Annotated in this window: 101 protein-coding genes, 2 tRNA genes and 1 riboswitch (2 of these 104 cut by a window edge); of the genes, 39 read left to right on the top strand and 64 right to left on the bottom strand. The window is 61.7% G+C overall.

Annotation, left to right across the window (positions count from 1 at the left end):
* Together CRO06_RS00545 and CRO06_RS00550 are read right to left on the bottom strand one after the other, a co-directional pair.
* On the bottom strand, positions 1 to 1818 hold the 5' portion of the coding sequence (locus tag CRO06_RS00545) for a TonB-dependent receptor family protein (RefSeq protein ID WP_097057476.1). It extends 237 nt beyond the left edge of the window; 1818 of the gene's 2055 nt are visible here — the first part of the coding sequence; it begins with the start codon at positions 1816 to 1818; its stop codon lies off the left edge, out of view.
* A gap of 108 nt (positions 1819 to 1926) precedes the next feature.
* A complete protein-coding gene (locus CRO06_RS00550; protein ID WP_097057477.1) occupies positions 1927 to 3495 on the bottom strand; it encodes a methyl-accepting chemotaxis protein in 1569 nt (522 codons plus the stop codon).
* 203 nt (positions 3496 to 3698) lie between these two features.
* Between CRO06_RS00550 and ettA the strand changes: the two genes are divergently transcribed.
* The 4 genes from ettA (at position 3699) to CRO06_RS00570 (ending at position 7030) form a co-directional block, all read left to right on the top strand.
* The gene (gene ettA / locus CRO06_RS00555; RefSeq protein WP_022993823.1) at positions 3699 to 5366 is read left to right on the top strand and encodes an energy-dependent translational throttle protein EttA; all 1668 of its coding nucleotides are present in this window, start codon (positions 3699 to 3701) and stop codon (positions 5364 to 5366) included.
* A 53-nt stretch (positions 5367 to 5419) separates the two neighbouring features.
* Entirely contained in the window at positions 5420 to 6034 is a 615-nt protein-coding gene (locus CRO06_RS00560; protein WP_026949448.1) for an RNA polymerase sigma factor, read from the top strand.
* Positions 6028 to 6264 carry an anti-sigma factor family protein gene (locus CRO06_RS00565; protein WP_026949447.1) on the top strand — a complete coding sequence of 79 codons (237 nt, stop codon included), beginning with the start codon at positions 6028 to 6030 and terminating at the stop codon, positions 6262 to 6264. The genes CRO06_RS00560 and CRO06_RS00565 overlap by 7 nt, the downstream gene beginning before the upstream one ends.
* Before the next feature lie 70 nt (positions 6265 to 6334).
* The gene (locus CRO06_RS00570) at positions 6335 to 7030 is read left to right on the top strand and encodes an HvfX family Cu-binding RiPP maturation protein (protein WP_080530463.1); all 696 of its coding nucleotides are present in this window, start codon (positions 6335 to 6337) and stop codon (positions 7028 to 7030) included.
* Here CRO06_RS00570 and CRO06_RS00575 read toward each other — a convergent pair.
* Positions 6998 to 7789: a helix-turn-helix transcriptional regulator gene (locus CRO06_RS00575; protein WP_022993827.1), complete on the bottom strand. Its 792-nt coding sequence runs from the start codon at positions 7787 to 7789 to the stop codon at positions 6998 to 7000. The two genes, CRO06_RS00570 and CRO06_RS00575, sit on opposite strands and share 33 nt — an antisense overlap.
* Before the next feature lie 153 nt (positions 7790 to 7942).
* Here CRO06_RS00575 and CRO06_RS00580 point away from each other — a divergent pair, with 153 nt between their 5' ends.
* The gene (locus CRO06_RS00580) at positions 7943 to 8707 is read left to right on the top strand and encodes a YiiX/YebB-like N1pC/P60 family cysteine hydrolase (protein ID WP_097057478.1); all 765 of its coding nucleotides are present in this window, start codon (positions 7943 to 7945) and stop codon (positions 8705 to 8707) included.
* Positions 8708 to 8735: 28 nt separating this feature from the next.
* Here CRO06_RS00580 and CRO06_RS00585 read toward each other — a convergent pair whose 3' ends face one another.
* From CRO06_RS00585 to CRO06_RS00595, 3 genes are all read right to left on the bottom strand, one after another.
* Entirely contained in the window at positions 8736 to 11114 is a 2379-nt protein-coding gene (locus tag CRO06_RS00585; RefSeq protein ID WP_097057479.1) for a TonB-dependent receptor, read from the bottom strand.
* A gap of 246 nt (positions 11115 to 11360) precedes the next feature.
* On the bottom strand, positions 11361 to 12311 hold the full coding sequence (locus CRO06_RS00590; RefSeq protein WP_097057480.1) for a FecR domain-containing protein: 951 nt from the start codon (positions 12309 to 12311) through the stop codon (positions 11361 to 11363).
* Positions 12308 to 12811, bottom strand: a complete 504-nt coding sequence (locus CRO06_RS00595; protein ID WP_097057481.1) for a sigma-70 family RNA polymerase sigma factor — start codon at positions 12809 to 12811, stop codon at positions 12308 to 12310. The genes CRO06_RS00590 and CRO06_RS00595 overlap by 4 nt, the downstream gene beginning before the upstream one ends.
* A gap of 294 nt (positions 12812 to 13105) precedes the next feature.
* On the opposite strand from CRO06_RS00595, the gene CRO06_RS00600 reads away from it, so the two are divergent.
* The 5 genes from CRO06_RS00600 to CRO06_RS00620 all read left to right on the top strand — a co-directional run bounded on the left by CRO06_RS00600 (position 13106) and on the right by CRO06_RS00620 (position 20502).
* Complete coding sequence (locus CRO06_RS00600; protein ID WP_026949444.1) at positions 13106 to 14149, top strand: methyltransferase domain-containing protein; 1044 nt, start codon at positions 13106 to 13108, stop codon at positions 14147 to 14149.
* A 19-nt stretch (positions 14150 to 14168) separates the two neighbouring features.
* Positions 14169 to 16325, top strand: a complete 2157-nt coding sequence (locus CRO06_RS00605) for an FAD-dependent oxidoreductase (protein ID WP_097057482.1) — start codon at positions 14169 to 14171, stop codon at positions 16323 to 16325.
* A 22-nt stretch (positions 16326 to 16347) separates the two neighbouring features.
* Positions 16348 to 17130 (top strand): DUF547 domain-containing protein, encoded by a 783-nt coding sequence (locus CRO06_RS00610; protein WP_097057483.1) that lies wholly within the window; start codon positions 16348 to 16350, stop codon positions 17128 to 17130.
* A gap of 144 nt (positions 17131 to 17274) precedes the next feature.
* On the top strand, positions 17275 to 19398 hold the full coding sequence (locus tag CRO06_RS00615) for a TonB-dependent receptor (protein WP_097057484.1): 2124 nt from the start codon (positions 17275 to 17277) through the stop codon (positions 19396 to 19398).
* Positions 19399 to 19413: 15 nt separating this feature from the next.
* On the top strand, positions 19414 to 20502 hold the full coding sequence (locus CRO06_RS00620; protein WP_097057485.1) for a PepSY-associated TM helix domain-containing protein: 1089 nt from the start codon (positions 19414 to 19416) through the stop codon (positions 20500 to 20502).
* Between the two features lie 132 nt (positions 20503 to 20634).
* Here the strand turns inward: CRO06_RS00620 and CRO06_RS00625 are convergent, their stop codons facing one another.
* From CRO06_RS00625 to rnr, 11 genes are all read right to left on the bottom strand, one after another.
* The gene (locus CRO06_RS00625; RefSeq protein ID WP_022993834.1) at positions 20635 to 22005 is read right to left on the bottom strand and encodes a TrkH family potassium uptake protein; all 1371 of its coding nucleotides are present in this window, start codon (positions 22003 to 22005) and stop codon (positions 20635 to 20637) included.
* Entirely contained in the window at positions 22002 to 22652 is a 651-nt protein-coding gene (locus CRO06_RS00630; protein ID WP_022993835.1) for a potassium channel family protein, read from the bottom strand. Before CRO06_RS00630 ends, CRO06_RS00625 begins: the two co-directional genes overlap by 4 nt.
* Positions 22653 to 22704: 52 nt before the next feature.
* Positions 22705 to 24072 carry a DNA repair protein RadA gene (gene radA, locus CRO06_RS00635; RefSeq protein WP_022993836.1) on the bottom strand — a complete coding sequence of 456 codons (1368 nt, stop codon included), beginning with the start codon at positions 24070 to 24072 and terminating at the stop codon, positions 22705 to 22707.
* Between the two features lie 43 nt (positions 24073 to 24115).
* Positions 24116 to 25180, bottom strand: coding sequence for an alanine racemase (alr, locus tag CRO06_RS00640; RefSeq protein WP_022993837.1), 1065 nt, complete (start codon positions 25178 to 25180; stop codon positions 24116 to 24118).
* A gap of 20 nt (positions 25181 to 25200) precedes the next feature.
* A complete protein-coding gene (dnaB, locus tag CRO06_RS00645) occupies positions 25201 to 26592 on the bottom strand; it encodes a replicative DNA helicase (RefSeq protein ID WP_022993838.1) in 1392 nt (463 codons plus the stop codon).
* A gap of 151 nt (positions 26593 to 26743) precedes the next feature.
* Positions 26744 to 27196 (bottom strand): 50S ribosomal protein L9, encoded by a 453-nt coding sequence (gene rplI / locus CRO06_RS00650; protein WP_022993839.1) that lies wholly within the window; start codon positions 27194 to 27196, stop codon positions 26744 to 26746.
* Positions 27197 to 27211: 15 nt separating this feature from the next.
* Positions 27212 to 27442: a 30S ribosomal protein S18 gene (rpsR, locus tag CRO06_RS00655; RefSeq protein ID WP_014993157.1), complete on the bottom strand. Its 231-nt coding sequence runs from the start codon at positions 27440 to 27442 to the stop codon at positions 27212 to 27214.
* Between the two features lie 17 nt (positions 27443 to 27459).
* Positions 27460 to 27801, bottom strand: a complete 342-nt coding sequence (priB, locus tag CRO06_RS00660; RefSeq protein ID WP_309599193.1) for a primosomal replication protein N — start codon at positions 27799 to 27801, stop codon at positions 27460 to 27462.
* Complete coding sequence (gene rpsF / locus CRO06_RS00665; protein ID WP_022993840.1) at positions 27771 to 28112, bottom strand: 30S ribosomal protein S6; 342 nt, start codon at positions 28110 to 28112, stop codon at positions 27771 to 27773. Before rpsF ends, priB begins: the two co-directional genes overlap by 31 nt.
* Positions 28113 to 28228: 116 nt before the next feature.
* Positions 28229 to 29038, bottom strand: coding sequence for a 23S rRNA (guanosine(2251)-2'-O)-methyltransferase RlmB (gene rlmB, locus CRO06_RS00670; RefSeq protein ID WP_425319663.1), 810 nt, complete (start codon positions 29036 to 29038; stop codon positions 28229 to 28231).
* Entirely contained in the window at positions 29035 to 31467 is a 2433-nt protein-coding gene (rnr, locus tag CRO06_RS00675; protein ID WP_022993842.1) for a ribonuclease R, read from the bottom strand. The genes rlmB and rnr overlap by 4 nt, the downstream gene beginning before the upstream one ends.
* Positions 31468 to 31707: 240 nt before the next feature.
* Here rnr and CRO06_RS00680 point away from each other — a divergent pair.
* The 3 genes from CRO06_RS00680 to CRO06_RS00690 all read left to right on the top strand — a co-directional run bounded on the left by CRO06_RS00680 (position 31708) and on the right by CRO06_RS00690 (position 34199).
* Positions 31708 to 31794, top strand: a tRNA-Leu gene (locus CRO06_RS00680).
* Between the two features lie 304 nt (positions 31795 to 32098).
* A complete protein-coding gene (locus CRO06_RS00685) occupies positions 32099 to 33856 on the top strand; it encodes an alkaline phosphatase D family protein (protein ID WP_097057486.1) in 1758 nt (585 codons plus the stop codon).
* 88 nt (positions 33857 to 33944) lie between these two features.
* Positions 33945 to 34199 (top strand): hypothetical protein, encoded by a 255-nt coding sequence (locus CRO06_RS00690; RefSeq protein ID WP_022993844.1) that lies wholly within the window; start codon positions 33945 to 33947, stop codon positions 34197 to 34199.
* A 27-nt stretch (positions 34200 to 34226) separates the two neighbouring features.
* On the opposite strand, the gene CRO06_RS00695 is transcribed toward CRO06_RS00690, so the two are convergent.
* From CRO06_RS00695 to CRO06_RS00705, 3 genes are all read right to left on the bottom strand, one after another.
* Positions 34227 to 34925 carry a hypothetical protein gene (locus CRO06_RS00695; RefSeq protein WP_022993845.1) on the bottom strand — a complete coding sequence of 233 codons (699 nt, stop codon included), beginning with the start codon at positions 34923 to 34925 and terminating at the stop codon, positions 34227 to 34229.
* 127 nt (positions 34926 to 35052) lie between these two features.
* Positions 35053 to 36459, bottom strand: a complete 1407-nt coding sequence (locus CRO06_RS00700) for an alkaline phosphatase (protein WP_097057487.1) — start codon at positions 36457 to 36459, stop codon at positions 35053 to 35055.
* A 26-nt stretch (positions 36460 to 36485) separates the two neighbouring features.
* The gene (locus tag CRO06_RS00705; RefSeq protein ID WP_097057488.1) at positions 36486 to 37946 is read right to left on the bottom strand and encodes an alkaline phosphatase; all 1461 of its coding nucleotides are present in this window, start codon (positions 37944 to 37946) and stop codon (positions 36486 to 36488) included.
* 299 nt (positions 37947 to 38245) lie between these two features.
* Here CRO06_RS00705 and CRO06_RS00710 point away from each other — a divergent pair, with 299 nt between their 5' ends.
* Together CRO06_RS00710 and CRO06_RS00715 are read left to right on the top strand one after the other, a co-directional pair.
* On the top strand, positions 38246 to 40015 hold the full coding sequence (locus CRO06_RS00710) for a PhoX family protein (RefSeq protein WP_026949433.1): 1770 nt from the start codon (positions 38246 to 38248) through the stop codon (positions 40013 to 40015).
* Positions 40016 to 40142: 127 nt separating this feature from the next.
* On the top strand, positions 40143 to 41750 hold the full coding sequence (locus tag CRO06_RS00715; protein WP_218839848.1) for a hypothetical protein: 1608 nt from the start codon (positions 40143 to 40145) through the stop codon (positions 41748 to 41750).
* 80 nt (positions 41751 to 41830) lie between these two features.
* Here CRO06_RS00715 and CRO06_RS00720 read toward each other — a convergent pair whose 3' ends face one another.
* From CRO06_RS00720 to CRO06_RS00775, 12 genes are all read right to left on the bottom strand, one after another.
* Positions 41831 to 43123 carry an adenylosuccinate synthase gene (locus tag CRO06_RS00720; RefSeq protein ID WP_026949431.1) on the bottom strand — a complete coding sequence of 431 codons (1293 nt, stop codon included), beginning with the start codon at positions 43121 to 43123 and terminating at the stop codon, positions 41831 to 41833.
* Between the two features lie 20 nt (positions 43124 to 43143).
* Positions 43144 to 44322, bottom strand: coding sequence for an ATP phosphoribosyltransferase regulatory subunit (locus CRO06_RS00725; RefSeq protein ID WP_022993851.1), 1179 nt, complete (start codon positions 44320 to 44322; stop codon positions 43144 to 43146).
* A gap of 16 nt (positions 44323 to 44338) precedes the next feature.
* Entirely contained in the window at positions 44339 to 44536 is a 198-nt protein-coding gene (locus tag CRO06_RS00730) for a DUF2065 domain-containing protein (protein WP_022993852.1), read from the bottom strand.
* Between the two features lie 75 nt (positions 44537 to 44611).
* Positions 44612 to 45673, bottom strand: coding sequence for a protease modulator HflC (gene hflC, locus CRO06_RS00735; protein ID WP_022993853.1), 1062 nt, complete (start codon positions 45671 to 45673; stop codon positions 44612 to 44614).
* Positions 45673 to 46857, bottom strand: a complete 1185-nt coding sequence (gene hflK, locus CRO06_RS00740; RefSeq protein ID WP_097057491.1) for an FtsH protease activity modulator HflK — start codon at positions 46855 to 46857, stop codon at positions 45673 to 45675. The genes hflC and hflK overlap by 1 nt, the downstream gene beginning before the upstream one ends.
* Before the next feature lie 11 nt (positions 46858 to 46868).
* On the bottom strand, positions 46869 to 48236 hold the full coding sequence (hflX, locus tag CRO06_RS00745) for a ribosome rescue GTPase HflX (protein ID WP_022993855.1): 1368 nt from the start codon (positions 48234 to 48236) through the stop codon (positions 46869 to 46871).
* Between the two features lie 156 nt (positions 48237 to 48392).
* A complete protein-coding gene (gene hfq / locus CRO06_RS00750; protein ID WP_022993856.1) occupies positions 48393 to 48692 on the bottom strand; it encodes an RNA chaperone Hfq in 300 nt (99 codons plus the stop codon).
* Between the two features lie 200 nt (positions 48693 to 48892).
* The gene (gene miaA, locus CRO06_RS00755; protein WP_258954034.1) at positions 48893 to 49864 is read right to left on the bottom strand and encodes a tRNA (adenosine(37)-N6)-dimethylallyltransferase MiaA; all 972 of its coding nucleotides are present in this window, start codon (positions 49862 to 49864) and stop codon (positions 48893 to 48895) included.
* Positions 49865 to 49933: 69 nt separating this feature from the next.
* On the bottom strand, positions 49934 to 51781 hold the full coding sequence (gene mutL / locus CRO06_RS00760) for a DNA mismatch repair endonuclease MutL (protein WP_097057492.1): 1848 nt from the start codon (positions 51779 to 51781) through the stop codon (positions 49934 to 49936).
* A 48-nt stretch (positions 51782 to 51829) separates the two neighbouring features.
* The gene (locus CRO06_RS00765) at positions 51830 to 53149 is read right to left on the bottom strand and encodes an N-acetylmuramoyl-L-alanine amidase (protein ID WP_309599191.1); all 1320 of its coding nucleotides are present in this window, start codon (positions 53147 to 53149) and stop codon (positions 51830 to 51832) included.
* 40 nt (positions 53150 to 53189) lie between these two features.
* On the bottom strand, positions 53190 to 53621 hold the full coding sequence (tsaE, locus tag CRO06_RS00770; RefSeq protein ID WP_022993860.1) for a tRNA (adenosine(37)-N6)-threonylcarbamoyltransferase complex ATPase subunit type 1 TsaE: 432 nt from the start codon (positions 53619 to 53621) through the stop codon (positions 53190 to 53192).
* A complete protein-coding gene (locus tag CRO06_RS00775; protein WP_097057493.1) occupies positions 53611 to 55101 on the bottom strand; it encodes an NAD(P)H-hydrate dehydratase in 1491 nt (496 codons plus the stop codon). The genes tsaE and CRO06_RS00775 overlap by 11 nt, the downstream gene beginning before the upstream one ends.
* Before the next feature lie 64 nt (positions 55102 to 55165).
* On the opposite strand from CRO06_RS00775, the gene queG reads away from it, so the two are divergent.
* The gene (gene queG / locus CRO06_RS00780; protein ID WP_097057494.1) at positions 55166 to 56212 is read left to right on the top strand and encodes a tRNA epoxyqueuosine(34) reductase QueG; all 1047 of its coding nucleotides are present in this window, start codon (positions 55166 to 55168) and stop codon (positions 56210 to 56212) included.
* Positions 56213 to 56300: 88 nt separating this feature from the next.
* Positions 56301 to 56741 (top strand): c-type cytochrome, encoded by a 441-nt coding sequence (locus CRO06_RS00785; RefSeq protein ID WP_097057495.1) that lies wholly within the window; start codon positions 56301 to 56303, stop codon positions 56739 to 56741.
* Positions 56742 to 56777: 36 nt separating this feature from the next.
* Here CRO06_RS00785 and CRO06_RS00790 read toward each other — a convergent pair whose 3' ends face one another.
* Both CRO06_RS00790 and orn read right to left on the bottom strand, forming a co-directional pair.
* Entirely contained in the window at positions 56778 to 57428 is a 651-nt protein-coding gene (locus CRO06_RS00790) for a cytochrome b/b6 domain-containing protein (RefSeq protein ID WP_022993864.1), read from the bottom strand.
* A 65-nt stretch (positions 57429 to 57493) separates the two neighbouring features.
* Positions 57494 to 58036 (bottom strand): oligoribonuclease, encoded by a 543-nt coding sequence (orn, locus tag CRO06_RS00795; protein WP_022993865.1) that lies wholly within the window; start codon positions 58034 to 58036, stop codon positions 57494 to 57496.
* 102 nt (positions 58037 to 58138) lie between these two features.
* On the opposite strand from orn, the gene rsgA reads away from it, so the two are divergent.
* The 3 genes from rsgA (at position 58139) to asd (ending at position 61009) form a co-directional block, all read left to right on the top strand.
* On the top strand, positions 58139 to 59167 hold the full coding sequence (gene rsgA, locus CRO06_RS00800; RefSeq protein WP_022993866.1) for a small ribosomal subunit biogenesis GTPase RsgA: 1029 nt from the start codon (positions 58139 to 58141) through the stop codon (positions 59165 to 59167).
* A gap of 137 nt (positions 59168 to 59304) precedes the next feature.
* Positions 59305 to 60123, top strand: coding sequence for a sulfurtransferase (locus tag CRO06_RS00805; RefSeq protein WP_022993867.1), 819 nt, complete (start codon positions 59305 to 59307; stop codon positions 60121 to 60123).
* Positions 60124 to 60148: 25 nt separating this feature from the next.
* Positions 60149 to 61009 (top strand): archaetidylserine decarboxylase, encoded by an 861-nt coding sequence (asd, locus tag CRO06_RS00810; RefSeq protein ID WP_097057496.1) that lies wholly within the window; start codon positions 60149 to 60151, stop codon positions 61007 to 61009.
* 12 nt (positions 61010 to 61021) lie between these two features.
* On the opposite strand, the gene CRO06_RS00815 is transcribed toward asd, so the two are convergent.
* The gene (locus CRO06_RS00815) at positions 61022 to 62932 is read right to left on the bottom strand and encodes a sensor histidine kinase (protein WP_022993869.1); all 1911 of its coding nucleotides are present in this window, start codon (positions 62930 to 62932) and stop codon (positions 61022 to 61024) included.
* Between the two features lie 187 nt (positions 62933 to 63119).
* On the opposite strand from CRO06_RS00815, the gene CRO06_RS00820 reads away from it, so the two are divergent.
* From CRO06_RS00820 to CRO06_RS00835, 4 genes are all read left to right on the top strand, one after another.
* A complete protein-coding gene (locus CRO06_RS00820) occupies positions 63120 to 65366 on the top strand; it encodes an AsmA family protein (protein WP_097057497.1) in 2247 nt (748 codons plus the stop codon).
* A 29-nt stretch (positions 65367 to 65395) separates the two neighbouring features.
* Positions 65396 to 66433 carry an A/G-specific adenine glycosylase gene (gene mutY / locus CRO06_RS00825; protein ID WP_244902746.1) on the top strand — a complete coding sequence of 346 codons (1038 nt, stop codon included), beginning with the start codon at positions 65396 to 65398 and terminating at the stop codon, positions 66431 to 66433.
* Between the two features lie 31 nt (positions 66434 to 66464).
* A complete protein-coding gene (locus CRO06_RS00830) occupies positions 66465 to 66749 on the top strand; it encodes an oxidative damage protection protein (protein WP_026949426.1) in 285 nt (94 codons plus the stop codon).
* Positions 66750 to 66800: 51 nt separating this feature from the next.
* Positions 66801 to 66876, top strand: a tRNA-Phe gene (locus CRO06_RS00835).
* A 178-nt stretch (positions 66877 to 67054) separates the two neighbouring features.
* Here the strand turns inward: CRO06_RS00835 and CRO06_RS00840 are convergent.
* Positions 67055 to 68365: a peptidoglycan DD-metalloendopeptidase family protein gene (locus CRO06_RS00840; RefSeq protein ID WP_097057499.1), complete on the bottom strand. Its 1311-nt coding sequence runs from the start codon at positions 68363 to 68365 to the stop codon at positions 67055 to 67057.
* Positions 68366 to 68648: 283 nt separating this feature from the next.
* A riboswitch (FMN riboswitch) is annotated at positions 68649 to 68841 on the top strand.
* A 102-nt stretch (positions 68842 to 68943) separates the two neighbouring features.
* Between CRO06_RS00840 and CRO06_RS00845 the strand changes: the two genes are divergently transcribed.
* Both CRO06_RS00845 and CRO06_RS00850 read left to right on the top strand, forming a co-directional pair.
* Positions 68944 to 69435: a 6,7-dimethyl-8-ribityllumazine synthase gene (locus CRO06_RS00845; protein WP_022993876.1), complete on the top strand. Its 492-nt coding sequence runs from the start codon at positions 68944 to 68946 to the stop codon at positions 69433 to 69435.
* Positions 69436 to 69585: 150 nt separating this feature from the next.
* Positions 69586 to 71991, top strand: a complete 2406-nt coding sequence (locus CRO06_RS00850; RefSeq protein WP_097057500.1) for a glycerophosphodiester phosphodiesterase family protein — start codon at positions 69586 to 69588, stop codon at positions 71989 to 71991.
* A 38-nt stretch (positions 71992 to 72029) separates the two neighbouring features.
* On the opposite strand, the gene hpxZ is transcribed toward CRO06_RS00850, so the two are convergent.
* The 9 genes from hpxZ to atzD are packed head-to-tail and all read right to left on the bottom strand — an operon-like array spanning position 72030 to position 80615.
* Positions 72030 to 72437 carry an oxalurate catabolism protein HpxZ gene (gene hpxZ, locus CRO06_RS00855; RefSeq protein WP_022993878.1) on the bottom strand — a complete coding sequence of 136 codons (408 nt, stop codon included), beginning with the start codon at positions 72435 to 72437 and terminating at the stop codon, positions 72030 to 72032.
* Entirely contained in the window at positions 72434 to 73111 is a 678-nt protein-coding gene (locus CRO06_RS00860) for a cysteine hydrolase family protein (RefSeq protein WP_097057501.1), read from the bottom strand. Before CRO06_RS00860 ends, hpxZ begins: the two co-directional genes overlap by 4 nt.
* Complete coding sequence (locus CRO06_RS00865; RefSeq protein WP_022993880.1) at positions 73105 to 74634, bottom strand: ABC transporter ATP-binding protein; 1530 nt, start codon at positions 74632 to 74634, stop codon at positions 73105 to 73107. The genes CRO06_RS00860 and CRO06_RS00865 overlap by 7 nt, the downstream gene beginning before the upstream one ends.
* 2 nt (positions 74635 to 74636) lie before the next feature.
* A complete protein-coding gene (gene biuH, locus CRO06_RS00870) occupies positions 74637 to 75326 on the bottom strand; it encodes a biuret amidohydrolase (RefSeq protein WP_055099808.1) in 690 nt (229 codons plus the stop codon).
* A 5-nt stretch (positions 75327 to 75331) separates the two neighbouring features.
* A complete protein-coding gene (locus CRO06_RS00875; protein WP_097057502.1) occupies positions 75332 to 76354 on the bottom strand; it encodes a formamidase in 1023 nt (340 codons plus the stop codon).
* An 11-nt stretch (positions 76355 to 76365) separates the two neighbouring features.
* On the bottom strand, positions 76366 to 77286 hold the full coding sequence (locus tag CRO06_RS00880) for an ABC transporter permease (RefSeq protein WP_022993883.1): 921 nt from the start codon (positions 77284 to 77286) through the stop codon (positions 76366 to 76368).
* Positions 77279 to 78394: an ABC transporter permease gene (locus tag CRO06_RS00885; protein ID WP_097057503.1), complete on the bottom strand. Its 1116-nt coding sequence runs from the start codon at positions 78392 to 78394 to the stop codon at positions 77279 to 77281. Before CRO06_RS00885 ends, CRO06_RS00880 begins: the two co-directional genes overlap by 8 nt.
* Before the next feature lie 3 nt (positions 78395 to 78397).
* On the bottom strand, positions 78398 to 79507 hold the full coding sequence (locus tag CRO06_RS00890) for a BMP family ABC transporter substrate-binding protein (protein WP_097057504.1): 1110 nt from the start codon (positions 79505 to 79507) through the stop codon (positions 78398 to 78400).
* Between the two features lie 25 nt (positions 79508 to 79532).
* Positions 79533 to 80615, bottom strand: coding sequence for a cyanuric acid amidohydrolase (gene atzD, locus CRO06_RS00895; RefSeq protein ID WP_097057505.1), 1083 nt, complete (start codon positions 80613 to 80615; stop codon positions 79533 to 79535).
* Positions 80616 to 80739: 124 nt separating this feature from the next.
* Here atzD and CRO06_RS00900 point away from each other — a divergent pair, with 124 nt between their 5' ends.
* From CRO06_RS00900 to urtE, 9 genes are all read left to right on the top strand, one after another.
* The gene (locus CRO06_RS00900) at positions 80740 to 81642 is read left to right on the top strand and encodes a LysR family transcriptional regulator (protein WP_097057506.1); all 903 of its coding nucleotides are present in this window, start codon (positions 80740 to 80742) and stop codon (positions 81640 to 81642) included.
* 174 nt (positions 81643 to 81816) lie between these two features.
* Positions 81817 to 83598, top strand: a complete 1782-nt coding sequence (gene atzF / locus CRO06_RS00905) for an allophanate hydrolase (protein ID WP_097057507.1) — start codon at positions 81817 to 81819, stop codon at positions 83596 to 83598.
* Between the two features lie 15 nt (positions 83599 to 83613).
* Positions 83614 to 87252, top strand: coding sequence for an urea carboxylase (gene uca, locus CRO06_RS00910; RefSeq protein ID WP_425319665.1), 3639 nt, complete (start codon positions 83614 to 83616; stop codon positions 87250 to 87252).
* The gene (locus CRO06_RS00915; RefSeq protein WP_022993890.1) at positions 87249 to 87989 is read left to right on the top strand and encodes a GntR family transcriptional regulator; all 741 of its coding nucleotides are present in this window, start codon (positions 87249 to 87251) and stop codon (positions 87987 to 87989) included. Before uca ends, CRO06_RS00915 begins: the two co-directional genes overlap by 4 nt.
* Positions 87990 to 88037: 48 nt before the next feature.
* Entirely contained in the window at positions 88038 to 89336 is a 1299-nt protein-coding gene (gene urtA / locus CRO06_RS00920) for an urea ABC transporter substrate-binding protein (protein ID WP_097057509.1), read from the top strand.
* Between the two features lie 94 nt (positions 89337 to 89430).
* Entirely contained in the window at positions 89431 to 91047 is a 1617-nt protein-coding gene (gene urtB / locus CRO06_RS00925) for an urea ABC transporter permease subunit UrtB (RefSeq protein ID WP_179746414.1), read from the top strand.
* Positions 91047 to 92219, top strand: a complete 1173-nt coding sequence (gene urtC, locus CRO06_RS00930) for an urea ABC transporter permease subunit UrtC (RefSeq protein ID WP_097057510.1) — start codon at positions 91047 to 91049, stop codon at positions 92217 to 92219. The genes urtB and urtC overlap by 1 nt, the downstream gene beginning before the upstream one ends.
* Positions 92206 to 93036, top strand: coding sequence for an urea ABC transporter ATP-binding protein UrtD (gene urtD / locus CRO06_RS00935; RefSeq protein WP_022993894.1), 831 nt, complete (start codon positions 92206 to 92208; stop codon positions 93034 to 93036). Before urtC ends, urtD begins: the two co-directional genes overlap by 14 nt.
* A gap of 33 nt (positions 93037 to 93069) precedes the next feature.
* On the top strand, positions 93070 to 93765 hold the full coding sequence (gene urtE / locus CRO06_RS00940) for an urea ABC transporter ATP-binding subunit UrtE (protein WP_063142305.1): 696 nt from the start codon (positions 93070 to 93072) through the stop codon (positions 93763 to 93765).
* A gap of 101 nt (positions 93766 to 93866) precedes the next feature.
* On the opposite strand, the gene CRO06_RS00945 is transcribed toward urtE, so the two are convergent.
* From CRO06_RS00945 to pdxH, 13 genes are all read right to left on the bottom strand, one after another.
* Entirely contained in the window at positions 93867 to 94277 is a 411-nt protein-coding gene (locus CRO06_RS00945) for an NIPSNAP family protein (RefSeq protein WP_425319664.1), read from the bottom strand.
* A 12-nt stretch (positions 94278 to 94289) separates the two neighbouring features.
* Positions 94290 to 94805 (bottom strand): GNAT family N-acetyltransferase, encoded by a 516-nt coding sequence (locus CRO06_RS00950; RefSeq protein WP_097057511.1) that lies wholly within the window; start codon positions 94803 to 94805, stop codon positions 94290 to 94292.
* Between the two features lie 16 nt (positions 94806 to 94821).
* Entirely contained in the window at positions 94822 to 95250 is a 429-nt protein-coding gene (locus CRO06_RS00955) for a VOC family protein (RefSeq protein ID WP_022993898.1), read from the bottom strand.
* A gap of 224 nt (positions 95251 to 95474) precedes the next feature.
* The gene (locus CRO06_RS00960; RefSeq protein ID WP_097057512.1) at positions 95475 to 95948 is read right to left on the bottom strand and encodes a GNAT family N-acetyltransferase; all 474 of its coding nucleotides are present in this window, start codon (positions 95946 to 95948) and stop codon (positions 95475 to 95477) included.
* A 124-nt stretch (positions 95949 to 96072) separates the two neighbouring features.
* Positions 96073 to 96528, bottom strand: a complete 456-nt coding sequence (locus CRO06_RS00965) for a GFA family protein (RefSeq protein WP_097057513.1) — start codon at positions 96526 to 96528, stop codon at positions 96073 to 96075.
* A 55-nt stretch (positions 96529 to 96583) separates the two neighbouring features.
* Positions 96584 to 96862 carry a hypothetical protein gene (locus tag CRO06_RS00970; protein WP_097057514.1) on the bottom strand — a complete coding sequence of 93 codons (279 nt, stop codon included), beginning with the start codon at positions 96860 to 96862 and terminating at the stop codon, positions 96584 to 96586.
* A gap of 157 nt (positions 96863 to 97019) precedes the next feature.
* Entirely contained in the window at positions 97020 to 97520 is a 501-nt protein-coding gene (locus tag CRO06_RS00975; protein WP_218839850.1) for a DUF1993 family protein, read from the bottom strand.
* 1072 nt (positions 97521 to 98592) lie between these two features.
* Positions 98593 to 99186 (bottom strand): class I SAM-dependent methyltransferase, encoded by a 594-nt coding sequence (locus tag CRO06_RS00985; protein ID WP_097057516.1) that lies wholly within the window; start codon positions 99184 to 99186, stop codon positions 98593 to 98595.
* 308 nt (positions 99187 to 99494) lie between these two features.
* Positions 99495 to 100013 (bottom strand): GNAT family N-acetyltransferase, encoded by a 519-nt coding sequence (locus CRO06_RS00990; RefSeq protein WP_143247697.1) that lies wholly within the window; start codon positions 100011 to 100013, stop codon positions 99495 to 99497.
* Between the two features lie 21 nt (positions 100014 to 100034).
* Entirely contained in the window at positions 100035 to 100502 is a 468-nt protein-coding gene (locus tag CRO06_RS00995) for a hypothetical protein (protein ID WP_097057518.1), read from the bottom strand.
* Positions 100503 to 100579: 77 nt separating this feature from the next.
* Entirely contained in the window at positions 100580 to 100975 is a 396-nt protein-coding gene (locus CRO06_RS01000) for a DUF6680 family protein (RefSeq protein ID WP_143247698.1), read from the bottom strand.
* A 65-nt stretch (positions 100976 to 101040) separates the two neighbouring features.
* Positions 101041 to 101469, bottom strand: coding sequence for a GNAT family N-acetyltransferase (locus CRO06_RS20360; protein WP_097057520.1), 429 nt, complete (start codon positions 101467 to 101469; stop codon positions 101041 to 101043).
* Between the two features lie 417 nt (positions 101470 to 101886).
* Positions 101887 to 102516 carry a pyridoxamine 5'-phosphate oxidase gene (pdxH, locus tag CRO06_RS01010; protein WP_022993901.1) on the bottom strand — a complete coding sequence of 210 codons (630 nt, stop codon included), beginning with the start codon at positions 102514 to 102516 and terminating at the stop codon, positions 101887 to 101889.
* A 494-nt stretch (positions 102517 to 103010) separates the two neighbouring features.
* Between pdxH and hemH the strand changes: the two genes are divergently transcribed.
* Together hemH and CRO06_RS01020 are read left to right on the top strand one after the other, a co-directional pair.
* On the top strand, positions 103011 to 104096 hold the full coding sequence (hemH, locus tag CRO06_RS01015) for a ferrochelatase (RefSeq protein WP_097057521.1): 1086 nt from the start codon (positions 103011 to 103013) through the stop codon (positions 104094 to 104096).
* A complete protein-coding gene (locus tag CRO06_RS01020) occupies positions 104093 to 104650 on the top strand; it encodes a gamma-glutamylcyclotransferase (protein WP_097057522.1) in 558 nt (185 codons plus the stop codon). Before hemH ends, CRO06_RS01020 begins: the two co-directional genes overlap by 4 nt.
* Positions 104651 to 104653: 3 nt before the next feature.
* On the opposite strand, the gene CRO06_RS01025 is transcribed toward CRO06_RS01020, so the two are convergent.
* Positions 104654 to 105676 (bottom strand): AraC family transcriptional regulator, encoded by a 1023-nt coding sequence (locus CRO06_RS01025; RefSeq protein WP_097057523.1) that lies wholly within the window; start codon positions 105674 to 105676, stop codon positions 104654 to 104656.
* Between the two features lie 163 nt (positions 105677 to 105839).
* On the opposite strand from CRO06_RS01025, the gene CRO06_RS01030 reads away from it, so the two are divergent.
* Positions 105840 to 107036, top strand: a complete 1197-nt coding sequence (locus CRO06_RS01030) for an alkane 1-monooxygenase (protein WP_022993905.1) — start codon at positions 105840 to 105842, stop codon at positions 107034 to 107036.
* A 165-nt stretch (positions 107037 to 107201) separates the two neighbouring features.
* Here the strand turns inward: CRO06_RS01030 and CRO06_RS01035 are convergent, their stop codons facing one another.
* Positions 107202 to 107633 carry a MarR family winged helix-turn-helix transcriptional regulator gene (locus CRO06_RS01035; protein ID WP_097057524.1) on the bottom strand — a complete coding sequence of 144 codons (432 nt, stop codon included), beginning with the start codon at positions 107631 to 107633 and terminating at the stop codon, positions 107202 to 107204.
* 92 nt (positions 107634 to 107725) lie between these two features.
* On the opposite strand from CRO06_RS01035, the gene CRO06_RS01040 reads away from it, so the two are divergent.
* Positions 107726 to 108511 (top strand): siderophore-interacting protein, encoded by a 786-nt coding sequence (locus tag CRO06_RS01040; protein WP_097057525.1) that lies wholly within the window; start codon positions 107726 to 107728, stop codon positions 108509 to 108511.
* A 15-nt stretch (positions 108512 to 108526) separates the two neighbouring features.
* On the opposite strand, the gene CRO06_RS01045 is transcribed toward CRO06_RS01040, so the two are convergent.
* The 4 genes from CRO06_RS01045 to CRO06_RS01060 all read right to left on the bottom strand — a co-directional run.
* On the bottom strand, positions 108527 to 109144 hold the full coding sequence (locus tag CRO06_RS01045; protein WP_218839851.1) for a flavin reductase family protein: 618 nt from the start codon (positions 109142 to 109144) through the stop codon (positions 108527 to 108529).
* A gap of 70 nt (positions 109145 to 109214) precedes the next feature.
* Positions 109215 to 110156 (bottom strand): bestrophin family protein, encoded by a 942-nt coding sequence (locus CRO06_RS01050; protein ID WP_097057527.1) that lies wholly within the window; start codon positions 110154 to 110156, stop codon positions 109215 to 109217.
* 639 nt (positions 110157 to 110795) lie between these two features.
* Positions 110796 to 112232 (bottom strand): efflux transporter outer membrane subunit, encoded by a 1437-nt coding sequence (locus CRO06_RS01055; RefSeq protein WP_097057528.1) that lies wholly within the window; start codon positions 112230 to 112232, stop codon positions 110796 to 110798.
* Positions 112225 to 115343, bottom strand: the 3' portion of a protein-coding gene (locus CRO06_RS01060) for an efflux RND transporter permease subunit (protein ID WP_097057529.1). The gene runs 67 nt beyond the window's last position; only the last 3119 of its 3186 coding nucleotides appear in the window; its start codon lies beyond the right edge, outside the window; the stop codon is at positions 112225 to 112227. Before CRO06_RS01060 ends, CRO06_RS01055 begins: the two co-directional genes overlap by 8 nt.

The following is a 115343-nucleotide window of genomic DNA, read 5'->3' on the forward strand; positions in this document are numbered from 1 at the left end:
GGCGGCGTCGCTGTAGCTGCTGCTGGTATGGGTGGCCGTTAGCGCCGCGTTCCAGAGCTCATGCTGGTAATGCAGGCCGGCACTGAGTTGATGGCGCGGCGCGTTGGGCACGTCATTACCGGCGAAGTCGCCATTGCGCTGCTCGCTGTCCAGCCAGGTGTAACTGCCGCGCACGTCCCAATCCCGCGCCAGCTGCCAACGGCTTTCCAGTTCCACTCCCTGGTGGCGGGTGGCCCCCAGGTTCTCGAACTGAACCTGCTGATTGTTGAACTGGATCTGGTCGTCATAGTCGATGCGGAACAGCGTGACCGCGCTGTACAACGCCGGTGTATTGAAGCGCACGCCAGTCTCGTAGTTCCAGCCCACCTCGTTGCCCACGTCGCCCTCGCGGATCACCTGGGCCACCTGCACCGGCACCAGGCTGCGTTGGGTATTGGCGAACCATTGCCAATGACGGTTCAGTTGGTAACTCAGAGTCAGGCCGGGCAGCCATTTTTCCGCCTGGTTGTCGCTGCTGCCATCATTGAGGTTGTCGGCGAAGCGGGTGTTGACCTTCTCGAAACGCACGCCGGGGGTCACCAGCAAACGGCGGTCCATCAGGTAGAACGTATCGCTGACATAGGCGGCCACCGCGTCCGTGTGGAAACGCCAGTCCCGTACCGCGCTGTGGTTGGCGGAGCTCAATTCCTCGCGATTGACGTCGAAGTCCACTTTCTCGCTGACGTAACGGGCGCCCACCGTGAGGCTGTGGTCGTCGAAATGATAGGTCAGTCGTGGCTCGGTACCGGCCACGGTGAAGCTGCGCGGAGAATCCGCCACATGAGTGCTGTCGGCCCCCGGATCGGCCCAATGGCCAGCGCCGGATAGGTCTTGGCCGAACCAGAAGGTACGGTTGGCGCGATGGGCGAAATTGCGCCATTCCACCTGCAGCCGGCTGTCGGGCTGATAGAGATAGGTGAAGGTACCGCGCACCATGTCGGCGTCAAAGCGGTCATAGGGGCGCTGGCTATCGGTACGGTCGTGCCGGTATGCATCGGCTGTCAGCGCACCGGGTAGATCCGCTTCCACCTGATAGTACTGCAGTTGGCTTTTCAGGGTGACCGCATCGGTGGCGAAGAACTGGCCGTCCCAGACCAGGTTATCCACCTTTGTATCGCTGTGATCGCGGAAGCCGTCGCCGCGCAGCGCATTGAGCTGCAATTGCATCGCCAGCCGGTCGGACAGGTAGCCGCCCACCCGATAGTAGCTGTCGCTCAACAAGTTACCGGTTTGCTCCGATATGGTGATTTTCTGGCGGAGGAACTGCCGCGTCTCCAAGGGAATCTCACGGCTATGCAGATTAAGGACACCGCCCACGTTGTTCGGGCCGTAATGCACCGCCGCGCCACCGCGCACCAGATCAGCCTGCTCGAGCATTTCCAGGGTCACCGGAAACAACGACAGGCCGATGTTGGTGTAGGGGCCAATGGCTATAGGATAACCGTCCATTAACACTTGCAGACGCTGGCTGCGCAACGGGTTGAGCCCGCGCACGCCGATGTTCGGCAGGATGCCGGTGCCGGTTTCATCCAGCACCTGGACACCGGGCACCTCGCGCAGGGCGTCCTCCAGATTCAAAGCCCCGTTGTCCTGCAGTTGCTGTTCGGACACGCGGGTACGACCACCCGGATACCGCATCAGTGATCGCCGGTCATTGGCGCCCAGCCAGTCACCACCAACGCGCACCGCCTCCAGCTCATGAGGTTCCTCGGCCACCGTCACCTGGCTACTCGCCAGAACGGCCGCCGCCAAACCAACAGCAGTAAGCCCCTTCTTCATCGTCGCTACCCCAGCACATCGTTCAGGGCGGCGACCTTATTAGAGAACGATTATCAGTATCAACCTTGCATTTGTATCGTTCCGTGACGCTCCGCCTCAAGTGGGGCGTCACACGCGCCCCTCACTGAGCCGGAAAGCACCGATCACCGCGCTCAGGGACTCCGCCTGGTCGCGCATCTCTCCAGCGGCGGCGTTGGTTTCCTCGACCATGGAGGCGTTGTGCTGGGTCATGGTGTCCAGCTCCGCCACCGCCGTGTTGACCTGGCCGATGCCCAGGCTCTGCTCCTGAGCGCCGGTACTGATCTCGGCGATGACACCGTTGACCTTTTCGATGGCGGCGAGAATCTCTTCCATGGTGCGGCCCGCCCCTTCCACCTGGGCGGCACCGGAGCGGGTCCAGTTCACCGAGGTGTCGATCAGGTCGCGGATTTCCTTGGAGGCCTCGCCGGATCGGCTGGCCAGAGTCCGCACCTCCTGGGCCACCACGGCGAAGCCCTTGCCGTGCTCACCGGCACGGGCCGCTTCCACCGAGGCATTCAGCGCCAGAATGTTGGTCTGGAAGGCGATGCCGTCGATCAGGGTGACGATATCGGCGATGCGGGTGGAGGAATCATTGATGCGTGCCATGGTCTGCTCGACTTCACGCATCGCGTTCTGGCCACGGCGGGCCACCTCGACGGTACCGCCGACCAATTGCGTTGCCTTGCCGGTGGCGTCCGAGGTGTTGTGAACGGTGTGAGTGATCTGCTCCATGGACGCGGAGGTTTCCTGCAGGTTGGCCGCCGTTTGCTCGGTCCGGGCGGAAAGTTCCTGGCTGCCACGGGCGATTTCCTCGGCGGCGGTCTTCACGCTCAAGGCGCTGTCGCGGACTTTCGACAGGGTACCGTCGATGCGCCCGATGAAGGCGTTGAACTGATCCGCCAGTTCACCGATCTCATCACTGCGGCGGCTGTGGATGCGGGCGGTCAGATCGCCGTCCCCTTCGCTGATCTCACGGATACGCCGGGTGATCTGGCGGATCGCCCGGGACATCAGGTGCGGACCGATCAGGGCAATGGCGATCGCCAGCACGCCGATGATCACGGCGAAGACGCTGATCGCCAACTGCTGGAGACGCACCTTCTCCAAGGTTTCTTCCTGCAACGCCTGGATGCGCGCGGCGACATTGTCGCCGGCCTGATCATAGAAGGCGCGCAGGGCGTCGAAGCTGGCCTGGGACGGCCCATCCAACTGCTCCATGGCCTCCCCCACCAACTCGTCATTATAAAGCTGGAACACCTTGGCCGATTCACGCCGCCAGGTTTCATAGAGCCGCCGGTACTCGTCGGCCTTGTCGCCGGTATCCATGTAGCCGTCCATCAGCTCCGCCATGCGCGCGATGCGCTCCTGGGCCTGGACCGCGTTCTCCTCATAGAAAGCCTGATTGGCCTGCGCTTCCGGCGTACCGGGAATGCCACGCAGAAAAGCCATTTCCGCCAGCCGGGCCTGATACAGGTCGCGGTCGGCGTTGACCACCTCGGTGATGGCCGGCGTGAACCGGTCGCCGAACTCCAGCATCCGCTGCTTCACCGAGTTCACTAGCAACACGTTCACTCCCACCACGATCCACAACGCCAATGCCACCCCGATAAAGGCGACCCCATACTTCACATTGATCCGGTTGAGTTTTGCCAGCACGGCCTGCTCCTAAAAGGTCCAACACACCCGCTTCGAAAAGTGGAATCGGGTTTCGTGGCCGTGTTATCGGCGGAGCCCACCGGTTCTTGAGGGTCCGGACACGCACCGGGCTTTCATCCTCCCCCGCCTTCGGTTAGTTTAGGCGCCACACCCCGGCCCCCGCCTAGCGGGGCCTTAACGCACTGTCAGGCAAGCCATTTTCTATGTCTCAATACATCTTCACCCTGGACCGGGTGGGCAAGGTGGTCCCCCCGAAGAAGCAGATCCTGAAGGACATCTCCCTGTCATTCTTCCCCGGCGCCAAGATCGGCGTGCTCGGTCTCAACGGCGCGGGGAAATCCACCCTGCTGAAAATCATGGCCGGGGTGGACAAGGACTTCATCGGCGAAGCCCGCCCGATGGCCGGCATCAATATCGGCTATCTTCCCCAGGAGCCGGAGCTGGATCCGGAAAAGAACGTACGAGAGATCGTTGAAGAGTCACTGTCCGAGATCCGCAACGCCCAAACGCGGCTGGAAGAGGTGTATGCCGCCTACGCGGAAGAAAACGCCGACTTCGACAAGCTGGCCGAGGAGCAGGCACGGCTGGAAGCGATCATCGAAACCGCCGACGCCCACAATCTGGAGCGCAAACTGGACATCGCCGCCGACGCCTTGCGCTTGCCGCCCTGGGACGCCTCGGTGAAAAACCTGTCCGGGGGCGAGAAGCGCCGGGTGGCCCTGTGCCGGCTGCTGATGAGCGCCCCGGATATGCTGTTGCTGGACGAGCCCACCAACCACCTGGATGCCGAATCGGTGGCCTGGCTGGAGCGCTTCCTGCACGAATTCCCCGGCACCGTGGTGGCGGTGACCCACGATCGCTACTTCCTGGACAACTCCTGCGAATGGATCCTGGAACTGGACCGCGGCGAAGGCATCCCCTGGAAAGGCAACTATTCCTCCTGGCTGGAGCAAAAGGAGCAGCGCCTGGAGCAGGAAGCCAAGAGCGAATCCGCGCACCGCAAGACGGTGGAAAAAGAACTGGAGTGGGTGCGGCAGAATCCCAAAGGCCGCCGCGCCAAGAACAAGGCCCGGGTGTCCGCCTTCGAGGAACTGGCCAGCCAGGAATTCCAGAAGCGCAATGAAACCCAGGAGCTGTACATCCCACCGGGCGAGCGCCTTGGCGAAAAGGTGTTCGAAGTGAAGGACGTCAGCAAACACTTCGATGACAAGCTGCTCTACGAGAATCTGAACTTCTCGGTGCCACGCGGCGCCATCGTCGGCATTATCGGCCCCAACGGCGCAGGTAAAACCACGCTGTTCCGCATGTTCGCCGGACAGGAGACACCGGACAGCGGCGAGATCGAGATCGGTGACACCGTGGATCTGGCCTACGTGGATCAGAGCCGCGAGGACCTGGACGGCAACAAGACCGTGTGGGAAGAAGTCTCCGACGGTCTGGATATTCTCAGGATCGGCAACTATGAAGTGCCCAGCCGCGCCTACCTGGGCCGCTTCAACTTCAAGGGCGCCGATCAGCAGAAACGGGTGAAGGACCTGTCCGGCGGCGAACGCAACCGTCTGCACCTGGCCAAGTTGCTCAAGCAGGGCGCCAACGTGCTGCTGTTGGACGAACCGACCAACGACCTGGACGTGGAAACCCTGCGGGCCCTTGAGGAAGCGCTGCTGGCGTTCCCTGGTTGCGCCATCGTGATCTCCCACGACCGCTGGTTCCTGGACCGGGTGGCTACCCACATCCTCTCCTTCGAAGGCGATGCCCAGGTGGAGTGGTTCGAGGGCTCCTACACCGAATACGAAGAGTTCAAGCGCAAGCAGCTGGGCGACGATGCCCTGCAACCCAAGCGCATGAAGTACAAACGTATCGAGGTGTGACCATAAGGGCGCCCGCCGCGCCGGGCGCCCTTAGCAAGCGGAAACCGCCGCCAATGAGCGAATCGCAACTGGAAACCCCCGACTTTGTCGAGCGCCTGCGTGATGGCGACCGCGCCGCTTTCGCCTTGCTGGTAAAGCACTACCACCCCCGGCTTCTCGGTACCGCCCGCCGCCTGCTGCAACCGGCGGACGCCGAGGAAGCGGTACAGGAAAGCTGGATCGCCGCCCATGGCGCCCTGGCCCGCTTCGAAGGCCGCAGCACCGTGCTCACCTGGCTCACTCGCATCGTCATCAACCAGGCACGCATGCAACTACGCCGTCAGGGCCGCGAGATCCAGTTCGATCCCACCGAGGACACCGGCGATGCCCTGGCCCATCGCTTTCGCGGCGACGGTCACTGGCAAACGCCGCCGCTCACCTGGACGTTGCACGGCCCGGACGCGCTACTGACCCGGGACGAGCTGAAGCACTGCATGGAAAAGCATATTGATGCCATGCCGGACAATCAGCGGCTGGTATTGGAGTTGCGCGATATCCAGGGCCTGGATTTCGGCGCCATCTGTAACATTCTCGATATCAGCCCATCCAATGTCAGGGTACTGCTGCATCGCGCCCGCACGCGGCTGTTTCAATTGGTGGACCATTTCCAGGAGACCGGCGAATGCTGAAATGCAAAGAGGTGGTACAACGCGCCGACGCTCTGATCGATGGCACGCCGCTGAGCTTTGGCGAACGCCTGGCTCTGCGCACCCATCTTATGATCTGCCGCCATTGCCGCCGCTATGTACGGCAATTGGACGCCCTCACCGAACATCTGCGCCAACAGACTCCGGTGGCGCCGTTGGACGATGGCGAGGTGGACGCCATCTTGGCCCGGTTGCCACCCCCGCCTTCCTGACCGGCGCCACCTGTAACATTCACATCGCCACCGCATCCATATCTCATCTTCCCCAAAACAGGATGCCGGTATGTCCCTCCCCGCTCTCGCAGGCTCTCGCGTTCAGGCGCTGCTGGATCGCGCCCGTTCCCTGGACTTTCTGGCGCCGCTGGCGCTGCGGCTGTACCTGGCGCCGGTATTTTTCAGCGCCGGTCTCAACAAGCTGAGCGCTTTCGACGCCACCGTCGCCTGGTTCGGCAACCCGGATTGGGGCCTGGGCCTTCCTTTTCCCTGGCTGCTGGCGTTCATGGCCACCGCCGCCGAATTGATCGGCGGTGTTCTTCTCCTTCTGGGCCTCGCCACCCGCCTTGTCAGCGTGCCCTTGATGGCCACCATGCTGGTCGCCATCTTCGCCGTGCACTGGCCCAATGGCTGGTTCGCCATTGCCCCTTCCAATGCGGAAACCAGCATGGCGCGGCCACTGGCGGCGCTGGGCATCCCCGCCGCCGAGGCAAGCCTTGAAAACAGCGCCGGGGTCGGCGAGCGGCTGGGGCAAGCCCGCCGCCTGTTGCAAGAACATGGGCACTACGACTGGTTAACGGAGAAAGGCTCTTTCGTGGTGCTCAATAACGGCATCGAGTTCGCCGCCACTTACCTGCTCATGTTGATGGTCTTGTTTTTTCATGGCGCGGGCCGCTTCCTGAGCCTGGATTACTGGGTCGCCCGCTTTCTGACGGCAACAGGACAGAAAGACTCAGTTCCGCTGGCCCAGCCAGAGAGCCGTTAGGGCGGCGCGGCTCCTGACATTGAATTTACGGTAGATACTGCCGACATGCTTATGGGTGGTGTCGGCCTTCTGGTCCAGCTTCTCCGCGATCTGCTTTTCCGCCAAGCCAGTCAACAGATGATGCATCACCTTCTTTTCGGTGGGCGTGAGTGGCTGCCGGGCAATCAACAGGCCATGGCCGAGCAGCACCTTTTTGTGAAACCACCCCAGGCTGCGCAACGTCTCCGCGGCCACATCCAGTTCGGCTTTGCCAAACGGTTGCTCACTGCCGACCCGATTGAAGCAGAAATAGACCTCGGTGTCGGTATTGACCGGCGCCGCCACGAAGAGGGTGTCGGTGATGTTGCGGCGTTGATAATAATGCCGATAGTGTGGTCCGTTGAAGAACTCCGCCGAAACGTGGTCCCGCATCAGCGTGGCGCGAAAACACCCGGCCTGGCGCACATGATTACGCGTGCTTTCATCCACCGGGTATTCCCCCGCTTCGAACTTTTCCATGTTGTTCTTCACCACCGACTTGTCGTCGGGCATTTCCTTGTAGAAAAACATGGGGCCAGGCCGCCAGCCCAGCATCGGGTCCTTATCGGCATCCAGATGGCCGAGCAGGAAACAGCTGAGCCAATAGCCATGATCGGCATCAATCAGCTCGCTGATGGATTCCAGCAGGTAACGCAACCCATCCGTTCCCAGTAGCGGCTCGGGAAAATCGGCCAGTCGATCCCAAATACGATGAATGTGCTCGCGAACGGTATTGGACATGAAACGGATTATTGTTGACCCCCAGGGCAGGCTTGCGCCCATTCTACCCATCATCCGCCACGATATACCAAGTCCGGCCCTTGCCCACGTCTCATCTCCTGTTCCTCATTCGATTGCGTTATGGTTCCAGTAAACGCTAATAAGAGGTGAATCATGGGTGTGCGCTGGTGGTTAGGCCGCTGTCTGGTGCGTTATCTGGCTCGTCCCCGGCCGCATCTGTCGCTGGCCCCCGCCACCGGGCTGCAGCGGCTGGCGGACACGGTGCAAGTGGGCGACGTACTGTTGGTGGAAGGCACCAGCCGTTTCAGCTCGGCGGTAAAATATCTGACCCAGTCCACCTGGTCCCATGCCGCTCTGGTGGTCGACACCGGCCCCTCACCGCGGCATTGCCGGCTGATCGAAGCGGATTTGGAACAGGGTGTACGCGAGGTTCCGCTTGATCACTATCGCGGCTTTCACACCCGGATCTGCCGAAGCGTGGGGCTCACCGCCGAAGACCTGGCGCGGGTGGTGAGCTACGCCCGTGAGCGGGTGGGATACCGCTATGATCTGCGCAATATCATCGACCTGGCCCGCTACCTGATCCAGACACCGCCCGCCCCCAGCCGCTGGCGCCGCCGCATGCTGGCGCTGGGCAGTGGCGATCCCACCCGCGCCATCTGCTCCACGCTGATCGCGCAGGCGTTTCAGTCGGTGCGCTATCCGATCCTGCCCGAGGTTGAATGGGAAAATCAGTGCGATCCGGCCCAACGGGGCTACTGCCGGGAAATCCTGCATATTCGACACTACAGTCTGTTCGCGCCAAGAGACTTCGACATTTCGCCGTATTTTCAGGTGATTAAGCCGTCTCTGCGGGGTTTCGATCCCTATCGGGTCAGCTGGTCACCGGAAAGCGCGGCGACGGTATCGGATCACTGATCCCCCTTTTCCATCGCCGCTAGGCCCGCTAGAAGTCCAGACTGTAACCCACCGTCACGACACGGCCACGTCCCTTGAAATACTGGCTATTGGTGGTGGTTCCGGATTGTGAGTAGTAGGTGAAATAATCCTCGTTGAACAGGTTTTCCAGCCCTCCACTCAACTGCCCCTTCGGTAACTGATAGATCACGGACAGATCCACCAGGTTGTAGCCCTCGAAGCGTTTCTCCGGTTCGTCGAAATGTCGGCTGAAGTAATGGGTACCCTGGATCTGGGAGCGCAGCTTCCCGGTCCAGTTGGCCTGCCACCTCAGCGTCAGGCGATCCGGCGCCACATTGCGGCCATCCAGTTTGGTGTCCACATGCCCGTCCTCGTTGCTGTCATAACGGCCACGAACTTTGGCGTAGCTGGCACTGAGGCGGTGTTTTTCCAGAACCTGCCAGCCCACACTGGCTTCCAGGCCGTCAATCTCGGTCTTCTCTCGGCGCACCTTGGTGAAGCCATCGGGATCCTGTTCAAGACGCTGCCCCAGATCGGAATCGGATTGGTAGTAGCTGACCTCGAAGTCCACCGGATGCTGGTGAAACCGCAGCCCGACCTCGCGGTTTTCGGTAATGATCGGGCGCAGGTCCAGGAATTTCTCGAGGTCAGTGTTGGGATCGTCGATCTCACGCAACACCCGGCCCACATCCGGCAGCCCGAAGCCTTCCGCGTAGCTGGCGAACAGCTGCCAGCCGTCCGTGATCTGATAGGTGAGACCGGCGTTATAGAGTGTTTCATCGTAGCTGGGGGTGCCGCCTGTGATGTGGGCACCGCCATAGGATGCCAGCGTGGTGAAGTCATCCACGTCCAGCTCAGCGTACTCATAGCGAACACCGGCCTGGGCTGAGAGTCGCTCATTAACTCGCCAGAGCCCCTGCAGGAAAGGCGCGATATTGCGGAACCGGGTCTCCGGCACCCATTCCCGATGGGTCAGCACCATGATCTGGCTGGTCTCGTCCTGAATCACGTCGAAACCGGCGGTGAGTTTGACCCGGCCATCGAAAAGACCATCCCGGTTCAACGTGAACTTGCCGCCAATCTTGTCGGCCTCGTTTTGCGATTGGTCGTACAGGTTGTTATCGGGATCAATGTCCGGATCCTGAAACACCGAAAAAACACCACCGCCGTACCGGGCCCGGAACCGTTGCGTATACACCTGGGCCTGCACGTCGTTGCCCAGAAAATCACGGTGATGATAGTTGAGACTGGTGGTCAGCACTTCGTTGCGGGGCGGCTTGCCACCGGGATCGCCCTTGACCGAGGTGGTAGGCCTGCCGATGGAGCGATCGCCATCCACGGTCATGTAGTCGTGGTTGCTTTCGAGAAAAAAGCGGTTGGCGGTGAATTGCAGATTCTGATTGTCATCGAACCAGTAGCCGATTTTCACCATCACATCATGGCCCTGGGAATCCATGATATCGCCCTGGCTGCGGTCGATGCCCACCGGGTCTCCCTTGGCGTCATGGAACAAGCCACGGGAGTGATAGGTGACGCCGGCGAGGTAATCCCAGTTACCGGCGATGCCTTCCACCCGATAGCTGCCCATGTAACTGACACCGTCGGAATCGAATCCGGTGGGGGCGCTGATATTGGTGGCGATGTGTTGGCGGACATCGTCGCCTTGCGGGCGCCGGGTGACAAAATTGATGATACCGCCAGTGGCGCCCAAACCGTGCTCGGCACTGGCGCCGTGGATAACTTCGATGCGATCCACCATGGACAGATCGATGGTGTAGCTTTCCCGGCTGCTGTCTCTCAGCGGGTTCGATTGCGGCACGCCGTCAATCAGGAACAGCGGCTTGCGGCCACGAAAGGTTTCACCGTAGTTGGTCAGCTTTTGCCGGCTCGGCGCATAGGACGGAATCAGGCTGCTCAGCACCAGGGACTGGTCGCTGGTCATGGCCATCTGTTCCTCGATCTGCTCCCGGGTGATGACGGTGACCTTCTGCGGTGTTTTCCCCAATTGCGCTTGCGACCGGCTGGCGGTAACGGCCACCGGTTCCAGAACCGCCGGAGCCGCCGCTGCCGTCAGCACCACCGAGCGCTCATCCACCCGCCGCCAGCCAAGACCGCTTCCAGCCAGCAGTCGCTCCAGCGCCTGTTGCCGGGTGTAGGCGCCCCGCACCCCTTGGGTATGGTGGCCTTCCGTCATCGCGGCATTGGCGGAGACGATCCAGCCGGATTGAGCGGCGAAACGGGCGAGCCCTTCTGCCAGAGGGCCGGCGGCAATGTCATAGTTTTGCTTATCAGTTACCGGCGCGACGGTCGGTGCCTCCTGGGCCCATACCGGGCGTTCCACCAGGCAGGGCAGCAAAAGGAGGGAAAGAGCCAGCACCAAGGGCTGGCGGCGAAGCCTGAAAAGCATGTCGTTCTCCTGTTTTTCGTTTTGCGCATGGGCCTTTGTGATCTAAGCCCCGCGAAAAGCGAAAACCGGAAAAAAAGTTCGTCGCGATTTAAAAGGAAACAGAATTGCTCTCCATCAGGGACAGCGGCAAGCGCAGGTGTTCTTCTGGTCTTGGAGACATAAATTCTGAGGTCGCTACAACTCCGCTGTAGGAGCCCTTTCTGTGCCAGCAATCCGTCCGCCCCGTGCTCCCCCATTGAGTGAATATCAGCGTGACACGGATTCGACCTTGACCCACCAGGGTGTCAGGCGTGTCACTTTCACCGGCAGGGTTGCTTCCAGCACCTGGAGAATGCGATCCGTGTCGTCCAGCGGAAAACCGCCACTCAGTTTCAGATCCGCCACGCTCGGGTCATAGCGGAGCACCCCGCGCCGGTAACGGGCCAGCTCATCGAGGAAGTCCCCCAGGCGCCGGCCATTGGCCACCAGCAGCTTGTCACGCCAGGCGTTCTCTTCCGCCGATGGGCGTATGCGCTCCCGGCGCCCCTCGCCATCGACGACAACGCCCTGCCCGGCTTCCACCAGCCACTCCCCGGCGTCACCAACGGCGGCGTTCACCGCCACCCGGCCACGGTCGACCCGCACCCGAAGATTCTCTTCGGTGAGGCGTACACCGAAGGACGTGCCCAACGGCATCGCCGAGCCCAAGGCGGTGGTGACTCGCATGGGCCGGGTATCCCGGGCGGTCTCCAGATACAGCTCACCAGCCCACAGGTGCAATTGGCGGTCAACAGAGCTGAAGTCGAGAGACACCGCGCTGTGGGTGTTCAGCCACAGCCGGCTGCCATCGGGCAACGTCACTTCATGAATTTCCCCCACCGCGGTGCGCAGGTCCGCCCTTCCCAGACCGGCGGGCAACTGCCGCCAGCCCCACCATCCCAGCGGCGCCAGCAACAGCCCGCCGCCCAGACCGCGCAACAGGCGCCGTCGGCGACGCCCGGCATCGCTCAGGATCTCACCGGCGGACTTTACCGGCATGGAGTGAAAGGCGCGGTCGATTCGCTCCACCCTGTCCCAGGCCCTTTGGTTGCCGGCGCTGGCGTTGAGCCACTGACGCCAGTGCGCCCGGTCCTCTTCGCTGACGTTATCGGCACCAAGGAGGGCGAACCAGCGGGCGGCCTGCTCCAACGCCTCATCGGAAACCTCCGCAGAGCTCATGGTAGTAGCCCCGGATCCGCCTTCAGGCAATGGAACATAGCTTGCTCCATGTAGTTACGCACTGTCCTTTCCGACACTGCCAGCCGGGTGGCGATATCGACATAGCGCATGCCATCCAGGCGGGACATCAGAAAAACCCGCCGTACCTTGGCGGGCAGCGCATCCAGCAGCACATCAATGCGGTAGAGGGTCTCGATCACCAGGTAGCGGGTTTCCGGCGATATCGCGACGGGTTCCGGCTGCTGCTGGAGCGTCTCCAGATAGGCCTGCTCGATGGCCTTGCGACGCCAGTAATTAGCCAGCAACCCGTTGGCGATACGCCCGAGAAAAGCCCTCGGTTCGCGGATATCGACAATGTCGTCTTCACGGTGCAACAGCCTCGCGAAGGTATCCTGGGCCAGATCCGCGGCCAGTTCGGAGCAACCCGAACGCCGGTACAACACCGCTCGCAGCCAGTTATGATGGTGCCGGTAAAGCGTCTCCAGTGACGGATCGGACATAGGGGCTGAGCTGCCACGTGGACAGAAGGGCAAATGAGTGACGAATGGAAATGATAACCATCATCAATTATGGATAACAAGGGCCCGGATGTGTTTTTCTGTACACCATGGAGAAACCGCTGATTAAGCCTTCGTTACAACGCTTTGCCGCCCACCCTGTCCAGTAGCGCAGCATCGGCGCCCGGACGAAACCGCGACGGTCGTCTTCATCCGACAGACTAAAATTGCCCGGCGGTCCGTAACAACCGCCGCCGCCGGGCATCCAATTCACGGAACCAAAGAAGGAAGACAGTGATGAGAGACGACGTTCAGGACTATTACGGCAAGCGCCTTTCCGGCAGTGGCGACCTGCAAACCAATGCGTGCTGCGACCAGACGCCTCCGGACTACCTCAAGCCGCTGCTGGCACGCCTCCATGACGAAGTGATCAGCCGTTACTACGGCTGCGGCCTGGTGGCACCGGCGGCTTTGCGCGGCGCCAGGATCCTGGATCTGGGCTGCGGCTCCGGCCGTGATGTGTATCTGCTCTCCGCCCTGGTGGGCGAGCAGGGCTCGGTGGTGGGTGTGGACATGACCGGGGAGCAGTTGGAGGTGGCCCGTCGCCACCAGGATTTTCACCGTGATCAATTTGGCCACGGCCACAGTAACGTTGCCTTTTTTGAGGGCTACATCGAGGAACTGGATCGACTGGATCTGCAGCCCGGCAGTTTCGACGTGGTGGTCTCCAACTGCGTGATCAACCTCAGTACCGACAAGGCGAAGGTGATCTCGGACGTCAAACATCTGCTGAAACCCGGCGGCGAGTTTTATTTCTCGGATGTGTACGCGGACCGGCGAGTGCCGCAGTCGCTCACCCAAGACCCGGTGCTCTATGGAGAATGCCTGTCGGGCGCCCTCTACTGGAATGATTTTCTCACTCTGAGCAAGCAGTGTGGTTTTGCCGATCCCCGGCTGGTGGAGTCCCGCCGGCTGACCATCGACAACCCGGCCATCGAAGCCAGGCTCGGCGACATTCGCTTTTACTCAGCCACCTACCGTTTGTTCAATCTCGACGGTCTGGAACCCGCCTGTGAGGATTATGGCCAGGCAGTGATCTACAAGGGCACGGTGGAAGAACACCCCCACGGCTTCATGCTGGACGGACACCACTACCTGCCCACCGGCAAGGTCTTCCCGGTATGCGGCAACACCTGGCGTATGCTGGCGGAAAGCCGATTCCATTCCCACTTCGACTACATCGGCGATTTCAGTACCCACTACGGCATTTTTCAGGGCTGTGGCACGAGCTTGCCGTTCGAAGACACGCAAAGTTCCTCCAGCGGCGGAAGCTGCTGTTGAGCACACCGACGAGGTGACGATGACAGCGAAGAAAGGTTTTCTCCTGCTCCTGATTGCCGCGCTGGTGGCGGCGTTTTTCCTGTTCGATCTCGGCCAGTATCTGAGTCTGGACTACCTGAAGTCCCAACAGGCGGCCTTTCAGGAGCTGGCAGGGGAACACCCCCTGCGGGTACTCGGCGGTTTCTTCGTGCTGTATGTGCTGGTCACCGCCCTCAGCTTGCCCGGCGCCGCCATCCTGACTCTCGCGGCCGGCGCCCTGTTCGGGTTCTGGTGGGCGTTGCTGCTGGTGTCGTTTGCCTCCAGTCTGGGGGCTACTCTGGCGTTTCTGGCTTCCCGGTTCCTGTTCCAGGACGCGGTGCAACAGCGCTTCGGGGAGCGGTTGAAAAAGATCAACGCCGGCGTGGAAAAAGACGGCGCCTTTTATCTGTTCACGTTGCGTCTGATCCCGGTGTTTCCGTTCTTCGTCATCAACCTGTTGATGGGGCTCACACCAATCCGCACCGGCACCTTCTACTGGGTTAGCCAACTGGGCATGCTGGCCGGCACGGCGGTATACGTGAACGCCGGCACCCAACTCGGACAACTGGAGAGCCTCTCCGGGATCCTCTCACCGGGGTTGATTGGCGCTTTTGCGCTGCTGGGCCTGTTTCCCTGGCTGGCGCGGCTGCCTGTCCGCCTTTGGCAGACACGGCGGATTTATCACGGGTATCAGAAGCCCCGCCATTTCGACCGTAACCTGGTGGTGATCGGCGGCGGTTCCGCCGGCCTGGTCAGCGCCTACATCGGCGCCACGGTGAAGGCGAAGGTGACCCTGGTGGAGCAACAGCGCATGGGGGGCGACTGCCTCAACACCGGTTGCGTGCCCTCCAAGGCCCTGCTCAAGAGCGCCCGCATCGCCCATCTGGAAAAGCAGGCACACCACTACGGTTTCCGTTCCATTGCCAACGAATTCGACTTCAGCGATATCATGGCCCGGGTACAGCGGGTGATCAGCAAAGTCGAACCCCACGATTCCGTGGGGCGCTACACCGAGTTGGGGGTGGAGTGCCTGCACGGCCATGCCCGCCTGATCTCCCCCTGGGAAGTGGAAGTGGATAATTCGACCGAGGGTAACGAAGGCACCACCCGGCTCACCACTCGATCGGTGATCCTGGCCACCGGCGCAGCCCCCTTGGTGCCACCGATCCCCGGCATCGACCAGGTGCGGGCGCTGACCTCCGACACGCTGTGGCAATTGAAGGCTTTGCCTGAGCGTCTTCTGGTGCTCGGCGGCGGGCCCATCGGCTGCGAACTGGCTCAGGCGTTTTCCCGCCTTGGCAGCCAGACCACCCAGGTGGAAATGCAATCACGCCTGATGCCCCGGGAGGACGAAGACGCCGCCGCGTCCGTCACCGCGGCCCTGGAAGACAGTGGCGTGCGTGTACTCACGGAGCATAAGGCCCTGCGTTTCAGTGTGGAGAACGGCACCAGCCAGTTGCATGTGGAACACCGGGACCAGGAGTCCGTGCTGCCCTTCGACGCGGTGCTGGTGGCGGTGGGCCGGCGCGCCCATACCGAGGGGCTGGGCCTGTCGGCCCTGGGCATCACCACCCGGGCCAACGGCACCATAGAGGTGAATGAGCGGCTGCAGACCCGCTTCCCCAACATCTATGCCTGCGGTGATGTGGCCGGCCCTTATCAGTTCACCCACACCGCCGCTCATCAGGCCTGGTACGCGGCGGTGAATGCCCTGTTCGGGCGGCTGAAATCCTTCAAGGTGGATTATCGGGTGATTCCCTGGGCCACCTTCACCAGCCCGGAAGTGGCCCGCGTGGGTCTGAATGAGGACGATGCGCGGCAACAGGGTATTCCCTACGAGGTGACCAAGTACGGTATTGATGATCTGGACCGGGCCATCGCCGATGGCGTGGATCAGGGCTTCGTCAAGGTGCTCACCGAGCCCGGCAAGGACCGTATTCTTGGCGTCACTATCGTCGGCGAATCCGCCGCCGAACTGATCAGCGAGTATGTGCTGGCGATGAAGCACGGACTGGGGCTGAACAAGATTCTTGGCACCATTCACATCTACCCGACCCTGTCGGAGGCCAATAAATACGCCGCGGGGGAATGGAAAAAGAACCACAAACCAGAGCGATTGTTGCGCTGGGTGGAACGTTTCCACGCCTGGCAACGCTGACCGCCGCAACGGAGATTTCCCTATGCGCCCCGTGATAGTCACTCTGCTGCTGCTATTCACCGGCATCGCCCAGGCCTTCGAACACGCCACCTGGGACGCCCTGCTCAATGCCCATGTGCAATGGGTACGCGGTGGTGCCACGTCACAGGTGGATTACGACGGTTTCGCCGCCGACCAGGCACGTCTGGATCACTACCTGGACAGCCTTGGCACCGTATCCGAACAGCAGTTCAGGCGCTTTCAGCGGGATCAACAACTGGCGTTCCTGATCAACGCCTACAATGCCTTCACGGTAAAGCTGATCCTCGATCAGGATCCGCGCCCGGATTCCATCCGTGATATAGGTTCCCTGTTCTCCGGGCCCTGGGATCAGCGCTTCTTCGAGCTGCTGGGCACGCCTCGTACCCTGGATGAAGTGGAGCATGACCTGATTCGCGGCAATCCGGAGCTCATGGATCCGCGCATTCATTTTGCCGTGAACTGCGCTTCGGTGGGCTGCCCGGCGCTGCGCCCGGAAGCCTACACCGCCGAGAGACTGGATCGGCAGTTGGAGGACAGCACCCGCCGCTTCCTGTCCGACCGGCAACGCAACCGCTATGACGCCGATCGAAACCGCCTGGCGATCTCCCCCATTTTTAAATGGTACCGGGATGATTTCGCCGACGCGGCCGGCACGCTCCACCGCTGGCTGGCCCGCTACCATGCTCCCCTGGCGCTGTCCGAGGACACCGCCGAAGCACTGCGGAGAGGCATCCTGGACCTGAGCTTCATGTCCTATGACTGGTCCCTGAACAGTGCCCGGTGACGCCGCTGGGCACGCATTGTCCTAGCACTTTGGTACCGCTGTTTTAACCATTCGGCAATAGACAACGATTCTCATTTGTCTTAGTGTCAGCGCCCGTCCTTACAAACGATACATAACTCTCACCAACAAAAAAGGAGAACGCCCATGCGCCCTCTCCGCTTCGGCGTGCCTGTCTCTCTGCTGTCACTGACCCTGGCCCCCCTGGCCATGGCCGAAAACGATCCTCACAAACTGGATGCCGTCACGGTCACCGCCAGCCGGTCCCAGGGGGAAGTGGGTAAAACACCACAGAAAGTCACCGTGATCACCCGCCAGGAACTGGAAGATCAACTGGCCATCACCGGCGACCAGGCTCAGGTACTCAGCAACCTGATTCCCGGCTATGCGCCGAGCCGGCAGAAACTGAGCAATGCCGGCGAGAGCTTCCGGGGCCGCAATCCATTGTTTCTGGTGGACGGCGTGCCCCAGTCCAATCCATTGCGTGACGGCAGCCGTGACGGCTACACCATTGATCTGTCCATGGTGGAGCGCATCGAGGTGATTCACGGCGCCAGCGCCGAGCACGGCCTGGGGGCCACCGGAGGCATCATCAACTTCGTCACCCGCCGCCCGGAAGGCGACCGTGTGCGCCAGCACGCCGGCGTCAGCGTCAGCGCGCCCACCGACTATGAGTCCGACGGCCTCGGCTACAAAGCGGACTATCGGGTGGAGGGGCTGCATGGCAAATGGGACTACCTGGCCGGCGTCACCTACCAGTCCCGCGGGCTGTTCTATGACGCCAACGGCGATGCCATCGGCGTGGACAACACCCAGGGCGATATCATGGACTCCGAAAGCCATGACGTGATGGTGAAAGTGGGCTACTGGTTCGACGACAACCAGAACCTGCAATTGACCGTGAACCGCTTCTTCCTGGAAGGGAATCACGACTATGTCATCGAGAATGGCGTTCGAAGAAACCGGACGCCCACCACCTCCGAAAAAGGCGATCCGGAGGGTAAACCCACCCGTAACGAGGTGCTCACCACCAGCCTCAACTATCACAATCTGGATCTGGCCGGGAACGACCTCCAGCTTCAGCTTTACACCCAGCGGTTCCGCGCCCGCTACGGTGGTGGCACGTTCGATACTTTTCAGGTCGACCCGGAGGCCCTCGGTGAAGACAGGATCTACGATCAATCCCAGAACGAGTCCGACAAGGTCGGTGGCAAAATCACCCTGAACCGGGACGGCCTCTTCAACGGACGGGTCAAACTCACCACCGGCCTGGACGTTCTGCAGGACGAGACCAGTCAGGTACTGGTCCACACCGATCGCGAATGGGTACCAGAGACCCGGTTCCAGAACATCGCTCCTTTCTTGCAAGGGGAATGGCGCGTTACCGACCGCCTTACCGCCCAGGCCGGGGTCCGCTATGAGTACGCCAAACTGGATGTGGATGACTTCACCACCCTGGCCTACTACGGTGATGACCACAAACAGGGCAATCGCGTCGTTGGTGGCGACCCCAGCTTCGACGAGACCTTGCTCAACGGCGGTCTGACCTACCAGATCACGGAGGGCTTGCAATTGTTCGCCAACTACTCGGAAGGGTTCGGCATGCCGGACGTCGGCCGTGTGCTGCGTGCCATTGGCGACGATGGCGCGCGAGTGGATGACTTTCTGGATCTGCGCCCCATCGTCACCGACAATCGCGAAGTGGGGATTCGCATCAATCAGCACCCGGTGACCTTCGAAGCCAGCTACTTTGAATCCGACTCGGACCTGGGCGCCCGGCTGGCCGACAATGGCAGTGGCTTTTTCGAGGTCAAACGGGAAAAAACCGAGATCAACGGCGTGGAAGCCCGGGTCGGCTGGCAGGTGGAAGAAAACCATCATCTCAGCGCCAGCTACGCTCACACCAGCGGCAAATACGATGGCGACGACGACGGCCATTTGGAAAGCCGCCTGGATGCCCGCAATATCGCCCCGGACCGTGTGACACTGCGCTGGCAGGCCCGCTGGACCAGTCGCCTGCGCTCTCAAATTCAGGGCTCCCATTATTTCAGCCGTCACTTCGATGACGACAACACCAACTTCGACGGCTACAACCTGGTGGATCTCTCCCTGGTCTATCAACTGCCCAAGGGCCAACTCTCCGGCGGCATCGAGAATCTGTTCAACGAAGACTATTTCACCTACTACTCGCAGAGTGCCACCAACCGCGAGGATCAGTACTTCAAGGGACGCGGGCGCGTGATTACGGTAGGCTACAGCCTCGATTTCTAAGGACCGTCATTCCCCATGCGCAGGCTGATCTTTACCCTGCATCTGTACGCCGGTCTGGGCTCGGGCCTGTTGCTTGCCCTGATCGGCGTCACCGGCAGCCTGCTGGTGTTTTATCCACAGCTGGATCAATGGCTGACGCCGGCGCTGACCACGCCGGCCTCCACCGCCACCCCTTTGCCGCTACAGGACATTCTGTCACGGGCCAGCGATGCCGTGGATGGCGCCGAGCCTCGCCGGCTCTACCTGCCCGGCACCAGCGGCGACTACCATCTGGTCCGTTTCGATACCCCACCGGACGCGCCGGGGCCCTTGCAGGTGAACGTGGATCCCTACACCGGCAAGGTCGCCGCCGTGCGGACCTGGGGGGCGTATCCGATGACCTGGATCTACCGTCTGCATTACACCCTGCTGGCCGGTACCACCGGCAAGTACGTGGTCGGCGTATGCGGCATTCTGCTGGCGCTGTTCGCGATTACCGGGGTGTATCTGCGCTGGCCCAAACGTGGGCGCTGGCGGCGCGCTCTCGCCATCGAACGCGGCAAGGGCCGCTTCCGTTTCTATTTCGACCTGCACGGCGCGCTCGGTCTGTATTTATTTCCGGTGCTGATGGTGGTGGCGCTGTCCGGGGTGTTCATGGTGTTTCGCGCGCCGATCACCAGCGCCGTCGCCACTCTGGCCACCGTGACGCCGGCACCTAATCCCCGGTCGGCGCCATCGGCATCCACCCCGGTGACTCTGGACCAGGCAGTCGCCGCCGCGGCCCCGGTCTTCCCCGGAGCCCGGTTGAGCCGGGTCTACCTGCCACGTTCCCAACGGGACAGCTACCGGCTGGCTTATGTCCTGCCCGAATCCAACTGGCAGCGCTACGCGGCCAGTTCGGTCTGGGTGGATCAATACAGCGGCGAGATTCTGGAAGTGTGGGACGAACGCAAACTGGGCGCCGCCGATACCGTGCTGGCCTGGCAGTTTCCCCTGCACAATGGCGAGGCGCTGGGGCTGCCCGGACGCTGGCTGGTGTTCGTGTCCGGCGGGCTGCCTGCTCTGCTGTTCGTTACCGGGGTTTATTTGTGGTGGCGCAAACGGCGGCTGAAGCGGCGGCGCTGAGCGCCCCTCGCCGTCCCGTAAATTCAAAAACGTAGGAGATATGAAATTAGAGGTCGCTACAAGGCCCTATTCGCCAGCAGGGCTGGCTCCTACACATGTAGGAAAGGACCGCAATGAGCCCCATTCAAACCATCAGCCAATTTGCACGCGGTCCTCGACGTAGCGCAATTTCGGTATTTGCGGCCGCGCCAGCGAGAACGCCAGAGCCAGCGGTCCGATGCGGCCCATGAACATCAGCATCATCAGCACACACTGGGACGGCCAGGACAGGTCCCCGGTAATGCCCCGGGACAAGCCCACTGTCGAGAACGCTGAAAACGCCTCGAACAACACGTCCATCACCGCCAGCCCCGGCTCCAGCACCACCATCAGGAATCCGCTCAACGCCACCGCAAGCAGGCTCAGCATCACCACCGCCTGGGCCCGGAATACCGACTCCACGGCAATGGCGCGCCGGAACACCGTGGGCCGCTGGCGACCGCGCAAGAACGCCCTCGTGGCCAGCAGCATGACCATGAAAGTGCTCACCTTGATACCGGAAGCGGTGGAGTTGCTGCCACCGCCGATGAACATCAGAAACATGATCAGCAAGACCGTGGGCGCCATCAGGCCGCCCATGTCCACGGTATTGAAACCGGCGGTGCGGGGTGTCACCGCGGTGAACCAGGCGGCCCAGAGCCGGCCGGATTCCGGCAATTCCCCCAAGGTGCGGGCATTGTTCCATTCAAAACCGAGCACCAGAAACCAGGCGCCGAGACACAGAACCAGGGTGCCGGCCAGGGTCAGCTTGCTGTGCAGGGAAAGCGTGCGCCATTGCCGTTTGCGCCACAGATCCAGCAGCACGGTGAAACCCAGACCACCGATAATAAACAGCGCGGTGATCACCAGGTTGACCATGGGATTGGCGGCCCATCGTGACAGGCTGTCCGGCAGTAAAGCGAAGCCGGCGTTGTTGAACGCCGAGACACTATGGAAAACACTGAACCACAGGCCCCGCGCCACCCCCAGCTCCGGAATCCAGACCACACTCAGCAACCCCGCTCCAATGGCTTCCATGACCAACGCCAGCAACGCGGTGTGCCGGACCAGCACCAGCATATCCGCCGGCGAGGTTTGGTCGGTGGCCTCGCGTACCAGACGTTGGCCGCGCAGTCCCAACCGGCCACCCAGCGCCATCAGCGTCAACGCGGCGAAAGTCATCAGGCCCAGGCCGCCCAGCTGCATCAACCCCAACACCACCGACTGGCCAAACGGGCTGAGATGAGAACCGGTGTCCACCACCACCAGGCCGGTGACGGTAACCGCCGAGCAGGCGGTGAACAGGGCCTGGAAGAGCGTCAACGGCGGCGTGCCGGATACCGGCAGCCATAGCAAAACCGTGCCGATCACGATCAGCAGCAGGAAGCTGCCGGCAAGAATCGCCGGAGGACTGTAACGCCAGGGATGACGCAGGGACAGGACCGCCTCGGTGCGGCCCCTGAGTCCGGGAAACCAGGTTCTCATAAACTCTCGGAGAATCGGCGCAGGGCCGGTTCTTCACCGAGCAGCACCAGATGATCGTTGCGCTTCAGCCGTTGATGCGGACTCGGTTGCAAATCCACGTTCTGGCCATGTTTGATGGCCAGCAGACGCACGCCAATCTCCTCGATCTTGAGATCCGACAGCGGGCGATCCTCCAGCACTTCGCCGGGGCGGATCTCGATAACGAAGTAGTTATCCCCCAGGCTGATGTAATCCAGCATATTGGGGTGGGCCATGGTCTGGGCGGCACGCAATCCCATTTCATATTCGGGATGCAGAACGCGGTCGGCACCGAGCTTTTCAACGATACGGTGATGGACCGGCGTAATGGCTTTGACCCACACTTCCTTCGCTTCCAGGGATTTCACCGCCATGGTGCAGAGGATACTGGCCTCGATATGTTCGCCGATGGCCACCAGCACGGCATCGAAACTGGGCAGGTCCAATTCACGCAGGGCGTCCTCGTCGGTGGCGTCGGCGATCACCGTCTGCGTCAGTTTGTCGACCAGACGATTGGCCTGGCTCTCCCGATTATCGACACCCAGTACCTGATGCCCCAAACGCATCAGTTCCAGCGCCACGGCTTCGCCAAAACTGCCCAGCCCAAGCACGGCGAATTGCTTTTTCATAACGGCTCCCTTGTCCCGGACCCAATGTCAGAGCGTGATGCCGGGTTTCTCATCACAACTGCTCCAACGCTTCCGCCAGAGTGCTCACGGCGATCAGTTCCACCCCGTCCGGCAGGTTGCGCGGCTGATTGGATTTGGGGATCACGGCGCGGCGAAAACCATGTTTGACCGCTTCGTATAGCCGTTCCTGGCCCTGCGGTACCGGACGGATCTCTCCGGACAAGCCGATTTCCCCGAACACCACCAGATCCCGTCCCAACGGCCGGTCGCGGAAGCTGGACACGATGGACAGCACCAGAGCCAGATCAGCGGAGGTCTCGCCTATTTTGACGCCGCCGACCACATTGGCGAACACGTCCTGATCGCCGACCTGGATACCGCCGTGACGGTGCAGCACCGCCAGCAACATGGCCAGCCGGTTGGCTTCCAGGCCCACGCAAACACGCCGGGGGTTGCCGAAATGACTGGCGTCCACCAGCGCCTGCAGTTCCACCAGCAACGGCCGGGTACCTTCCCACACCACGGTGACCAGGGAACCCGGCGCGATTTCCTCGGCGCGGTTGAGGAAAATCGCCGACGGATTCTTCACTTCCTTGAGCCCCTCGCCGGTCATGGCGAATACGCCCAGCTCATTGACCGCGCCGAAGCGGTTCTTCAAACCACGCAGAGTGCGAAAACGGGAATCGGAGGAACCCTCGAGCATGAGTGAGCAGTCGATCATGTGCTCCAATACTTTGGGCCCGGCCAGGGTGCCGTCCTTGGTGACATGGCCCACCAGCAGCAGCACGGTGCCGGTCTGCTTGGCGAAGCGGGTCAGCGCCGCCGCGCACTCGCGCACCTGAGCCACCGAACCCGGCGCCGATTGCAGGCCGGCCAGATACATCACCTGAATGGAATCCACCACCAGCAGGCGCGGTTGTTCCTTGCGAGCCAGCTCGATGATGCGCTCCACATCGGTTTCCGCCGCCAGCCGCAGCTTGTCCTTGGGCAGCTTCAGACGATCGGCGCGCATCGCCACCTGGGACAAGGATTCCTCGCCGGTGACATAAAGACAGGCATGGGCATGAGCGAGACGGCACAGCGTCTGCAACAGCAAGGTGGATTTGCCGGCACCGGGATGGCCACCGATCAGAATGGCGGAACCGGGCACCAGACCACCGCCGAGCACGCGATCCAGCTCGCCCATGCCGGCACTGATGCGCGGGGTTTCCTCGAGAACGATCTCATCCAGATTGCGTACTTCCGCCAGTTGCCCGCTGAAGCCGCTGCGACCGGCGGCGCCACCGGCACGGGACGGGGCGCTGTCCACCACGAATTCCTGCAGGGTATTCCATTGCCCACAAGCCGGACATTGGCCCTGCCATTTGGGGAAATCCCCGCCGCATTCGGTGCAGACAAAAGCGGTTTTCTTCTTCGCCACGGACTCTCCTCGACGCCGGGTTCGGGGGCGGTGCCCCTCGCAGTCAGCCGACCACCCGCTCCGGCCGGGCGGTGATCTGACAGAATAACTCGTAACTGATGGTGCCGCAGGCCGCGGCCACCTCATCCACGGAAACGGTGTCTCCCCACAGCTCCACTTCGTCGCCGACTCGGGCCTCGAGGCCATCCAGTCTCACCGTGATCATGTCCATGGAAACGCGGCCGACCAGCTCTGTGCGACGGCCGTTCACCGCCACCGGCGTGCCATTGGGAGCGTGGCGCGGGTAGCCGTCGCCGTAGCCCACCGCCACCACGCCGATGGTGCCACTTTCCGGGGCACGCCAGGTGGCGCCATATCCCACTGTCTGTCCGGCGCCAATGGGATTCACGGCGATCAGCCGGGCGCTGAAGCGCTGGGTCGGGCGCAGTCCCAATTCACTGGCGGAGCGCCATGGAAACGGCGATGAGCCATACAGCATGATGCCGGGGCGGACCCGCCGCCGGCGCGCCGCCGGGTAGCGGATCAAAGCCGCGGAGTTGGCGGCGGTCACCGGCAATAACAGCTCCTCGGACAGTGCCAACACTTCCGCCAGCTGCCGTTCACTGAGCGGATCGTCCTGCTGATCGGCGCAGGCAAAGTGACTCATCAGGCCGAGCAGACGCACACCGGGAATGGCCCGCAGTATCGCCGCCTGTTCCCGCGCCTGCTCCGGCACCATGCCCAACCGGTTCATGCCGGTATTGATTTTCAACCAGACACCCAGGGGCGCCGGCCGTTTGCTTAACAGGGCCACCTGCCAGGCGGCGTGCACCACCACTTCCACATCCAGACGGGCCGCTTCCGCGATCTCCTCTTGATCGAAGAAGCCCTCGGCCACCAGGATCGGCTCGCGGGCGCCGTGTTCACGCACCGCCCGGGCCTCCTCCATCAATGCCACGCCCAGGCCGTCCACCTGGCCGGCCACGGCATCGGCGGCCAGCGTGAGACCATGGCCGTAGCCGTTGGCTTTAATCATGGCGAACACCTGGGCGCCATCCGCCAGTGTCCGGGCTTGGCCGGCGTTATGGGCCAGAGCCGCAGGCCGTATCTGTAACCGGGTACCGCGCATGATGTTCTCTCCCGCCCCGGCTATTCGTTGTCCTGATACTGCTGGTAGTACTCCGGCGCCAGATCGTCGAAGCGGGTGAACTCGCCGCGGAACGCCAGCCGCACGGTACCGATGGGCCCGTTCCGGTGCTTGCCGATGATGATCTCGGCGATGCCCTTCTCCGGAGTGTCCTTGTTGTAGACCTCGTCACGATAGAGGAACACGATCAAATCCGCGTCCTGCTCGATCGCCCCGGATTCCCGCAAGTCGGACATCACCGGCCTTTTGTTCGGGCGTTGCTCCAACGACCGGTTCAACTGCGACAAGGCGATTACCGGGCAGTTCATCTCCTTGGCCAGCCCCTTGAGGTTCCGGGAGATCTCCGAGATTTCGTTAACCCGGTTATCGGCGCCGGGCACCTGCATCAACTGCAGATAGTCAACCATGATCAGGCCGATCTCCCCCCCGCATTCCCGCGCTACCCGGCGCGCCCTGGCGCGCATTTCCAGCGGGCTGAGCGCGGCGGTGTCGTCGATGAAGAACTTCTGTTCACTGAGCATCTGGATCGCCGAGGTAATACGCGGCCAATCGTCCTGCTCCAGACGCCCGGAACGGATCGCGCCCTGATTGATGCGGCCCAGGGAGGACAGCATCCGCATGACGATGGCATCGGCGGGCATTTCCATGGAGAACACCAGCACCGGCTTGCCCGCCTTGATCGCCACGTTCTCGCACAGGTTCATGGCGAAGGTGGTCTTACCCATGGACGGCCGCCCCGCCACCACCACCATGTCCGACGGCTGCAGACCCGCGGTCATCTTGTCCATTTCCTCGAAACCGGTGGTGACCCCGGTCAGGGAATTCTTGGTGCGGTACAGCTCGTCGATGCGGTCCACCGCTTTCTTCAACACCGATTTGATGTTCTGCGGACCAGAGCCCTTCTTCTGCTGTTCGGCGATCTCGAAAATCGACGACTCGGCGGTATCGAGGATTTCCAGGGAAGGCTTGCCCTTGGGATTGAAAGCCAGATCCGATACTTTGTGCGATACCTGGATCAGCTGCCGCAAAATACTGCGCTCGCGAACGATCTCCGCATAGGCGTTGATATTGGCGGTACTTGGCGTGTTGCGGGCCAGTTCCGAGAGATAGGTGGCACCGCCCACGTCGTCCAGCTCGCCACGATGAGTCAGGGCCTGGGAAACGGTAACCAGATCGCTGGGCTTTTCCTCTTCCACCAACTGGCCGATCACCTGGAAGATCAGCCGATGCTCTTTGCGGTAGAAGTCCTTTTCACCGACCCGCTCGGCAACGTCGTCCCAGGCCTCATTATTGAGCAGCAGCCCGCCCAGCACCGCTTGTTCCGCTTCCACGGAATGGGGAGGTATACGCAGGCTGTCGGGAAGATGGTCATCCAACGCAAGAGACTCGTTCATGGTGGGTCCGTTTTGATTCAAAGACTCGGAGAAAGGGTGATACGAATCGGGACATCATATAACAAAAAGGCACTGCCCGATGGTCGGACAGTGCCTTGATTGTGTCACCGCGCCCCGGGAGGGGCAAACCGGCGCGGGATAGCGGCCGTGATTACTCGGCCGGTACCACCGCCAGTTTGATGGTCACGGTCACATCGGCGTGCAACGCCAGGTCGATTTCGTACTCGCCGGTTTGACGCAGCGCGCCGTGCGGGAGCTTCACTTCGGCCTTGGACATTTCCACACCGGTCTGCTCGGTGATGGCGTCGGCGATGTCGCGGGTGCCGACGGAGCCGAACAGCTTGCCTTCGTCACCGGACTTGGCGCCGATGGTCACGGACGCTTCGGCCAGCTTGTCAGCGCGCTCTTGAGCGGCCGCCAGCTGCTCGGCGGCTTGTTTTTCCAGTTCCGCGCGACGAGCCTCTACTTCGGCCAGGTTACCCTTGGTCGCCGGCAGGGCCTTGCCTTGCGGGATCAGGAAGTTACGGCCGTAGCCGGGGCGAACGTCCACCACGGAGCCCAGATCACCCAGGTTCTTGATGGTTTCCAGCAGGATCACTTGCATGACGGTCCCCTCGGCTTAATTGTCGTGGCTGTCGGAGTACGGCAGCAGCGCCAGGAAGCGGGCCTGCTTGACCGCGCTGGCCAGCTGGCGCTGATAACGTGCTTTGGTGCCGGTGATGCGGCTGGGCACGATCTTGCCGGTTTCGGTGATGTAGGCTTTCAGCGTGTCGAGATCCTTGAAATCAATGTACTCAACACCTTCCGCGGTAAAGCGGCAGAATTTGCGACGGCGATAAAAACGGGCCATGGTTTTCTCCTCGATTCCTAGTCCAGGGGCTCCAGTGTTTCCACGATCAACTGCAAACGGTCCCGGGCTTCACCCTTGTAGCCGGCGCGGCTGAGAAAGCCGCCGACTCTGACCCGTTGTCCTTCCTTCAGGTGCTTCGCCAGGGCGGTCTTGCCGCCGGCGAGTACCAGCCCGATGCGGGCCTGGACTTCACGGGGATGGCCGTCTTCAAGCTGCCGGGACCGGTGCTCCAGCCAGAGACGCTGGCGGGGCACGCCACCCGGCGTTACGGCCACCTTTTCAAGGGTGACGATGATGCCGGTGAGCTCGCAGTGATTACGCTCGGAAATCAGCTGGCGGCCTCCTCCTTCTCGTTGGATTTCGCCAGCGGGGACGGCTCGGTGATGGCCTTCTCGCGACGAATTACGAGGTGACGGATTACGGCATCGTTGAACCGGAAGGTGTTTTCCAGCTCGGCGAGGGTTTCGCCGTCACATTCAATATTCAGCATCACATAGTGTGCTTTGTGGATCTTGTTGATCGGGTAAGCCAGTTGACGGCGGCCCCAGTCTTCAAGACGGTGGATGGTGCCTTTGCCATCGGTAACGATCGCGCTGTAACGCTCGATCATGGCGGGCACTTGCTCGCTCTGGTCCGGGTGGACCAGGAACACGATTTCGTAGTGACGCATTGTTGGCTCCTTACGGATTGGGCAGCTTCCCGAATATCGGTGAAGCAAGGAGTCCGCCCGCCACCGGGTTGGCGGCAGGCGAAGGGCGGGGATTCTATCTCAGAAGGCGCGCGGGCTCAAGAGCGGCCGCGGGCACGGAGGTGGAACAGCATCACCCCGGTGGCCACGGACACGTTCAGGCTCTGCACATCGCCGGCCATGGGGATCGACACCAGGTCATCGCAGCGCTCCAAGGTCAGGCGCCGCAGCCCCTCGCCTTCGGCGCCCATGACCACCGCCAGGCCCGGATCGGGCTGGTAGTCGAACAAGGACACACTGCGCTGATCCAGGGCCGCCCCGGCCACACGGATGCCCCGTTCCTGCAGCGCCGCCAGCAACTGGGCCAGATTGCCCACCTCGAAGTATCGCAGCGATTCGGCGGCGCCGGCGGCGCTGCGGCAGGCCACCGGTGTCAGCCCGGCGGCGTGGCGGCGCGGCACAATCACCGCATCGACACCGGCGGCGTCGGCGCTGCGCAGGCAGGCCCCCAGATTATGAGGGTCCGTGACGCCCTCCAGGATCAGCAGCAAGGGCGGCCTCTCAAGCCCATCCAGCAAGACCGCCAATTCGGATTCCCCGCCCGGCACGCGCGGCCGGGCCCGGGCCACCACGCCCTGATTCTGCGGGCCCGCCAGCTTCTCCAACGATTCCCGGCGCGCGGACTGCACCGCTATGCCCTGACCCAGCGCCTGTTGCATCAACGCATCCAGGCGGGCCTCGCCACGTTCGGCCCGGCGGTCCAGGACAAACAGCTCCAGGACCGCTTCCGGCCGGTGCCGCAGCAGCGATTCCACCGCATGGATACCGGAGTACATCACCGGCTTGTCCATGGCACCTTTACGGGACCCCGATTTGCCCCGGGGCGGGGCGGAGGGACGCTTGCTCATCCGCGACGGCGCCCCCGGCGGGCGGACTTGGACTTGGGCTTGCGCTTACCGTCCTTGGGAATCTCGCCCTTGGCCAGCTTTTCCCGGGTGCCGCCGCCCTTGGCGGCCGGCTCGGCGGCCTGTTTCGGCGCCTTGGCGGCCTTCTTGGCCTTGCCGGAGCGGCCTTTCTTTCCCGGCCGCGCGGACGTGGAGCTGATCAGTTCCAGGTCGATCTTGCGCTCTTCGGTGTGCACCCCGGCCACCTTCACGCAGACCGCGTCACCGAGACCATAACGGCGCCCGGAGGATTCCCCCACCAGCACCATGTTGACGTCATCGAAGCGGTAGTAATCGCTATCCAGGTTGGCCACATGCACCAGGCCGTCGATATGCAGATCGTTGATTTGGACAAACAGCCCGAAAGCCGCCACGCCGCTGATCACCCCATCGAATTCCTGCCCCAGGTGCTCCTCCATATATTGGCACTTGAGCCACTGCACCACATCACGGGTGGCGTCATCCGCGCGCCGCTCGGTCATCGAGCAGTGCTCGCCCATGGTCACCATGTCCGCCGGACTGTAAGGCAGGATGCGTTCGCGCGGAATCGCCGGCAGCTCGCCGGGATTGTCCACATGGGGACTGTCGGCGCCGGAGCGGATCAGATAGCGGATGGCCCGGTGCACGAGCAGATCCGGGTAACGCCGGATCGGCGAGGTAAAATGGGTATAGGCGTTGTAAGCCAGACCGAAATGCCCTTTGTTGCCGGCCTCGTATTTGGCCTGGCTCATGGAGCGCAACATCATGGTCTGAATCACCTGCCGGTCCGGGCGCTCGGCGATGTCCCCGCCCAGTGCCTGGAACACGCTCGGCAGGATTGGCCCGTCGGACCAGGCCAGGCTCAGCCCAAGCCCGCCGAGGAACTGCTGCAGATTGCTCAGGCGCTCTTCCTTGGGCGGCTCGTGATTACGGTAGAGCGTCGCCACATCGGCCTTCTCCAGCAGGCGGGCGGCACAGATGTTGGCCGCCAGCATCGCTTCCTCGATCATGATATGCGCCACATTGCGCACCACCGGCACGATGGCGCGAATCTTCTGATTCTCGTCGTAGAGAATCCGGCTCTCGTCGCTGTCGAAGTCGATGGCGCCACGCAACTCCCGGCGGCTGCGCAGAGCCTGGAACATCTCGTGGAAGGACCAGATCATATCGATGGACTCGTCGTCCAGCGACGCCACCGTTTCCTGGGCCAGCTCGGATTCCGGTTCCTCGATCATCGCCCCGACCTTGGTATAGGTCAGGCGGTGGCGGGAGCGCATCACCCCTTCGCGAAACACAAAGCGCGATACCCGGCCGTTGGCGGAGACCAGCATGTCGCAATAGAGACACAGCCGGTCCACATGGGGGTTGAGTGAACACAGCCCGTTGGACAGCGCCTCCGGCAGCATCGGCACCACCCGGTTGGGGAAATACACCGAATTGCCACGCTTGTGAGCTTCGTTATCCAGCGGACTGTTGGGATGCACATAGTGGCTGACGTCGGCGATGGCGACGATCAGGCGCCAGCCGCCACGGCGGCGGCGGGACACGTATACGGCATCGTCGAAATCGCGGGCATCCTCGCCATCGATGGTCACCAGCGGCAGGTCGCGCAGATCGACCCGATGAGCCTTGGCCTCATGGGGCACTTCCGCGCCAAAGCGGGCGGCGGCTTCTTCCACCCCTTCCGGCCACTGGTAGGGGATCTCAAAGCGGCGCAGCGCCACCTCCACTTCCATCCCCGGCTGATCCGGCGTGGCAATGATCTCCTCCAGTCGCACCAGCACATGATGGTCACGCGAAGGATACTGGGTGATGACGCCGCGAACGTGATCGCCCGGGCTCGGTTTGAGGCCATTATGGTCCTCCACCAGAACTTCCTTGGCGATACGCCGGTTCTCCGGCTCGATGAAACTGACCCCCGCCTCGCGACGGAAACGGCCAACCACCTCGGTCACCGCCCGTTCGGCGATCTCGACAATACGCGCCTCGCGCTTGCCGAAGCGGTTGAAGCCTGCTTCGTTCACCAGCACCCGGTCGCCGTCCATGACCTTTTCCATCTGGCGCGGCGCCAGGAACAGATCGGACAGGCTGCGATCATCGGGGATCAGGAAACCGAACCCGTCGCGGTGGCCCTGCACGGTACCGGCGACCAGATTCATGCGAGAGACGATACCCAGTTTACCGTTGCGGTTTTCCACCAGCTGGCCGTCACGGAGCATGGCCTTGAGCCGGCGCTCCAGGCCAATCAGGCCGTCTTCGCCCACCGCCAGCAGTTCCGCCAGTTGCCGCTGATCCAGCGGCTTGCCCTGGTCATTCAACACTTCAAGGATCAACTCTCGGCTGGGAACCGGATTCTCGTATTTCGCCGCTTCCCGATCCGCGTGGGGATCCGTGTAGCGTTTTTTTGATGACATTCAATACCCTCAAAAACAAATGTATGGGTTGGCCGGCGCATAATGCGCCTCAATTTGGCTCGTGGGAAAAACGTGGCAAGCCGGTCTCCCTGGCAAGGCGTTGTGGGCGCCGGAGATGAAACCAATATGAAGCAAATGGGACGACTTTTTTGCAGAAACCGTTTGACATCGGGCCATCATATACTAGAATGCACGCGCTTTCGCGATGAACGGCCTGATTTTTTCAGCCTTTCACGCCAAGCCGAGGTGGTGAAATTGGTAGACACGCTAGCTTCAGGTGCTAGTGGGGGCAACCCCGTGGAGGTTCAAGTCCTCTCCTCGGCACCAATTTAAAAAAGGCTCCCAAACGGGAGCCTTTTTTGTTTCGGCGAGGTTCGGACTCCCGGCCCACGCAAAGACTCACAGCGGGCGATATCCCGCTGTGGCGTGGGCGCGCAAAGCCATGCTTTCCGCCCTCTCCTCGGCACCAATTTAAAAAGGCTCCCAAACGGGAGCCTTTTTTCGTTATGGCGAGGTTCAGCCCACGCTCCCTCCTCACCCCCCTCCTTCCCATATACAACAACCAACATAAAACCGTCATAGCGGCTCATTAGCATCGCTCCCACCCAATAACCTGACAGGGAAGAGCACTATGAGACGCCTTACTCGTCGTGATTTTATTCGTGCCTCGGCGCTGGGCATGGGCGCGGTGGTGGTATCCTCCGGCCTGACCGGCTGCGGCGGCTCGTCCTCAAACCGCAATTCGGACAATGGCAATGAGCGCCTGGTGGCGTTCCACCATGGCGTCGCCAGCGGCGACCCGCAGACCCAGGGCGTCATTCTGTGGACCCGGGTGACCCCGGAAGACGGTGATACCTCACCGGTATCCGTGAGCTGGGAAGTGGCCAGTGACGCGGACTTCACTCAACTGGTCAATGAGGACAGCACCGAGGTCCGGCAAGCCTACGACTATACCCTCAAGGTGGATGTTCAAGGGCTGGAGCCCGGCAAAACCTACTACTACCGCTTCCATGCCGCCGGCGTCACCTCCCCGGTAGGCGTTACCCGCACCCTGCCGGAAGGCAATGTGGATCAGGTCACCTTCGCGGTGCTGTCCTGCTCCAACTATCCAGCGGGCTTTTTCCATGTCTACGCCGAGGCCGCCAAGGAAGCACGGCTGGATGCGGTACTGCATCTGGGTGACTACCTCTATGAGTACGCCACCGACGGCTACGACGGCGACCAGGCCGAGGAGATGGGCCGCGCCCTGCCGGAAAACAACGACCTGGAAATGATCCAATTGGTGGATTACCGCCGCCGCTATGCGCTCTACCGCACCGACCCGGACCTGCAGGCCCTTCACGCCAAGGCGCCGTTCATCGCCGTTTGGGATGACCACGAAATCGCCAACGACGCCTGGATGGAAGGCGCCGAGAACCACGATCCGGCCACCGAAGGCGATTATCTGATGCGCAAGCAGCGCGCCCTGCAAGCCTACTTCGAGTGGATGCCGATCCGGCCGTTCGACGACAACGACCGGGAAATCATCTACCGCAGCTTCCACTATGGCGACCTGGTCAGCCTGCACATGCTCGACACCCGCATCATCGGCCGGGACGAGCAGCTCAGCTATACCGATTACCTGACTGATACCGGCCTCGACGCGGAGGCGTTCACCGCCGCGGTCACCGATCCTAATCGGCACCTGCTCGGCACCACGCAGTTGAACTGGCTCAGTGAGGCACTTGCCACCTCCAGCGCCACCTGGCAGGTACTGGGCCAGCAAGTGCTGATGGGACGCATGCTGATGCCCGCGGAAATGCTGCAGGGCCTGCTGGCTCCGGCCCCCGAGCTGGTCACCCTTATTGAAGAACTGACCACTCTGAAAGGACGCTATCTGCAAGGCGACCCAACCCTGACCGAGGAAGAGATCGCCCGTATCACCACTGTCCTGCCCTACAACCTGGACGCCTGGGACGGCTACATGGCCGAGCGCGAGGTCCTGCTGCAAACGGCCAAGCAGTTGGGCAAGAACCTGGTGGTGCTGGCCGGCGACACCCACAATGCCTGGGCCAGCCATCTCACCATTGACGGCGGCGAGGGCAAGCAAAGCGTCGGCGTGGAACTGGCCACCGCCTCGGTGTCCTCGCCGGGCCTTGAGTACTATCTGCAATTACCTACCGAAGCCATTCCCCAGGCGGAGCAGGCCATCACTCTGCTGGTGGATGACCTGCAGTACCTCAACGCCAGCCAGCGCGGTTATCTGCGAGTCACCTTCACCGCCGAGGAAACCCGGGCGGACTGGCGTTTTGTATCCACGGTGAAAAGCAGCGACTATCAGGTGGACGAGGCACGCGGGTATTCGATGACGGTGCAGGCAGGGAGTCCGGCTCTGACCCAGGCGGACTGAAAACAGCGGGGGATGGTGAACTTGCATACGCCGCCGAAGTGGCCCAATATCCGGGCCGCACGCAGACTCGAGCGATAACGTGGTCCCTATGCAAAAGAATCAAGCCACCCCCGCCCTTCATGCCTCCCGGGGCCGTCGCCTGCCCGTATTGGCACTGGCCCTGTTTCTGGCCTTGCAAGCGCCAGCCTATCTGCCGGCAACCGCGCGGGCCGAGGTACACCCGGAAATTCAAAAGGCCAACGAACAGCGAGCCCGGGCGGAGAGGCGTCAGAAATTTCTGCTGCTGTTTCCCGCCGCCGCCCTCGGCATCACCATCGCGCTGATCATCATCAAACGCCGCTGAGCCTGCTCACGCTCTCTACACCACCGCTCAATCAAGCAGGTCCGAGTAGTCCCGGTTCTTGTAACCTTTCAGGGTAGTCCAGGGAGCCGGCTCCGGATCGGCGATTTCCCTTGCCTCGATGGTGCGGCCGGACAAACCGTGTTCGTCCCGGGAACGGATGGACACCGCGTAGCGGCGCTCGGGATTCCACACCAGGGTGATATGCTGGGAGCCACGTTGCATCTGGTAGGTTTCGACACCGTCAGCCACCGAGGACGGCTCCAGGGAAGACAGGCTGGCCGGATCCACCAGCGCCCAGGTTTCCACCCAGTGGCCGTCGTAGCCTACGTTGCCATAATACGGCGGCGCGATATCGATCAGACGCTGTTCGTAACGATCCACCAATTTGACGTCGACGTTGCCGCTGTCATCCCGCTGAATCCACAATGGCGCGCCTACCACGTCGGCGTGTTTGTGGCCAAGACCACCATGATGATGATCATCGTGATCCCGTTGTGCCGCCTCGGGCACTTCCCGTTCCACCCATAGGGTGTTTTCCTGCCGGTACAGTTTTTCCGCGTAGGACAACTCCTGCCGCACACCGTCCTTGCCCACCTGCCACTGGTGGTACTCCACGCGCAATGCGGAAGCGGCTTCCGCCCAGGCGGCCGCCGGCCAGGCCAGGGCCATCACCACCCCCAGCATGCTCAGCCGGGCCAGACTTTCGATTCTTCCAACAAGCATCATTTAACTACCCATAAAAAACTGCCGGGAGCAATTTTAACGTTGCTCCGCGACGGCCCGAAGGGTGACCGCCACGGACGGCGGTCATAAAAAAGGGTGGCCGAAAGACCACCCGTGAACACCGGAAAACTCAGAGCCCCATGGCTTCGTGGATCAAATCAAATACTTCCACGTTATCCAGGGTACCTTTGAACAAATCGCTGCCGGCGCCGCCCGCGTTCAAGCGAACATCACCGCCACCGTGAGTTTCAGTGCCCGGTCCACCCAGTTTCACGCCCACTTCCTGCAGGTAATCGTCCTGCAGCACTTCGTCCTCGGTCAACGTGGCCCGATCCGCTTCACGGGGGCCGCCGCCATTACCGAACACCAGGGTAGTGAAGGGCTTGCCCTGAGCGTCCAGCGCCAGCCCGCCGGTGCGGTATTCCTTCAACAAGCCAAGCACCGGATTACCGATCTTGGAGTAACCATTGAACGCCATGACGTGATCGTGATCCGCGGTAACGATGATCAGAGTATTGTCCAGATCCACTTTTTCCATGGCAGCGGCAATGGCCTGGTCGAATGCCAGCGTGTCCTCCAGCGCGCGCTTGGCATTGGTGCCGTGCAGCGCGTGGTCGATACGGCCGCCCTCCACCATCAGGAAATAGCCGTCCTGATTGCGGGACAGGATATCGATGGCGGTGCTGGTCATCTCCGCCAGACTCGGCTCATCCAAATCGTTATTGACCCGATCCAGCTCGTAGTTCAGATCACTGCTGTTGAACAGACCCAACAGTTTGTCCGTGCTGCCCGGATCGACATTGCCCAGCTCCGAGCCACTGCTCACGTAAGTGTAACCGGCGTCCTGCATTTCCATGATCAGATCGCGGTCATCACTGCGGCGCCCCTCGGGGGCCGGCAGGAAGTGACGGCGGCCACCCCCCAGGATCACATCGATACCGTCGGCCCCCAGCGCACTGTTATAACCGTCACCGCCGGGCACCATCTGCGTGGCAATGGTATTTTCAGCATTGCGGTTACAGATATGAGCATAGGTAGTAGCAGGCGTTGCATGGGTGATACGCGTGGTGGTCACCACGCCAGTGCCGTAGCCCTTGGCCTTGAGGATCTCGAGCAGGGTTTCCGCCGCCTCACCGTTACCGGTTTCCGGGCAGAGGCTGTCACCATCGCTCTGGTACGGATTGCCATCATCATCGTTGGGGTTGGTATCCGGCGTCATCGAAATCACTTCGTTCTTGGATTTCATGCCGGTCATATAACTGGCCATACCGGGAGCGCTGTCGGTGGTCTGGGCGTCCTCGGAGTAGGTCTTGATGCGCGCGGCGTAGTCCAGCTTTTCCATCGCCAGTATATGGGTCTCCGGCACTTCCAGTCCGGCTTTTTCACCGGCGTAAATGCGTGCCGCGGTTTGTGTTACCGGGCCCATGCCGTCACCAAGGAAGAAAATAATGTTCTTGGCCTGAGCGGCGCTGACCGGCTGGGTCATCAGAGAGGCGGCACAGCAGATCAGTGCACCGCCAATAACGGAACGTTTCATGTTTCTCTCCTGCTTTAATTGGCGGTTCAATCCAGATCCAGGGCGGCCTTGATCTTGCCGAAAACTTCGGTGTTGTCGATGACACCGTGGAAGACGTCGGCCCCCATACCAACCGCCCCCAGGAATACGTCACCACCACCGTGGGTTTCACTGCTGAGCTGAATGACCGCTTCCTGCAGGTAGTCATCCGCGGCGGTTTGGGTCTCCGTCAACGCGACGCGGGTAGCGGGACGATTCGGGCCATTACCGAAACCGAGAATGGTGTAGGGGTTACCATCAACATCGGTGCGCGGCTCCCCTTTGTTCGGACCGTTGGCGTAGTTACGAACCATGCCCAGAACACCGGCATGCTCCTCCGTGGTCTTGCCGGTACGCTCGGCGTAACCATTAATCACCAGAGTGTGATCATGGTCCGCGGTGACCACGATCAAAGTGTTTTCCAGACCCGGATCAATCTCTTCCATTTTCTCCAACGCGGTTTTTACCGCGTTATCGAACGCGATGCCGTCGGTCAGGGCACGCTTGGCACTGGTGGCGTGCAGCGCATGGTCAATACGGCCGCCTTCTACCATCAGAAAAAAGCCATTGTCACGGGGGCTGAGCAAATCGATGGCCTTGCCGGTCATTTCCGCCAGGCTCGGCTCCTGCGTGGGAATGCGGTCAAGCTCATAGCTCATATCGCTGCTGGTAAAAATGCCAAGCAACTTTTTGGTGTCGTCGGCCACACTCATCAAGGCATCGGTGTTGTCCACGTACTGATAGCCGGCGGCTTGCATTTCCTCGATCAGGTTGCGGCCGTCGGTACGGCGACCGCTCTGATCCGCGGGCAGGAAGTGACGGCGGCCGCCACCGAGCATGACGTCGACACCATCACCAAGGGCGGCATTGAAGCCGTCCCCGCCCGGCACCATCTGCGCGGCGATGGTGTTTTCACCATTCCGGTTGCAGATATGGGCGTAGGTGGTTGCCGGAGTGGCGTGAGTAACCCGGGTGGTGGTGACCACGCCGGTCGCGAATCCCTGCCCTTTCATCAGCTCCAGCAGCGTTTCGACCGGAGCGCCGTTATCCTGCTCACAAGTGCTGTTGCCGTCAGCGTCCACGTATTGGGAACCGTCCGGTGCATAAGCATTGGTGGCGGTGCTCATGGAGATAACTTCATTCTTCATCTTCACGCCGGTCATGTAAGCGGCCATGGAGGGCGCGCTATCGGTCACCTGACCATCCGCGGAGTAGGTACGGACGAAAGCGGTTTCCGGCAGTGTATCGATAGTGATGCTACCCGCCTCGCCAGCCTCGAAGATGCGCATGGCGGTCAACGTGGTGATACCCATGCCATCACCCAGGAAAAACAATACGTTTTTTTTGGTGGTGGCTGGTGGCGGCGCATCATTGCTGTCGCTGTCACTGCCGCATCCGGTCAGCGTTACGGCCAGGGCGAGCCCCGCCATTTTGAGCATTTTCATCAGCACTTCCTGTCTCATCGTCATGTCTTCGGCCCCCAACTGGGCAAGGGGCCACCCCGGCAAGGAGTATTCGAAATGTTTATGACAGTTTTTAGATACTTTCAGAAATGTGCAGCGAAATGGCCGTCATCTGCTTTTATATGTAACGATATAACAAATCACAGTGCGGCAAGGGCCATGCAAATCGAAGTCCTGAATTCGTCGCCGGCCGCTATTTCCAGATCACGAGAAATATTTTTGTCATTTTTCTCTCATTAAAACGCCATCCTCGCCCCCCACTCTGTTCGCACCCCAATTCCAAACAATAGTAGACGGAGCTATTCATGTCTCTGAGGAACGACGCTTTTAAACTGGGCGCGCTGGCGGTTGCCATTTCCATGGCATTGACCGGCTGCGGTAGCGACAGCGACAACGATGACAACGTCGGCGGCGACCCTGATCCGCAGCCGCAGATGGAACGGCTGACCCGTATCGCCACCCTGCCGCTTGGCGCGGAAGCCACAGGGCTGTTCTTGAAGGAAGACGGAGAGGTCTTCACCAATATCCAGCATCCTTCCGACGCCAACGTCACCCAGGATGCGGACGGTAACACCTACAGCCTGGCCACCGTAGGCGTGATCGAAGGCGCCGATGTCAACGAACCCTTCGAATCCGTTTCCGTGCCGGAAACCGACGAAGAGAAACAGGTGATGCGCGTGGCCCTGGGCCGCTACAACGTGCTGGGGCAGCAGGGCAAGGACTGGGGCGGCGCGCCTGAACCCAGCGGCCTGGGCGCCATCAACGTGAAGGACGGCAGCGCCACCATTCGTGTTTCCAACGACCCGGATTTCAATGGCTGGATCCCGGTCAGCGAAAACGAAGGTTATCTGTTCACCAACTGGGAAGACCGCCCCGGGGGTATGAGCCGGCTACACCTGATGCGCGACCAGGATGGCCGTTGGACGGTACAGGATAATGATGCCTCCATGGTGGATTTCTCGGCAGTGAACGGCACCTGGGTGAACTGCTTCGGCACCGTGTCCCCCTGGAACACCCCGCTGACGTCGGAAGAACTGTACTTCGACGACACCATTGACTGGAACAATGAAAACTACCCGTACTATGGTCAGGCGCAGGATCTGGCGGACTATCTGGCCGGCGAGATCAACACGGATTACAACGCCACCTTCCCGAACCCCTACGATTACGGCTACATCGTCGAAATCACCGACCCCACTGGTGCACCGACACCGGTAAAACATTTCACGCTGGGTCGCTACTCCCACGAAAACGCCGTGGTTATGCCCGACCAGAAGACCGTCTATATGAGCGATGATGGCGGCGGCGTGATCCTGTTCAAATTCGTGGCCGACGCCGCCGGCGACCTGAGCAGCGGCACCCTGTACGCGGCCGCCGTTCAACAGGACACCGTGCCCATGGACGCCGCCCAGGCCGGTTTCGATATCGAATGGGTGGAGTTGGCCAGCGGCAACAACGCCGAGATCGAGGGCTGGGTGGACGAATACGACGGCATCACCCCGAACGATTACACGGAAGGTGCCAACAGCTACATTAGTCAGCAACAGATTGACGACTGGGCGGAGAGCAAGCTCGGCGAGGATCTGGACAACAGCGGCGACGTGGCTGCCAACCCGTTCGGCGATGATCGCGTGGCCTTCCTGGAGTCTCGCAAAGCGGCGGTAGCCCTGGGTGCCACCGGCGAGTTCAACAAGATGGAAGGCATCAACGTCAACATCGAGCGCGCCAAGGCAAGCGTCGAAGGCGACGGTCCGCAGGCCTACGTCTACGTGGCCATGTCCGACATCAGCGGTGCCATGACTGACAGCGAAGGCCTGGTGCAGCTGACCAACGAAGATGCCAACTGTGGTGGTGTGTTCCGCATGCCTCTCGGCGCTAACTACGATGTAGCCCGCCTGGAAATGGTGGAGCTGGGTGGTCCGTATCAGCCCGAGGACGCCGCCAACACCTGCAGCGTGGACGGGCTTTCCGGCCCGGATAACGTAGCGGTCATGAACGATGGCCGCGTGCTGATCGGCGAGGACACCGGCGGTCACGAAAACAACATGGTGTGGTTGCTGGATCCGGAAGGCTGAGTACGCCCTTCGGACCCATACCGGGGAGGAGCGTCTGGCGCCCTCCCCGTTTTCCGTTCTGACACTTTATTTTCAATCAATCGGTTCCTCGACCATGAAAGCACTACTTTACGCGACCGGAATCGCTATGGCCGGCCTCGCTCTCGTCGGCTGCGATCAAAACGACAGCAACACAGAGATCGGCGACACGGTACCTGCCGCCGCCCTGGAGCGGAAACTCCCGCCGAACCTGTCGACCATTTATAACCAGGAGGCACCGATTCCGCCGCAGTGCTATACCCGCACCGAGGGCCAGTTCAACCCCTGCTACACCTGCCACCAAACCTACCCCGACCGGGGCCGGCCCAACACCATGGGCGACGGCTACCTGCAAGGGAGTTACGATTTCTCCGAGTTGGGGGAAACCAATCACTGGCTTAACCTGTTTGTCGACCGCCGCGAAGCCGTGGCCAAAATGGACGACCAGGCAATCCTGGACTACATCAACCAGGACAACTACACCGATTACATGAAGAATCTCGCCGACTCCAATGACTGGAGCGGACCGGTACCCTATATCGAGAACCTGGCCAACGGCTCCGCTGCTTTCGATGATCTGGGCTTCGCCAAGGACGGCAGCAACTGGGTGGCGTTTAACTATAAGCCGCTGCCCAGCACGTTCTGGCCCACCAACGGCAGTACCGATGACGTCATGGTGCGGCTGCCGGAAAAATTCCGCGCCAGCACCTGTCAGGCTGGTGAATCCCGCGACGTCTATCTGGCCAATTTGTCGCTGATGGAAATGGCGATCAAGGAGCTGGATAGTATCGATACCCCGCCCCTGGACGAGCAAGCGGTGTGCACGGACCTGGACGGTGACGGGCGGCTCGCCACTGCCACCACCCTGCTGCGCCGCGACCACTACCTGGGCGCCGCCGCGGACGTGCCAGTGGTGGACATGCTGTACCCCGTGGGCATTGAGTTCCTGCACACGGTACGCTATGTAGGCGTGGGCGAGGACGGCACCATCGGGGTGCCGAAGCGCATGAAGGAAGTGCGTTACATGAACAAAATCCGCTTCTACGACACCAGTCACCTGCGCTCACTGTTCGCCAACGAGCACCAGGAAAAAATGGAAGGCAATCTGCCCACCTACGCCAACCATGGCGATCGAGGCATGGACAACGGCTTTGGCTGGATGGTGCTGGGCTTCATCGAAAAGGCGGACGGCAGCCTGCGCCCGCAGAGCAACCAGGAACAGCGTTTCTGTATGGGTTGCCATACCACCATTGGCACCACCATTGACCAGACCTTCGCCTTCCCGCGCAAAGTCACCGGTGCCGAGGGTTGGGGCTACATCGATCTGAAAGGCATGCCGGATGCGCCGGCACTGAATCAACCGCTGGGTGAAATCGCCCAATACCTCGGTCTGGTCGGTGGCGGTAACGAGTTCCGTGAGAATGGTGAAATGCAAACACGCTGGTTCAACGAGGACGGCAGTATCGATCTGGAAAAAGTAGCCAAAGCCGATGTCTACGAGCTGATCACGCCGAGCCGCGACCGCGCCCTATCACTGAACAAGGCCTACAAGTTGATCGTCGAGGAACAGAGCTTCCTGTACGGCCGCGATGCCACTCTGGCGCCGGCGGAAAACGTGTTCCGTCATATCAACCCGGACGACATCACACCCCTGAAACCGGAAAAACGCATCGACGGCTATGAAATTCGACTGGATTGGTCCGCTGACACGGACTGAGAGTCAACTCTATTCAGGACGGGGCACAGATATAAAAAAGGCCGGCTATTGCCGGCCTTTTTTATCAGCCGAAGCGGAACTCAGGAGAACGGATTACGCTTGATGATGGTTTCCACCCGGTCCGGTCCGGTGGAAATAATATCGATGGGCGCGCCGGTCACTTCCTCGATGCGTTTGAGATAGGCCTGCGCATTTTCCGGCAGGTCCTCGAGCTTCTTCACACCCAGGGTCGATTCCTTCCAGCCCGGCAGGGATTCGTATACCGGCGTCACTTCGGCGTAGCTGTCCGCGTCCCAGGCGCACTCCAGTTTGTCACCGGCGGCGTTTTTATAGCCCACGCAGATACGCACTTCTTCCAGGCCATCCAGCACGTCCAGCTTGGTCAGACACAGACCACTGATCGAGTTGATCTGGATAGCCCGCTTCAAAGCGATGGCGTCAAACCAGCCGCAACGCCGGGCGCGGCCGGTGGTGGCACCGAACTCGTGGCCTTTTTCGGCCAGATAGCGGCCGGTCTCGTCGAACAGCTCGGTGGGGAAGGGGCCGCCACCTACCCGGGTGGTATAGGCCTTGGTAATCCCCAGCACGTAATCAAGATACAGCGGGCCGAAGCCGGAACCGGTGGCGGCACCGCCAGCGGTGGTGTTGGAACTGGTCACGTAGGGGTAGGTGCCGTGGTCGATGTCCAGCAGCGTGCCCTGGGCGCCCTCGAACATGATGTTTTCACCACGCTCGCGCGCGTGATGCAGCTCCGCGGTGACATCGCACACCATCGGGCGCAGCTCTTCCGCCATGGCCAGCAGGTCGTCCAGCGTCTTCTGGAAATCCACCGGCTCGGCGTTGTAAAAGCTGCGCAGGATGAAGTTATGGTAGTCCATCACCTCGCCCAGCTTGGCGGCGAACCGTTCGCGGTGGAACAGATCACCAAGACGCACGCCGCGGCGCGCTACTTTGTCTTCGTATGCCGGACCGATGCCGCGCCCCGTGGTGCCGATCTTCTGGGCACCGCGCGCCACCTCACGGGCCTGATCCAGCGCCACGTGCACCGGCAGAATCAGCGGGCAGGCGGAAGACAGACGCAGACGCTCGCGCACGGGCACGCCCTGCTCCTCCAGCCCCCGCATTTCCTTGAGCAAAGCGTCCGGCGCCAGCACCACGCCGTTACCGATCATGCACTGCACGCCGTCGCGAAGAATGCCGGACGGAATCAGATGCAGCACGGTCTTCTTGCCATCGATCACCAGGGTATGGCCGGCATTATGCCCGCCTTGGAAACGGGCCACGTAGGCCACCTGATCGGTGAGCAGATCGACGATCTTGCCCTTGCCTTCATCACCCCATTGGGTACCGAGAATTACGACGTTCTTGCCCATGGCTATCGCTGCTTCGCTGTTCAGGAGGAAATGGGTTGAATGGTCCAGCCATTGTCGGCGGCCACCAGTTGCCGGTCACACCCCAGTTCGCCGGGGTCGTTATCGGCGCCGGGCAGAGCCAGCACCACACGTTCACCATCCGCGCGCAACGCCGCCACCTTGGCGGCGAAAGCGGCATCGGACAGCTTGCCCCGGGCGAGCACACCGCCCCCCCGGGGCACGGCGGCCAAAGCCGCCAGTTTCTTCAGGTCGGCACTGAAGCCGGTGGCCGGGCGAGCCCGGCCAAACACTTCACCGATATGATCATAGCGGCCGCCCTTGGCCAGCGGTTCGCTGTCACCGGGCAGATAAACCGCCAGCACCACACCGGTATGGTAGTGATAGCCGCGCAGCTCACCGAGATCCAGGTGCAACCGGGCCGGACAACCGGCCAGCGCTTCAGCCAGCGCCTCAAGGGCGGCCAGTGCCGCCAGGGCCTCGGGGAAATCCGCCAGCAACGCCCGGGCGTGCCCGAACACGGCACTGTCGCCGTCCAGGAAAGGCAGTTCCGCCAGCGCCCGGCTGGCCGCCGCCGGCAGCGTCCGCTCGGTCAGAAACGCATCCAGTTCCGTGCGCGCCTTGCGCAAGTAGATGTCTTCCAGACGGGCCTGGTCGGCGGCGGTCAGATCGCAGGCCGCCACCAGGGAGCGGAAAATGCCGACGTGGCCAAGGTCCAGCACCACCCGATCCTGGATTCCGGCCAGAGCCATGGTTTCCAGCATCAGCAGAATGACTTCCAGATCACTTTCGGCGCCATCATGGCCGAACAGCTCCACGCCCAGCTGATAAGGCACGCGGCTGCCGCCGGCCTGGGCCGGGCGGGCCCGCAGCGCGGTGGAGCAGTAGCACAGCCGCGTCGGTGCGCCGTGCCGCAGGCTATGGGCATCCATGCGCGCCACCTGGGGCGTCATATCCGCGCGCACGCCCATCAGGCGGCCACTGAGTTGATCGGTAATCTTGAAGGTTTCCCGCTCCAGGTCACGGCCGGCGCCGTTGAGCAGGGATTCCAGGAATTCGATGAGCGGCGGAAATACCAGCTCGTAGCCCCAGGACTGGTACAGGTCCAGCGCCCGGCGCCGCAGGTGCTCGATGGCCCTGGCGCGTTCGGGAAGGACTTCTTCCACGCCATCGGGGAGCAACCACTGTTCTTCCTGATTCATTGTCATGCTCTCAAAGTCACATGCCCGGCCGCAGGAGCAGCAGGATACCCGCGCCAACCGCCATGGCCACCAGGCCACAGACGCGCAGTATCCGGCCATCCAGACGGGCCAGTTCGAGGGCGGCGCGGCGCATGCGCTCCGGAGCCAGTGCCAGAGGCAACCCCTCGATCACCAGCACCAGACACAACGCCTTGATCAGCAGAATCCAGTCCATCCGGAGCCTGTTCACAAAAAAACCGGGTGCCAGGCACCCGGTTACGGCATTCTACCATGGACCAAGGGCCGACGACTAACGGCCGCCCTCGGAGTCCTTCAGATACCTGAAGAAATCGCTGTCCGGTTCCAGCAGCAGGATGTCATTGGGCGATTTGAAGCTTTCCCGATAGGCTTGCAGGCTGCGGTAGAAGCGGAAGAACTCTTCATCGCGGGAATAGGCCCGGGCGTAAATTCCGGTGGCCAGGGCATCCCCTTCACCACGGACTTTCTGGGCTTCTTCGTAGGCCCGCGCCACGATCTCGGTTTCCTCACGATCGGCCGCGGCACGAATCCGCTCCGCTTCCTCGCGCCCCTCGGAACGGTGCTCGGCGGCATCCCTGGCCCGCTCCGCGCGCATCCGGTCGAACACCCGGCCACGCACTTCATCCGGCCAGTCCACCTGCTTGACGCGCACGTCCACCACCTCGATGCCCAGATCCTGGAGAGTGGCGGCATTCACTTCCTCGGCCACCGAGTTCATCAGCTTCTCACGCTGATCGTGCTTGTCCTCCAGCAACGCCTGGGTGGCGCCCTTTTCCTCTACCTTCTTGCGGAACTCCTCGTCCTGTTCGTTGACCAGTTCCTGCTCGGTCTTATCGAGAATCTCACCGGTGCTCACCGCCGTTGGGTCCAGCGCCTCATCGGGCAACTCACCGCCCCGACCGGCCACCACTTCCTGCACGGTGCGGGCGGCGAACTGGTTCCGCAGCGCCTCGTTGACACGCGGATCCAGCAGTTCCCGGGCGCGGCGCTCCATCACCATGCTGTTGTTGGAGCCGGCACCGACACTGACGATATAACGTTGGACATCGGCGATGCGCCAGGTCACGAAAGCATCCACGTTGAGCAGTTTCTTCTCGCCGGTCAGGAAAGACTGCGTCGGCACATCATGGGTCAACAGGCGGCCATCCACGCGAATCACTTCGTCGATCAGAGGCACCTTGGGATACAGCCCGGGTTTGATGTCCGTGCTTTCGATCCGGCTGAAGCGCTTGAGCACCGCCTTCTCGGTTTCATTGACGATATAGAACGAATCAAATGCCAGCAGCAACAGCACACCCACCGCCACCAGCATCAGCCAACTGCGTGTACCCATCAGCGAATCTCCGTGCGGTTGGTGTTGTACAGGCTGCGTGGCGCCTGGCGCCCGCTGCTTCCACCGTCATCGGCACCGGCGTCGGTGCTGGTGCGCGACGCCCCGCTGGAAGAGGATCCCGTGCCGCTTTTGCCGGCCCCTTGTGCCTCCCTGGGCTTCATCAGTTGATCCAGGGGCAGATACATCAGGTTATTGCCATTTTTCACGTCAACCAGAACCTTGCTGGACGCGCCCAGCACTTCCGTGATGGTGTCCAGGTAAAGGCGGTGCCGGGTGATGGTCGGCGCTTTTTCGTATTCGGCCACCAGGTCCTCGAAGCGCGCGGCGTTACCCTGGGCTTCGGCCACCACCTTGGCTTTGTAAGCCTTGGCTTCCTCGGTGATCCGGGCGGCCTTACCACGAGCCTGCGGAATGATCGCGTTGTAATAGGCTTCCGCTTCCTTCTTGAAGCGGTCCTCATCCTCGCGGGCCTTGGCCACGTCGTCAAAGGCGTCACGCACGGCATCCGGCGCCGCGGTACGGTCCAGCACCACCTGGTTGATCACCAGGCCGGTGTTGTAGCGATCCAGGTACTCCTGCAGCCGCTTGCGCACTTCCAGACGAATATCTTCACGTTCGTCCTTGAGCACGCCGTCCATGGTGGAACTGCCCACCACATGGCGCAGGGCGGAGCTGGTGGCATGTTCAAGAATGGCCTCCGGCGATGCCACTCGCAGCAGGAAAGCCTGGGGATCCAGCACCTTGTATTGAACGCCCAGGGTCACGGAAACGATATTGGTGTCGCGGGTGAGCATTTCCTCGCTCAATTCATAGCTGCGGTTCTGGCTCACATCCACCTTCATCGCCTGTTCAATCACCGGCGCGCGCCAGTTCAGGCCCGGCTCCACCATGCGATTGAACTTGCCGAAGCGCAGCACCACGCCCTGCTCCCGCTGGTCCACCTGGTAAAAGCCCATCATCACATAGCCGACCACCAGCACCAGAGCGACGATGATCAGTAGTCCTTTCGGTACGCCAGCGCCTCGTTTGCCGCCGCCACCGCCGCCTTTACCTCCGAACAGACCGTTGATGCGATCCTTCAGGTTCTTCAGCGCTTCATCGAGATCGGGTGGACGTTGATCTCCGCCACCGCCCCCACCCCAGGGATCCCTGGGTTTATTGCCGCCAGGTTCATTCCAGGCCATTGATTTCTCCGTTATCCCGCTTTGTGCGAGCGTTCTGGATTGTAGGAATGGGCCGAGCCCTCTGCAACCTGAGGCGCGGACACCAATACATCCTTTTCGCTGAGACCCGCTTCTCGCAGCAGGCGTTCAAAGTGCACCCGGTTCAGATGCACCCTCAGCAACATGGCGCCGTCGGTGCCGGCTTCCTCCGCCAGCACCTCGCCCGCCTCATGCAAACGCGCTCTCAAGCGCCCGGCCTCCGGCGGCAAACGCAGCCACCGGTCCACCCAGTGTTCAGCCAGACGTTCGGCAATCGCCTGGTGCAACAAATCGAACCCTTGCTGCTCCCGGGCCGACAGCCACACTCTCCACGGCCGCCCCTGTTCATCCCGGTCCAGCCGGGGCGTCTCACCGAAACGATCCACCTTGTTATAAACATGCAACACCGGCACCTGGTCGGCGCCGATCTCTTCCAGCACCTCATTCACCGACGCCACGTTATCGTCACGCTCTTCGGCGCTGCAATCCGTGATATGGAGCAGCAAGGAAGCGTTGATGGTTTCCTCCAGGGTGGCCCGGAAGGCTTCCACCAACCGGTGAGGCAAATGGCGGATGAAACCCACCGTATCCGCCAGAATCGCCGGCCCCACACCCGGCACCCGCACCTTGCGCAGGGTCGGGTCCAAAGTGGCGAACAGCTGGTCCGCCACATAAACCTCGCCGGTGGTCAGCGCATTGAACAGAGTGGACTTGCCGGCGTTGGTATAGCCCACCAGGGAAATCAGCGGCGTCTCCGACCGGTCTCGGGCCCGACGCCCCTGTTCTCGCTGCTTGCGCACCTTCTCCAGACGGGCCTCAATGGCACGGATACGATCCCGGATCAGGCGGCGGTCCGTTTCCAGCTGTGTTTCCCCGGGGCCACGCAGGCCAATACCACCCTTTTGCCGCTCCAGGTGGGTCCAGCCGCGCACCAGCCTTGAAGCCAGATGCCGCAATTGGGCCAATTCCACCTGCAGACGCCCTTCGTGGGTACGGGCACGCTGGGCGAAGATATCCAGGATCAGGCCGGTACGGTCAAGCACCCGGCATTTCGCCGCCCGCTCCAGATTGCGCTCCTGGGCCGGACTGAGCGCGTGGTTGAACAGCACCACATCGGCCTCTTCCTGGCGTACCAGTTCGGCCAGCTCCTCGCTCTTGCCACTGCCGATGAACAGCGCCGGATCAGGGCGGTCGCGCTTACCCAGCAATTCCGCCACGGGCACCACGCCACTGGACACCACCAGATGATGGAATTCCTCCAGATCCTCCCGCCCGAAGGCGTCGGGCAGGTCCATGTGCACCAGAATGGCCCGTTCGCCAGCCCCGGTGCGTACCTGTTCAGTACGTTCGAATAAATCCATGGACCTCAGTGTACCCACAGTCCGCGGGAACGCCACAAATACGACGGACCGAATGTGATTTCCGGCGTCACCGCGGCAGCGCCGTGCCGGGTGGTCGACAAAACAAAGCCACGCCGCAAGGGCGTGGCTTTGCATAAGCCGGAACAGGCGACGCGGCTATTGATTACCGTATTCGTCACCCGCCCCAGCCTGGCCGCCGCCGGCGGCACCGGTGGTGCCATGCATGGCCGGATTGCCACCGCCGGACGCACGCGGGTTGCGGGCGGGCACCACGGTGGAAATGGCATGCTTATACACCATTTGGCTTACCGCGTTTTTCAGCAGTACCACGTACTGGTCGAAAGACTCGATTTGCCCCTGCAGTTTGATTCCGTTAACCAGAAAGATAGAAACCGGAATACGTTCCTTTCTCAGCGCATTGAGAAAAGGGTCTTGTAGCGAATGCCCTTTTGACATGGCAGTTCTCCTCAGCATCCAAATATAAAAAGTAGCGCCCAACGGTTCGGGCAATCAGCGCATTGAATCCGCGTCCCGCGGGTGTTCAATTCAATGTTATACCCCGGTCGTCCGAGACCGGCCTTCGAGACCGGCCATCCCTGACTCCGGGCCCTGAATCCGTTCATTGATTCATCCGGCAACATGACCTTGAAAAAGTTTCACCCCAGATCATTCTCACCGCTACTAAACACGGATTTACAAACCTGCGCAAGCCGCGCCGCGCACGCCTTGCGCTGGTTCTCCTCGGTACTGTCGTACCACTGCAATCCAGGCCATTTTCGCAACCAGGTGAGCTGCCGTTTCGCCAGCTGGCGTGTCGCAATGATACCTTTTTCGACCATGGTCGGGTAATCCCATTGGCCGTCCAAATAGGCCCATACCTGTCGGTAGCCCACGGCTTTGATCGCCGGCAGGTTTTCGTGCAAATCGCCGCGGTGGAACAGTCTTTCCACTTCTTCCAGCAACCCGTCCCGCAGCATGGCGTGGAAGCGCTGCTCGATACGCCGATGCAATTCCTCACGCGGCGGCGCCACCGCCAGACTCAGTACCGGCGAGGGCAGGCCACTGAAACGATAAAAACCCTGTTCCAGAGCTTCCGCGCGGGTCTCGTGCCGGGCATGGAACGCCGATAGCGGCTCGCCGGTGAGCCGGTACACTTCCAACGCCCGCTGCAGCCGCTGCCGATCACCGGGTTTAAGGCGCCCGGCGCTGGCCGGGTCGACCCGGGCCAGCTCCGCGTGCACCGCGGGCCAGCCTTCCCGCTCGGCCAGGGCGGCGATTTCCGCCCGCACCGCCGGGTCCGCCGGCGGCATCGGCGCCAGCCCGTCCGCCAGGGCCTTGAAATACAGCATGGTGCCGCCCACCAGCAGCGGCACTTTACCGCGCCGCTGGATATCCTCGATCTCGGCCAGCGCGTCAGTTCGAAAATCCGCCGCCGAATAGGGCTCCGACGGATCCCGGAACCCCAATAACCGGTGGGGCGCCTTCGCCAGTTCTTCCTTAGTGGGGCATGCGGCACCGATTTCCAACCCCCGATACACCAAAGCGGAGTCCACATTGATGATTTCCATTGGCAGCCGGCTTACGGCGTCCATGGCGAGAGCCGTTTTGCCCGCGCCCGTGGGGCCCATGAGGAAGACAACCGGTCCGCGCTCGTTCTTTCGGCGTCCGGCGCCCGGCATCGAGCGTCCAGCGCTCACTTACTGCCCCCGCATGAACAGGCGATCCAGGTCCTTGACACTCATCTGGGTCCAGGTCGGGCGACCATGGTTGCATTGCCCGGAACGCTCGGTGGCTTCCATGTCCCGCAGCAGGGCGTTCATCTCCGGAATGGTCAGCTTGCGGTTGGCGCGTACGCTGCCGTGGCAGGCCATGGAGGACAACAGCGCATCCAGATGCTGCTCGATACGCTCACTGCTGCCGTGGGCGAGCAGATCGGAAAGCACATCGCGAACCAGCGTCTCGCTGTCGGCGTTACGCAGCAACACCGGCACTTCCCGCACCATCAGGGTTTCCGGCCCGGCCCGCTCCACCGCGAAACCGAGACGCTGGAACACTTCCGGCTGCTGCTCGGCGAAATCCGCCTCCCGTGACGACACCGCCATGGACACCGGCACCAGTAAGGGCTGCCCACGCACTTTCTCCTCGGCCCAGTCCCGCTTGAGCCGCTCATAGGTGATGCGCTCATGGGCCGCGTGCATATCCACCAGCACCATGCCGTGCTCGTTCTCAGCAATGATGAAAATGCCGTGGATCTGCGCCACCGCGTAGCCCAGCGGCGGCGTCTGGCCCGGTTCCGGCGCCGGCATCGGCATGGCTTCCGGGCGGGGCGTCACCAGCGAACCATAGGCACTGGCCTGGCGGTCACCATCGGCAACCGATGGCGGCGGGCGATAAGCCGGCGCCGCGCCCCCACCCTGGTACCCATTTCCACTGACACCCGCCCCACTGTCGCGGGCCTGAGTCAACGGCATGGCGCCTTGAGTCGGCGCTGACCAGGACGGCATGGCCTGCGGTGACGCCGGCACATCCAGCCGGTCCGCCGGGCGCACCTCGGCGATCGCCCGATGCAGGGTCCGATAGAGGAAGTCATGGACCATGCGCTGCTCGCGGAAACGCACTTCGTGCTTGGTGGGGTGCACGTTCACATCCACCAGGGCCGGATCCAGTTCCAGGAACAGCACGAACGCCGGGTGGCGGCCATGGTAGAGCACATCGGAGTAGGCCTGCCGTACCGCGTGGCTGACCACCTTGTCGCGAATCACCCGGCCATTGACGTAAAAGTACTGCAGATCCGCCTGGGAACGGGAGAAGGTCGGCAGTCCGAGCCAGCCGTGCAGGCGCAGGCCGGCGTGGGACACGTCCACCGGCATCGATTGTTCCATGAAGGCACTGCCGCACAATCGCGCCACCCGGGCAGCCCGCAGCGCCTCGTTGTCGCCACTGGGCAGTTGATGCACCACTTTCTGGTTGTGGCTGAGCCGGAACCCGGTCTGGAACTCACTCAGGGCGATGCGCCGGAACACTTCCTCCAGATGGTTGAACTCGGTTTTCTCGGTGCGCAGGAAGCGACGCCGGGCCGGGGTGTTGAAGAACAGGTCACGCATGGTCACGGTGGTGCCGCGCGGATGCCCCGCCGGCGTCACCGACGGGGCCATGTCGCGGCCTTCCACCACCACTTCCCAGCCTTCCGCCTGCTCACCGGTGTTGCTGGTCAGGCTCAGCCGCGACACCGAACTGATCGCCGCCAGCGCCTCACCGCGGAACCCCAGGGTACCGATGGCTTCCAGGTCCTCGGCCACATGGATCTTGCTGGTGGCGTGCCGGGACAACGCCAACGGCAGTTCGTCCCGCTCGATGCCGCCGCCGTCGTCGCGAACCCGGATCAGCTTGGTGCCGCCCTGCTCCACGTCCACGGTGATCTGCCGGGCACCGGCATCCAAGGCATTTTCCAGCAGTTCCTTGAGTACCGACGCCGGCCGTTCCACCACCTCGCCCGCGGCGATCTGGTTGGCGAGGCGGGAATCCAGCAGTTGAATCTTGGACAAAATGGTCTCCCGGGGTCGCGGCCCCTGCTTTATTTCCGCTTTCCGGGATCAGGAGCCCGGAATGGTCAGCAACTGCCCCACCACGATACGGTCGCCGTTGAGATTGTTGGCGGCGCGCAAGGCGTCCTCGGACACCTGATGGGCACGGGCGATGGCGGACAGGGTATCACCGGGCTGGATACGGTACTGATCCCCCTGCTGCCGGCGCTGGGCGGCGAAGTAGCTGTTCGGAGCCGGGTGGGTCTGGAAATAGCGTTTAACGCCATTGGTCACCGCCCTGGCGATACGAGCCTGGTGGGTACTGGAACGCAGCAGGCCCTCTTCCTCGCGGTTGGAAATAAACCCGGTCTCCACCAGCACCGATACCATTTCCGGCTCCTTCAATACGGCGAAGCCGGCCTGCTCCACCGTGGTCCGGTCTCCATGCAGCTTGGTGACACCGTTGAATTCCTGCAGGATCTGCCGCCCCAGATAGAGACTGTGCGCCATGGAGCCGGACATGCGCATGTCCGCCAGCACGCTGAGCAGGTTGGAGTCGTCCTTCTCTTCCTCGTAGACCCCGGCGACGCGGTCGGATTCGTTGGCGATCTTGGCCAGATAACGGGCCCGGGCACTGGTGGCACCGCTGTTGGACAGCGCGAACACACTGGCGCCCCGGGCGCGGGCATCGGTGAAGGCATCGGCGTGGATCGAGATGAACACGTCGGCGTGATTATCCTCACGGGCGATGCGTCGGCGCTCCGCCAGCGGCACATAGTAGTCGCCATCACGCACCAGTACCGCGCGCATGCCAGGCTCGTTGTTGATCATGTTGTAGATCTTCTTGGCGATCTGCAGCACCACCACTTTTTCCTTGGTGCCCCGGGGTCCTCGGGCGCCGGGATCCTCGCCGCCATGCCCGGCATCCACCGCGACGATCATTTCACGGGGCTTTTCCGCCGAGGCCTTGGGTTTGGGAATGGTCTTCGCCGGCGGCGGATCCTTGTCGAAGAGATCCACCACCAGACGCCAGCCATGCGGCGCTACCGGTTTCAGCAGATTGGTGCGCGGCCGCACCGCCGCCTTGAGGTCGAATACGATGCGGGTTTTGTCCGCATGCTGTCCCACACGGATATCCGCCACCGGCCCGTTACCCGCATCCAGCGTTTTCACGTCAAAGTTGAAATCGGTGTCCATCAGGTCCACCACCACCCGGTCCGGGTTGGCGAGGACGTCCACTTTGTGCTCCACCGGGTCCGGCAGATCAAACACCACCCGGGTATGATCCGGAGCCCGGTGCATGCGCACGGAATCCACTTTCACCGCCGCCTGTGCCGCCATCGTCAGAAGGCCGCCCAGCATGCCGAGAAGCAGACGCCATGCCATCATTCCGCGGACGGACTTTCGCTGATTTACACCCATAGTTCGGCTATGCCCACTCCAAATTCGCATTACGCCCCGGCGGCTGCACGGTCAGTGTCACGGTGAGATCCGGCGCCGGAATCACCCCCGCGCCTTTTTGCGGCCATTCCAACACACACAGCCCGTGGCCGTCGAAATAATCCCGGATGCCGATCAACTCCAGCTCCTCGGGATCCGCCAGCCGGTACAAGTCAAAATGATAGATATGGACGCCATCGAGGTCATAGGGTTCCACCAGCGTATAAGTCGGGCTCTTCACCGCCCCCTGGTGTCCCAGCCCCCGCAGCAGCCCGCGCATCAGGGTGGTCTTGCCCGCCCCCAGGTCCCCCAACAGGTAAACGCATTGGCCGGATTCGAGCACGGCGGCCAATTCCGCGCCCAAGGCCAGAGTGGCCGTCTCGTCCGCCAGATAGCGGGACCCGGTTGGTTTATTTTCCATTCAATTCCCATCGTAACGGCGGTAAAAGATCCGTGGCCAGCAACCCGCGCTCGCCATGCTCGGCGGCGGCCCGGTCGGCGGCCCGGGCGTGCGCCATGGCGCCCAGAGCGGCGGCCTGATACGGCGGAACCCCCTGGGCCAGCAACGCGGCGATGACGCCGGTGAGCACATCGCCCATGCCACCGCTGCCCATGCCGGGGTTGCCATCGCTGATCAGAGCGCAACCGCCTTGGCCACGCACCAGCGTACCCAGCCCCTTGAGCAGGGTGGTACCGCCGTAGCGGCTGGCCAGGGCTTCCACGGCGGCAAAGCGGTCCCGTTGCACAGTGGCGCTGTCGCTGCCCAGCAACCGTCCGGCCTCACCAGGGTGGGGCGTCAATATCCAGTGATCGTTGGCGTCCACGCCCCAGTCGGCCAGCAAGTTCAGGGCATCGGCGTCCAGCACCAGCGGCAGGTCCGTCATCAGCACCCGTTTCAGCAACGTTTGCCCCCATTCGCCGGTGCCCAGCCCCGGCCCCACCGCCACTACCGTGGCACGTTCCAGCAACGGCTCCAGCCCGGCGACGTCATCCACCGCCCGCGCCATGATTTCCGGCTGCCGGGCCAGTACCGCGGTCAGATTCTCGGCGCGGGTGGCAAGACTGACCAAACCGGCGCCGCAGCGGGCGGCGGCCTGGGCACTCATGGACGGCGCGCCGGCGAAACCGTGATCGCCACCGATCACCAGAACGTGACCGTAATGCCCCTTGTGGCCATCCCGGCTCCGACGCGGCAGCCAGCGGCGCAGGTCCAAGGGGGTCGGTCGCCAAACCGGGTCGGGTATGGCCTGGTACACGGCCTCGTCCACGTTGAGGCCGGAGAACACCAGTTGGCCGCAGTGGCATGGCCCCACCCCGGTGAGCAGGCCGCGGTTCACGCCGATGAAGGTAATGGTGCAATCCGCGTTCAACACGGCACCGGCGCTGGCCCCGGAGTCCGCCGACAAGCCGGAGGGAATATCCAAAGCCAGCACCGGCTTGTCCAAGGCATCCAGCGCCTGCAGCAAAGCCCGCATGTCGTCGCGCAACGCCCCGCTGATGCCGGTTCCCAGCAGGCCGTCCACCAAGAGCGGCGCGGCCTGCGGCAAATTATCCAGATTCAATGGCTGCATCGGCACCCCGGCATCACGGGCCGCCTCCGCCATGGCCAGGGCATCACCGCCAAGGCGATCCAGCGGACGCCACTGATACACCACGGGCCGCAGCCCGGCTTCCTGGGCCAGGCGCGCCACCACATAGCCGTCACCACCGTTGTTACCCGCACCGCACAGGATCGCCGGCTCACGCACCTCCGGCCAACGCTGCAGCATCAGGTCAAAGGCGGCCTGTCCCGCCCGGGCCATCAGCGTGGCGCCGCTGACGCCCCCGGCAATGGCGAGCCGGTCCAGCTCCCGGGTCTGGGCGGCGCTGTAAAGTCGATTGGGTAACGGTGCCATGGCCATCGCTGCTATCCTGTCGCGAACATCGCCCATTATACGTTGACCACGTACAGTTCTCGATCACTCCATGGATTTCACTCATTTCAAAACACAACTGGCCGAACAGGCCAGGCTGCTGGGTTTCCAGCAACTTGGGGTGGCCGATATCGACCTCGGAGAGGCCGAGACGAGGCTGCGACGCTGGCTGGACGCCGGATACCACGGCGAAATGAAGTGGATGGAAGCCCATGGACACAAGCGTTCAAGACCACGGGAGCTGGAACCCGGCACTCTGCGGGTGATCTCCCTGCGCATGAATTATCTGCCGCCGGACACCCAGCCGGTGAAGCTGCTCAAGCAGGGCGAGAAGGCCTATGTGTCGCGCTACGCTCTGGGACGCGACTATCACAAGCTGGTCCGCAAGCGGCTGGCGACCCTGGCGCGCTGGATCCGCGAACAAGTCAGTGACAGCGAACTGGCCCGGGCGTTTGTCGACAGCGCGCCGGTGATGGAAAAGCCGCTGGCCGCCAAAGCCGGACTGGGCTGGCAGGGCAAGCATACGCTACTGATCAATCGCGAAGCCGGCAGTTGGTTTTTTCTCGGCGAGATATACACCGATCTGCCATTGCCAGTGGATCAGCCGGTGGAAGACCGCTGCGGCAAATGTTCCGCCTGTATGACGGTCTGTCCCACCGACGCCATCGTCGCCCCCTACCAGCTGGATGCCCGGCGTTGTATTTCCTACCTGACCATCGAGCATCCGGGCTCCATCCCGGAGTCCCTGCGCGCCGGCATCGGCAACCGCATCTTCGGCTGTGACGACTGCCAGCTCATGTGCCCCTGGAACCGGTTCGCGCAGTTCACCAGCGAGGGCAATTTTCACCCCCGGCATCAGTTGGAAAACAGCGATCTGGTTACTCTTTTTTTGTGGGACGAAGCCACTTTTCTGCGTTGCACCGAAGGCTCGCCAATCCGCCGCGCCGGCTATCAGCGCTGGCTGCGCAATCTGGCGGTGGCGCTGGGTAATGGCCCGGCCAGCGCGGAGGCCATCGGCGCGTTGCGCTCACGGCGGGACGATCCCAGCGAGCTGGTGCGTGAGCATGTGAACTGGGCCCTGCATCGCCTGTTGACCTGAAAGGCCGCCTGGCCAGGGAACCTTTTCCCAGTGCAAAGACCCTACGTTTTATCCGACAATCAAGTCACGTTCTGTCAGGGAGAGTCCAATGAAGAAAGTCAGCCTGTTGATTCCGGTGCTTGCCGCCGGCCTGCTCAGTGCCTGCGGCAAAGGCCCAAACGAGGCGGCGGAATATCGCGAATCCGTGTTCAAGGCCACCGCCTGGCATTTCGGCACTCTGGGTGCCATGGCCAAGGGCGAGCAGCCGTTCGATCAGGCGGTATTCGAGGAAAAAGCCGGCATCTTGGCGGACCTGTCCCGCTTGCCCTGGGAAGGTTTCACGGACGCCGGCTCCGTCGATGGCAGCCACGCCAAACCGGCGATCTGGGAAAACCGTGCCGACTTTGAAGGCAAAGCCCAGGACTTCCAGGACGCCGCCGCTGAGTTGGCCGAAATGGCTGGCGGCGCCGATCAGCAGGCATTGTTCGCGCAAGTAGGCAAAGTCGGCGAAACCTGCCGTGCCTGCCACACCGAATATCGCGAACGCTAAACCGCCCACGCCCCGGGGCCGCCACTGGCGGCCCCGTCAGCTCACCAGCCAGTAAATCGCCCCGGCCACCGGCAACGCCACCAGCAGCGCCCGCCACCAGGGGACGAAGGCCAGGTCCGGGCCGGCTTCATCAGGCACCCGCTTGCGCCCGGTCAGCATGGCCGCCAGCAATGGCTCCCCCAACAGCCGGTGCAACAAGACCGCCGCCACATGCGCCGCGATCAGAATCAATAGCAGGTCAAAGTTCCAAAAGTGTACGTCGGTAAGCGCGCGGGCCGTGGCGCCACCGACCTGACCGCTCAACGGCCCTTCCAGTGAGATATCGTCGGTGGCGAACAACCCGGTAGCGGTCTGCACCAGCAGTGACAGCAACATCAACATCACCATCCAGCCACCCAATGGATTGTGGCCGGCGAACACCGGCGCCCGTCCGCGGGCAAAGGCCTTGCCGTAGTCCAGTGTCCGTCGCGGCCCGGCCAGAAACGCCGCGAAACGGCTGTGGCGGGAGCCCCACAACCCCCAGATGATGCGGAAAATCACCAGCCCCAGCACCAGATAGCCGGCGCGCATATGCCAGACCATCAGCGCCTCACCCTCGCCGCCGGAATACCAAAGGAAGCCGATAGCGGCCACCAACAACCAATGAAACAGACGGGTGGGCAGGTCCCAGACACGAATGGTGTCCATGTTCTCTCCTTTCGATCAGCGCGCTCCATGGCCGGCCAATGCCCGGCTTAACAGATAAAGTGACGCTACTCGCGGATGAAATGTTCCCGGTAGTAGGCCAGTTCGGCGATCGATTCGCGGATGTCGTCCAGCGCCAGATGCTTGTTCTCTTTTTTGAAGCCGGACAGGATTTGCGGTTTCCAGCGCGCGGCCAGTTCCTTCAAAGTGGAGACATCCAGATTGCGATAGTGGAAGAACGCTTCCAGGGCCGGCATGTAGCGCGCCAGGAATCGGCGGTCCTGGCAGATGCTGTTGCCACACATCGGTGACATTTTCTCGTCCACGTATTGCTCCAGGAACAGCAGGGTCTGCCGCTCCGCCTCCGCTTCGTCCACACGGCTGGCGCGTACCCGGTCGGTCAATCCGGAGTTGCCATGGTGGCGGGTATTCCATTCGTCCATGGCCGCCAAACGTTCATCGCTCTGATGCACCGCCAGCACCGGTCCTTCCGCCAGCACATTCAGATTGGCGTCGGTGACGATGGTGGCGATCTCAATGATGCGATCCTGCTCGGGGCTCAAACCGGTCATTTCCAGGTCGATCCAGATCAGGTTGTCTTTCGATGGCATCTCAGGGGCCCCGTGCGGTAATGAATTTGACGTCATGGTAGCAGAGCCGGAGCCCCAACCGTGCCATAATGGCGCCACCTCAACCGACCTCCTCGCGAACGCATGGCGAAACGCAATCTCAACCGGCGACAGCGCTGGCGCATTGAAAAGATCCAGGCCGAGCGCCGCGATCGCATGCAGCGCAAAGCGGAAAAGGAGCAGCCCGTGGCCACCACCCTCGGCGAGGAGCAGTGGGGCACGGTGATCGCCCATTTCGGCGGCCAGGTACTGGTGGAGGCCCGGGACGGCAGCCGGACCCGCTGTCACTTCCGCGCCAATCTGGAACAACTGGTGGTCGGCGACCGGGTGCTCTGGCATCCGCCGCACAGCGAGGGCACCGGCGTGGTCACGGCCGTGGAGCCACGCCATTCGGTGCTGAAGCGCCCGGACAATTACGGCAATTTGAAGCCCGTGGCCGCCAATGTGGACCGCCTCCTGGTGGTGTTCGCTCCACGCCCGGCGCCTTCCAGCGCCCTGCTTGACCGCTATCTGGTGGCGGCGGAATTGTCCGGCATCGAGCCGGTGCTGGTGCTGAACAAGACCGATCTTCTGGACGACGGCAATCGCGACCACGCCGAGCATATCTGCGCGCTTTATCGCCACCTGGGCTATCAGGTCATCACTCTGTCCGCCCACGGAGACGGCCACCAATTGGCCTCCTTGCGCGCCGCCCTCGCGGACGCCACCAGCGTCTTCGTCGGTCAATCCGGGGTCGGCAAATCCTCTCTGGTGAACGCCATCCTGCCGGAAGCGGATCTGGCGGTGGGCGAGATCTCGGAGATGTCGGGGCTGGGCCAGCACACCACCACCACCGCGCGCTTGTTCCATTTTCCCGAAGGCGGCCATCTGATCGACTCCCCGGGGATTCGCGAATTCGGTCTCTGGCATATCGATGAGCAGGAGTTGCTGCACGGTTATCGGGAGCTGTCCGAGCGAGCCGGCCACTGCCGCTTCCGTAACTGTACCCATCGGCATGAACCGGGCTGCGCTCTGCGGGAAGCCGCCCAGGAGGATGCCTTCATACACGAACGTCTGAACAACTACTTCCAGATCGCCGACACCCTGGACGATGAGGCCCGCGCACGATACTGAGCGATTCGCGCCGCGGCCATCAGAACGGTCCCGCCTGGATAAAGGCCGGCGGATATTGGACAATGATTCCATGCACGAGGCGGTGAAATTTTATTCACACCCTCCAAATTCCCGACCCACGACCGTTTGATTGACTTATGTCCCTGCCCCTGTTGCTGGAACCCGCCGAGCTGGCCAATCATCTTGATGACGCCAATCTGCTGATCGTTGATCTGAGCAAGGAACAGGTTTACGCCCAGGCCCATGTGCCCGGCGCCGTTCACCTGGATTTCAAACGCCTGCAGAAAGGTACTCAGCCGGCCCCCGGCCTGCTGCCCGATGACGATACCCTTTCCGACCTGTTCTCCGAGCTGGGGCTGACCCCGGACACCCAGGTGGTCGCCTATGACGATGAAGGCGGCGGCTGGGCCGGGCGGCTGCTGTGGACCCTGGATTACATCGGCCATGCCCACTACACCTACCTCAATGGCGGCATCCATGCCTGGCTGGCGGCGGACCTGCCCACCAGCAGCGAACCACATACCCCCACGCCCAGCGATTATGAGGTTGGCCTGCACAAGGCCGGCGTCAATGTGGACCTGGAGACGGTGCTGGCCGAATACCAGAACCCGGACGTGGTGATCTGGGATGCGCGCTCCGAGGAGGAGTACGCCGGCATCCGCGCCTTCGCCCAGAAAGGTGGCCACATTCCTGGCGCGGTGCACTATGAATGGACCGATGCCATGGACAAGAACGACCACCTGCGGGTGCGTGATCTGGATACCCTGCGCCAGGAACTGGCCGCGCTGGGCATCACCGCCGACCGCAAAGTGATCACCCACTGCCAAACCCACCATCGCTCCAGCTTTACCTGGCTGGTGGGTAAACTGCTGGGTTTCCCTCATATCGCCGGTTATGCCGGTTCCTGGGCGGAATGGGGCAATCACCCCGACACCCCGTTCGAAAAATCCGAATAACAACCGGCCGCATTTCGAGGTGCTCTTGAAGGACTTATGGCAACGCCTGTTCGTCGCTCTGCAATATCTGCTGCCCCACCATGCCTTGTCGCGGCTGGTGGGCATTCTGGCCCGTAGCGAAACCCCCTGGGTGAAGGACACCTTCATCCGGCTGTTCATCCGCCGCTTTCAGGTCGATCTGTCCGAAGCGGAGATCACCGAAGCCGAGCGCTATCCCCATTTCAATGCGTTCTTCACCCGTGCCCTGCGTGAAGGCGCCCGGCCACTGCCGGAACAGGCCGATGCCATCGCCTGCCCGGCCGATGGCACCGTCAGTCAGCTCGGCGCCATTGAAGGCGACCGGATTTTTCAGGCCAAGGGACATAACTACAGCCTGTTCGAGCTGCTCGGCGGCGACCATGATCTGGCCACGGAATTCCTTGGCGGCCAGTTCGCCACCGTCTATCTGTCACCAAAGGATTATCACCGGGTGCACATGCCCGCCGCCGGTACCCTGCGGGAAACGCGCTACGTACCCGGGCGGCTGTTCTCGGTGAACCAGGCCACCACCGAACGGGTACCCGGGCTGTTCGCCCGCAACGAACGGCTGGTGTGCATTTTCGATACCGAGCAGGGGCCGATGGCGGTGATTCTGGTGGGGGCGATGATCGTCGCCGGTATCGAAACCGTGTTCTCCGGCCAGGTCACACCGCTGCCTCGCCACGTGACGCACAGCGACTACCGGAACCGCCAACCGATTACTCTGCAGCGGGGCGAAGAACTGGGCCGCTTCCTGCTCGGCTCCACCGCCATCGTGCTGTTCGCCCGTGGCCACGCGGAATTCGATTCCGCCCTGGCCGCCGAAAGCCCGGTGCGCATGGGGCAGGCGATGGGGACACTACGCTAGGGCCTGTTCACCCTATTCCGCCAGCGGCAAGCGGATCACCAGAGTGAAGCCCTGCCCTTCGCCGGTGCTTTCCGCCCAGATCCGCCCGCCGCTCTGCTCGATCATCACCCGCGCCATCGCCAGAGACAGGCCGAACCCGTCCTCGTGGTGGCGAGACCCCATGATGAAGAAGGGCTCGAACAGACTCTCCAACTGATCCGCGCCGACGCCGCGGCCATTATCACGCATACGGATTTCGCCCACGCCATCCAGACGCTGACTGCTGATATCGATGACTTCTCCAGCGGGGCTGAAACGGATGGCGTTATCCAATGCCATCGCCAGCACCTCCTGCAGCTCACTCTCGTTGGCACGCACCCGCAGCCGTTCCGAAACCCGGTTCTGCACCTTCAGACCACTCTGTTCCAGGCACTCCCACCGGCTGGTGGTGAGCGCCTCCACCAACCAGTAGGGGTCGCACACGGTGATCAGCGTGGGGCTCTCCCGATCCGACAGGTCGAAATAACGTAGCGACGTGCTCACCAGCCCCATCAGACGTTGCTGCCCTTTGCGCACCAGATTCCAGGTATCCCGGCGATCATCATCGTCGCTCAGGGTATCCGCCGCGCCGAGCCAGTTGATGGGGGTGTTCAATTCGTGGCTGACATATTGCAGGAAGGTGGACTTGTCCCGGTTCACGCGCTCCATTTCCGCCACATGCCGTTCCAGGTTGCGGCGGGATTCCTCGAACAAACTGTTGCGCTCACGTTCCAGGAAACGAATGCGGTCCCCCAGGGCCAGCGACAGCATCACCACCACCCACAACGTGGCCAGATGCGGCAGGATGGTGATGAACGAGGTGTAGGGAAGCCAGCCGACGATACCGAGAATGAAGATGAACACCAGCAGCATGAAGACCCACCAGGCCAGCACGTACAACCGTGCCGCCCGATATCCCTGGGACAGAACCATCCAGCCAAGCCAACTGAACAGCACGACCGTGACCCCCACCAGGGCGGTGGACAGATAGTAGGACCAGGGTGGCGCGATCATCAGCTGCACCGCCAGCAACACAAGCGCGCCGATCAGGTAGTGCCGCAACACCCGGTCATAGCGTGGAAAGCGCACGCGTAACTCCAGAAAGGCCCGGGAGTACATGGCCAGCGCCGGACAGCTGATGTAAATGCCAAGCCAGTAATATTCATTGAGCTTGGGCCACAACGGCCAGACAAACTGCAAACCGAAGCCATTGATGTTGAGGATGAAGATCACCATCCCCACCAGGAAAGCGACGAAATACAGATACACCGGCTCCCGCAGCGACAATGCCAGCAGGGCGTTATAGATGACCATGATCAGCAGACATCCGTAGAACACCCCGTACAGCAGAGTATCCCGGTAGGTGTATTCCACCAGCCCGGTGCTGTTGTAGAGCACCGGCGACAGGTTGATCGCCCCTTTACCGCTGACTTTCACATAATAGGTGCGCGGGCCGGGTCTGTCGGTGTTCAGAGGGAAAATAAAGGCCCGATGATTCATCATCCGCATGTGGAACGGCAGTGTGTCCCCCATGGCCACTTCATCGTAACCGCCGTCCGGGCGCGGCGCATACAGCGTGATGTGGTCGAGAATCGGATAGCGCTCCACCAGATACCAGCTCTGGTTCATCACTTTGCGGGTGTCGAGCGTGAACCGCAGCCAGATCACGCTGCTGGTAAAGCCGAAATTGGGCTCCTCCGCCGTGTTGACGGTAAAGCGGCTGGAAAAATCCTCGCGCACCTGTCGCAAGTCCCACTGCCCCTCGGGATCCACCAGCACGTCCATGGATTTCGCCACCGCCACCTGATTCTGGTGGCCGTCCGGCACCACCACTGGCGCCGCCCAAAGCCGCGCGGCACACAGGACCAGCCCCAGCAACAGCAGGAAGTTACGGAACTTTACCAATCGTCGTTCCCCAAATGGTCGTAAGAGCCTGTTCATGATCTTTACGCCGTGGCGACACAAGCACCACGGCCCGGGCTCAAAAGGTTATCATCGTTATCATGGTGTCGAACGGGCCTGAGCTTCGTTACGATTACACCAACTCGTTATCATCGGGGCCCGAGGGCCCGGGCGCAAGGAGAGCACCGTCATGGGACGTGCAATCAAGATCATTGTCATCGTAATCCTGGCCATCGTGGTCTTGCTGGCCGCGGCGATCTTCGTCGTCACCCAGGTGATCGACCCCAACGACTTCAAGCCGCAGATCGAGGAGCAGGCACGCCAGAACGCCAATCTGGACCTCTCCATTCCCGGCGACCTCTCCTGGCAGTTCTGGCCCTCCCTGGGCGTCAGCCTGGGCCGCACCGAAGCCCGCATCGCCGATGAGGAAGAGCTGTTCGCCGCCCTCGACAACGCCAGCGTCAGCGTCGCCGTGTGGCCCTTGCTGCTCGGCAAGGTGGAAATGGACGGCGTGCTGGTCGACGGACTGGAAGTGAATCTGCGCGAGGATCAGCAAGGTGGCAACTGGGAAAGGATCGGCCCCCAGAACGACGCCAGCCCGGATCAGACCGAAGGGGACGAGCAAACCGCCGAGGGCGGCGAGGAAGGCAGCACCCTCGATATTCCCCTGACCATTCCCTCGGTGGACATCACCAACGGCCGCATCAGCTATCGCAACGCCACCGACGGCACCGATATCCGCGTCGAGCATTTCAACTTCAATGCCCGCGATGTCAGCCTGGACCAGCCGTTCCCACTGGAGATGTCGCTGCGCTATCAGGACCAGAGCGACATGCGCGTGGACCTGAACCTGAAAACCACCCTGGCCGCCAACCTGGATGCCAACCACTTCGTGTTGAATCCGATGGTGCTGGACGCCAATATCGCCGGCGCCACCACCCAACCCGTGGACGTGCACCTGGAACAGGCACTTGAGGTGAATCTGGAGGAGGATAGCGCCAACCTCACCGGCCTGGTGCTACAGGCCGCCGGCACGCGCACCACCGGCGAAGCGCGCATCACCGGGCTCACCGGCGACCTGGTCGTGGCTGGCAAACTCGATACCGAACCGTTCAACCTCAACACGGTACTGAAGACACTGGGCGAGCCGGCCATCGAGACCCGCGGTGACAGCGCCCTGAACAAAGTGGCGATGAGTGCTACTTTGTCCGGTCCGGCCAACAGTGTCATCGCCAAGCCCCTCACTATTACCCTTGATGACAGCACCATTAATGGCAGCGCCGGGCTGCAGAACCTGGAAACCGGCAAGATCGTCTTCGATCTGTCCATGGACAAGATCCTGCTGGACCAATATCTGCCGCCGGAAAGCCCTTCCTCCGAGGACAAACCGGCCACTACCGGCGGCGACGCCGGCAAGAGCGGCGGTACCGCCAACCTCACCGAGGCCGAGCTGATTCCGGTGGAGACCCTGCGTCCGTTGCTGCTGGACGGCAAGCTCCGCATCGGCCACCTGACCTTCGAACAGATCGAAGCCAGTGATCTGAGCTTTGCCGTGTCCGCGGCCAATGGGGTGTTGAAGCTGACTCAGGCCAGCGGCAAGACCCTGAACGGGGATTTCAGCGCCAGCGGTACCCTCGACGTGGCCGGCAAGACCCCGCGGATCAGCGCGCGCACCAAGGTGAATCGCATGCAGATCCAGCCCATCGCCAAGATGGCCATGAAGGATGATCTGGCCACCGGCCTGTTCAGCATGGACGGCAGCTTCAACGCCAGCGGCAACAGTCAGAAAGCGCTGGTGGAATCGGCCAAGGGCAATCTGAACCTGGGACTGGCCGACGGCACCGTGCGCGGCCTGAATCTGTACAACACCCTGGTGGGCGGCATCAACGATACCCTTGGCGGGCTCAAGGGGCTGACCGCGCTGATTCCCGACCAACAATCCGGCAAACTGCCCTCGGTACTCTCCGAGGACACCAAGATCATCGACCTGACCAGCAAAACCCGCCTGGACAAGCAGGTCGCCTACCTCGAAAGCCTGGACGCCACACTGGAAAAAGGCAGCCTCTCCGGTAACGGCTGGTTCAACGTGCTGACCCAGCAATTCGATATGCACATCGGCATGAAATCGCCGGAGCTGGATGGCGGCAAATACCTGGGCGACGCCACCTGGCCGCTGCGCTGTCAGGGCAGCCTGGAGAGCAGCCCGGCCAAATGGTGCGGCCCGGACCGGGACGGTTTCCGCAAGATCGCCCAGCAGGCGGCCACCAACGCCGCCAAGGGCAAACTGAAAGACAAACTCGGCATCGACGCCGAAGGCGACACCACCGAGGAAGTGCTGAAAAACGCCGCCGGGCAGAAAGCCCGGGAGGAAATCGAGAAGCAGCGCGACAAACTCAACGAAAAACTGGGTGACAAGCTCAAGGGGCTGTTCAACTGAGTACCACGACCACCGCTTTCAGTGACGCCGTGCTGGCCTGGTACGACCAGCACGGGCGCAAGGACCTGCCCTGGCAGCATCCACGCACGCCCTACCGGGTGTGGGTGTCGGAAATAATGCTGCAGCAGACCCAGGTGATCACCGTCATCGATTACTTCCAGCGTTTCATGGAGGTTTTCCCGGATGTGCATCGCCTGGCCGCCGCCGAGGTGGATCAGGTGCTGCACCTGTGGACCGGGTTGGGCTACTACGCCCGCGCCCGCAATCTGCACAAAGCGGCCCGGCAACTGGTCCGCGACCATGATGGCGAATTCCCGCAAACCGTGGAGGAAGTGGCTTCCCTGCCCGGTATCGGCCGCTCCACCGCCGGCGCCATCCTGGCGCAAAGCCGCGGGGTACGCGCGCCTATCCTGGATGGCAACGTGAAACGGGTTCTCACCCGCCTGCACGCCGTGGCCGGCTGGCCCGGCCAGAAAGCGGTGGAGAACCGGCTCTGGGAGCTGGCCGAGCACTACACGCCGCGGCAGCGCCTGGCGGACTATACCCAGGCAATGATGGACCTGGGGGCCACCCTGTGCACCCGGCGCCGCCCGGCTTGCGGTGAGTGTCCTCTGCATCGGCGCTGCCAGGCTCGCGCCGACGGCAATCCGGAGCAGTATCCTGGCCGCAAGCCGGCCAAGGCCAAACCGGTTCGCCAGTCCCGCATGCTGATCCTGCAAAGTGACGATGGCAGCGTCTGGCTGGAGCCGCGCCCGCCCAGTGGCATTTGGGGCAGCCTTTGGTGCTTCCCGCAACAGGACCTGGAAGAATCACCGGAAAACCTGCTGACACAATGGGGCCTGACCGCACGTCACCGGGAAACCCTGACGCCGTTCCGGCACACCTTCAGCCATTTTCACCTGGACGTGGAGCCGGCGCTGATTCAGGTGGACGGCACCGGCACCCGCTTGGGGGAAGACCGTGGACGCTGGGTGGACCCCACCGATCCGGGCGAGCTGGGCCTGGCCGCCCCGGTAAAAAAATTGCTCAGCGGGCTGCGTCAACCGCGCCAACAGAGCATGCTGTAACCTGAAAACCATGAACCATTCCGAGGATGCCATGACCCGCACCGTATTCTGCCGCAAATATCAGGAACGCCTGGAAGGCCTGGACCGCCCTCCCTTTCCTGGCACCAAGGGCCAGGACATCTACGACAACGTGTCACGCAAGGCCTGGCAGGAATGGCTGCAGCATCAAACCTTGCTGATCAACGAAAAACACCTCAACGTGATGGATCCCAAGGCGCGCGCCTTTCTCGACGAGCAACGTGATCGTTTTTTCAACAACGAAAACGTGGAACAGGCCGAGGGCTACACCCCGCCTTCGAAAGAAAATGACCAATAAATAACCGCACTTGACGACGCCCAACGGAGTCGCTTTAATACGCGCCCTGACGCCCGGATAGCTCAGTCGGTAGAGCAGGGGATTGAAAATCCCCGTGTCGGTGGTTCGATTCCGCCTCCGGGCACCATACAAAAAAGCCTCGCTCGCAAGAGCGGGGCTTTTTTATGGGTCATCATTTCCTTCCGATCGCGGGCACAAAAGCCGCTGTAGGAGTTTGCCTGCAAGCGAATGGGCTTCCAGGTCCCAAGATTCGCTTGCAGGCAAGTCCTACAGCCACCTTGGAAGATGCGCCAGGGAAGAAGCAATCAGCCGGCGTTATCGCGGCGATTGCCGTTACCCGCCACGGCGGTGGCACTCTCCTGCTCATGCAGGTCGAAATAGGCCGCGTACTGGTTCTGGAAGCGGCGCAACTCATCCGGCTGCAGCCGTTCGCGGGACGGCAATGAAGCGGTCATCGGGTTCAGCGGGCGGCCATTGAGGCGCAGTTCGTAGTGCAGGTGGGAGCCGGTGCTGCGGCCGGTATTGCCGCTCAGCGCGATGACATCACCCTGCTTTACCTCCTGCCCGGGCCGCACTTCCGCCTTTTGCAGATGCAGGTAGCGAGTCTGGTAGCCCTGCCCATGATCGATCACCACGAAACGTCCCGCCAACGGATGGTAGGACACCGTGCGCACCACCCCCTTGGCCGGCGCCAGCACCCTGGTGCCCACTGGCATGGCGAAATCGGTGCCCAGATGGGGCGTCACCCGCCCGGTAATAGGGTGATGGCGATGCAGGTTGAACGGTGAACTGACGCGGTATTCACTGTTGAAGGGAGTACGGCGGAAGCCCGGCAGCAGGCTCTTGCCTTCCGGCGTATAGAATCGGTCATCGTCGAAGCGGGCGGCACGCACCGAGATCTGCTCCCCCTCGTAATCAAACCCCGCCAGCCGCGCCGCATAAGCCCCTTCGGCGTCGTCGATGTATTCCAGATCCACCAACAGGGAGAACCGGTCCCCCTTGCGGGCCTTGCTGGCCAAAGGCAGTAATTCCCCCATCTCCGCGGCGATGGCCTGGGCACGACCGCCCAGGGATGGCATCTCCGCCAGCGCGGCGGACAGGGAGGTCCGGATCTCGCCACGCACCGCCACCTGGTGCAGATTCCGCTCGTAGGTCAGCGCCGACCGGTGCAGCTGGCCATTTTGCAGATTCCATTCCCACCCTTTTGAAGGGTCCGTCCACAACCTCAATGCCTGCAGGCTGCCTTCTCCATCGGCACGCCATTCCAGATGCTGACCGGGACTGACCTGCCGCAAAATGTCCGCGCTCTTGGGATCATTGAGCAAGGTGTAGAGGGCGGCTTCCGGCAATTGCCACTGGTTGGTCCAGAGATTGGCCAGGGAGTCTCCCTGGGCGATGGTGTAGTGCTCCCATACCGTGGGAGCCGGGTCTACATCGACGGTATAAAGGTCGGAGTCCTCGATAAGCCCCAGCAGAGCCCGGTCCGTCATCAAGGCGGCGTCGCCGGAAGGCACCCACCACCAGGACGCCAACGCAATGGCGGCCGCCAGAGCGGGCACCATTGCGCGCAGCAGGGGCGGTCTCGAGGTCCGTGTTGTGGCGGTGGATTCCGTCATGACAACCGTGATCTGGGACCGGCCTTGCCGGTCGGTCTGTTTCTGTATTCGTGAACAAGGGTTCAGAACCAAGCGGCCGTGACCCGGCCGGGGCGCGAAAACAAGGGCGCCACCATACCCGATCGCGAGGTCGCGCCCAAGCACCGGAAACACCGGGGTTCGGGGCCGCGCGGTCAGCGGGCATCCCGATTATCGACAACGGCATGGCGATTTGGTTGCAAATCCGCTTTTGACTCAGGGCAACAGACTTTCTATATTGCCTTGCCCGGCGACCCTGTCGCCGGATCGTTCTCGGGGCGGGGTGAAAGTCCCCACCGGCGGTAAGGGAGCCTCTCCCAAGCCCGCGAGCGCCCGCGGCCAAAGGCCATCCATCGTCAATGTCTACTGGCGGTCCGGTCTGCCTCATGGTCACGGGGTCAGCAGATCTGGTGTGATTCCAGAGCCGACGGTGATAGTCCGGATAAGAGAGAACGGGACGGTTCCCCCTGCCTCCGTGGCGGCACGCCCAGGCGTTGCCTTCGCGCCGGCACCGGCCCACGTTCGCCCTGATTCATCTCAACGCCACTCAGGAAAACGGCATGAATCAGACCCAGAGTTCCACCCAGCCTTACCATCCCGAACAACAGCGCCTGGCTTTTATCCACGCCAGTTGGCACCAGGACATCGTGCTCCAGTGTCTGGCCGGCTTTCGCGAAGAACTGGGCCGCCTCGGCTACGGCGACGACCAGATCGACGTGATCGCGGTACCCGGCGCCTACGAAATCCCCCTGCAAGCCAAACTGCTGGCCAAATCCGGACGCTACGCGGCGATCGCCTGCAGCGGCCTGGTGGTGGACGGCGGTATTTATCGCCATGATTTCGTCGCCACGGCGGTCATCAACGGCCTGATGCAGGTGCAGCTGGAAACGGAAGTGCCGGTTCTCACCGCGGTGCTCACGCCGCATCATTTCCATGAACATACCGAGCACCATGATTATTTTTCCCGGCATTTCGTCACCAAGGGACAGGAGCTGGCGAACGCCGCCGACGGCGCCATGCGCCGCACCTCCGACGCCAGATCCTTCCTGTAGCACCGATGTCATGGCCGGCTTCGCGATAACGTCGCCAAGCCGGCCGTTACCGGCATTTCATCGTCATAATCCGTTTCACCAAACTGCAAGCCGGTTGTCATTCTCCGAACCTAGACTCGCTGGGCTTCTTTTCATCAAGGGAACCCGACCATGTCACAACGGATTTGGCGTCTGACGCTGCTGTGTCTTTCTTTACTTATCGCGGCTTGTAACTCCTCCAGTAATCACAACGATCCGGCACCGGATCCCGAAAACCCGCCCACCGAACCTGGTGAACCCGGAGAACCGGAAGAACCCGGCGAACCTGGAGAGCCAGGAGAACCAGAACCGGAACCTCGGATACTGCTGGACGAAACCTTCGAGGGCGACACGCTCCCGGAAGGATGGGCACAATACAATGGCGTCGATAACGCCGCCTATGTACAGGACGGCAGTTTGTTTATCGACGGCCGGGCTGACAATTACACCGCCACCGCCGTCACTCTGCCGGCGGAGCTGGGCGCCACCGGCGATTACCGCATTGATGCGGAATTCACCATCGCCAGCGCCAATACCGCGTCACGCTGGGTCGGCTTCATATATCGCGCCGGTCAATCCTTTGAACCTTACTACCAGATGGCGATTCGTCAGGGCGCCACCGCCAGCAACGGCACGGAACTGGCATTCCGTTCCGGCGGCTGGACCATCCTTGAAAAAGCCCCTTATTCCGAAGCCATAGACGCTGAAAAAACCTACAACGTCACCATCATCGTTCAAGGCGGCCGGGTACAACAGTTCATCAACGGCGAGTTGCTGGAAAACGGCGAACTGGACAGTCAATACAGCCAGGGCGGCCTTGCTCTGCAAGCGGCGGGAACCCTGTTCCGGGTGGATCGGGTCACCGTCACCGAACAACTCGACGCCCTGCCGAATCTCCCCACCGTCTTCACCATCAATGAACCGGAAACCGGCGTCGCCATGGCGCCGACGCTGGTGCGAACCGCACAGGCGGACACCGATCTGTCCGGACTCCAAGCCAGCAATGTGCTGTTCACTCTGGATAAAAATCTGAACCTGCTCGATGACAATGACCAGGTCATTACCACGCTGGCGGACTATCTGGACCAGGAGCCGGTGAACGCCATTCCAACGCTGCGCATTCGGGATGCCGATACCATTACCACTCTGAGCGCACTGGTCACCGAGCGCAATTTGATGGACCTGACGCTGCTGTCCAACGACGCCGATCTGCTGGCCGCCGCCCGCGAGGCAATGCCGATGGCGCGGGCCGCCCTGGATCTCTCCGGCGCTTCCCTCGGCAATACACGTCAGGATCTGCTTGGCGTGGTCCACGCCACCAACCGGGCCGGCGCCAAGATCGCCCTTTTGCCAACCAGCCTGGTCACTCGGGACAGCGTGGCGTACCTGCAGCGGATGCTGATCACGGTCTGGGCCGGCTCCGCCAATACCTCCGCCACCCGGGCGGCGGAACTGCTCACCACCGGGGTCAACGGTATCGTCAGCGCCGATACCGCGCTCTACGCTGACCTGTTGGGGCGTTTCCCGGAACATACGCTATTGCGCAAACCGCTGGTGGTCGGCCACCGGGGAGTGCCTTCCCTGTACCCGGAGAACACCCTGGAAGGCGCGCAACACGCCTGGGAACTGGGGGCCGACGCGATCGAGAATGACATCTATCTAACCACCGACAATCACGTGGTAATCATGCACGACGGCACGGTGGACCGAACCACGGATGGCACCGGCAATATCGAGGAGATGACGCTGGAGCAGGTCAAGGCGCTCAATATCGAGCATGACTCTCTGACCGGTTTGAAAGTGCCGACCCTGAACGAATTCTTCGAGGCGTTCAAAGGCAAGCCGGTGATTCACTTCGTCGAAATCAAGAGCGGCAAGCCGGAAATCATCGACCATCTGAAGACCGCCATCGATGAATATGGCGTGGCCGATCAAGTGGTGGTGATCTCGTTCTCCGACAGTCAGTTGTTGCGGATGCGCGAAATCATGCCGGAAGTCACCGTCGGCTATCTGAACAGCGTCGGCGCCGACAGCGACCTGCGGAAATCCCTGCGCCGGATTCTGTCCGCCACACAGACCTTGTCCTCCACCTTCAACCCGTCCTACGGCAGCCTGAACAATACGCTGATGGAAGCCGCCAAGCACCGCGGCACCACCTTCTGGCCCTGGACCTTCCGTGATCAAACCATCGCCGAGACGTTCTACACCGCCGGCACGCACGGCCTGACCACCGACTACGCCCAGTGGTTCAGTGCCTATCCGGTGAGTGTCGCCACCGACAATACGCAGGTCATCGTCAACGTCGGGGAAACCGCCGGCGCGCCGATCACGCTGACGTTGCAGGATGGCCGCCAGCAGGAAGCCACCAGCAATCAGATGCTGGTGATCGACAGTACCGTGGATTACACCAGCGCCGACGGCCAGGTGGTTTTCAACGGCACCGGTAGCGCCACGGTGCTGTTGGGCCACACCGAGAACCTCGGTGAAGGCCGTCAATACCGTCTCTACTCCGCACCGGTTTCAGTCAGCATCCGCTGAGACCGGGACCGCCGGCCTTCCGGCCGGCGGCTTTCCATTCAGTCCGGTGCCCCGCCCAGTGTGGCCAAGTCCACGCTGACATGGGCCGCCACCACCTTCCAGCCGTCCTCGAAACGGATCCAGGTCTGCATCTGGCGCCCCAATTGCTGACTGTCACCGTTACGGAATTGGGTGCTGACCGTGGCGGCGTCGGCACCATAAGTGGTGATCACGGTATTCAGCAGCCGGCGACTGGCGGGCACCGGCTCGCACTGACGACGATAGCGGGCGATGGTGTCGGCACCGTATAAATTCTCGGCAACGCCGTAGCGCACCGTTGCCTCCGCGTCCCAGAAAGCCCGGTCCAACGCCTCCAGCCGGTTGGCCAACAGCGCCGCTTCATACGCCTCGAAGGCGGCGCGCACCTCGGCCACTACCGAGGGAATATTGATGTCCTGAGCGGTCATGCATTCGCTCCTTGTTGGAAAGCCCGGCGCAACGCATCCAGTGAGGCGCACCGTCCGACGATACCGCCCTGGGCCACGATCATCGCCAGAGTGGCGGCTTTGAATTCGGGGAAGTAGCTTTCCGTGGCATCCTCGATCACCAGGCAGTCATAGCCCCGATCGCAGGCCTCACGCATGCTGGTTTGTACACAGACTTCGGTGGTGACGCCGGCGAAAATCAACTGAGTGATACCCGCGTCGCGCAGGCGCTGATCCAGCCCGGTGGCATGGAACATCCCTTTTCCCGGCTTATCCACCTGCCACTCACCGGGCTCGGGGGCCACTGTATCGAGGATCCGGTTGCCGGGCTCGCCGCGCACCAGGATCCGTCCCATTGGCCCGTCATCGCCAATGCGGCGCCCCGCTGGCAGTTTGTTCCGTTTCAACGGCGGGCAATCGGACAGATCCGGCAAATGCGATTCACGGGTATGGACCACCGTCAGCCGCTGCTCCCTGGCCAGCGCCAGCAGCGCCGCCACCTTCGGCACCACCGGCGCCAGCCGGGACACATCATTGCCAAGCGCCGCGCCAAACCCGCCGGGTTCGATGAAATCCCGCTGCATATCGATCACCACCAAGGCGCAGTGGCCGGGATCAAGGGGGAAAGCATTCGGCTTCGCGCTAACGTTCAACATGCCTCCGCCTCCACACCAGCCATGTGGCGTCCCAGTTCAACCCGATTGGCCTCGGCGGCGCGGGTCTGGTAGCTGATGTGGCCGTCATGGATCACCAGAATCCGGTCCGCCAGCTCCAATAGTTCGTCCAGGTCTTCGCTCAGCAACAACACCCCGGCACCGCGATTGCGCGCCTCCAGCAGACGCTGGTGGATCATCGCCACGGAGGCGAAATCGAGACCGAACACCGGATTGGACACGATCAGCACCGCTACCTCCTCGGTCAGTTCCCGCGCCAGCACCACCCGTTGCACATTGCCGCCGGAAAGAGTCTGGATTGGACGCGCCGGGTCCGCCGGGCTGACCTGGAAGCGCTCGATACGCTCACCAGCCTGTTTGTCGATGGCGGCCCGGTTGATCCACCAGCCCCAACGACACAGCGCGGGTTGATCAAACTGCCGCAACGCCAGATTCTCCGCCACGCTCATGGTGCCGATACAAGCGTTACGCAAAGGTTCCTCCGGCAGGCTGTGTACTTTCTCCCGCAGCATTTCCTCACGTCGGCCATGGTAGGGGCGGCCGTTAATGAAAACCGACCCGCTCTCCGCCTGCCGCTGCCCGAGCAGCACCTCGGTAAGCTCTTTCTGGCCATTGCCGGAAATACCGGCGATGCCGACGATTTCCCCAGGGCGCACCGACAGGGAAACCCGGTGCACCGCCTCAACGCCCTTGTCGTTATGCGCCACCATATCCGTGACACGCAGGCACGGTTCGACCTTCTCGTTCACCGGCGGCCGCTCCACCACGGTGTTATGGGTTGGGGCCCGCCCCATCATCCAACCGGACAATGCCTCCACCGTGGTGTCCGCCACCGCGCAGCTACCCACCATGGCGCCCTTGCGCAGAACGGTCACGTCATCGGCAAAGGCGGTGACTTCCCGGAACTTGTGCGTGATCATCAGAACCGAGACTTCCCCGGCGTGAGCGAGGCCCCGCATCAGCCCGAGCACTTCATCCGCCTCCTGCGGCGTCAGCACCGAGGTCGGTTCATCGAGAATGATGAAACGGCGCTGTAAATAAAGCTGTTTGAGAATTTCCAACTTCTGCTTCTCACCGGCGGCGAGCCCGCTCACCGGACGGTCCGGGTCCAGTTGGAACGGCATCTCGTCCATGAACGCCCGCAACCGCTCCCGTTCCGCTTTCCACCGGATTCGCAATGGCGGATCGTCGCGGGACAACACCAGGTTCTCCGCCACGCTAAGGCCCGGCGCTACCGTGAAGTGCTGGTAGACCATGCCGATGCCGAGCGCATGCGCCTCGCGCGGCGCACGGATTTGCCGCTCGCGATCACTCACCAGAATCGACCCGCTGTCCAGCGGATCGTAGCCCACCAGACCTTTCACCAGCGTGCTTTTACCGGCGCCGTTCTCACCCAGCAACGCATGCACGGTGCCGGCACGCACTTTCAGGGATACCCCATCGAGCGCGCGAAAATGTCCGTAGGATTTCCCCGCGCTGAGAGTTTCCAGGCTCAGTGCCCGCATGATCAGGCTCCGTTCAGGGTTCGCAACAGGGTTTCGGAGTCCGACACCGCGCCGAACACGCCCCCCTGCATCTTCACCATGTTGATCGCGGCGGCGTGATTGCCGGCGTCGGTGGCACCGCAACAGTCCTCCAGCAGCAGGCACTCGAAACCCCGGTCATTGGCTTCACGCATGGTGGTGTGCACACACACATCGGTGGTGATGCCCGTCAGGATGAGGTTTTCGATGCCACGGGTACGCAGAATCAATTCAAGATCAGTAGCGCAGAACGAGCCCTTACCAGGCTTGTCGATGATCACCTCACCGCCCAGCGGCGCCAGCTCCGGTATGATCTCCCAGCCCGGTTCGCCGCGGACCAGAATGCGGCCACAGGGCCCCGGATCACCGATACCGGCACCGATGCGCCGCGAACGCCAGCGCTTGTTGGCGGGCAAGTCGGACAAATCCGGGCGGTGCCCTTCGCGGGTATGAATGATGCAGAATCCTTGCTCCCGCATCAGCGTCAGCACGGCTTTGATCGGTTCAATCGGTGCCCGGGTCAGCGACAGATCGTAGCCCATGGTGTCGACGTAACCGCCGGCACCGCAGAAATCGGTCTGCATATCGATCACGATCAGCGCGGTATTTTGCGGCGTCAGTTCGCCGTTGTACGGCCACGGATAGGGTTCCGAATCCAGGTAACGTGGTGGCATGACATTCAATCCTTCTGGTCGACGTGATCGCCGCAGGGCGAGTAAAGGCGTTCCGGCGCGTCGAACCCGAAAGCGCGTCCGTCGGTGTGCATCACCTGCTCTTCCCACGGCAGCCGGTAACGGCCGGCGGCCAGGTCGTGCATGTAGGTATAGGGGCAGTCTCCAGCTCCGCCTTTCACCGCCACGTAACCGCGATGGCCGAACTGATAGATATTGTTTTCCACGCCCCAGTGCCGCCGCGCCTCGCGTACCAGATCAGGACGCAGCTCGCAGCAGACGATTTCATCGGCCCGGCCGCTTCCTTCCACCAGTGGCACGCCGTCAAAGTTGACGAACATGGCTTCGCCCATGGAATCGAAAGTACCGTCGGAGCCGCACATGCAGACGCTGGCGGTTTGCATCAGGTTGCAGAATGCATTGGCCTGGTTGGTGATTTTCCAGGAATGCCGGATGGGCGCGGTGTAACCGGCGGTGCGAATCATGATTTCCGCGCCTTTATAGGCGCACTCCCGCGCCATTTCCGGGAACATGCCGTCATGGCAAATGATCAGCGCCAGCTTGCACCCTTTGGGGCCGTCGCACACTGGGATTCCCAGGTCGCCCGGCTCCCAAGGCTCCACCGGTACCCAGGGATGCAATTTGCGGTAGTACAACTGAATCTCGCCCTGATCATCGATGATCAGACCGCTGTTGAACGGATTGCCTCCGGGATTGGCTTCCATGATCGAGAAGCAGCCCCAGATGCGGTTTTCAACGCAGGCCTCGCGCAGCGCGCTGACTTCCGGACCATCAAGGGAGCACAGGACCTCATCGGAGGTGTCCATGGACAACCCGTGCAACGAGTACTCGGGGAATACGATCAGATCCATCTCCGGCATACCGCGCCGGGCCTTGCCAATCATCCGGATTACGTTCTGTGTTTGTTGCCACACTTCGTCGCGACTGTGCGGATCCGGTAACGCCAGTTGCGCCAGGCCGACAACCACACCGTTCGGGGATTTATTCAAGCCTCCAAGGCCACTGCTCATGTCATCGTCTCCTATCGATTGAGGCTCAACTCACCGGGCGCGCCGCTGAGGGTTTGATTGGGTCGGCAGGACAGGTACATCACCAGCAGAGTGAGGGCGTAAGGCATGGCCGCGAACAGGTAATAACCACTGCTGATGCCCACCGCCTGCAACGCCGGGCCGACCGCGCCGGAGGCGCCGAACAACAAAGCCGCCCACAAACAGTTCAGTGGTTGCCAGCGGGCGAAAATCACCAGCGCCACGGCCATCAGTCCCTGGCCACTGGAAAGCCCTTCATTCCAGCTGCCGGGGTAGTAGAGAGACAGATAGGCGCCACCGACACCGGCCAGGAAGCCGCCGCCGGCGGTGGCCAGGGTGCGCACCAGCGCCGGCCGGTATCCAAGGGCCCGGGCGGATTGGGCGTGATCCCCCACCAATCGCAGCACCAATCCCCAACGGGTGGCACGCAAACCCCAGTGCATCAGCAACGTCAGGGCCACACCGATAAAAAACAGAACATTCACCGACAGAGCGGAGCGCACCCGGGCGTCATCGCTCCAGGCGCCCAGCTCGATGGACGGCAAAGACGGCGCCTGCGGCTGGATGAACGCCTTGCCGAAAAAGAACGCCAGACCGGTACCCAGCAGGATCAGGGCGATACCGAAAGCGATGTCATTGACCCGAGGCAGTGAGCAGATCACGCCGTGGAAAGCACCGAGCGCGCCGCCGGCGCAACCGGCGGCCAGCACACCGAGCCAGGCGGAATCGGTGAGATAGGCCACCGCGTAGCCGCTCATGGCGCCGACCACGAGAATGCCTTCCAGGCCCAGATTGATGCGCCCGCCTTTCTCGGTCAGACATTCGCCGAGACTGACGAACAGGAACGGTGTTCCCACCCGTATGGCGCCGGCCAGCAAAGCCAGCAGCAACACCGAATAGTCGATTTCAGCCATGTTGCACCACCCCTTCGGCCGGCGTCCGGCCCCGCTCCCGCCAATGAATACGCCAATGCAGAACACGGCCGTTCAATGCCTCCCAGGCCAGCAGATTGACGAACAGCACGCCTTCGAGAATCAAAGTGGTGGCATCGGGCAGCCCCAGCCGCCGTTGCAGCAGGCTGCCGCTGGCTTCGACCCCGCCGAGCAGAATCGCGCAAACGATGATCGCCAACGGGTTATGACGAGCAGCGAAGGCCACCAGGATGCCACTGGTGCCATAACCAGCGATCAAAGCCGCGTTGGCGCTGCCCTGAACCGCCGCCACTTCGAACATACCGGCCAGACCGGCGGCCGCTCCGCCCAGCACACAGGTCACCAGCACCAGGCGGTTTACCGGCAGTCCGATCATGCGGGCGGCGCGCACGTTGCCGCCGACAATGGAAAAGGCGAAACCGGAAACACTGTGGCGAACCAGCACATGGGCCAGCGCGCAAACCACCACGCCGGCCACCAGGCCCCAATGCACATAGAACGTATCGCTGATCACGCCCACGCTGTAGGCATCCGGCAACGGTGCCGTGGACGGCTTGTTCAAACTGGCGGGATCCCGCAGCGGGCCTTCCACCAGATGCCGGAACACCGCCAGGGCAATATAGGAAAGCAGCAGGCTGCCGATGGTCTCGTTGACGCCGCGCCGCTGGCGCATCCAACCACTGAGACCGATCCAGAAGCCACCCATGGCCATGGCGGCGGCGGCCATCGCCACCCACATCAACGAGGCAGGCAACGCCGGCAGCCACAGCGGCGTCACCGCCGCCGCCAACCCGCCCAGCACCAGCGCTCCTTCGCCGCCGATGATGATCAGGCCGGCCCGCGCCGGCAACGCCACGCACAATGCCGTCAGCATCAGCGGCGCCGCGCGCAGAAGTGTGTTTTCCCAGGAAAACGTCGAGCCGAAGGCACCCTGATAAATCAGCGCCCCGGCTTCCAGAACCGGTATTTCCCGGGCCCAGAGAAACACGGAGAACAACAGCACGGTCGTGGCCACCGCCAGCACCGTGGGCAGCGCGGGCAGGCCCAAAGCCAGCCCGCGAGCGGCAACGGGAGGAATACGTATCGACATCGGTCAGATCTGGCCGCGCACGCCTTCCACCAGATAGTCCATCCTCTCCAGCACCACATCCGTTTGTGTCAGTACCGTCCCCTCGGCCACCATCACCTCACCGGCGTTGTTCCTGATCGGGCCGGTAAAGATGGAGAACTCGCACTTGAGCATACTGGCCTTGACGGCGTCCGCCGCCGCCTTGGCCGCGTCACTCACCGCCGGCCCGTAAGGGGAAGTCTTGACGAACCCTTCCTTCAAACCGCCACGCATGAAGTTGTTCATTGGCGCTCCGGACTGCAGAGCCATCACGTGGGCGCGGTAGGGCGTCTCCCAGTTCCATTCGGCACCGGTGAGATACCCTTTCGGCGCCAGGGCTGCCTGACTGGCGTGGTAGCCGCAGGTCATCACGCCCCGTTTTTCCGCGGTTTCCACCAACACCTTGGGACCATCGACGTGACAGGTGAGCACATCACAGCCCTGGTCGATGAGGCTGTTGGCGGCTTCCGCTTCCTTCACCGGCAGCGACCAGTCGCCGGTGAAAATCACCGTGGTGGTGATCTCAGGGTCCACCGAGCGCGCGCCAAGCGTGAAGGCATTCAGGTTACGCAATACCTGAGGGATCGGCTTGGCGGCCACGAATCCCAGCTTCTTGCTCTTGCTCATATGCCCGGCGACCACACCATTGAGGTACTGGCCCTCGTCGATGTAACCGAAGAAGCTGCCGGCGTTGTCCGGATGAACCCCTTTTTGCCAAAGCCCGCCGCAATGGGCGAAACGTACCTCCGGATACTTGCGCGCCACCTTGATCACATGCGGGTCGAAGTAACCGAACGAGGTGGGGAAAATAAGCTGGGCACCGTCCTGGCGGATCATCGCCTCCATGGACCGTTGCACCGCCACCGTTTCTGGAACGTTTTCCTCCTCGATCACGGTGACGTTGGGTAACCCCTTGATGATCGCCGCCGCCTCGGCGTGGGCCTGGTTGTAGCCGAAGTCGTCCTTGGCACCGACATAAATGAAACCCACGGTCACCGGTTTGTCGGCGGCGCGAGCCAGATTGACCGGCAGTGCCGCGCTGGCACCGAGCACACCGGCGGCCTTGATGAAAGAACGACGATTCAGGATTGGCATCGGAGAGACCTCGTAAATTGGATCATTAAGAAATCAGCGCGTGAGTAATCACCGCCAAGGGGCCGCCACCATCCGGCCCCTGATGTTCGGCGCCCCCGGAAACAAACAAGGCGGTATGCCCGGTACGTCCCGCCAACACCCCACCAACCAGGGCCCGGGCATGGCGGGTGGCATTGATGTCACTGTCATCCCACATGATGTGGCGGTGACCGCGAATCAGGCCGTTGCGCGACGGTTCCGCCTTGGCCAGCAGCGCCACCAACTCACCGGCACCGGCACCGGGCACCCGGGCAAGCGCGCGGGTCACGGCATCGGCGTCCAGGGCATCGGCCATCACGTCATGGCCGATACGGAATTCCGCGTCCCACCCCGGCGCGTTACCGAGCACCAGGATTTCGTTGCGCATCAATTCAATCCCGGCGGAAGTACTGGCGCGGCCGGAGTACAGGCCGAACTCGTGACAAACGGCGGCGTCCCGCAGTTGCGCCGGCTCGATCTCCCCCAATGCAAGCGCCACGCCAAGCGCCGAAGCGCCGCGCGAATACGCCATCGACTCATAGGTGTCGGTAGTGGCGACGGCGGCGCCCCGCCGGGCCGCTTCGTCACAGCGGGCGGAGGTCAACAACGGGCATTTGATCTGCACGAAATGCACGTCCTCGTCGCGCTCGATGCCGGCGCGGGCCATGGCCTCGCGTACCGCTTGCGCGGTGGCATCGATCTGCGCCCGCCGGCCGATCTGCTCCGGCAAAAAGGACGGCGTGAACGCGACGCCCGCCGCCAGCCCAGGCGACGTCGAGAGCGCGGGCTCGTCCATCACCTCGAACACCAGAATATGCGGTGACAATCCCCCTTCGGTGCCACCGGACATGACCAATGCAATGCGTTCCGCCACCGCTTCGTCGCTCAGACCCAGAACCTCGGAGAAAAGCCGGGTCAGCGCCAGGGTGGACAGCGCGCGAGTGAAGTCGTTGACGCAACCGTTGCCTTCGGTCTTGCCGAGAATCGCGATCACCTTTTCCGCGTTGATCCCGCCTTCGTCCAGCGCCCGTCGCAGAGGGGAAACATCGTCGGGAGCGGCAGTGGCGAAACGGTGAACGCGGGTTTTCATGACGGGTAATCTCCGGTGGGCCTCGAAACGGGAGCACGATAAGATTGATCCGGCGAATCAAACCAGCGCTATTTTTTCATCATTGCGATGCCGTTAGGGCATCACTCAATCGGAGAGCCCGCTCATGTATAACCTGCGTCTGCTCCGTTACGTTGACGCTGTTGCCCGCAGCGGCTCCATTCGCAAAGCCGCGGAACAACTCAACGTGGTGTCCTCGGCGGTCAATCGCCGCATCCTGGATATCGAAGACGAAATCGGCACGGCGTTATTCGAACGGCGACCGCGCGGCGTGCGGCTCACCGCCGCCGGCGAACTCTTCGTCGCCTATGCCCGCAAGCAGATCGCCGACTCGGAACGCATGCTCTCGGAGATCGAGGACTTGCGAAGTGTCCGGCGCGGGGAAGTCCGCATTGCCGCCATCGAGGGCATGGCCGCCGAGTTCCTGCCCAGGACCATAGAGGCCTTTCAGCAGCGCCACCCCAAGATCCGTTTTCGCGTTTACATCTGCGGGCGTGGCGACATCCATACCCGGCTGAAAGAGTTCGAGGCGGACATCGGTCTGGTATTCAATCCACCGGCCGATGCCGAAATCCGGCCGCTTCTCGAAGTGGAGCAACGGCTCTGCGCGTTCGTGGCACCGGATCATCCGCTGGCGGCACGAGCGTCGGTTCGTCTGTCCGACTGTATCGCCTACCCTCTGGCGGTGCCGGACACCTCACTGGGCGGGCGTGCTCTGCTGGATGAATTTCTGGCCCGCCGCTCGCTACGGCTGGAACCGGCGCTGGAATCCAACTCCTTCGAGATGATGCGTAACTTCGCCATCAAAAGCGGCGGCGTGTGCTTTCAAATACAAAGCGGCATGCCACCGGCTCATCTGCCCGGCGGCATGCATGCTCTGCCACTGTCCGATCGGGGCCTGCGGCGCGGCCGCCTGACCTTGTGCATGGAGCATTCCCGCTCGCTGCCAGTAGCCACCGCGCGCTTCGCCGAATATTTGAAGCAACGTCTGCGGGAGGAAACCTCCTGATACCTGCCCCTTTCTGGGGCCTGCGCCCCAGAACAGCGCACGGACAGCCCGGATAATCCCCGCCCCGGCACCGGCGAATAGGCGATATTTCCCTATATATAGCGCACGGCTCCAGGTTGGCACCGCCTTTGCACTGACTCGCATACCTACTGGTATACAACGAGGTATGCGAACGTGCTTGGCTGGACTCTGGAACAATGGCGTGACGCCTATCAGACGGGAGACTACACGCCGGTCTCGGCAATGAAGGCGCTGTACACGACTCTGCGTGACAGTGAGCGGAGTCTGTGGATTCACCTGCTGGACGAGTCCGCTCTGGTGGCCCGGGCCAAACAACTGAGCGATCCATCCCTGCCTCTTTACGGCGTTCCTTTCGCGGTGAAAGACAACATTGACGTGGCCGGTCTGCCGACCACCGCCGCCTGCCCCGCTTTCACTTATACCGCTGACCACACCGCCCCGGTGGTACAGGCGTTGCTGGATGCCGGCGCCATTCTGGTCGGTAAAACCAATCTGGATCAGCTGGCCACCGGGCTGGTCGGGGTGCGCTCGCCCTACGGCGCAGTACCCAATCCGTTCAATCCGGACTACATCACCGGCGGCTCCAGCTCCGGCTCCGCCGCCGTGGTTTCCCAGGGATTGGTGCCGTTCGCGCTGGGTACCGACACCGCCGGTTCCGGTCGTGTGCCCGCCGGTTTCACCAACACCGTCGGCCTGAAACCCACCAAGGGCAGCATGAGCACTCGCGGCGTGGTACCGGCTTGCCGGACTCTGGATTGCGTGAGTGTATTCGCCCTGTCAGTGGCGGATGCGGAAACCGTTTACGACCTGTATCGCGGCTACGATGCCGAGGACGGCTACAGCCGCCCGGACCCGGCGGCACGCCCCAAGGCCCTGCCGGCGAGACCGCGACTGGGTATTCCCGATCAGTTGCCCTGGTTTGACGACACTCAGGCGGAGCAGGCCTGGAAACAGCAGCTCAGCGCCATGGCCGACATCGCCGAATTAGTGCCACTGGACCTGCAGGCGCTGCACGACACCGCCGCCCTGCTCTATCAGGGCCCCTGGGTAGCCGAGCGTTACTCCGTGGCGGAGCCCTTGATGCAGAATCAGGACGCGCTGCTGCCGGTGATCCGCGATGTCATCGGCGTGGCCGAGGGCATGAGCGCGGTCGATGCTTTCCGAGCGCAATACAAACTGGCGGATCTGAAACGCCAGGCCGACGCGCTGCTGTCCCAGGTGGATGCGCTGCTGGTGCCGACCTCACCGGGCATCTATCGCATCGACGCGGTCAACGCCGATCCGATCCGTCTCAACAGCCAGCTCGGCGTTTGGACCAACTTCGTCAATCTGCTCGACCAATGCGCTCTGGCCCTGCCCGGCGGCTTCCGCGAGGACGGTCTGCCCTGTGGTATCACGCTGATCGGCCCGGCCTGGCACGACGCCGCCCTGGCCGAATTCGGGCGCCGCTGGCAACGGCATCAGCCCTGGCAGGCCGGAGCCGTGGGCAGCGATCTGCCGCGAGTCACCCCCGCGCAAGCCAGCGAAGACGACGCCGATCACATCACCGTCGCGGTGGTGGGCGCCCACCTCAGCGGCATGCCTCTGAATGGCCAACTTACCGAACGCGGCGGCGTCTTGCTGGAAGCTACCGAAACCGCGCCCTGTTACCGCCTTTATGCCCTGGCCAATACCACACCGCCAAAACCCGGCCTGATCAAAAGCGATGACGGCGCCGCCATTCAGATCGAACTGTGGCAATTGCCGGTCAGCGAGTTCGGCAGCTTTGTCGGGCTGATCCCGCCACCGCTGGGGATCGGCTCGCTGGAAACCGCCGATGGCCGCCTGGTGAAAGGGTTCATCTGTGAAGGCTGGGCCATCGACGACGCCACCGACATCACCGCATTGGGGGGCTGGCGGGCCTACATCGCCCAACGGCAAAACACGGCAAACTAAAACGGGATCGGAATGATGTTGAAGACAACCGGATTGAAAAAAGTGCTCATCGCCAATCGGGGGGAAATCGCGGTCCGCATCTGCCGCACCCTGAAACAAATGGGCATCGCCTCCGTGGCGGTATACTCCGACGCCGACCGCAACAGTCAGCACGTCAGCGCCGCCGATGAAGCGGTGGCCCTGGGCGGCCAGACCGCCGCCGAAAGCTATTTGCGTACCGACGCCATTCTGAAGGCAGCGCGGGAAACCGGCGCCGACGGTATCATTCCCGGTTACGGTTTTCTTTCCGAGAACGCCGACTTCGCCGAAGCCTGTGACGCCGAGGGCATCGCCTTCATCGGGCCGACGCCAACGCAGTTGCGCCAATTCGGGCTCAAGCACGAAGCCCGCGCCCTGGCCGAAGCCGCCGGCGTGCCGCTGGCACCGGGTACCGGACTGCTGCAGGATCTGGATGAAGCCCGGCAAGCCGCCTTGGAAATCGGCTATCCGGTGATGCTGAAAAGCACCGCCGGCGGCGGCGGCATCGGCCTGACCCGCTGCAATAGCGAAGAGGAGCTGGTGGCGGCGTTTGAATCCGTGCGCCGGCTTGGCGAAAGTTTCTTCTCCGACAGCGGCGTGTTCCTGGAGCGGTTCGTGGCCCGGGCCCGCCATATCGAAGTACAGATTTTCGGTGACGGCGACGGGACCGTTCTGGCGTTGGGGGAGCGGGAGTGTTCGCTGCAACGCCGCAACCAGAAGGTGGTCGAGGAAACCCCGGCTCCGAATCTGCCCGAGGCCACCCGAGAACAGTTGCGCGAAAGCGCGCGCCGCCTTGGTGAGTCGGTCAACTACCGCTCCGCCGGCACCGTCGAGTACGTGTACGACGACGAGCGCGACGAGTTCTATTTCCTCGAGGTCAACACTCGCCTGCAGGTGGAGCACGGCGTCACCGAAGAAATCTTCGGCGTCGATCTGGTGGCCTGGATGGTGATGCTGGCCGGAGGGGAACGGCCACCGCTGGACCGGGCCTATCAGGTCAATGGTCACGCCATGGAGGTTCGTATTTATGCGGAAGACCCGCTGAAGGCGTTCCAGCCCAGCCCCGGCGAGCTTACCGAAGTGGCTTTCCCGGCGGCGGCGCGTCTGGACGGCTGGGTCGACACCGGCACCGTGGTCAGCCCGCACTACGATCCTCTGCTGGCGAAACTGATCGTCCATGCCGACGATCGCGAAGCCGCTCTACGGAAAATGCAGAACGCCCTGGCGGAAACCCGCCTCAGCGGCATTGCCACCAACCTGGATTACCTGCGGCAGATTCTGATCGACCCGAACGTGGCGGCAGGCCGCGTCTCCACTCGTTATCTGGAGACCTTCGAATATCGTCCCCGAGTATTCGAGGTACAGGAACCGGGGACCTATACCACGGTGCAGGACTATCCTGGCCGTGCCGGCTACTGGGATATCGGCGTGCCGCCCTCCGGCCCGATGGATGATTACGCGTTCCGTCTGGCCAACCGCATCGTCGGCAACCACGACAGCGCCGCCGGCCTGGAAGCCACACTGATCGGCCCGACTCTGTACTTCCATAGCGAAACGATTGTCGCCCTCACCGGCGCCACCTGTGACGCCACCCTGGACGGGGAAGCCGTCGCGCTGTGGCAACCGATACGGGTCCGTGCCGGCCAGACCCTGGTCACCGGCAAGGTGACCAGCGGCTGCCGCACCTACATCGCCATACGTAATGGTATCGACGTGCCCGATTACCTGGGCAGCAAATCCACTTTCGTGCTGGGACAGTTCGGCGGACACGGCGGCCGTACTTTGCGCAAGGGTGATGTGCTGTCCCTGTGCCAGCCTCAGTTGCCCGGCTGCCCGACCCCGGCGCCGGTGCATGAACCGTCACCGGCGGAGGGCACACTGATCCCGGACTATCCGCAGCATTGGGAAATCAAGGTACTGTACGGTCCCCACGGCGCGCCGGATTATTTCACCCAGGAGGCCATCGATACCTTCTTCGGCGCTGACTATCAGGTGCACTACAACTCCAACCGCCTGGGTATCCGCCTGACCGGCCCGAAACCCACCTGGGCGCGCACCGACGGCGGCGAAGCCGGGCTGCATCCGTCCAACCTGCACGATAACGAGTACGCCATCGGTTCGATCAACTTCACCGGCGACTTCCCGGTGATCCTGACCAAGGACGGCCCGAGTCTCGGCGGCTTCGTCTGCCCGGTGACCATCGCCAAGGCCGAACTGTGGAAGGTCGGGCAGCTGAAACCCGGCGACTCGATTCGTTTCGTCGCCATCGACTTTGATCAGGCGCTGGCGCTGGAGCAGGCCCAGGATCGAAGCATCGAGAGTCTGCGGCCGGTAACACCCGCCCCGGCCACACCCACTGCCATGCCGGAGGGCACCACCTCGCCCACCATGCTGGCGGAACGGGAGGCGGACGGCGATGTGCCACGCATCACCTACCGCCAGGCCGGCGACAAATACATTCTGATCGAGTACGGCGAAAACGTGCTCGATCTGGCGTTGCGCTTCCGTGTCCACGCCTTGATGGAATCACTGAAATCCAAACCGGTGGACGGCATTCTTGAGTTGTCTCCCGGCGTGCGCAGCCTGCAGGTGCACTACGATTCCCGCGTATTGCACCAACAGGATCTGGTGGACGCGCTGCTGGAACGGGAAGCGGCCATCGGTTCCGTGGACGATCTGGTGGTGCCCACCCGGGTGGTGCACCTGCCACTGGCGTTCGAGGACAGCGCCACCCTCGACGCGGTACAGCGCTATCAGGAAACCATCCGCCCGGACGCCCCCTGGCTGCCCAACAACGCGGAGTTCATCCGCCGCATCAACGGGCTGGATTCCATCGAGGCGGTCAAACGTATCGTTTACGACGCCAGCTACATGGTGCTCGGTCTCGGCGACGTCTATCTGGGCGCGCCCTGCGCGGTGCCGGTGGATCCCCGTCACCGCCTGATGACCTCCAAGTACAACCCGGCCCGTACCTATACCGCCGAAGGCACCGTCGGCATTGGCGGCGTCTATATGTGCATCTACGGCATGGACTCTCCCGGCGGTTATCAGTTGGTGGGCCGCACCCTGCCGATCTGGAACAAGCATCTGAAGAACCCGCAATTCAAACCCGGCGAGCCCTGGTTGCTGAAGTTCTTCGACCAGGTGCGCTACTACCCGGTAAGCGAGGCGGAGCTGGGGGAAATGCGCGACGCTTTCCGCGAAGGCCGCCTGCAGGTGGAAATCACCGAGGAACCGTTCAGCCTGGCGGAGTACCGCGCCTTCCTGGAAAGCATCGAGCCGGAAATGGAAGCGTTCCGCGAGCGCCAGCAAAGCGCCTACCAGGCCGAAGTGCAGCGCTGGCAGGACGAGGACGCGGCGGTGGAATCCGCGTTATTGGGCAATAAGGTGGAAATCGGCGATCTCGACGGCCACGTGGTCAGCGCCGAGATCAGCGGCAACGTATGGAAGCTGCTGGTGGAAGAAGGCGCTCAGGTGGAGGCCGGACAAACCCTGGTGGTGGTGGAAGCGATGAAGATGGAGTTCGCCATCACCGCCAGCGCCGCCGGCACCGTCACCGGCCTGCACTGCAAGCCCGGCACCCTGATCAACGCCGGTGATCCGGTGGCGGTCATTGATACGGAGAGCGCCGCATGATCTCGTCCCCGCGCCGTGGCAAGCAGCTGGCCGACAAGGTCTATCAGGACATCAAGGACGACATCTTTGAATTCCGGCTGCTGCCCGGCGACCGCTTCAGCGAAAACGAAATGGCGCAACGTACCGGCGCCTCGCGCACGCCGGTGCGGGAGGCCCTGTTCCGGCTGGAGCGGGAAGGCTATGTGGAAGTTTCCCCACGCAACGGCTGGCAGGTGAAGCCCTTCGACTTTCATTATTTCGAAGAGCTTTACGACGTTCGCACCGTGCTGGAATGCGCGGCGGTGCGCCGGCTCTGCGAGCTGGAGAATCTGGCCGATACGCTGCAACCCCTGATGTCCCTGTGGGGCGTACCGGAGGACCAGCGGCTGCGGGACATCAGCGGCGTACTTAATCTGGACGAGAATTTCCACAGCGAACTGGTGCGTACCGCCGGCAACGGTGAGATGACACGCATCCATCAAAACATCACCGAGCGGCTGCGCATCATTCGCCGCCTGGACTTCACCAAGCGCGCGCGCATCGATGCCACCTACGACGAGCATCACGCGATTCTCGAGACGATTCTGCACCGGCGGGTGGAGCCGGCGCAGATCATGCTCAAGGCGCACATCGAGGCGAGCCGCAACGAGGTTCGCAAAATCACCCTGCACATGCTTTACGAGGCACGGCGTCAAGGTAGCGGAGATACCGGCGATGCCCTGCCCGCGCCCGCCTCCGGCTCCCGAGCCGGAGCGTGATGCGCACAACCTGGCACTTCAATCGGCAATGATACAGAGGGGAAAACCATGATCATGAAAAGACGTTGGCAACGACTGGCCCAGGCCGGGCTCGCCGCCGGTGCGCTGTCACTGTCGGCCCTGGCCAATGCCGCCGACACCATCAAGGTGGGGATTCTGCATTCACTGTCCGGCACCATGGCGATCAGTGAATCCACGCTCAAGGACACCGTATTGATGCTGGTGGAAGAACAGAACAAGAAAGGCGGACTGCTTGGCAAGAAGCTGGAGCCGGTGGTGGTCGACCCCGCTTCCAACTGGCCGCTGTTCGCGGAAAAGGCCCGTGAGCTGATCAGCAAGGAAAAAGTCGACGTTATCTTCGGCTGCTGGACTTCGGTATCACGCAAGTCCGTGCTGCCGGTGGTGGAGGAACTCAACGGCCTATTGTTCTATCCGGTTCAATACGAAGGCGAGGAGTCCTCCAAGAACGTGTTCTACACCGGCGCGGCACCGAACCAGCAGGCCATTCCGGCGGTGGACTATCTGATCGACGAGTTGGGCGCCGAACGCTTCGTGCTGGCGGGCACCGATTACGTTTATCCTCGCACCACCAACAAGATCCTCGAAGCCTACCTGAAAAGCAAAGGCGTGGCTGACGAGGACATCATGATCAACTACACCCCGTTCGGTCACTCCGACTGGCAGTCCATCGTTTCCCGCATCAAGGAATTCGGCAGCCAGGGCAAGAAAACCGCGGTGGTGTCCACCATCAATGGTGACGCCAACGTACCGTTCTACAAGGAACTGGGCAACCAGGGCATCGACGCCGCCGACATCCCGGTGGTGGCGTTCTCCGTCGGCGAGCAGGAACTGTCCGGTGTCGACACCGGCCCGCTGGTCGGCCACCTGGCCGCCTGGAATTATTTCCAAAGCGTCTACACCGACGAGAACAACAGCTTCATCAAGCAATGGCACGACTACATCGGTGACAGCAAACGGGTAACCAACGACCCCATGGAAGCCACCTATATCGGCTTCAACATGTGGGCCAAGGCGGTGGAGAAAGCCAAGTCCACCGACACCGACAAAGTCGCCGACGCCATGATCGGCATCACTACCGCCAACCTTACCGGCGGTACCGCGGTGATGAACAAAAACCACCATCTCTCCAAACCGGTGCTGATCGGCGAAATCCAGGACGACGGCCAGTTCGCCGTGGTCTGGCAGACCGACGGCCTGGTGGCCGGCGATGCCTGGTCAGACTTCCTGCCCGGCTCCAAGGACCTGATCGCCGACTGGACCAAGCCGATCAACTGCGGCAACTACAACAGCAAAACCAAAACCTGCGGCGGTCAGGCCGCGCAGTAATCGTTTCCGTTGTCCCTCAAAAAAGGGATGCACCTTGGGAAACGCCGTCGAGGCCGGTCCCCGGCCTCCGACGCTTATGCAATGAGGAGCCACCATGCTCAGGGTTTTCGCGCTCGCACTCGCCCTATTGTGTCTGACGAGTGTGGCTCAGGCCGAATCGCCGGCCACTGAACCGACAACCACTATAGAAGAGGTGCTGCAGCATCTGCGCAGCCGCAGCTTCGACGACAAAGCCGCCGCCATCGATGCGCTGGCTCATTCCGGCCATCCCCGGGCGGATGCGCTGCTCAAAGCGTTGCAAGACCGGCGCCTGCTGCTGGACCGTGCCAACGACCGCATCGTGCTCGGCGAGCGCGCCGACGGCGGCTGGCGACTCCATGACCCGCTCAGTGAAGCGGACCTGGGCACGGTGGAGTCACGGGCCGCCGCGCCAATTACCATCAATAACCGTCTGCGCCGGCAGATCGAGAATCTGCAAGCGGCGGTCGGCCTGAACAACCCGGACGCCGCACAGCGCCGGGCCGCCGCCACCAGCCTGATCGGTACCAAGGATCCCGACCTGCTGGCCGCTCTGCGCGAACGGCGCGCACGGGAAGACAATACCTCGGTAGCGGCGGCCATCGATACCACGCTGAACACCGCCGCCCTGTATTCCGAGGACAGCGACCTGAATACGCGCCTCAACGCCATTGAAGCCCTGTCCGGCAGCCTTGAACCAACGGTGCGCAACGCCCTGCGCAGCCGCCTCGACAGTTACGCGCCCAGTGAGCGCAAAGCGGTGGAGACCGCATTAAAGCGTATCGACGCCCGTACCGCCCGTTACCAGACCGCCGATACACTGTTCTTCGGCCTCAGCCTGGGCTCGGTGCTGTTGCTGGCCGCCATCGGTCTGGCCATCACCTTCGGTGTCATGGGTGTGATCAACATGGCCCATGGCGAGCTGATCATGCTCGGTGCCTACACCACCTTCGTGGTGCAGCAGGTTTTTCCCCAGGGCCATGAGTGGTCCCTGCTTGTGGCCATACCGGCGGCGTTTCTGATCTCCGGTTTTGTCGGCGTCCTGATCGAACGCTTCGTGATCCGCTATCTCTACGGACGCCCATTGGAAACGCTGCTCGCCACTTTCGGCATCAGCCTGATCCTGCAACAAGCCGTGCGAGTGATTTTCTCGCCACTGAACCGCTCGGTGGTCACGCCGGAGTGGATGAGCGGCGCCTGGCAGATCAATCCGGTGTTCTCCCTGACCTTTAACCGCCTCTACATCATCGCCTTCGCTCTTACCGTGTTCCTCGGCCTGCTTCTGGTGCTGAAGAAAACCCGGCTGGGCCTGCAAGTGCGCGCGGTCAGTCAGAACCGGCAAACCGCCCGCGGCCTCGGTATCCGCAGCGACCGCATCAACGCCCTCACCTTCGGGCTCGGCTCCGGTATCGCCGGTGTCGCTGGCGTGGCGCTGGCGCAGCTCACCAACGTCGGCCCCAACCTGGGCCAAGCCTACATCATCGACTCATTCATGGTGGTGGTGTTCGGCGGCGTCGGCAATCTGTGGGGCACGCTCACCGCGGCCTTCAGCCTGGGTATCGCCAACAAACTGCTGGAGCCGGTTTCCGGCGCGGTGCTGGCGAAAATCTTCGTGCTCGTGTTCATCATCCTGTTCATTCAACGCAAACCGCGCGGTCTGTTCCCGCAGCGCGGCCGGGCCGCGGAGGAATAATGAGACATTCGGATTTGAAAACCGCCCTGACCGACCGTGCCGCCCGCTGGTTCATCGGCATCCTGTTCGGCGCCGTGGCCCTGGTGGTGCTGTTGAATCAGCTGATCCCGGCGGACTCCGGGCTGCATGTGAGCAGCTACACGGTCACGCTGCTCGGCAAGTATCTGTGTTACGCGCTGCTGGCCATGGCCCTGGATCTGGTCTGGGGCTACTGCGGCATACTCAGCCTCGGCCATGGTGCCTTCTTCGCCCTGGGCGGCTACGCCATGGGCATGTACCTGATGCGTCAGATCGGCGATCGCGGCGTCTACGGTAACCCGGTGCTGCCGGATTTCATGGTGTTTCTGAACTGGCAGGAACTGCCCTGGTACTGGCTCGGCTCCCATTCGTTTCCGTTCACCATGGTGCTGATCGCGCTGGTGCCCGGGCTGCTGGCGTTCGTGTTCGGCTGGCTGGCGTTCCGCTCCCGCGTCACCGGAGTGTACCTGTCGATCATCACCCAGGCGCTGACCTACGCGTTGATGCTGGCGTTCTTCCGTAACGAACTGGGTTTTGGCGGCAACAACGGCCTCACCGACTTCAAGGACATTCTCGGCTTTTCGTTGCGCGAGGACAGCACCCGGGTGGCTCTCTTGATCGCCACCGCCATTGCCCTGGCGCTAGCTTTCGTACTGTGCCGCTACATTACCGGCTCCCGCATGGGCCGGGTGGTGATGGCGGTGCGCGACGGTGAGTCCCGCGCCCGCTTCCTCGGCTATCGCACCGAGCACTACAAGCTGTGGATTTTCACCCTGAGCGCGGTACTGGCCGGTATCGCCGGCGCCCTGTATGTACCTCAAGTGGGGATCATCAACCCCGGCGAGTTCTCACCGCTCAACTCCATCGAACTGGTAGTGTGGGTGGCGGTGGGCGGCCGCGCCACTCTGTATGGCGCGGTGATCGGCGCCATTCTGGTCAACTACGGCAAGACCGTGTTCACCGGCATCATGCCGGAAGCCTGGCTGTTCGCCCTAGGGGGGTTGTTCGTGGCGGTGACCCTGTTCCTGCCGCGTGGCCTGGTGGGCCTGGCGGACAATGTCCGTCAGCGCCTGCGCAAAAACAGCGGCACTAGTAATGGCAGTAAAGGCACCGACAACGACAACCAGCCGGAGGCGTCCCATGAACCTGCGTGACACCTTCCGCCGTGACCGGGTGTTCGACGTGGTCCGCCCCGGCACCCGCACCATCAATCCGGGCGAGCTGGACACCGGCGGCAAATACCTGCTGTACATGGAGAACATCACCGTCAGCTTCGACGGCTTCAAGGCGCTGAACGACCTGACCCTGTACATCGAACCCGGTGAGCTGCGCTGCATCATCGGCCCCAACGGCGCCGGCAAATCCACCATGATGGACGTGATCACCGGCAAGACCCGGCCGGACCAGGGTACCTGCTTTTTCGGCCAGACCCTCGATCTGACCCGCATGAGCGAAACCGAAATCGCCGGCGCCGGCATCGGTCGCAAGTTCCAAAAGCCCACCGTGTTTCCGGAACACACCGCGGCGGAGAATCTGGAGCTGGCCATGGCCGGCCCGAAAACCACCTGGCATACCCTGGTGCATCCACTCAACGGCGAACAGCGCGACCGCATCGCCGCCACCCTGGACACCGTCGGCCTGCTGGACCGGCACGACCATGTGGCCGGCGCGCTGTCCCACGGGCAGAAGCAATGGCTGGAAATCGCCATGGTGCTGATGCAGCAACCGAAACTACTGCTGGTGGACGAACCCATCGCCGGCATGACCCGACAGGAAGTGGAGCGCACCGCCGAACTGCTTCAACAACTGGCCGGCGAGCACTCCGTGGTGGTGGTGGAACACGATATGGAATTCATCCGCAGCATCGCCAGCACCGTCACCGTACTGCACCAGGGCAGCGTCCTCGCCGAAGGCAAGATGCAGGACGTGCAGAACGACCCGAAAGTGATCGAAGTATATTTGGGCGAGTAACGCTCCGCCCCATACCAATGAACAGGAACGCTCATGCTGTCGTTGAAAGGCATCAATCAATACTACGGCGAATCCCATACGCTCTGGGATCTGGACCTGTCCGTGCAACAGGGCGAATGCCTGTGCGTGATGGGCCGCAACGGCGTCGGCAAGACCACACTGCTGAAAACCATCATGGGCCTGCTGCCTTCGGCATCCGGCGAGATCCGCTTTCTCGACCAGGACCTGCGCAAGAAAGCCGCCGAGGACCGCGCCCGTGCCGGCATCGGCTACGTCCCCCAAGGCCGGGAGATCTTTCCATTACTGACCGTGGAAGAGAACCTGGAAACCGGCCTGCAGGCGCGTCCGGATCGCCAGCGCAAGATCCCGGAACGGATCTATGAACTGTTCCCCGTGCTCCACGAAATGCGCCACCGCCGTGGCGGCGACCTGTCCGGCGGCCAGCAACAGCAACTGGCCATCGGCCGCGCCCTGGCCCTGGACCCGAAACTGCTGATTCTGGACGAACCCACGGAAGGCATTCAGCCCAACATCGTCGACATGATCGGCCGTGTCATCAAAACCCTGAACCGGGAAGAAGGCCTCACCGTGCTGCTGGTGGAACAAAAACTCCACTTCGCCCGCGCCACCGCCGACCGCTTCACCATTCTCGACCGCGGCCGTAACGTGGCGGAAGGGGCAGTTGGGGAACTGGATGATGCATTAGTGAAGAAGTATCTGACTGTCTAAGGCAGGATCATCGAGGGTTGTTTGTATTGAGGGCGCCAGAATCCGGCGCCCTCCTTCGCCGGCCCTCGAGCCAGCCGGCTTACCGGAACACCAGCGTCAGTCTACTCAAAGACAGGCCTCATAAAACTGCGCTCGCAGCTCACCACGCAGCGGGTTTCCTCCGCATACCTGAACGCGGCCTGACACTCCGCATCCTTGAAAGACGCCTTTCTGTACTCTTCGTACTTGGCCAGAGATGGAAACGTAAACAAAGCGATGGCGATGTTATTGGCGCCCTCGGATGGCAAGAAATAGCCGTGATGCTGACCACCCAACTTCCGGACCAACGGTATCCACATCTTCGAGTAGCGCTCAAACTCAGCGACCTTGTAAGGGTCGATGACATACTTGAGATAGCAGGTGATCACTTGAACTCCTTTATGTACGGCTTGTAAAGGGAAATACGAAAAGCGTGCTGATGGACGCGCCCCATCTTCCACAGCGCTGATCGCCAAACTGACCTCAACGGTCATTCTGAAACGCACTCAGCTGCGTTTTCCGGGTGCCATCAGAGCCATGTTACGTCGATCCATCAACACCCCCGGCCCCCAATCGGTTTCAACCCTCTCCCGCGCTATGGCGAACCCCGCTTTCTCAAAACACCGGATCGCCACGATGTTGTCAGGGTGCGGATCGATGCCCACCGCCGGCGTACCCTGCCTGAAGAGCTCACCCACATGCTGACGTAGCAGCGCTGCCCCGTGACCAACCCCAAGCATGTCCGCCTCACCGATATACAGGTCGATGCCGCGCGCCCCCGGCGGCAGATAGTTAAAGTGATGGTCCGGCCATGCGTGGATCTCGTAGTCCTGCAGGAAAGCGAACGGACATTCGGCGTGGCTCGCGATCCAGAGAGCGATGCGCGGATCATCAAGCTTTTCGATATCCGGTTCCACGTCAGGCTCGTCCCACCAGCGGCGAACGTGGGGCCTGGTGCGCCACGACTTAAGCAGGGCGAAATCCGCTCCGCAGACTGACCTTATCGCATAAGTACGGGCCATGGCACCTCCGCTGCTTTCAAAACGTGATCAATACGGACCTTGCGCTACGAGACGCCTCGCCGTGATAAACCGCCTCGATATTATTGTCGTCTGGATCCAGGACAAATGCAGCGTAATAACCAGGGTGGTAGCTGCGCTCACCGGGAGCCCCGTTATCCCTGCCCCCGGCCGCCAACGCGGCTTTATAAAAGGCGTCCACCATTGTTCGGTCTCTGGCCTGAAACGCTATGTGGTGGCGTCCGGTAAGCGCCCCCAGTGCCGCGGCACTATCAATACCCGTTACGAACAGTTCGTCTGCCCAGAAATAGCCGTCTCCCTGCCCTCCAACAGGCACGTTTAGGGAGGCCAAAACCGCCGCATAAAAGGTGTGGCTTACCGAGAGATCCTTGACCACCAACTGAATGTGGTCGATTAGGCGACCTCTGTGTAATTCTTGTATTTCCATGAAAGGTCCCTCATTGCTGTATCTGGCACTTTAGGTGTCATTCGGGCCGCGTGAAGAGCCCGAGGGCCAGGCCCCGCGCCTGTCGCCCTTGAGGGAAACCGTCTCACAGGGACAAAAGACAAGATCTGACCCCAATCACTTTTTTCGCTATCAAATCGGCCGATCCAGGCCTGATACAGGCCGACGAAAGGGAAGAGGCCTGCTACCTCTCCCGCCGATGAGCATCATTGAACATACTGCCCCACGGTTAGGTGATAGGTCGTGAAACGCCGGCCCAGCAGCTCGCTGTTGTGCACCTTGTCAGCCATTTTCTCCAGGGCCCGGTATTGCGGTCGGCTTCCGAGGAGGTGAAACAGGACCTGTTCATGACCAAACTCGCTGGCCCAGCTCATCAGGCTTCTGAATACGGAGAGGCCAATTCCCCAAAATTCCCGGGAAAGCACGATAGCCAGCTCGAAACCTGCCTCATCCGGTTGAATCCCGCACCATCCCGCCAGCCTGCCGTCCACATGGATTCCACGAACCCGACAACCGGGCAACGCATCCAGCGCTTCCTTTTCCTTTACCCAGGCTCGAATGCTAGTGGAATCGAAGTGGTCATGGTCGACCAGATGCGTTCTCAGTGACGCTTCGTTCATCAATGCCAGGAGGGCTTCAGGATCGACCTGGCCAAGACCAACGAACTCGATGTTTCTCATGTCGGATTACTCAGGAACGCGCCCGGATACATGCGGCCCATTTTCGGTAACGGGATGCCACCTTCGCAGCGGCTGCCTCAGGGTACAGGAGCGGTATTACCACGTTTGAACGTGGAGCTACCCATCACTCTCTGGTGTCCGCGTATTGCTGAAGCAACGACGGAAACTGCTCCTGGGGCGGGAACTCATCAAAACCGTGGACCGCCCCGGTGCTCGCCCACTCCAGCTTCTCCTTGGTGAATGTGTCGATAAATGGACGATAGTCGGCGGCATTCTCAAACATGGAGGAACGTACATTGACCAAATCAACCTCACCCTCCGGGCGGGTAAACAACCAGCTCATGCAATAATCGCAGAAGAAGTGCCGCGTGGCACCGCGAAGCCCGCCGATCACCGGCTCCCCCCGAGTGACAGTGAATGCCTCGCCGGGAAAAAGCGCGCTCAAGCTGAACGCGCTGGACGACATACGCTGACATCCGGTGCAATGGCAGGCCATGGTGACCATGGGCTTGGAATGGACCTCGAATTCAACCCGTCCGCAACGGCAGCGCCCCTTTGCGCTTGAGGGAACTTCCGGCATGACAATGGACCTCGCTGTTCGGGAAAAGCACCATCATAGCCAAAACCGGGAAGAGTCACGAATCGCCTCCCGTACCGCGCTCCTCCCTGACCTTCAAGGCATATCGATCAGCCAGCGCCTCAAGCGCCGCGTCGTCACCACGGATCTCCCACTCGACCCAATTGGTCCACTCAAGCACCAGCTCCAGGCCGTCTTTCCTGAGGGTGAAACTGTCGAAATCGATTCCCTTATCAAAAGCCAGAGGCGGGTACTCCTTGACCTTTTGCCAGCCCTCACTTATTAGCGTTTCCAGAAGCTGGTTGCCTGTCTCCGTGTCCAGATCGATCACTTTCATTCCAAGCCACTCTGGCTATCCATACGTGTGCACCGATCCCAACGTTTCAATGCGCTGGCGCGCAGCGAAGCAGCGCGCCCGAATAAAACCATCTTTTGATAACTTTGGAGAAACCATCGTGGAAAAGATAAAGGCGAAGCCTGCCTTCAATCAGCCATCAACCTTTAGGTATCGTTTCCGGACGAATATATGGGAGCATGTGCGCCACGTAATCAGCCTTTCCAAGTTCGACCTTTTCGCGGCGCAATATTGAGTAAGCGGTCATGAGATGGAAATAAAATTGGGCCAGAGCCCAGTCTCGAGCATATTGCTCGGCGGTCAGATCGAGAATCATTCCGTTCGGAAGTTCGTGCACAATGAGATTCTCCGTGCCCACATCCAAGGCGTCGGGAGCCAGACCATCCAATAACGCAATAGTTTCATCGATCCGGGCTTGGGCATCCCGGAGCGAACCTGGCCGGTCGCCTGCATTCTGTCCTTCTTCGAGCAGTTCCTCGATAGATTCTGGAAAAGCTTCTCCTTTAAGCCGAAAGACAGCTTCTCGAGCCTGCACACAAACAAACCGGACCTGTGTCGACAGAGGAAACATGTCTGGCGCGAGACGCGCGGATAACAGCGCTTCCCTTCCCCCATTTGCGTCTGTGCCTTCTTTAACCAACCCGAGAGCATCCCAAGCATCTGAGTATAAGTCGGGACGAGCAATCTCGTTAGCGACATGGATTTTTTCCTTCTAAATTGGTGGTTACAGAATCACCACAAACCCACCCCCGGTGGCTGGCTTCTGCTTTTTTCTAATGCTAGGCAGAACGTCTTCATAAAGGTAATTAACAAGACCAGCTCCCAATCACTCTCCGTGATCGTTAATAGCCCAACTCACGGGACTCTTGGGGTCAAGTCTTTCCTTTTTCTACCCTTAGGAGGAATCGTCTCACAAAGTCAAAAGGCAAAACCTGCCCCCAATCAGCCCGTGCTCCCATACGCGCATGCACGCCATGCCGGATTCACGCTCAGAAGTCAGCTTATTCATCTGACTGATTCAAAAGATCACTCGGTGCGTGCACGTCTTCGACACGCTGCTCAATATAACACCGTCTACCACGCCAGGGATGCATATCACATTCAGGAGAGTATACCCTGATCTCGACCCGCTCCCCAGTTGACGAATCGGCAATGCCAGCCGTCCAGTATGGCCTATAGCTAATCTCAGTAAGGATGATTTTATAATAGCGTCCGGACCTCGCTCCGAAAACGACGACTTTGGGGTCCTCATAAAACCCTGAATGAGAATTACCGACTAGCGTAATATGCCGCTCTCCGGGCACAAGCCGGAAGGTGTTATACTCTCCGTACCCCCTGCTTACCCCGTCAATGGCGGAAACATAAACATAGGGGTTCATAAAGGGTGTTTCAATGATAAGAATCGCCACCTCATCATCAGAGAGCGAGCGAGCCTCTTGCATTGAGTAAGTCATGGAACAACCGGAAATCGTGAAATTTATAATCAACACGAACAGTAACCTAAACACCTGACTCTCCAAATCATAGAAAATAACAACTAATCGATCGACAAGACAACGGAGCAGCCGGAGAGTCAAATCTTGCCTTCCTCCCCCTAAAAGGAACCGTCTCACAAGGGCCAATGGCAAGATTTGACCCCGATCACGCAGAAAGGCATGGCCGCGGCCATGCGGACCCAAGCCTTCAATATCTACACCGACTAACAGAAGATGTTAAGTATTCTTTCGGGCAACAACGGAGTAGGTGTGCCAATGCTTTTTAGCACCAAGCAGGGTCACACCTGCAGCGTCATTTTCATGGATGTCGATGACATGGAAATCGCGATCAAAGAGCCGACCCAATTCGGCTCTGTCGAAAATAGTCAGGTCACCGCGCTCCATCCGCGCCCAGGAATCATTCGGCCCCATGAAATGCCCGCAAAAGATGCCACCTCTCATCAGTGACCGGGCAATCTTCTCCCAAGCGAACGGGAACACTCCAGGATCACAGAAAAACAAGCTGGAACAAGCGCTGATCAAGGAGGATTTTGGATAGTCAAACGCTTCGAAACTCGACACCTCTGGGAATAGCGTCTCGCCGCAAACCTTTCCTGCCATTTCCCGTAAGCGAGCCATGGCCACATCACTCTTATCATAAGCATGTACCACATAACCCTGTTCAACCAAGAACAGGGCGTCACGCCCCACGCCACAACCAGCATCAACAGCTATCCTGGGCAGAGAGGTGTCGACCATATCAAGGACCACCCTGAGATGGGGATACACCTCCATTTCCAGTGCCTTATCATAGTAGCCTTCATCGCTCATTCACCCTCCCTGACTCTGCCCGCTAATCGTTATTGGAGGTCTTTGGGAGCAAGTCCAACCTCTTCTCCAGCTCACCTCGGACGTAACCCAGATTACACGCTTGAAGTTCCACCTCTGAAAGCAAGCGGATCAAGTAGAGCTATCAGGGTCAGGCCTTGCCTTTTGCCACGCTCATGAGGAGGCGTCTCACAAAGGCAAATGGCAAGACCTGAGCCCAACGCCCTCCTGTGACCCCAACGCCCCCTCCAACGTTCAAGTCGCTGCTAGGTGACACAATCAGGGCCTGCAGTCTGAAGCGTTCGGCACGCTCATCTAATCGCAAAACGATAGATTATCTCATCCTCCGTTTCTATTTGCTCGATCCCCGTGGCTTGCGACGCTTTGATAGCTTTAGGCCAGAATCGTTTTGCGGGGTCGTTCAACGATGTAATACTAAGTTCCCAAATACCCGGATGCTGGGTGAGAACCCGTTTTGCCACTTCACATCCAACTCCTGACTTCCTGGCATGCGGCGCGATGTAGAACTCGGCCATCGCGAAATCGGTGCCTTTGCTTGAAGGAGACCATGTATTCACTAGGGCAAAGCCGACATTTTCGCTGCCATGTCGAGCAAGATATGGCCATCGGGGTTCATTATTATCCCAGTAGGAACCGAAGTATGGGTAGGCGGTGTCCACGTCGCCGTAACGGCTAAGCTCTAACAGGTAACGAGTGAGAAGATCTCTCAGGTTTTGCTTATCCTCAGTCGGCGCCAATTTTACGCACAAGTCCATAGCACTGCACCCTTCGGTAATTCCGATTTCTATCTTGCTGCGAATCGTCCACAAGCGACACCCGGACTCTTGGGGTCAAGTCTTGCCCTTTGCCAAACTCATGAGGAAGCGTCTTACAAAGGCAAATGGCAAGACCTGCCCCCAATCAGTTCGCGCACCTTCTTCAGATAGCTGTAAAAACAGCGGTTTCGCCCCTTCAGAAATTTTCCCTTCGCTGACCCAGCTTTCAATATTTTCTTTCTTGAACGAAGGTTCGGAAAAATGAATTTGGCGCACGCTTTCCTTGTGTACTTCCTGGCCAAAAGCATCAGCTCGAGCCAGCTCCTCGATAACATCTGGGTCGAGACTGCCTTCATGTCTCTCCTTGTACAGCCTCATCGCTTTTTGCAGAGTTCCATTCGAATTATTTGATCTTTGATAGTTGAACCAACTGTTGGCCCTGATGACTTTTTCCAGATTCGCTTTCTGGCGGTTTTGCCAATAGGCAGCAATCAACCCAACTAAGCCAAACATAGTTCCTAAATAAGTCGCAATTTCAGCCATAATCCCTCTTTACTGTGTACCGAGCAACCCGATCCGCGCAGCGCCATCTGCGTTGATTGGAGCGCATGACTATGTTCTCAAAACTCGACCGACGGTGAGAAGGGACGCAAGAAGAATTCATCATTCAATCCAGCACTACTAACATTAAGGTTACGACACATCGCTTTAAATAAGGTCACCAAATTGTCGTGCAACCTGCCTTGCACTTTAAGCTCACGGTGGAGGTTATTAAGTGCTTCGATCACCTCTCTGTTGTCATGAAAGAGAACTACCACTTCATTCAAAGCACTAAAGAATACGACCTTTGCTTCATTCGTTGTCTTCTCGGTGAGGGCATATCGTGTACCCACGATTCTCCGCAATACCTCGAATTTCTGTTTTCTCTTCTCATGGCGCCGATAGTACAAAGTCGATATCGTGACGCCTACCACTCCAGAAAGTAGAGAAGCTATCAATGTTGCTACGATATCCATTTCTTCACACCACATAATGCTCCTCTAAACCACACCGCCTTCTGGCGTCGGTTTTAGTTGGCTTGTTATAAAACCGGTTCAGCGGAGTGCCGAACCATCGATACAACGTCCATACCGCGATGAAGATACGCATGCTTTCGCTCCGCCAAAAACAACGGAATTTCGCTGTCGTTCGCCACTTGAAAGCCCACGATTCCATAGAATGCTTCCAGGTGTGAATATGGCAAGCAAAAACATGGTTTGTTACCCAGGTCATCTGCCAAATACCTGAGGAGTGCCATGCCAATCCGTTTGCCGCGATAAGCCTCGGCCACTTGCATGCCGCGCAATACGAGGGAGCCGTTTTCAATGGCTAGACGGACCACACCAGCGATGACTTCTCCGCTGACTGCGAAGAAGACCCGATCTTCGGGCTGAACTGTGCCGCCATATCCCGCCTCGGCATAACCTTTCCAGCCAACCCAAGTCCTTCGCGATGTTTTTTCGGAGCTCAGTCATAGTTTTTATGGCGGGCATTCAGACGCTGACTCGAATATCCAATCAACGCGCCGGCGCCCCATCAAATTGCTTTTTAGTACCACCAAATAGAACCAGAAAAATAGCCACGTGACAAACTCTCCCTATTGTCTGCCCCCTTTTCCTGACTTTCTTATTTCTCAACGATCACAGAGTTGGCCCCATGGGCAACCATCAGAAAAAGCCATGGAAACGGATAGCGACGGATGCCCGTGACATCACGCCCGCTACGTAGAACCAAATGTTGAAGAAACAGCGTATTTACGTGTTGCGGCTGTGGGAGGTTGCCCTGATAACGAATCGTCGGACATTTCAAAAAGATATTCGCCAGCAGAGCTGGCTCCCACAGCGGCTAAAGATCGAAGATTTTTCTGTTATTAGCTACTTACTGCTTTTCAGGGCGCCAGCCGCTCCCGCAGCCATTTTCCGTCGTCCTGGAAGTACCGTACCCGGTCGTGGAGGCGGTTGGGCCGGCCTTGCCAGAATTGGATTTCTTCGGGAACGATGAGGTAGCCGCCCCAGTTTTCCGGCATGGGGATGTCGCTGCCTTCCGGGTATTCCTGGCGCAGTTGGGCGACGTCCGCTTCCAGGGTTTCCAGGTCCACGGGCCGGCTTTGCGGCGAGGCGACGGCGCTGATCTGGCTGCCGTAGGGGCGGGTTTTGAAGTAGGCGCGGGAGGTCTCGGCATCCACTTTACGGGCGCGGCCCTGCACGGTGATCTGGCGATCCATGGGTGACCAGTAGAGTACGAAGGCCACTTTGTCGCTGGCTTCGATGTCGTCGCCCTTGCGGCTGTCGTAGTGGCTGAAGAAGACGAAGCCGCCCTGCTCCACGCCTTTCAGCAGTACGGTTCGGGCGGAGGGTTGCCCTTCGGCGTTGACGGTGGCCAGGGTCATGGCGTTGGCCACCGGGAGGCCGGCGTTCACTGCTTCTTCCACCCACAAACGCACCTGTTCCACCGGATCGGCGAGCAGGTCCGCTTCGCTCAATCCTTTGCCTTGGTATTCTTCGCGTATGTCGCGCATTTACTGCTCCCATTGATTGCCGCGTGCGTATCGCGGTTCTTTCTGTATGACTGTTCCGCGCTGCCATTTGCTGCTAAAGCGGAGCGCCGCCCGGCAGCTTCCCACAGCGGCTTGGTAGCCTGGGGGGATTCGAAGCGGGCGGCTTCAGAGCTCGTGGAGAGTCGGCGGGCAGCGCTCCAGGACCGTGTTTGGCCAGGGAAGGCCAAACCCGAGCCCACATGGACGTGCTTGTAGCGTGTCCTGGAACGCTGCCCGTCGACTCGCCTTACCTGGCAAGAGGCAACCTGATCCACCACAATTTTAGGGACAGCGGCCTTCAACCGACCGTGATTATTCCAACAGCAAGTAATATAGCGCACTTGCCGGCAATGGGCCGAGTTGATGGCCCATATCTATCGGGGCCATATCTGTTACCTGCTTCCGGTTCCGGTATCATGGCGCCATCGACATCCGGTGCCTTGCCGCCGGTCAACCTCTGGCTCATCGGAACCATTATGAAGTTCACTGGACAGCCTGATTTCAGCCACCGGCGCCCGTTGCGTACCGGCGTGCTGATCACCAATCTGGGAACCCCGGACGCGCCCACCACGCCGGCGCTGCGCCGCTATTTGCGTGAGTTTCTGTCCGACCCCCGGGTGGTGGAGGTGCCGCGCCTGCTGTGGTGGTTGATCCTGAATCTGGTGATTCTGGTGATCCGCCCGCCCCGTTCCGCCCACGCCTACCGCGGGGTCTGGACGGAGCAGGGTTCGCCGCTGCTGGTGCACACCCGCAATCAGTGCGAGGGGCTGCGGCAGCGGCTGCAGGCCGAGTATGGCGAGGATCTGGTGGTGGAGTTCGCCATGCGCTATGGCAACCCGTCCATTCCTTCGGTGTTGCAGAGGATGGCCGGGCAAGGCGTTACCCGGTTGCTTGTGCTGCCGCTGTATCCGCAGTATTCCGCCAGTACCTCGGCCTCCACGTTCGACGCCGTGGCGCAGGATTTCGCCGCCCGGCGCTGGTTGCCGGATCTGCGTTTCATCAGCCATTACCACGATTACGCACCCTACCTGGATGCCATGGCGGAGCATATTCACAGCCATTGGGCACAGCATGGCCGGGCGGAAAAACTGCTGTTCTCCTATCATGGCGTGCCCAAACGCTACCTCACCGAAGGCGACCCGTACTTTTGCGAATGCCATAAAACCAGCCGCCTTCTGGCGGAGCGGCTGGGTCTCAACGAGAGCCAATGGCAGGTCACGTTCCAGTCCCGCTTCGGCCGCGAGGAATGGCTGCAGCCCTACACCGACGCCACGCTCAAGGCCCTGCCCGGCGAGGGGGTGAAAAGCGTGCAGGTGTTCTGCCCCGGCTTTTCCGCCGACTGTCTGGAAACGCTGGAAGAGATCGACGTGGAGAATCGCGGTTACTTCATGGAAGCCGGCGGCGAGCGGTTCGATTACATTCCGGCGCTGAACGACTGCCCGGCCCATCTGGATGCGCTGGCGGCGCTGGTACACGATCACCTGGGAGGCTGGCCGGATCAGGACAATGGCGATGCCGCACTGGCGGAGCGTCAACGCCGGGCGGAGGACACCCGGGCATGATCGATACCACCGCGATCAACCGCGAGCGGAGCCTGTTCCAGGACCACGAGTCGGTGTGGCTGTTCGGTTACGGCTCGCTGATTTTCAAGGTGGATTTTCCGTTCCAGGAGCGGCGGCCGGCGTCGATTCAGGGCTGGGCCCGGCGCTTCTGGCAGGGCTCCCACGATCATCGCGGCACTCCGGAAAACCCCGGCCGGGTGGTGACGCTGATTGAAGCACCGGGCGCGCGCTGTGCCGGCATGGCCTACCGCGTCAGCCCAGCGGTGTTCGAACAACTGGATGTGCGTGAGAAAAACGGTTATCTGCGTTTCTCCACGCCGATGACCTTCGAGGACGGCGGCCAGGAGGACGGGTTGGTCTATATTGCCACCGCCGACAACGCCGCCTTTCTCGGCCCGGCACCGGAAACGGAGATCGCCGCCCACATCCACCGCAGCCACGGCCCCAGCGGCGCCAATCGCGAGTACTTGCTGAATCTGGCCCAGGCGCTGCGCGAGCTTGGCGAGCAGGATGAACACATCTTCGAGATCGAGCGCAATCTGCAAGCCCTCTGAGACTCACTCCCCTTTGCGCATCCGCAACGGCGTGGTGCCGAACCAGCGCTGAAAGGTGCGGCTGAAATTGGAGGGATCCTGGTACCCCAGTTTCTCGGCGATGCGCTCCACGGGGTGCGCGGTTTCCAACAGATACCAGGCGGCCAGTTCCCGGCGCACCTCATCCAGCAGTTCCTGATAGCTGGAGCCTTCCTCTTTCAATTTACGGATCAGGGTACGGCGGGACATGGCGTGGCGCGCGGCCATCTCATCCAGACTCGGGTAGTGACCCTCACACTCCAATAGTTGCACGCCAATGCGCTGACTCAGCGGTCCCCCGCCCTGGAGTTGCCGCAGTTGATGCTCACAATCCCGTAGCGCGGTGCGGTGCAGACCGGGATCCGAGGTCAGGCACGGGGTGCCCAACAACTCGGACGGCACTTCGATGGTCAGCGCTGAAGTCCCGAAGCGGACCGGGCAACCCAGTTTTTCAGTGTAGATCTCCGCCCACTCCGGTTCCGGGATCGGCATCGCCACCACCAGATCCCGCAGACGCCGGGAGGTAACGGTATCGATCAGGTGAAAGAAGGTGGCGAGCACCGCGCCGTTGACGTATTCCCGAACCTCTTCCAGGTCCTCTTCTTCCTCCATGGTCAGCACCACCCGCTCCGGCTCCTCGCGCAAATGCACCGTTACCGGCTGGAAGCGCACGCCGACGAAGCGGGAGAGCACCCGCAGCACCGCCCCCAGATCCGCCGCCGAGACCACCGCGAAGCCCAGCGGGCCGTGGGCGGACACCGAGGTAACGCCGCCGATGTCCAGCCCCAGCCAGGGCTCTCCGGTGAGTTCGATGGAGCGGCGGATCAGGCGGGACATCTGCTCCAGACTCAGGTAGCGATGCTCACCCAGAAGCTGCTCCCAATGCAGGCGGGTGCCCTCGAAGATGGTGGCGTTATCGAAGCCCCTGGAGTGCAAATGGGCGCACAGCAGTCTCGGGTAAGTCGGATGAATCGCCGGTCTGAGCCGGGCGGCCACCTGGATGCTCATTGGTTTCTCCCTCGCCGCCATAAACGGATGATCCTCAGCTTACCCTGCCGGCGCGCCCGTTCACTTGTCACTTTATGACGATTTTCTGCCACTCCTGGCGGTGCCGCACAAACCGGCTTGGGCGCACCATCCGGTGATCGGATAACAAAAAGAGGATTGCGGTATGAGCAAGGCAGGTGAGTTCACCGGCCCGTCCGGCGTGGTCTATCGGGATCGCAAACGCCATTTGTGGTTTTCGTCCATCTTCGTGCCCGCCATTGTGTTCATCGGGCCGCTGCTGTATTTGGCCAACGGCAATGCGCTGATGCTGTGGATTCCGCTGGTGTTCTATTACCTGGCGGTTCCGGTTCTGGACATGCTGATCGGTGAGGATCGCAGCAACCCGCCGGAAGAGGTGGTGCCGCAACTGGAAGAGGATCCCTATTACCGCTGGGTCACCTACGCTCTGGTGCCGGTGATCTGGGGCGCCTGGTTTTTCGGCGCCTGGTTCGTCGGTACCCAGGACCTGCCCTGGCACGGTCTGCTGGCGATGATTCTGCTGCTCGGTGGCACCTGCGGCGTCGGCATCAACCTGGGCCATGAACTGGGCCACAAGAAAGGCAAGGGCGAACGCTGGCTGGCCAAGTTCGTGCTGGCGCCCTGCGCCTACGGCCACTTTTTCATTGAGCACAACAAGGGTCATCACCGGGACGTGGCCACGCCGGAGGACCCGGCATCCTCGCGCATGGGCGAAAGCATCTGGAAATTCGTACTGCGGGAGATCCCCGGTGCCGCCCGCCGGGCCTGGAAGCTGGAGCAGGAGCGCCTGGAATCACGGGGCAAATCGGTGTGGTCCCTGGACAACGAAATCATTCAGCCGGCGATCATCACGGCCATTGCCTGGGGAGTCGTGCTGGCGTTGTTCGGCATCGGCATTCTGCCGTACATCCTCGGCACCGCGTTCTGGGGCGCGTTCCAGTTGACCTCCGCCAACTATATCGAGCACTACGGCCTGCTGCGGCATAAAACCAAAACCGGCCGCTACGAGCGCACCCAGCCGTATCACAGCTGGAACAGCAACCATATGTTCTCCAACTGGGCCACTTTTCATCTGCAGCGGCATTCCGATCACCATGCCCATCCGACCCGGCGCTACCAGAGCCTGCGGCATTTCGACGATGTGCCCAGCCTGCCCAACGGCTATTTCGGTATGTTCCTGGTCAGTTATATTCCGCCGCTGTGGTACCGGCTCATGGACAAGCGTCTGTTGGAACACGCCGGCTACGACGCCCGCAACATCAACTTCGATCCGGACAAACGCGAAGCGCTGATTCGTAAATACGGGATCCAGCACGGCGATGCGCCACCGCGGATCGTGTGACGGGTCTTCGGGGTTGGGAGGAAACGATCTTGTTCTCCATCGGGGACGCTGATCGGCGTTACGCCTTTGCGGGAACGCCGATCAGCTTCGAGGTAACCGACAAGCAAGGGAGTCTTTCCCGCCGCTACCAAGCCCCTATGAAGGGATGGGAGAGAGATCTCCTTTCTATTCCTCGCGCAGATTGTCCAGCATGCGCCCGGCGAGGCCGACAAAGGTATCGATCTCGTCTTTCTTCATTCCCCTCAACAATCGCGTCACCACATCCTGTTCCGCCTCCCGGGCGCGGGCCATCAACGCCTCGCCCTTCCCACTCAGAGAGACAATCTGACTGCGCTTGTCATCGGGATTCGGCGCGCGTTGGATCAGCGACATACCTTCCAGCTCTTTCAGCAGACGGGTGATCTGCGCCTTGTCGCGCCCGGAAGCCAACACGATCCGGTTGGCGGTGCACGCCGGGGTGGCGCCGATCATATGCAGGATGCGCACATGCATGCCGTTCAGTGGCAAGCCGTACTGGCGGATGGCTTTTTTACTGCTGACCTTGAACTGAAACGCCAGTTGCCAGATCGCATTACGGATATCGGATTCTTTTGACACTACTGTTGACTTTGTCAATCACTGGAAATATGGTTGATATTGTCTACCAAACATTTCGATACCACAACCCACATCCAGTGGAGAGACAGACCATGCCAAGGCCCGCTCCCCGGATTCTGGAAGTCCTGCGCACCGAGAACCTGACGCCCAATATGAAGCGGGTGGTTCTGGGCGGCGGCGATCTCAGTGACTTTCCCGAGAATCATGAAAGCGCCAACTTCAAATTGCTGATTCCCCGCGAGGGGCAAACCGACATCGCGCTGCCGCCCTACGGCGACACGCCACCGTGGCGCCGGCCGGTGGTGCGCACCTATACGCTGCGTCATTTCGATAAGACTCGAGGTGAGATTTTCGTCGACTTCATGATGCACGCCGACCATGGCCCCGCGTCCCATTGGGCGGCCCATGCCCGCCCCGGGGACCGCATCGGGTTTGCCGGGCCGGGAGCGCCGAAGTTCGTTGATTTCGACGCCGACTGGTTCCTGTTCGCCGGTGACATGTCGGCGTTACCGGCGATCAGCGCCAATATCGAACGTCTGCCGGCCGGTGCCCAGGGCTACGCGGTACTGGACATTCTCTCCCCCGCGGATCAGCAGCCCTTGCCTTTCCCCTCTGGCCTGGAGGTGCACTGGCGCCTCAATCCCTACCCGGAGCAACCTGCCCTGGGGCTGGTGGACAAGGTCATGTCCCTGCCCTGGCTGACAGGCTCTCCGGCGGTGTGGGTAGCGGGGGAAAGCGGCGCGGTGCGCGCCATTCGCCGCTATCTGGTCCAGGAGCGGCGGGTGGACCGGCGCCGCTTGTACGCCAGCGGCTACTGGCAGATCGGGTTGACCGAGGACACACACCAGATCGCCAAGCGCCAGGAAAAAGCGGATTGAATAAAGCCCCGCCGATCAGCGGGGCCGGTACATCTCGAAATACTGGGAGGGATCCACGGAGAAGTATCCGGCCGGGCCGCCGGCGCGCAGAATCGGCTCGGCGGCGGCGGTGTCGTAGATGCCGTCCTTGAGCAAATGGGCGGCGATATGCACCCCCACCACTTCTCCGAACACCACCCAGGTGTCCACCGCTTCACCGGCGGCGGTGTTCAGACGCAGAATCTGGCTCAGCCGGCACTCAAAGGAGACCGGTGTTTCCGCCACTCTCGGCACCGACACCAACCGAGACGGCTCCGCCGTCAGCCCCGCCAGTTCAAATTCATTCACTTCCGGCGGGACCGCCTTGCAGCTTTGATTCATCGCTTCCGCCAGCGCGCGGGTGGCCAGATTCCAGGTGAACTCCCCGATGGCTTCGATATTCCGCACACTGTCCTTATAGGTGATGCTGGAGAAGCCGATGATCGGCGGGTGGTAATTGAACGCATTGAAGAAACTGTAGGGCGCGAGATTGAGCACGCCCTCGGCGCTGCGGGAGCCGATCCAGCCGATCGGGCGCGGCGCCACCAGCGCATTGAACGGATCATGGGGCAGACCGTGGCCCTTGGCGGGCTCATAGAAGTAGGCGTCTTGCATCAACCGTCTCCACAGCGCGAAGCTGTCATGTTGAGCCAGCGGGCGCCGCCGGGCAAGCCGTCGCCCCCGTTTACTGCAACTGGTGGTTGACCACCGGCAGCGGTTCCGGCGCCGGATCGCCCAGGGCTTCCGCCACGGAGATTTCATTGGTCCGGCAGATGGTGTCCAACGGCAGATCGTTGGCTTCGCGGCCAAAGGGCATTTCCAGATGTTCCGCCAGGCGGTCCAGTCCAAAGAAGGTGTAGGCCACCACCGCCACGAACAAAGGCGTGCTCCAGCCCAGAGAGCCGATCAGCACGAACGGCAGCAAATAACAGTAAATGTAGGCGGTGCGATGGGCCAGCAGGGCGTAGGCAAACGGCAACGGCGTCTGCGCGATGCGCTCACTGGCGGCCTGCACACTGGCCAAAGCGGTCAACCGCTGATCCAGCTGGCTCACGCCGATGCTGTCCAGATGTCCTTCCCGATAGCGCTCCCCCACCCACTCACCGGCCCGGCGCAAAAACCAGTCGGCGCCGTTGCGATGGGCCAGGGCCTGATCCACCGCCGCAGGAGTCTGCACTTTTAACAGGTCCTCGCGCACGTCCTCCCCACGCAGTTGCCCGCGCAGTGCATGGGCATACGCCAGGACCAGCTCCAGCAGTTCCCGACGGCGCGGCTCATCATCACCCAACCTTTCATTACCAAGCTCTTTATTACTAAGTAAGGTGCCACTGGTCCTGGCCAGGCTGCGGATCTCATACACCATCTGGCCCCACTGTTTGCGCGCTTCCCACCAACGGTCATAGGCGGCGTTATTGCGGAAACTGAGCAGGATCGACAGCACGATCCCCAGCAATGTCACCGGCATCACCGTGTAATGGCTGACATCCAATACGTGGTACTGGCTCACCAGGGTCATCGCCGAGGCAAACAACGCCACCAGCAGGATGTGCGGCAGGATATCCGGCACCACCGAGCCACGCAGGGCGATCAATAACGCAATGGGGTTGGGACGGTCACGAACGATCATCGGAGAATCCATCAAGGCAGGGCGCGCCGATGATAGGGAATCCGATGGCAAATCGCCATCAACCGAAACAGAGAGAAAAAAAGAAGGTCGTCCCTGACCTCTTGGGGGTAAGAAATCGGAGCGGTGGACCAGCACCGCCGATTTAACGAGAGACCACTAAAAGGCCTGTTGGCAGTAAATCAGTCGGGAGCGCAGCATCGCGTGAAGATCACGGCGCCAGCGGGGTACGCAAATAGCAGGCGGTGAGCGCCAGGAAACGTTGGATCGCCGGATTGGTGGTCCGTGTCGAACGCTGTAAAGCACGGGTATCGAGCATGTCGGTTCCTCCTGTCGCGTTGTGTCCTTTATGTGGGTTTATTGTCGCCGCTGGAAGCAGTGTTGCTAATACCCAGGGCTCCATGAACCTTGCTTGATTCTGCATGCGGGCTTTTTTTTGTTTTTTTCCCATCATCTGACATCGAATTCGCTTGCAGGCAAGCTCCCACAGCGGCTTCGTGGCATGATCCGTGGGAGCCAGCCTGCTGGCGAATGGCGCACTAGCGTGGCGGGCTTGCAGGGCACCATAGAATCTCCCACAGCGGCCTTGTAGACAGCGCTGCATTGATACCTTTCGGGACGGCAAGCGGACCCGGCCGTTACTTAGCGCGCCGCGCTTCTCCTTGCCGGATCCTGCTCCGGCGGCACCGGTGCGCCGGCCAGGGCGCGGTACAGATCCACCATCGCCAGGGTCACTTCGGTGCGGCTGCGGATGAAGGCGTCGCGGGTGTCCATTAGCTCCCGCTCACTGTCCAGCACCTCGAAGAAACCGATGAAACCTTCCCGGTAGCGCAGGCGCGCCAGTTCGGCGGCCTGCTGCGCGGCGTCGGTGGCGTGGCGCAGCAGTTCGGTGCGTTCACGGGCCTGCTGATGACGCACCAGTTGGGTTTCCGTTTCTTCCAGCGCCGCGAGCACGGTTTGCTGGTACTCGGCGATGACGGCCTGGGTCTCGGCGTCGGCGGCATCGATACGGGAGCGGACCTTGCCAAAGTCGAGGAAGGTCCAATCCACCCCCAGGGCAATGCGCCGACTTTCCGCCGGGCCACTGAACAGGTCACCGTCACGGGAGGCGACGCTGCCGATCAGCCCTTCCAGCGTGAAGCGCGGAAACAGGTCGGCGGTGGCCACGCCGATACGGGCGGTGGCGGCGGCCACGCGACGCTCGGCGGCACGGATATCCGGGCGCCGGCGCAGCACGCCGGACGGCGTGCCGGTGGCCAGATCCGGCACTTGCGCCGGCAAATCACCGGGCTCGGCCAGGGTGGTCACCAGGCTGTCCGGGGTGCGCCCGGTCAGCACCGCGATGCGGTACATGTAAGTCCGAATCGCGGTTTGCAGTTGCGGCACCGTGGCCCGCACCGCGTCCAGTTGCGCCCGGGCGCGGGCCTCATCCAAACGGGTGGCGTTGCCGTCTTCCATGCGAGCCTGAACAATGTCCAGCGCCTGCTGCTGATTCTCCACGTTACGGCGGGCAACCTGCAGCTGTTGCTGCAGGCCACGCAGTTGGAAGTAGCTGTTGGCGATGCGTCCGGCCATGGCCACCTGCAGCGCTCCCAGATCCGCTTCCGCGGCATCCAGTTCCGCCGCCTGCGCCTGGGTGGCGCGCCGCAAACGCCCGAACAGGTCCAGCTCCCAGCCAGCAGCGACGCCGGCCTGATAGAGCTCCACCCGCTCCGCGCCACCCGGCGGGCTCTGTTCCACTTCCGCCAGATGCTGCTCGGCGGCGCTGCCGTTGACGGTGACACTCGGCAGCTGCTCCCGGCGGGCACCGCGCAACAGCGCTTCCGCTCTCTGGTAGCGCGCCAGCGCGGCACGCAGGTCGTGATTGGCGTTGAGTGCCTGATCAATCAGGTCCGCCAGCAACGGATCATCAAAGCCGGACCAGAAACGGCGCTCGGCGTTTTCATCGAACGGCCGCACCTGGTCGGCGCCAACGAAGCGCTCCGGCAACGGTGTCTCCGGCTCCTGATAGTCCGGCCCCACCGCGCAACCGGCCAGGGCCATGATCAGTGGCACAACACTCAGGGCATACTTATGCATGACTTTCTCCTGAAAGACCGTGGGCTTCGCCGTCCATGGTGGAAGCGTGGGAGTGCTTGAGCGGGCCGGCGAGTTTGCGCAGGCCGACATAGAACACCGGCGTCAGGAACAGTCCGAACAAGGTGACACCAATCATGCCGGCGAACACGGCGATCCCCAGTGCCTGGCGCACTTCCGCGCCGGCGCCATGACCGAGTACCAGCGGCACCACGGCGGCGGTAAAGGTGATCGAGGTCATGATGATCGGACGCAGACGCAGGCGGCAGGCTTCCAGAGCGGCCGTCACGGTCTCCATGCCCTGCAGTTCCAGCTCACGGGCGAACTCCACGATGAGGATGGCGTTCTTACAGGCCAGGCCAATCAGAACCACCAGCCCGACCTGTACAAAGATGTTGTTGTCGCCGCCGCCGAACCACACACCGATCAACGCGGAGAGCATACACATCGGCACGATCAGGATTACCGCCAACGGCAGTACCCAGCTCTCGTACAGCGCCGCCAGTACCAGGAACACCAGCAGGATGGCCAACGGGAAGACCACCAGCGCCGCGTTGCCCTGGGTGTGCTGCTGGAAGCTCAGGTCGGTCCATTCGAAGCTCATGCCGTTGGGCAGAATCTGATCCGCCAGTTCCGTCAGTTTGTCCATGGCCTGGGCGGACGACATCACTCTCGGATCGGCTTCGCCGGCCAGGTCGGCGGCGGGGTAGCCGTTGTAGCGCAATACCGGATCCGGACCGAAGGTTTGCCGGATATCCACCATGGAACCGATCGGCACCATTTCTCCCTGCTCATTGCGGGTCCGCAGATTGGCGATGTCCTCGACACTGTCACGGAACGGCGCGTCGGCCTGGGCAATCACCTGCCAGGTGCGTCCGAAGCGATTGAAGTCGTTCACGTAGGTGGACCCCAGATAGGTCTGCAAAGTGTCGAACAGCTCCGTCATCGGCACGCCCTGGGCTTTCGCCTTGGTGCGGTCGACCACCGCGTCCAGCTGCGGCACGTTGGCCTGATAACTGGTGATCGGGAAGGTCATCCCCGGTGTTTGCGAGATGGCGCCCTGGAAGGCACTGACCGCCTCCTGCAAAGCGCCATACCCCAAGCCACCCCGGTCCTCGATGAACATCTGGTAACCGGCACCGTTGCCCAGCCCGAGAATGGGCGGCGGCATGAAGGAGAACGCGAAGCCCTCGCTCAACGCGGAAATCTTGGCGTTGATCTCGGCGTTGATCTCTTCCGCGGTGCGCTCACGCTGATCGAACGGGTCCAGCGGCAGGAAGACCAGGCCGGTGTTGGAGGTATTGGTGAACTGCAGCGCATTGAGTCCCGGGAACGAGATCGAGTGCGCCACGCCGTCCGCCTCCATGGCGATGTCCGTCACCGTCTTGAGCAGTTTGTCGGTGCGCTCCAGGGAAGCGCCTTCGGGCAGTTTCACGCCGGCGATCAGATACTGTTTATCCTGTGTCGGGATAAACCCCGGCGGCACCACCTTGAACATCAAGCCAGTGCTGACCAGCAACACCAGATAGACCATGAACACCACCGAGCGACGGCTCAGTGACCGCGCCACCGCGCCCTGGTACTTCTCCGAACTGCGGTTGAAGAAACGGTTGAACGGACGGAACAACCAGCCGAACAGCCCGTCGATGATGCGCGTGAGGCGGTCCTTCGGCGCATCATGGGAGCGCAGCAGTCTGGCCGCCAAGGCCGGTGACAGCGTCAGCGAATTGATCGTGGAGATGACGGTGGAAATGGCGATGGTCACCGCGAACTGGCGATAGAACTGACCGGTGACCCCGGACAGAAACGCCATGGGAATGAACACCGCGCACAACACCAGACCGATGGCGACAATCGGGCCGGACACTTCCTTCATCGCCTGATGGGCGGCGGCCACCGGAGAGAGCCCCTCCTCGATGTTCCGTTCCACGTTTTCCACCACCACGATGGCGTCGTCCACCACGATCCCGATGGCGAGCACCAGCCCGAACAGCGTCAGTGAATTGATGGAATAGCCGAGCAACAGCAAGACCGAGAAGGTACCGATCACCGATACCGGCACCGCCAGCAACGGGATGATCGAAGCACGCCAGGTCTGCAGGAACAGCGTCACCACCAGCACCACCAGCAGCACCGCTTCCAGCAGGGTCTTCACCACCGAATGAATGGAGTCGCGCACGAAAATAGTGGTGTCGTACACCGCTTCGTACTTCACCCCTTCCGGAAAACGGGTGGACAGTTCATCCATGGCGGCGATCACCGAATCACGGATTTCCAGAGCATTGGCGCCGGGCGCCTGGAAGATACCCACCGCCACCGCGTCCTTGCCATCCAGTTGCGAGCGCAGGGTGTAGTCACCGGCGCCCAGTTCCAGACGGGCGACATCGGAAAGCCGGACAATTTCGCCCTGCTCACCGCTTTTCAATACGATGTCACCAAACTCCTGCACCGTACGCAGCCGGCCCTGGGCATTGATCAGGGTGAGGAAATCACTGTTGGGCATCGGCTCGGCGCCGAGCTGACCGGCGGAAACCTGAACGTTCTGTTCACGAATGGCACCCACCACATCGCTGGCGGTCATGCCCCGCGAGGCGATCTTGTCCGGGTCCAGCCAGGCGCGCATGGCGTAGTCACCGCCGCCGAAGATCTGCGCATCACCGACGCCCTGGATCCGGGCCAGTACATCCTTCACATGCAGGCGCACATAGTTACGCAGGTACAGCGTGTCGTAGCGGCCGTCCGGCGAGGTCAGATGCACCACCATCAAAAAGGTGGGCGATTGTTTCTGGGTGGTCACGCCCTGGCGGCGCACGTCCTCGGGCAATCGCGCCAGCGCCTGGCTGACCCGGTTCTGCACCCTTACCGTGGCGTCATCGGCGTCGGTGCCGGGGCGGAAGGTGACGGTCATTTGCAGCACGCCGTCGGAGCCCGCCACCGACTTGAGGTACATCATGTCCTCGACGCCGTTGATGGACTCTTCCAGGGGCGTGGCCACGGTCTCGGCGATCACCTTGGGGTTAGCGCCGGGGTAAACCGTGCGCACCACCACCGAGGGCGGCACCACTTCCGGATACTCGCTGATCGGCAGCATCGGGATCGAGATGGCGCCGACCG

The organism is Alloalcanivorax xenomutans, assembly GCF_900217905.1.
GTDB lineage: Bacteria > Pseudomonadota > Gammaproteobacteria > Pseudomonadales > Alcanivoracaceae > Alloalcanivorax > Alloalcanivorax xenomutans.

Bases quoted from the DNA above. Each gene is read 5' to 3' on its own strand.
- rnr (WP_022993842.1), bottom strand. From the start codon at position 31,467: ATGTCATCAAAAAAACGCTACACGGATCCCCACGCGGATCGGGAAGCG.
- CRO06_RS00595 (WP_097057481.1), bottom strand. From the start codon at position 12,811: ATGTCCGATCCGTCACTGGAGACGCTTTACCGGCACCATCATAACTGG.
- pdxH (WP_022993901.1), bottom strand. From the start codon at position 102,516: ATGCGCGACATACGCGAAGAATACCAAGGCAAAGGATTGAGCGAAGCG.
- ettA (WP_022993823.1), top strand. From the start codon at position 3,699: ATGTCTCAATACATCTTCACCCTGGACCGGGTGGGCAAGGTGGTCCCC.
- rpsF (WP_022993840.1), bottom strand. From the start codon at position 28,112: ATGCGTCACTACGAAATCGTGTTCCTGGTCCACCCGGACCAGAGCGAG.
- CRO06_RS00700 (WP_097057487.1), bottom strand. From the start codon at position 36,459: ATGAAACGTTCCGTTATTGGCGGTGCACTGATCTGCTGTGCCGCCTCT.
- hflX (WP_022993855.1), bottom strand. From the start codon at position 48,236: ATGGATTTATTCGAACGTACTGAACAGGTACGCACCGGGGCTGGCGAA.
- CRO06_RS00610 (WP_097057483.1), top strand. From the start codon at position 16,348: ATGCGCCCCGTGATAGTCACTCTGCTGCTGCTATTCACCGGCATCGCC.
- CRO06_RS00965 (WP_097057513.1), bottom strand. From the start codon at position 96,528: ATGCCGGAAGTTCCCTCAAGCGCAAAGGGGCGCTGCCGTTGCGGACGG.
- CRO06_RS00985 (WP_097057516.1), bottom strand. From the start codon at position 99,186: ATGAGCGATGAAGGCTACTATGATAAGGCACTGGAAATGGAGGTGTAT.
- CRO06_RS01050 (WP_097057527.1), bottom strand. From the start codon at position 110,156: ATGATCGTTCGTGACCGTCCCAACCCCATTGCGTTATTGATCGCCCTG.
- CRO06_RS00885 (WP_097057503.1), bottom strand. From the start codon at position 78,394: ATGTCGATACGTATTCCTCCCGTTGCCGCTCGCGGGCTGGCTTTGGGC.
- CRO06_RS00785 (WP_097057495.1), top strand. From the start codon at position 56,301: ATGAAGAAAGTCAGCCTGTTGATTCCGGTGCTTGCCGCCGGCCTGCTC.
- CRO06_RS00820 (WP_097057497.1), top strand. From the start codon at position 63,120: ATGGGACGTGCAATCAAGATCATTGTCATCGTAATCCTGGCCATCGTG.
- tsaE (WP_022993860.1), bottom strand. From the start codon at position 53,621: ATGGAAAATAAACCAACCGGGTCCCGCTATCTGGCGGACGAGACGGCC.
- CRO06_RS00615 (WP_097057484.1), top strand. From the start codon at position 17,275: ATGCGCCCTCTCCGCTTCGGCGTGCCTGTCTCTCTGCTGTCACTGACC.
- orn (WP_022993865.1), bottom strand. From the start codon at position 58,036: ATGCCATCGAAAGACAACCTGATCTGGATCGACCTGGAAATGACCGGT.
- CRO06_RS01030 (WP_022993905.1), top strand. From the start codon at position 105,840: ATGAGCAAGGCAGGTGAGTTCACCGGCCCGTCCGGCGTGGTCTATCGG.
- CRO06_RS00685 (WP_097057486.1), top strand. From the start codon at position 32,099: ATGAGACGCCTTACTCGTCGTGATTTTATTCGTGCCTCGGCGCTGGGC.
- urtD (WP_022993894.1), top strand. From the start codon at position 92,206: ATGAACCTGCGTGACACCTTCCGCCGTGACCGGGTGTTCGACGTGGTC.
- CRO06_RS00625 (WP_022993834.1), bottom strand. From the start codon at position 22,005: ATGAGAACCTGGTTTCCCGGACTCAGGGGCCGCACCGAGGCGGTCCTG.
- hflK (WP_097057491.1), bottom strand. From the start codon at position 46,857: ATGGCCTGGAATGAACCTGGCGGCAATAAACCCAGGGATCCCTGGGGT.
- CRO06_RS00565 (WP_026949447.1), top strand. From the start codon at position 6,028: ATGCTGAAATGCAAAGAGGTGGTACAACGCGCCGACGCTCTGATCGAT.
- CRO06_RS00600 (WP_026949444.1), top strand. From the start codon at position 13,106: ATGAGAGACGACGTTCAGGACTATTACGGCAAGCGCCTTTCCGGCAGT.
- CRO06_RS00850 (WP_097057500.1), top strand. From the start codon at position 69,586: ATGTCACAACGGATTTGGCGTCTGACGCTGCTGTGTCTTTCTTTACTT.
- CRO06_RS00790 (WP_022993864.1), bottom strand. From the start codon at position 57,428: ATGGACACCATTCGTGTCTGGGACCTGCCCACCCGTCTGTTTCATTGG.
- CRO06_RS00575 (WP_022993827.1), bottom strand. From the start codon at position 7,789: ATGTCCAATACCGTTCGCGAGCACATTCATCGTATTTGGGATCGACTG.
- hemH (WP_097057521.1), top strand. From the start codon at position 103,011: ATGAAGTTCACTGGACAGCCTGATTTCAGCCACCGGCGCCCGTTGCGT.
- CRO06_RS00730 (WP_022993852.1), bottom strand. From the start codon at position 44,536: ATGGACTGGATTCTGCTGATCAAGGCGTTGTGTCTGGTGCTGGTGATC.
- CRO06_RS00970 (WP_097057514.1), bottom strand. From the start codon at position 96,862: ATGAAAGTGATCGATCTGGACACGGAGACAGGCAACCAGCTTCTGGAA.
- CRO06_RS00840 (WP_097057499.1), bottom strand. From the start codon at position 68,365: ATGACGGAATCCACCGCCACAACACGGACCTCGAGACCGCCCCTGCTG.
- rlmB (WP_425319663.1), bottom strand. From the start codon at position 29,038: ATGAGCAAGCGTCCCTCCGCCCCGCCCCGGGGCAAATCGGGGTCCCGT.
- CRO06_RS00900 (WP_097057506.1), top strand. From the start codon at position 80,740: ATGTATAACCTGCGTCTGCTCCGTTACGTTGACGCTGTTGCCCGCAGC.
- CRO06_RS00715 (WP_218839848.1), top strand. From the start codon at position 40,143: ATGGCCGGCCTCGCTCTCGTCGGCTGCGATCAAAACGACAGCAACACA.
- CRO06_RS01020 (WP_097057522.1), top strand. From the start codon at position 104,093: ATGATCGATACCACCGCGATCAACCGCGAGCGGAGCCTGTTCCAGGAC.
- CRO06_RS00570 (WP_080530463.1), top strand. From the start codon at position 6,335: ATGTCCCTCCCCGCTCTCGCAGGCTCTCGCGTTCAGGCGCTGCTGGAT.
- CRO06_RS00560 (WP_026949448.1), top strand. From the start codon at position 5,420: ATGAGCGAATCGCAACTGGAAACCCCCGACTTTGTCGAGCGCCTGCGT.
- CRO06_RS00620 (WP_097057485.1), top strand. From the start codon at position 19,414: ATGCGCAGGCTGATCTTTACCCTGCATCTGTACGCCGGTCTGGGCTCG.
- biuH (WP_055099808.1), bottom strand. From the start codon at position 75,326: ATGCCACCACGTTACCTGGATTCGGAACCCTATCCGTGGCCGTACAAC.
- CRO06_RS00950 (WP_097057511.1), bottom strand. From the start codon at position 94,805: ATGGCCCGTACTTATGCGATAAGGTCAGTCTGCGGAGCGGATTTCGCC.
- CRO06_RS00580 (WP_097057478.1), top strand. From the start codon at position 7,943: ATGGGTGTGCGCTGGTGGTTAGGCCGCTGTCTGGTGCGTTATCTGGCT.
- CRO06_RS00830 (WP_026949426.1), top strand. From the start codon at position 66,465: ATGACCCGCACCGTATTCTGCCGCAAATATCAGGAACGCCTGGAAGGC.
- CRO06_RS00875 (WP_097057502.1), bottom strand. From the start codon at position 76,354: ATGAGCAGTGGCCTTGGAGGCTTGAATAAATCCCCGAACGGTGTGGTT.
- CRO06_RS00775 (WP_097057493.1), bottom strand. From the start codon at position 55,101: ATGGCCATGGCACCGTTACCCAATCGACTTTACAGCGCCGCCCAGACC.
- hpxZ (WP_022993878.1), bottom strand. From the start codon at position 72,437: ATGACCGCTCAGGACATCAATATTCCCTCGGTAGTGGCCGAGGTGCGC.
- CRO06_RS00690 (WP_022993844.1), top strand. From the start codon at position 33,945: ATGCAAAAGAATCAAGCCACCCCCGCCCTTCATGCCTCCCGGGGCCGT.
- CRO06_RS00890 (WP_097057504.1), bottom strand. From the start codon at position 79,507: ATGCCAATCCTGAATCGTCGTTCTTTCATCAAGGCCGCCGGTGTGCTC.
- CRO06_RS00995 (WP_097057518.1), bottom strand. From the start codon at position 100,502: ATGGCTGAAATTGCGACTTATTTAGGAACTATGTTTGGCTTAGTTGGG.
- dnaB (WP_022993838.1), bottom strand. From the start codon at position 26,592: ATGAACGAGTCTCTTGCGTTGGATGACCATCTTCCCGACAGCCTGCGT.
- CRO06_RS00845 (WP_022993876.1), top strand. From the start codon at position 68,944: ATGAATCAGACCCAGAGTTCCACCCAGCCTTACCATCCCGAACAACAG.
- CRO06_RS00860 (WP_097057501.1), bottom strand. From the start codon at position 73,111: ATGTTGAACGTTAGCGCGAAGCCGAATGCTTTCCCCCTTGATCCCGGC.
- miaA (WP_258954034.1), bottom strand. From the start codon at position 49,864: ATGGGCCCCACGGGCGCGGGCAAAACGGCTCTCGCCATGGACGCCGTA.
- CRO06_RS01040 (WP_097057525.1), top strand. From the start codon at position 107,726: ATGCCAAGGCCCGCTCCCCGGATTCTGGAAGTCCTGCGCACCGAGAAC.
- CRO06_RS00705 (WP_097057488.1), bottom strand. From the start codon at position 37,946: ATGACGATGAGACAGGAAGTGCTGATGAAAATGCTCAAAATGGCGGGG.
- CRO06_RS00915 (WP_022993890.1), top strand. From the start codon at position 87,249: ATGATCTCGTCCCCGCGCCGTGGCAAGCAGCTGGCCGACAAGGTCTAT.
- CRO06_RS00880 (WP_022993883.1), bottom strand. From the start codon at position 77,286: ATGGCTGAAATCGACTATTCGGTGTTGCTGCTGGCTTTGCTGGCCGGC.
- uca (WP_425319665.1), top strand. From the start codon at position 83,614: ATGTTGAAGACAACCGGATTGAAAAAAGTGCTCATCGCCAATCGGGGG.
- CRO06_RS00805 (WP_022993867.1), top strand. From the start codon at position 59,305: ATGTCCCTGCCCCTGTTGCTGGAACCCGCCGAGCTGGCCAATCATCTT.
- atzD (WP_097057505.1), bottom strand. From the start codon at position 80,615: ATGAAAACCCGCGTTCACCGTTTCGCCACTGCCGCTCCCGACGATGTT.
- urtB (WP_179746414.1), top strand. From the start codon at position 89,431: ATGCTCAGGGTTTTCGCGCTCGCACTCGCCCTATTGTGTCTGACGAGT.
- urtA (WP_097057509.1), top strand. From the start codon at position 88,038: ATGATCATGAAAAGACGTTGGCAACGACTGGCCCAGGCCGGGCTCGCC.
- CRO06_RS00605 (WP_097057482.1), top strand. From the start codon at position 14,169: ATGACAGCGAAGAAAGGTTTTCTCCTGCTCCTGATTGCCGCGCTGGTG.
- hfq (WP_022993856.1), bottom strand. From the start codon at position 48,692: ATGTCAAAAGGGCATTCGCTACAAGACCCTTTTCTCAATGCGCTGAGA.
- alr (WP_022993837.1), bottom strand. From the start codon at position 25,180: ATGCGCGGTACCCGGTTACAGATACGGCCTGCGGCTCTGGCCCATAAC.
- urtC (WP_097057510.1), top strand. From the start codon at position 91,047: ATGAGACATTCGGATTTGAAAACCGCCCTGACCGACCGTGCCGCCCGC.
- CRO06_RS00720 (WP_026949431.1), bottom strand. From the start codon at position 43,123: ATGGGCAAGAACGTCGTAATTCTCGGTACCCAATGGGGTGATGAAGGC.
- CRO06_RS01025 (WP_097057523.1), bottom strand. From the start codon at position 105,676: ATGAGCATCCAGGTGGCCGCCCGGCTCAGACCGGCGATTCATCCGACT.
- CRO06_RS00955 (WP_022993898.1), bottom strand. From the start codon at position 95,250: ATGGAAATACAAGAATTACACAGAGGTCGCCTAATCGACCACATTCAG.
- CRO06_RS01055 (WP_097057528.1), bottom strand. From the start codon at position 112,232: ATGCATAAGTATGCCCTGAGTGTTGTGCCACTGATCATGGCCCTGGCC.
- CRO06_RS00865 (WP_022993880.1), bottom strand. From the start codon at position 74,634: ATGCGGGCACTGAGCCTGGAAACTCTCAGCGCGGGGAAATCCTACGGA.
- CRO06_RS00960 (WP_097057512.1), bottom strand. From the start codon at position 95,948: ATGAGAAACATCGAGTTCGTTGGTCTTGGCCAGGTCGATCCTGAAGCC.
- urtE (WP_063142305.1), top strand. From the start codon at position 93,070: ATGCTGTCGTTGAAAGGCATCAATCAATACTACGGCGAATCCCATACG.
- CRO06_RS00590 (WP_097057480.1), bottom strand. From the start codon at position 12,311: ATGAGCTCTGCGGAGGTTTCCGATGAGGCGTTGGAGCAGGCCGCCCGC.
- CRO06_RS00695 (WP_022993845.1), bottom strand. From the start codon at position 34,925: ATGATGCTTGTTGGAAGAATCGAAAGTCTGGCCCGGCTGAGCATGCTG.
- rplI (WP_022993839.1), bottom strand. From the start codon at position 27,196: ATGCAAGTGATCCTGCTGGAAACCATCAAGAACCTGGGTGATCTGGGC.
- CRO06_RS00585 (WP_097057479.1), bottom strand. From the start codon at position 11,114: ATGCTTTTCAGGCTTCGCCGCCAGCCCTTGGTGCTGGCTCTTTCCCTC.
- CRO06_RS01000 (WP_143247698.1), bottom strand. From the start codon at position 100,975: ATGGATATCGTAGCAACATTGATAGCTTCTCTACTTTCTGGAGTGGTA.
- rpsR (WP_014993157.1), bottom strand. From the start codon at position 27,442: ATGGCCCGTTTTTATCGCCGTCGCAAATTCTGCCGCTTTACCGCGGAA.
- CRO06_RS00725 (WP_022993851.1), bottom strand. From the start codon at position 44,322: ATGAATCAGGAAGAACAGTGGTTGCTCCCCGATGGCGTGGAAGAAGTC.
- CRO06_RS00630 (WP_022993835.1), bottom strand. From the start codon at position 22,652: ATGAAAAAGCAATTCGCCGTGCTTGGGCTGGGCAGTTTTGGCGAAGCC.
- CRO06_RS00765 (WP_309599191.1), bottom strand. From the start codon at position 53,149: ATGATGGCATGGCGTCTGCTTCTCGGCATGCTGGGCGGCCTTCTGACG.
- queG (WP_097057494.1), top strand. From the start codon at position 55,166: ATGGATTTCACTCATTTCAAAACACAACTGGCCGAACAGGCCAGGCTG.
- hflC (WP_022993853.1), bottom strand. From the start codon at position 45,673: ATGGGTACACGCAGTTGGCTGATGCTGGTGGCGGTGGGTGTGCTGTTG.
- CRO06_RS00945 (WP_425319664.1), bottom strand. From the start codon at position 94,277: ATGACCGTTGAGGTCAGTTTGGCGATCAGCGCTGTGGAAGATGGGGCG.
- CRO06_RS01045 (WP_218839851.1), bottom strand. From the start codon at position 109,144: ATGCAAGACGCCTACTTCTATGAGCCCGCCAAGGGCCACGGTCTGCCC.
- rsgA (WP_022993866.1), top strand. From the start codon at position 58,139: ATGGCGAAACGCAATCTCAACCGGCGACAGCGCTGGCGCATTGAAAAG.
- CRO06_RS00710 (WP_026949433.1), top strand. From the start codon at position 38,246: ATGTCTCTGAGGAACGACGCTTTTAAACTGGGCGCGCTGGCGGTTGCC.